This is a genomic window from Rhodococcus wratislaviensis, assembly GCF_041228765.1.
In the GTDB taxonomy this organism is placed as follows: Bacteria; Actinomycetota; Actinomycetes; order Mycobacteriales; family Mycobacteriaceae; genus Rhodococcus_F; species Rhodococcus_F wratislaviensis.
This window is the reverse complement of the sequence record NZ_CP150488.1, coordinates 4,042,672-4,158,014: the sequence shown is the minus strand read 5'-3', so window position 1 is coordinate 4,158,014 and position 115,343 is coordinate 4,042,672. Positions and strand designations below refer to the sequence as shown.

107 protein-coding genes (1 of these 107 running past the window's edge) are annotated in these 115,343 nt (G+C 67.6%); 44 read left to right on the top strand and 63 right to left on the bottom strand.

Annotated features, from left to right (window positions below; genetic code table 11):
• The first annotated feature begins 716 nt into the window (after positions 1-716).
• Both WKC72_RS19170 and WKC72_RS19165 read left to right on the top strand, forming a co-directional pair.
• Positions 717-1,490 (top strand): class I SAM-dependent methyltransferase, encoded by a 774-nt coding sequence (locus WKC72_RS19170; RefSeq protein ID WP_370184009.1) that lies wholly within the window; start codon positions 717-719, stop codon positions 1,488-1,490.
• A gap of 248 nt (positions 1,491-1,738) precedes the next feature.
• A complete protein-coding gene (locus WKC72_RS19165) occupies positions 1,739-1,981 on the top strand; it encodes a hypothetical protein (protein ID WP_037229632.1) in 243 nt (80 codons plus the stop codon).
• 195 nt (positions 1,982-2,176) lie between these two features.
• On the opposite strand, the gene WKC72_RS19160 is transcribed toward WKC72_RS19165, so the two are convergent.
• Positions 2,177-2,527, bottom strand: coding sequence for a YciI family protein (locus WKC72_RS19160; RefSeq protein WP_128969973.1), 351 nt, complete (start codon positions 2,525-2,527; stop codon positions 2,177-2,179).
• A 311-nt stretch (positions 2,528-2,838) separates the two neighbouring features.
• Between WKC72_RS19160 and WKC72_RS19155 the strand changes: the two genes are divergently transcribed.
• Positions 2,839-3,483 (top strand): dihydrofolate reductase family protein, encoded by a 645-nt coding sequence (locus tag WKC72_RS19155; RefSeq protein WP_370184005.1) that lies wholly within the window; start codon positions 2,839-2,841, stop codon positions 3,481-3,483.
• Between the two features lie 88 nt (positions 3,484-3,571).
• Here the strand turns inward: WKC72_RS19155 and WKC72_RS19150 are convergent, their stop codons facing one another.
• From WKC72_RS19150 to WKC72_RS19125, 6 genes are all read right to left on the bottom strand, one after another.
• On the bottom strand, positions 3,572-4,012 hold the full coding sequence (locus tag WKC72_RS19150; RefSeq protein WP_146777752.1) for a hypothetical protein: 441 nt from the start codon (positions 4,010-4,012) through the stop codon (positions 3,572-3,574).
• 208 nt (positions 4,013-4,220) lie between these two features.
• Entirely contained in the window at positions 4,221-4,382 is a 162-nt protein-coding gene (locus WKC72_RS19145; RefSeq protein WP_370184001.1) for a hypothetical protein, read from the bottom strand.
• A gap of 47 nt (positions 4,383-4,429) precedes the next feature.
• Positions 4,430-5,170 (bottom strand): alpha/beta hydrolase, encoded by a 741-nt coding sequence (locus WKC72_RS19140; protein WP_370183999.1) that lies wholly within the window; start codon positions 5,168-5,170, stop codon positions 4,430-4,432.
• 764 nt (positions 5,171-5,934) lie between these two features.
• Positions 5,935-6,276: an MmcQ/YjbR family DNA-binding protein gene (locus tag WKC72_RS19135; RefSeq protein ID WP_370183997.1), complete on the bottom strand. Its 342-nt coding sequence runs from the start codon at positions 6,274-6,276 to the stop codon at positions 5,935-5,937.
• Positions 6,267-7,052, bottom strand: a complete 786-nt coding sequence (locus WKC72_RS19130; protein ID WP_037229616.1) for a helix-turn-helix domain-containing protein — start codon at positions 7,050-7,052, stop codon at positions 6,267-6,269. The genes WKC72_RS19135 and WKC72_RS19130 overlap by 10 nt, the downstream gene beginning before the upstream one ends.
• Before the next feature lie 328 nt (positions 7,053-7,380).
• A complete protein-coding gene (locus WKC72_RS19125) occupies positions 7,381-8,151 on the bottom strand; it encodes a FadR/GntR family transcriptional regulator (RefSeq protein WP_037229614.1) in 771 nt (256 codons plus the stop codon).
• Between the two features lie 164 nt (positions 8,152-8,315).
• Between WKC72_RS19125 and WKC72_RS19120 the strand changes: the two genes are divergently transcribed.
• Entirely contained in the window at positions 8,316-9,824 is a 1,509-nt protein-coding gene (locus WKC72_RS19120) for an amidase (protein WP_370183993.1), read from the top strand.
• Complete coding sequence (gene pxpA, locus WKC72_RS19115) at positions 9,824-10,555, top strand: 5-oxoprolinase subunit PxpA (protein WP_268790203.1); 732 nt, start codon at positions 9,824-9,826, stop codon at positions 10,553-10,555. The genes WKC72_RS19120 and pxpA overlap by 1 nt, the downstream gene beginning before the upstream one ends.
• Before the next feature lie 49 nt (positions 10,556-10,604).
• Here pxpA and WKC72_RS19110 read toward each other — a convergent pair whose 3' ends face one another.
• From WKC72_RS19110 to WKC72_RS19085, 6 genes are all read right to left on the bottom strand, one after another.
• Positions 10,605-11,846, bottom strand: a complete 1,242-nt coding sequence (locus tag WKC72_RS19110) for a reverse transcriptase family protein (RefSeq protein WP_370183991.1) — start codon at positions 11,844-11,846, stop codon at positions 10,605-10,607.
• A gap of 214 nt (positions 11,847-12,060) precedes the next feature.
• On the bottom strand, positions 12,061-12,459 hold the full coding sequence (locus WKC72_RS19105) for a RidA family protein (RefSeq protein WP_112298569.1): 399 nt from the start codon (positions 12,457-12,459) through the stop codon (positions 12,061-12,063).
• A 57-nt stretch (positions 12,460-12,516) separates the two neighbouring features.
• Positions 12,517-13,281, bottom strand: coding sequence for an amino acid ABC transporter ATP-binding protein (locus WKC72_RS19100; RefSeq protein ID WP_328286520.1), 765 nt, complete (start codon positions 13,279-13,281; stop codon positions 12,517-12,519).
• Positions 13,278-14,213 carry an amino acid ABC transporter permease gene (locus tag WKC72_RS19095; RefSeq protein ID WP_370183987.1) on the bottom strand — a complete coding sequence of 312 codons (936 nt, stop codon included), beginning with the start codon at positions 14,211-14,213 and terminating at the stop codon, positions 13,278-13,280. The genes WKC72_RS19100 and WKC72_RS19095 overlap by 4 nt, the downstream gene beginning before the upstream one ends.
• Before the next feature lie 11 nt (positions 14,214-14,224).
• Entirely contained in the window at positions 14,225-15,148 is a 924-nt protein-coding gene (locus tag WKC72_RS19090) for a transporter substrate-binding domain-containing protein (RefSeq protein ID WP_370183985.1), read from the bottom strand.
• Positions 15,145-16,335, bottom strand: a complete 1,191-nt coding sequence (locus WKC72_RS19085) for an alpha-hydroxy acid oxidase (protein ID WP_370183983.1) — start codon at positions 16,333-16,335, stop codon at positions 15,145-15,147. Before WKC72_RS19085 ends, WKC72_RS19090 begins: the two co-directional genes overlap by 4 nt.
• Positions 16,336-16,561: 226 nt before the next feature.
• Here WKC72_RS19085 and WKC72_RS19080 point away from each other — a divergent pair, with 226 nt between their 5' ends.
• Positions 16,562-18,214 (top strand): CdaR family transcriptional regulator, encoded by a 1,653-nt coding sequence (locus WKC72_RS19080; RefSeq protein WP_112298573.1) that lies wholly within the window; start codon positions 16,562-16,564, stop codon positions 18,212-18,214.
• A 636-nt stretch (positions 18,215-18,850) separates the two neighbouring features.
• Here WKC72_RS19080 and WKC72_RS19075 read toward each other — a convergent pair.
• The 5 genes from WKC72_RS19075 to WKC72_RS19055 are packed head-to-tail and all read right to left on the bottom strand — an operon-like array spanning position 18,851 to position 23,942.
• Positions 18,851-19,309, bottom strand: a complete 459-nt coding sequence (locus WKC72_RS19075) for a MaoC family dehydratase (protein WP_370183980.1) — start codon at positions 19,307-19,309, stop codon at positions 18,851-18,853.
• A gap of 59 nt (positions 19,310-19,368) precedes the next feature.
• Entirely contained in the window at positions 19,369-20,130 is a 762-nt protein-coding gene (locus WKC72_RS19070) for an SDR family NAD(P)-dependent oxidoreductase (protein WP_370183978.1), read from the bottom strand.
• 19 nt (positions 20,131-20,149) lie between these two features.
• Positions 20,150-21,946, bottom strand: coding sequence for an acyl-CoA dehydrogenase (locus WKC72_RS19065; protein ID WP_370183975.1), 1,797 nt, complete (start codon positions 21,944-21,946; stop codon positions 20,150-20,152).
• 25 nt (positions 21,947-21,971) lie between these two features.
• On the bottom strand, positions 21,972-22,703 hold the full coding sequence (locus WKC72_RS19060; RefSeq protein WP_370183973.1) for an SDR family oxidoreductase: 732 nt from the start codon (positions 22,701-22,703) through the stop codon (positions 21,972-21,974).
• Positions 22,704-22,724: 21 nt separating this feature from the next.
• A complete protein-coding gene (locus tag WKC72_RS19055; protein ID WP_370183971.1) occupies positions 22,725-23,942 on the bottom strand; it encodes an acetyl-CoA C-acetyltransferase in 1,218 nt (405 codons plus the stop codon).
• 150 nt (positions 23,943-24,092) lie between these two features.
• Here WKC72_RS19055 and WKC72_RS19050 point away from each other — a divergent pair, with 150 nt between their 5' ends.
• Entirely contained in the window at positions 24,093-24,707 is a 615-nt protein-coding gene (locus tag WKC72_RS19050) for a TetR/AcrR family transcriptional regulator (RefSeq protein WP_037229580.1), read from the top strand.
• Positions 24,708-25,179: 472 nt separating this feature from the next.
• On the opposite strand, the gene WKC72_RS19045 is transcribed toward WKC72_RS19050, so the two are convergent.
• A complete protein-coding gene (locus tag WKC72_RS19045; protein ID WP_268790189.1) occupies positions 25,180-26,079 on the bottom strand; it encodes a LysR family transcriptional regulator in 900 nt (299 codons plus the stop codon).
• Positions 26,080-26,084: 5 nt separating this feature from the next.
• On the bottom strand, positions 26,085-27,113 hold the full coding sequence (locus tag WKC72_RS19040) for a nitronate monooxygenase (RefSeq protein WP_370183968.1): 1,029 nt from the start codon (positions 27,111-27,113) through the stop codon (positions 26,085-26,087).
• Between the two features lie 105 nt (positions 27,114-27,218).
• Here WKC72_RS19040 and WKC72_RS19035 point away from each other — a divergent pair, with 105 nt between their 5' ends.
• Positions 27,219-28,088 (top strand): LysR family transcriptional regulator, encoded by an 870-nt coding sequence (locus tag WKC72_RS19035; protein WP_370183966.1) that lies wholly within the window; start codon positions 27,219-27,221, stop codon positions 28,086-28,088.
• On the opposite strand, the gene WKC72_RS19030 is transcribed toward WKC72_RS19035, so the two are convergent.
• The 4 genes from WKC72_RS19030 to WKC72_RS19015 form a co-directional block, all read right to left on the bottom strand.
• Entirely contained in the window at positions 28,076-28,768 is a 693-nt protein-coding gene (locus tag WKC72_RS19030; RefSeq protein ID WP_370183963.1) for a pyridoxamine 5'-phosphate oxidase family protein, read from the bottom strand. The two genes, WKC72_RS19035 and WKC72_RS19030, sit on opposite strands and share 13 nt — an antisense overlap.
• On the bottom strand, positions 28,765-30,138 hold the full coding sequence (locus WKC72_RS19025; RefSeq protein ID WP_370183960.1) for an MFS transporter: 1,374 nt from the start codon (positions 30,136-30,138) through the stop codon (positions 28,765-28,767). The genes WKC72_RS19030 and WKC72_RS19025 overlap by 4 nt, the downstream gene beginning before the upstream one ends.
• Before the next feature lie 58 nt (positions 30,139-30,196).
• A complete protein-coding gene (locus WKC72_RS19020) occupies positions 30,197-31,186 on the bottom strand; it encodes an NAD(P)H-dependent flavin oxidoreductase (protein WP_370183957.1) in 990 nt (329 codons plus the stop codon).
• 359 nt (positions 31,187-31,545) lie between these two features.
• A complete protein-coding gene (locus tag WKC72_RS19015; protein ID WP_370183954.1) occupies positions 31,546-32,454 on the bottom strand; it encodes a LysR family transcriptional regulator in 909 nt (302 codons plus the stop codon).
• A gap of 181 nt (positions 32,455-32,635) precedes the next feature.
• Here WKC72_RS19015 and WKC72_RS19010 point away from each other — a divergent pair, with 181 nt between their 5' ends.
• The 4 genes from WKC72_RS19010 (at position 32,636) to pyk (ending at position 38,177) form a co-directional block, all read left to right on the top strand.
• A complete protein-coding gene (locus tag WKC72_RS19010) occupies positions 32,636-33,739 on the top strand; it encodes a tartrate dehydrogenase (protein ID WP_370183952.1) in 1,104 nt (367 codons plus the stop codon).
• 216 nt (positions 33,740-33,955) lie between these two features.
• Positions 33,956-35,269: a 2-hydroxycarboxylate transporter family protein gene (locus tag WKC72_RS19005; protein ID WP_112298581.1), complete on the top strand. Its 1,314-nt coding sequence runs from the start codon at positions 33,956-33,958 to the stop codon at positions 35,267-35,269.
• A 44-nt stretch (positions 35,270-35,313) separates the two neighbouring features.
• A complete protein-coding gene (locus WKC72_RS19000; RefSeq protein ID WP_370183949.1) occupies positions 35,314-36,447 on the top strand; it encodes a glycerate kinase in 1,134 nt (377 codons plus the stop codon).
• Positions 36,444-38,177 carry a pyruvate kinase gene (gene pyk, locus WKC72_RS18995; protein WP_370183948.1) on the top strand — a complete coding sequence of 578 codons (1,734 nt, stop codon included), beginning with the start codon at positions 36,444-36,446 and terminating at the stop codon, positions 38,175-38,177. The genes WKC72_RS19000 and pyk overlap by 4 nt, the downstream gene beginning before the upstream one ends.
• A gap of 60 nt (positions 38,178-38,237) precedes the next feature.
• On the opposite strand, the gene WKC72_RS18990 is transcribed toward pyk, so the two are convergent.
• The 3 genes from WKC72_RS18990 to WKC72_RS18980 all read right to left on the bottom strand — a co-directional run bounded on the left by WKC72_RS18990 (position 38,238) and on the right by WKC72_RS18980 (position 41,041).
• Positions 38,238-38,978 (bottom strand): lipoate--protein ligase family protein, encoded by a 741-nt coding sequence (locus WKC72_RS18990; RefSeq protein ID WP_112298584.1) that lies wholly within the window; start codon positions 38,976-38,978, stop codon positions 38,238-38,240.
• A 213-nt stretch (positions 38,979-39,191) separates the two neighbouring features.
• The gene (locus WKC72_RS18985) at positions 39,192-40,181 is read right to left on the bottom strand and encodes a transketolase family protein (RefSeq protein ID WP_268790182.1); all 990 of its coding nucleotides are present in this window, start codon (positions 40,179-40,181) and stop codon (positions 39,192-39,194) included.
• On the bottom strand, positions 40,178-41,041 hold the full coding sequence (locus tag WKC72_RS18980) for a transketolase (protein ID WP_370183944.1): 864 nt from the start codon (positions 41,039-41,041) through the stop codon (positions 40,178-40,180). The genes WKC72_RS18985 and WKC72_RS18980 overlap by 4 nt, the downstream gene beginning before the upstream one ends.
• 91 nt (positions 41,042-41,132) lie before the next feature.
• Between WKC72_RS18980 and WKC72_RS18975 the strand changes: the two genes are divergently transcribed.
• From WKC72_RS18975 to WKC72_RS18935, 9 genes are all read left to right on the top strand, one after another.
• Positions 41,133-41,924, top strand: a complete 792-nt coding sequence (locus WKC72_RS18975; RefSeq protein WP_370183941.1) for an IclR family transcriptional regulator — start codon at positions 41,133-41,135, stop codon at positions 41,922-41,924.
• A gap of 75 nt (positions 41,925-41,999) precedes the next feature.
• A complete protein-coding gene (locus WKC72_RS18970) occupies positions 42,000-42,836 on the top strand; it encodes an SDR family NAD(P)-dependent oxidoreductase (protein WP_235214714.1) in 837 nt (278 codons plus the stop codon).
• A gap of 91 nt (positions 42,837-42,927) precedes the next feature.
• Positions 42,928-43,836, top strand: a complete 909-nt coding sequence (locus tag WKC72_RS18965; protein WP_370183938.1) for a substrate-binding domain-containing protein — start codon at positions 42,928-42,930, stop codon at positions 43,834-43,836.
• 3 nt (positions 43,837-43,839) lie between these two features.
• Positions 43,840-45,375 carry a sugar ABC transporter ATP-binding protein gene (locus WKC72_RS18960; protein WP_370183935.1) on the top strand — a complete coding sequence of 512 codons (1,536 nt, stop codon included), beginning with the start codon at positions 43,840-43,842 and terminating at the stop codon, positions 45,373-45,375.
• Positions 45,372-46,391, top strand: coding sequence for an ABC transporter permease (locus tag WKC72_RS18955; RefSeq protein ID WP_268790180.1), 1,020 nt, complete (start codon positions 45,372-45,374; stop codon positions 46,389-46,391). The genes WKC72_RS18960 and WKC72_RS18955 overlap by 4 nt, the downstream gene beginning before the upstream one ends.
• Positions 46,392-46,410: 19 nt before the next feature.
• The gene (locus WKC72_RS18950; protein WP_370183931.1) at positions 46,411-47,913 is read left to right on the top strand and encodes an NAD-dependent succinate-semialdehyde dehydrogenase; all 1,503 of its coding nucleotides are present in this window, start codon (positions 46,411-46,413) and stop codon (positions 47,911-47,913) included.
• Positions 47,910-48,971: an SDR family oxidoreductase gene (locus WKC72_RS18945; RefSeq protein WP_370183929.1), complete on the top strand. Its 1,062-nt coding sequence runs from the start codon at positions 47,910-47,912 to the stop codon at positions 48,969-48,971. Before WKC72_RS18950 ends, WKC72_RS18945 begins: the two co-directional genes overlap by 4 nt.
• Before the next feature lie 29 nt (positions 48,972-49,000).
• Positions 49,001-50,743: a flavin-containing monooxygenase gene (locus tag WKC72_RS18940; protein ID WP_370183927.1), complete on the top strand. Its 1,743-nt coding sequence runs from the start codon at positions 49,001-49,003 to the stop codon at positions 50,741-50,743.
• A gap of 139 nt (positions 50,744-50,882) precedes the next feature.
• On the top strand, positions 50,883-51,320 hold the full coding sequence (locus WKC72_RS18935; protein ID WP_370183924.1) for a cupin domain-containing protein: 438 nt from the start codon (positions 50,883-50,885) through the stop codon (positions 51,318-51,320).
• 21 nt (positions 51,321-51,341) lie between these two features.
• On the opposite strand, the gene WKC72_RS18930 is transcribed toward WKC72_RS18935, so the two are convergent.
• Genes WKC72_RS18930 through WKC72_RS18915 form a run of 4 tightly spaced genes read right to left on the bottom strand, consistent with a single transcriptional unit; the run spans position 51,342 to position 54,842 of the window.
• Positions 51,342-52,085, bottom strand: coding sequence for a cobalt-precorrin-6A reductase (locus tag WKC72_RS18930; protein ID WP_370183922.1), 744 nt, complete (start codon positions 52,083-52,085; stop codon positions 51,342-51,344).
• A 2-nt stretch (positions 52,086-52,087) separates the two neighbouring features.
• Complete coding sequence (cobM, locus tag WKC72_RS18925) at positions 52,088-52,837, bottom strand: precorrin-4 C(11)-methyltransferase (RefSeq protein ID WP_037229548.1); 750 nt, start codon at positions 52,835-52,837, stop codon at positions 52,088-52,090.
• Positions 52,834-54,069 carry a precorrin-6y C5,15-methyltransferase (decarboxylating) subunit CbiE gene (cbiE, locus tag WKC72_RS18920; RefSeq protein WP_112298593.1) on the bottom strand — a complete coding sequence of 412 codons (1,236 nt, stop codon included), beginning with the start codon at positions 54,067-54,069 and terminating at the stop codon, positions 52,834-52,836. Before cbiE ends, cobM begins: the two co-directional genes overlap by 4 nt.
• Positions 54,066-54,842: an SDR family NAD(P)-dependent oxidoreductase gene (locus WKC72_RS18915; protein ID WP_370183918.1), complete on the bottom strand. Its 777-nt coding sequence runs from the start codon at positions 54,840-54,842 to the stop codon at positions 54,066-54,068. Before WKC72_RS18915 ends, cbiE begins: the two co-directional genes overlap by 4 nt.
• A 30-nt stretch (positions 54,843-54,872) precedes the next feature.
• On the opposite strand from WKC72_RS18915, the gene WKC72_RS18910 reads away from it, so the two are divergent.
• Positions 54,873-55,286, top strand: a complete 414-nt coding sequence (locus WKC72_RS18910) for a TIGR03618 family F420-dependent PPOX class oxidoreductase (protein WP_370183914.1) — start codon at positions 54,873-54,875, stop codon at positions 55,284-55,286.
• Here WKC72_RS18910 and WKC72_RS18905 read toward each other — a convergent pair.
• Together WKC72_RS18905 and WKC72_RS18900 are read right to left on the bottom strand one after the other, a co-directional pair.
• A complete protein-coding gene (locus WKC72_RS18905; protein WP_370183912.1) occupies positions 55,246-56,004 on the bottom strand; it encodes a polyprenol monophosphomannose synthase in 759 nt (252 codons plus the stop codon). The two genes, WKC72_RS18910 and WKC72_RS18905, sit on opposite strands and share 41 nt — an antisense overlap.
• Positions 56,005-56,122: 118 nt before the next feature.
• The gene (locus WKC72_RS18900) at positions 56,123-57,262 is read right to left on the bottom strand and encodes a M24 family metallopeptidase (RefSeq protein ID WP_370183909.1); all 1,140 of its coding nucleotides are present in this window, start codon (positions 57,260-57,262) and stop codon (positions 56,123-56,125) included.
• A 36-nt stretch (positions 57,263-57,298) separates the two neighbouring features.
• Here WKC72_RS18900 and WKC72_RS18895 point away from each other — a divergent pair, with 36 nt between their 5' ends.
• On the top strand, positions 57,299-58,255 hold the full coding sequence (locus WKC72_RS18895; RefSeq protein WP_370183906.1) for a 5'-3' exonuclease H3TH domain-containing protein: 957 nt from the start codon (positions 57,299-57,301) through the stop codon (positions 58,253-58,255).
• Between the two features lie 16 nt (positions 58,256-58,271).
• On the opposite strand, the gene WKC72_RS18890 is transcribed toward WKC72_RS18895, so the two are convergent.
• The 8 genes from WKC72_RS18890 to pafA form a co-directional block, all read right to left on the bottom strand.
• Positions 58,272-58,961, bottom strand: coding sequence for a DUF4333 domain-containing protein (locus WKC72_RS18890; protein WP_081792281.1), 690 nt, complete (start codon positions 58,959-58,961; stop codon positions 58,272-58,274).
• Positions 58,962-59,063: 102 nt separating this feature from the next.
• Positions 59,064-61,799, bottom strand: a complete 2,736-nt coding sequence (locus tag WKC72_RS18885; RefSeq protein WP_370184397.1) for a DEAD/DEAH box helicase — start codon at positions 61,797-61,799, stop codon at positions 59,064-59,066.
• Between the two features lie 18 nt (positions 61,800-61,817).
• Positions 61,818-62,858 carry a twin-arginine translocase subunit TatC gene (gene tatC / locus WKC72_RS18880; protein ID WP_370183903.1) on the bottom strand — a complete coding sequence of 347 codons (1,041 nt, stop codon included), beginning with the start codon at positions 62,856-62,858 and terminating at the stop codon, positions 61,818-61,820.
• A gap of 71 nt (positions 62,859-62,929) precedes the next feature.
• A complete protein-coding gene (gene tatA, locus WKC72_RS18875; protein ID WP_005563470.1) occupies positions 62,930-63,205 on the bottom strand; it encodes a Sec-independent protein translocase subunit TatA in 276 nt (91 codons plus the stop codon).
• A gap of 111 nt (positions 63,206-63,316) precedes the next feature.
• Entirely contained in the window at positions 63,317-64,342 is a 1,026-nt protein-coding gene (locus WKC72_RS18870) for a 2-dehydropantoate 2-reductase (RefSeq protein ID WP_370183900.1), read from the bottom strand.
• Positions 64,339-65,319 carry a YafY family protein gene (locus WKC72_RS18865; protein ID WP_037229535.1) on the bottom strand — a complete coding sequence of 327 codons (981 nt, stop codon included), beginning with the start codon at positions 65,317-65,319 and terminating at the stop codon, positions 64,339-64,341. The genes WKC72_RS18870 and WKC72_RS18865 overlap by 4 nt, the downstream gene beginning before the upstream one ends.
• Positions 65,316-66,308 (bottom strand): YafY family protein, encoded by a 993-nt coding sequence (locus WKC72_RS18860; protein WP_112298597.1) that lies wholly within the window; start codon positions 66,306-66,308, stop codon positions 65,316-65,318. Before WKC72_RS18860 ends, WKC72_RS18865 begins: the two co-directional genes overlap by 4 nt.
• A 47-nt stretch (positions 66,309-66,355) precedes the next feature.
• Positions 66,356-67,714 (bottom strand): Pup--protein ligase, encoded by a 1,359-nt coding sequence (gene pafA, locus WKC72_RS18855; protein ID WP_012687833.1) that lies wholly within the window; start codon positions 67,712-67,714, stop codon positions 66,356-66,358.
• A 73-nt stretch (positions 67,715-67,787) separates the two neighbouring features.
• On the opposite strand from pafA, the gene WKC72_RS18850 reads away from it, so the two are divergent.
• On the top strand, positions 67,788-69,254 hold the full coding sequence (locus WKC72_RS18850) for a phosphatase PAP2 family protein (RefSeq protein ID WP_370183896.1): 1,467 nt from the start codon (positions 67,788-67,790) through the stop codon (positions 69,252-69,254).
• Here WKC72_RS18850 and prcA read toward each other — a convergent pair.
• The 5 genes from prcA to WKC72_RS18825 all read right to left on the bottom strand — a co-directional run bounded on the left by prcA (position 69,245) and on the right by WKC72_RS18825 (position 73,218).
• On the bottom strand, positions 69,245-70,024 hold the full coding sequence (prcA, locus tag WKC72_RS18845; protein ID WP_037229529.1) for a proteasome subunit alpha: 780 nt from the start codon (positions 70,022-70,024) through the stop codon (positions 69,245-69,247). The genes WKC72_RS18850 and prcA overlap by 10 nt on opposite strands.
• Positions 70,021-70,905 (bottom strand): proteasome subunit beta, encoded by an 885-nt coding sequence (prcB, locus tag WKC72_RS18840; protein WP_370183893.1) that lies wholly within the window; start codon positions 70,903-70,905, stop codon positions 70,021-70,023. Before prcB ends, prcA begins: the two co-directional genes overlap by 4 nt.
• Positions 70,902-71,096 carry a ubiquitin-like protein Pup gene (locus WKC72_RS18835; protein WP_007299058.1) on the bottom strand — a complete coding sequence of 65 codons (195 nt, stop codon included), beginning with the start codon at positions 71,094-71,096 and terminating at the stop codon, positions 70,902-70,904. The genes prcB and WKC72_RS18835 overlap by 4 nt, the downstream gene beginning before the upstream one ends.
• A 170-nt stretch (positions 71,097-71,266) precedes the next feature.
• On the bottom strand, positions 71,267-72,766 hold the full coding sequence (gene dop / locus WKC72_RS18830; protein WP_007299057.1) for a depupylase/deamidase Dop: 1,500 nt from the start codon (positions 72,764-72,766) through the stop codon (positions 71,267-71,269).
• Between the two features lie 74 nt (positions 72,767-72,840).
• On the bottom strand, positions 72,841-73,218 hold the full coding sequence (locus WKC72_RS18825) for a nitroreductase family deazaflavin-dependent oxidoreductase (protein ID WP_370183890.1): 378 nt from the start codon (positions 73,216-73,218) through the stop codon (positions 72,841-72,843).
• 82 nt (positions 73,219-73,300) lie between these two features.
• On the opposite strand from WKC72_RS18825, the gene WKC72_RS18820 reads away from it, so the two are divergent.
• A complete protein-coding gene (locus tag WKC72_RS18820; RefSeq protein ID WP_037229520.1) occupies positions 73,301-73,849 on the top strand; it encodes an NUDIX domain-containing protein in 549 nt (182 codons plus the stop codon).
• A 66-nt stretch (positions 73,850-73,915) separates the two neighbouring features.
• On the opposite strand, the gene arc is transcribed toward WKC72_RS18820, so the two are convergent.
• Positions 73,916-75,691, bottom strand: coding sequence for a proteasome ATPase (arc, locus tag WKC72_RS18815; protein WP_128642042.1), 1,776 nt, complete (start codon positions 75,689-75,691; stop codon positions 73,916-73,918).
• A 183-nt stretch (positions 75,692-75,874) separates the two neighbouring features.
• Here arc and WKC72_RS18810 point away from each other — a divergent pair, with 183 nt between their 5' ends.
• Positions 75,875-76,378, top strand: coding sequence for a hypothetical protein (locus WKC72_RS18810; protein ID WP_037229516.1), 504 nt, complete (start codon positions 75,875-75,877; stop codon positions 76,376-76,378).
• Positions 76,379-76,426: 48 nt separating this feature from the next.
• On the opposite strand, the gene WKC72_RS18805 is transcribed toward WKC72_RS18810, so the two are convergent.
• Positions 76,427-77,281: a tRNA (adenine-N1)-methyltransferase gene (locus tag WKC72_RS18805; RefSeq protein WP_009473523.1), complete on the bottom strand. Its 855-nt coding sequence runs from the start codon at positions 77,279-77,281 to the stop codon at positions 76,427-76,429.
• Positions 77,282-77,374: 93 nt separating this feature from the next.
• Between WKC72_RS18805 and WKC72_RS18800 the strand changes: the two genes are divergently transcribed.
• Entirely contained in the window at positions 77,375-78,280 is a 906-nt protein-coding gene (locus tag WKC72_RS18800) for a RecB family exonuclease (protein WP_370183886.1), read from the top strand.
• Positions 78,277-79,113, top strand: a complete 837-nt coding sequence (locus tag WKC72_RS18795) for a thioesterase family protein (RefSeq protein WP_370183884.1) — start codon at positions 78,277-78,279, stop codon at positions 79,111-79,113. Before WKC72_RS18800 ends, WKC72_RS18795 begins: the two co-directional genes overlap by 4 nt.
• A 37-nt stretch (positions 79,114-79,150) precedes the next feature.
• Here the strand turns inward: WKC72_RS18795 and hisG are convergent, their stop codons facing one another.
• From hisG to metH, 6 genes are read right to left on the bottom strand one after another with little or no spacing between them, the layout of a single operon-like run.
• The gene (gene hisG / locus WKC72_RS18790; protein ID WP_037229511.1) at positions 79,151-80,002 is read right to left on the bottom strand and encodes an ATP phosphoribosyltransferase; all 852 of its coding nucleotides are present in this window, start codon (positions 80,000-80,002) and stop codon (positions 79,151-79,153) included.
• A gap of 47 nt (positions 80,003-80,049) precedes the next feature.
• Positions 80,050-80,331: a phosphoribosyl-ATP diphosphatase gene (locus WKC72_RS18785; protein ID WP_009473527.1), complete on the bottom strand. Its 282-nt coding sequence runs from the start codon at positions 80,329-80,331 to the stop codon at positions 80,050-80,052.
• Between the two features lie 25 nt (positions 80,332-80,356).
• Positions 80,357-81,250 carry a pseudouridine synthase gene (locus WKC72_RS18780; RefSeq protein ID WP_112298602.1) on the bottom strand — a complete coding sequence of 298 codons (894 nt, stop codon included), beginning with the start codon at positions 81,248-81,250 and terminating at the stop codon, positions 80,357-80,359.
• A gap of 1 nt (position 81,251) precedes the next feature.
• Complete coding sequence (locus WKC72_RS18775) at positions 81,252-82,109, bottom strand: rhodanese-related sulfurtransferase (RefSeq protein ID WP_037229497.1); 858 nt, start codon at positions 82,107-82,109, stop codon at positions 81,252-81,254.
• Positions 82,110-82,124: 15 nt separating this feature from the next.
• Positions 82,125-82,817, bottom strand: coding sequence for an HAD family phosphatase (locus tag WKC72_RS18770; RefSeq protein ID WP_037229496.1), 693 nt, complete (start codon positions 82,815-82,817; stop codon positions 82,125-82,127).
• Entirely contained in the window at positions 82,810-86,379 is a 3,570-nt protein-coding gene (gene metH / locus WKC72_RS18765) for a methionine synthase (RefSeq protein WP_370183879.1), read from the bottom strand. The genes WKC72_RS18770 and metH overlap by 8 nt, the downstream gene beginning before the upstream one ends.
• A 51-nt stretch (positions 86,380-86,430) precedes the next feature.
• On the opposite strand from metH, the gene WKC72_RS18760 reads away from it, so the two are divergent.
• The 6 genes from WKC72_RS18760 to WKC72_RS18735 all read left to right on the top strand — a co-directional run bounded on the left by WKC72_RS18760 (position 86,431) and on the right by WKC72_RS18735 (position 94,399).
• Entirely contained in the window at positions 86,431-87,372 is a 942-nt protein-coding gene (locus WKC72_RS18760; protein ID WP_112298604.1) for a PAC2 family protein, read from the top strand.
• Complete coding sequence (locus WKC72_RS18755) at positions 87,369-88,520, top strand: MFS transporter (RefSeq protein ID WP_037229491.1); 1,152 nt, start codon at positions 87,369-87,371, stop codon at positions 88,518-88,520. Before WKC72_RS18760 ends, WKC72_RS18755 begins: the two co-directional genes overlap by 4 nt.
• A gap of 90 nt (positions 88,521-88,610) precedes the next feature.
• Complete coding sequence (nirB, locus tag WKC72_RS18750) at positions 88,611-91,106, top strand: nitrite reductase large subunit NirB (protein WP_370183875.1); 2,496 nt, start codon at positions 88,611-88,613, stop codon at positions 91,104-91,106.
• A complete protein-coding gene (locus tag WKC72_RS18745) occupies positions 91,103-91,429 on the top strand; it encodes a Rieske 2Fe-2S domain-containing protein (protein WP_037229485.1) in 327 nt (108 codons plus the stop codon). Before nirB ends, WKC72_RS18745 begins: the two co-directional genes overlap by 4 nt.
• Before the next feature lie 124 nt (positions 91,430-91,553).
• Positions 91,554-93,740, top strand: coding sequence for an SGNH hydrolase domain-containing protein (locus WKC72_RS18740; protein ID WP_370183872.1), 2,187 nt, complete (start codon positions 91,554-91,556; stop codon positions 93,738-93,740).
• 80 nt (positions 93,741-93,820) lie between these two features.
• Positions 93,821-94,399 (top strand): carboxymuconolactone decarboxylase family protein, encoded by a 579-nt coding sequence (locus tag WKC72_RS18735; RefSeq protein WP_370183870.1) that lies wholly within the window; start codon positions 93,821-93,823, stop codon positions 94,397-94,399.
• Between the two features lie 14 nt (positions 94,400-94,413).
• Here the strand turns inward: WKC72_RS18735 and WKC72_RS18730 are convergent, their stop codons facing one another.
• Positions 94,414-94,854 (bottom strand): DUF3224 domain-containing protein, encoded by a 441-nt coding sequence (locus WKC72_RS18730; RefSeq protein ID WP_112298609.1) that lies wholly within the window; start codon positions 94,852-94,854, stop codon positions 94,414-94,416.
• A gap of 65 nt (positions 94,855-94,919) precedes the next feature.
• Between WKC72_RS18730 and WKC72_RS18725 the strand changes: the two genes are divergently transcribed.
• A complete protein-coding gene (locus tag WKC72_RS18725; RefSeq protein WP_037229474.1) occupies positions 94,920-95,720 on the top strand; it encodes an AraC family transcriptional regulator in 801 nt (266 codons plus the stop codon).
• A 16-nt stretch (positions 95,721-95,736) separates the two neighbouring features.
• On the opposite strand, the gene WKC72_RS18720 is transcribed toward WKC72_RS18725, so the two are convergent.
• A complete protein-coding gene (locus WKC72_RS18720) occupies positions 95,737-95,949 on the bottom strand; it encodes a hypothetical protein (protein WP_037229473.1) in 213 nt (70 codons plus the stop codon).
• A gap of 11 nt (positions 95,950-95,960) precedes the next feature.
• Positions 95,961-96,542 (bottom strand): helix-turn-helix domain-containing protein, encoded by a 582-nt coding sequence (locus WKC72_RS18715; protein ID WP_370183866.1) that lies wholly within the window; start codon positions 96,540-96,542, stop codon positions 95,961-95,963.
• Between the two features lie 47 nt (positions 96,543-96,589).
• Between WKC72_RS18715 and WKC72_RS18710 the strand changes: the two genes are divergently transcribed.
• The 6 genes from WKC72_RS18710 (at position 96,590) to WKC72_RS18685 (ending at position 107,378) form a co-directional block, all read left to right on the top strand.
• Entirely contained in the window at positions 96,590-97,441 is an 852-nt protein-coding gene (locus tag WKC72_RS18710) for a trans-aconitate 2-methyltransferase (protein WP_370183865.1), read from the top strand.
• Between the two features lie 172 nt (positions 97,442-97,613).
• Entirely contained in the window at positions 97,614-98,735 is a 1,122-nt protein-coding gene (locus WKC72_RS18705) for a helix-turn-helix domain-containing protein (RefSeq protein ID WP_370183863.1), read from the top strand.
• Positions 98,736-98,916: 181 nt separating this feature from the next.
• Positions 98,917-100,080, top strand: coding sequence for a hypothetical protein (locus WKC72_RS18700; RefSeq protein WP_370183860.1), 1,164 nt, complete (start codon positions 98,917-98,919; stop codon positions 100,078-100,080).
• Positions 100,081-100,381: 301 nt separating this feature from the next.
• On the top strand, positions 100,382-101,833 hold the full coding sequence (locus WKC72_RS18695) for a TIGR02677 family protein (RefSeq protein WP_370184395.1): 1,452 nt from the start codon (positions 100,382-100,384) through the stop codon (positions 101,831-101,833).
• On the top strand, positions 101,830-103,224 hold the full coding sequence (locus WKC72_RS18690) for a TIGR02678 family protein (protein ID WP_037229456.1): 1,395 nt from the start codon (positions 101,830-101,832) through the stop codon (positions 103,222-103,224). The genes WKC72_RS18695 and WKC72_RS18690 overlap by 4 nt, the downstream gene beginning before the upstream one ends.
• Positions 103,221-107,378, top strand: a complete 4,158-nt coding sequence (locus WKC72_RS18685) for a TIGR02680 family protein (protein ID WP_370183858.1) — start codon at positions 103,221-103,223, stop codon at positions 107,376-107,378. Before WKC72_RS18690 ends, WKC72_RS18685 begins: the two co-directional genes overlap by 4 nt.
• 85 nt (positions 107,379-107,463) lie before the next feature.
• Here the strand turns inward: WKC72_RS18685 and WKC72_RS18680 are convergent, their stop codons facing one another.
• The 6 genes from WKC72_RS18680 to WKC72_RS18655 form a co-directional block, all read right to left on the bottom strand.
• On the bottom strand, positions 107,464-108,663 hold the full coding sequence (locus WKC72_RS18680) for a DDE-type integrase/transposase/recombinase (RefSeq protein ID WP_370180656.1): 1,200 nt from the start codon (positions 108,661-108,663) through the stop codon (positions 107,464-107,466).
• Positions 108,664-108,788: 125 nt separating this feature from the next.
• Complete coding sequence (mshC, locus tag WKC72_RS18675) at positions 108,789-110,036, bottom strand: cysteine--1-D-myo-inosityl 2-amino-2-deoxy-alpha-D-glucopyranoside ligase (RefSeq protein ID WP_037229452.1); 1,248 nt, start codon at positions 110,034-110,036, stop codon at positions 108,789-108,791.
• A 73-nt stretch (positions 110,037-110,109) separates the two neighbouring features.
• Positions 110,110-110,913 (bottom strand): SCO1664 family protein, encoded by an 804-nt coding sequence (locus WKC72_RS18670; RefSeq protein ID WP_037229449.1) that lies wholly within the window; start codon positions 110,911-110,913, stop codon positions 110,110-110,112.
• Positions 110,914-110,916: 3 nt separating this feature from the next.
• Entirely contained in the window at positions 110,917-111,510 is a 594-nt protein-coding gene (locus WKC72_RS18665; RefSeq protein WP_005243068.1) for a DUF3090 domain-containing protein, read from the bottom strand.
• 104 nt (positions 111,511-111,614) lie between these two features.
• Positions 111,615-112,313 carry a histidine phosphatase family protein gene (locus WKC72_RS18660; protein ID WP_011594100.1) on the bottom strand — a complete coding sequence of 233 codons (699 nt, stop codon included), beginning with the start codon at positions 112,311-112,313 and terminating at the stop codon, positions 111,615-111,617.
• 40 nt (positions 112,314-112,353) lie between these two features.
• Entirely contained in the window at positions 112,354-113,199 is an 846-nt protein-coding gene (locus WKC72_RS18655; protein WP_037229446.1) for an undecaprenyl-diphosphate phosphatase, read from the bottom strand.
• Positions 113,200-113,435: 236 nt separating this feature from the next.
• Between WKC72_RS18655 and WKC72_RS18650 the strand changes: the two genes are divergently transcribed.
• From WKC72_RS18650 to WKC72_RS18640, 3 genes are all read left to right on the top strand, one after another.
• A complete protein-coding gene (locus tag WKC72_RS18650; protein WP_037229445.1) occupies positions 113,436-114,365 on the top strand; it encodes an aldo/keto reductase in 930 nt (309 codons plus the stop codon).
• A gap of 98 nt (positions 114,366-114,463) precedes the next feature.
• A complete protein-coding gene (locus tag WKC72_RS18645) occupies positions 114,464-115,150 on the top strand; it encodes a heme oxygenase (biliverdin-producing) (RefSeq protein WP_037229444.1) in 687 nt (228 codons plus the stop codon).
• Positions 115,147-115,343, top strand: the 5' end (the start) of a protein-coding gene (locus tag WKC72_RS18640; RefSeq protein WP_370183852.1) for a hemin ABC transporter substrate-binding protein. 844 nt of this gene lie beyond the right edge of the window; the window shows 197 of its 1,041 coding nt (coding positions 1-197); its start codon is at positions 115,147-115,149; its stop codon lies beyond the right edge, outside the window. The genes WKC72_RS18645 and WKC72_RS18640 overlap by 4 nt, the downstream gene beginning before the upstream one ends.

Here is a 115,343-nt window from a genome sequence, read left to right as displayed (position 1 = left end):
AATCCATTTCGGGAGAGAAGCGAAGCGCCCGGCGCCGAGAAAGGTAAGAGCATGTGATGCGCTTGCCGTCAGGGACTGTGCGCTCGGGAGTGCCGCAAGAAGGGCCGACGTCGACACCGCATCCAGGCCGTCAGGGGACCTGCTGCTCAACACAGCTTATCGCACACTGGGCGGTAACCGGACAACATCAGTCCGCTGGACGCGAGAGATCCCGCGACGGCCCGTGTGCGGACGAGGCCCATTCGAGCGAGCACACGCCGACCGTCCGAAACGCTCGCCATGAGACGGCCGCGATGAGCGGGTCCGCGCCGGTGGAAGCGGAAGGGACACCGGTCACCGGGTGAAAAACCCCGAATCAGCATTCACCGCCGCGACCGGAAACCACCACCCGATAGACCCATCCAGTTGAGAAATCTTGATGGGCAATACAATTCGCCCCATCGATGGCTCTCAGGTCGACAATGACACACCCTGATCGGTACGCAGACCGCCGTGATCCCACAGCAATCCCCGCCGGAATGAATGGCACTTTCTTGTCGATGACTATCTCGACATCGAGCAGGTACCAACCCGCATGACGTTGTCCACGTCAGGATCGCAGTAGAACGCAATCCAGAACCACAAGTCGGCCCACCGCTCTGCTCCGAGCAGCGGCATGCTTGCCGATACGGCAAGAACTCTCGCCGAAACCGTCGGTGTTACTGCACTGTGTTGATATGGAAGAAGCGGGCGAAGACAGCGAAGTCACGACGACATCAAACGAGGCGGACGAGTGGGATGCGCGCTACAGCGAGCGGGATCGCGTGTGGAGCGGAGAAGCCAACGGCGCACTTGTCGAGGAGATGACCGGCGCACGGCCCGGACGCGCCCTGGACGTCGGTTGCGGCGAAGGCGCCGACGCGCTCTGGCTCGCCCGCCAGGGATGGGCCGTGACCGCGCTGGACGTTTCTCGAATCGCCCTCGACCGGGCCGGGGCCCACGCCGACGGGGAAGACGTGGACATCACCTGGGTGCTGAGCGGACTGCTCGATGCCGATTTGCCCGCGGGCGGTTTCGACCTGGTCTCAGCTCAATACCCCGCCCTGCGCAGTAGCGCCGACCGCGCCGCCGAACGCACGCTGGTCTCCGTCGTCGCACCGGGCGGCATCTTGCTCGTTGTGCACCACGACGTCCGCAACGCGGATACGGCGCGCGAGCACGGCTTCGATCCCGACGACTGGGTCTCCCCCGGTGATGTGGCGGCGCTACTCGATGACAGCTGGCACATCGACGTGAACGAAGTGCGGGAGCGTTCGATCAGTGGCGGCGCGGGTGCACACCACACCCACGACGTGGTTCTGCGGGCACACAGGCTGCCTCACCGTAGCCCTGCCATCGGACACAGGACAGCCGGTGGTTCTCTATGCGCCCACTCACACGATCGCACCCGCTACTGGGACCACCGAGAGGCGCGGTGGGTCAAGCATCATGTCAACCGACCCCGAGACTAGAGGCCGTCATCACCGGACTGGGCGAGACGCCCACCCCTGGCGAACGATGATGTCGGCAGCTAGATAAGTACCTGACCCCACCACCACCGGCACGGCACCTCGATCGTTACCGACCTCGCGCCCCTCAGCGTCAGCGAGATGCGCAGGCACCTTCAACACGAACTCGCCCACAAGCCACCCCAGGCCCCGCCCACCGCATCACCGACCCCCTCGACACCGAACAACCCGGATAACAGGATTAGTCGGGGGTGAAGAACAGCTCCATTCCGATGAAGAACCACGCCACCAACGCCGCCATCGGCGCGAACGCGCACACCAACGGAACAGCGAACTGCCGGGCGGGCCGCCACGGAACCGTCATCAACCCGCACGCCACCACCAGCACCGCCGGACCCGCCCAACTCACCCAGTACCCGGCCGGCGGCGGATCCGACCCGAACGAGGTGAACGAGCCGTGCGGATACACCCGCGGCTGCGGAACATTGCCGTAGTGCTGCCACAAGCAGATAACAGAAGAACCCCAGCAGCAGACCCGCGCACACCCCTAGCGAAATCCGCCAACCCCTCGCCGACCCCGCATGTGTCACCTCGTCCACCCGATCCATCATCCGCAGCACCCCGCGCACGGCCTCGATCGGGGTCACGATGGGGGAAAGGGCCCGCAGCAGGGCCTCACCCACAGTCCGTCACTCCGTCACGGTCGCACATTCACCCAGGAACGGGCGCAACTCCAGCCACTCGTGGATCGGCGTGCCACCCGCACCCGGAGCTGCGGACAATTCGCCGGCCAGCTCGAGTGCCCGCTCGTAGGTGTCGACGTCGATCACCATCCAACCGGCGATCACGTCCTTGGTCTCCGCGAACGGGCCATCGGTCACCGGCGGCCGCCCCTCGCCGTCGTACCGGACGAACGTGCCCTCCGCGGAAAGTGCCTGACTGTCGACGAACTCGCCGGTGCCCTCGAGCCGAGCGGCGAAGTCATTCATGTACTGCATATGGGCCGAGATCTCCTCCGGCGTCCACTGGTCCATGGGCACGTCGTTGACCGATGCCGGCGCGCCACGGTAATGCCGGTGTTGACCCCGATCGCCCTCGGGACGTGTCTCGGATACACCCGGGGTGTTGGCGGTCGATCCGCCACCTCGCCATCATCCCGCCCCTATCGCCGTCAGAAGGGCATTGAACGCCTCCGCCTCGGTGTCCAGGATCGCAGGCGCCGCCCACGGCGGAACGACCGACAGACGACCGCCCAACGGAACACTATTTTCAATGTTCCGCGATGAGTTCGGCCGTCTCCGCCGGTCTGTTTAGGTATATCTGGTCCATTCGATCTTTGAAGGAGTCGCCCATGCCCCGCACCCGGATCCACAACATGAACATCTCCCTCGACGGCTACGCCGCCGGCGAGTTCGTGACGTTCGACGCCCCGATCGGCGGTGCCGAACGGCTATTCGATCGGTTCGACGGACGCGTCATCCACGGGGTCGACCGGGTAGACGCCCCCGTCACCCTGGACCGCGCCCTGACCAGCCTGTGGAGCCAAGGCATCGGCGCGGAGATCATGGGCCGTCGCAAGTTCGGCCCCCAGACCGGCGAATGGCCCGACGACGGGTGGCGAGGCTGGTGGGGCGACGAACCGCCATTTCAGACACCAGTGTTCGTCATGAGCCACCACCCACACCCCAGCATCGACTTTCCCAACGGAACCAGCTTCCACTTCGTGGACGCGCCACCCCGTGAGGTGCTGCGCATGGCCCAGGAAGCTGCGAACGGTCACGACATCCGGATCGGCGGAGGTCCCTCGACTGTGCGGCAGTTTCTGCAAGCCGACTTGATCGACTTCATGCACCTGGTGATCGTGCCCATCACCCTCGGACGCGGCATATCCCTCTGGGAGGGCTTGGACGGCATCGAAGACCGCTTCACAGTCGAGACCGTCGCTTCCCCCAGCGGGCTTATCCATCAGCTCTGGAACAAAATCCGGCACGACTGAATCCGGTTCTTTGGCCAGTCGGGATCGGTGAGGTTCATGACGGGAATTCACGTCGAGTACAGCTTTGTGTCACCGATCCCGTGTGTGGTCAGTGCCCTTCTGCGCTGACGAAAAGGTGGGCGCGGGTGCCGTCGCTGGTCAGAAGCAGTGTGACTTTGTCGGTGGGGAACTCGCTGTTCGCTGGGTTCTCACTAGCGAGTAGTTGCATCTCCTTGGTACAAGAGAATCCTAGGATTCCCCACTCGAGCGTGGCGACTGCCGGATCGGTGCACTGGATTGGTTGCAGGGGTGGAAACGTCGAGTTGGCGGCGGACAGTTGGGCCGAATTCACGAAGACGGTCTGGGGCCCGTCGTAGCGACCCAGGTATGAGTTCGCACCCGAAAAGACCTGCGATTCGTACATCTGACCGAATCTGAACGTGGACGGGATCTCCACTCCACGGCTCTTCAATGCATCACGGGCAGCATCCTCGTCAATCGAATGAGTGCCCAGCCCGTCGCCGCACGCGGTCATCGCAAGGGCCGCCACTACCACGAGACTCGCCGACCCCGATCCCCATCCTGGCTTGCCGCACCTCACCAATGAATCCTTCGTCATCGTCATCGTCGTTGGCGATCGGGCTCGCAACTCTTTACGAGCTTATCCGGGGAACGAATCCACTCGTCGAACGAAGACCGACACGAGTCGTCGGAACCTTGAACAGTTCGAGCGGTTCCCGGAAGCGGATCCGTGAGCGCTACCGCAGTTGGTCGCGGCGGCGGGTCAGGTAGGCGGTCTCGGCGGTGTTGCCCGCCAGCCCGATGGCTTTGTCGTACGCCGCGCGCGACTGCTGACTAAAGCGTGCCGCGCGCGCACTCACCAGCGAGGAGAGCCGGGACCTGTCCTCGACGAGCGGCATCCTGGCCGGCAGCTCCTATCGTCTGCTGCCGGCCTGACGGGCCGGCATCACTTCAGGTGCCGGGCGAAGAACCGGTTCCCGGCGTCCCCCTCGAACTGCGGAACGCCGGTGTGCCCGCCCATATTGGCGTGCAGCGTCTTCTCCTTGGAGCCCAAGGCGTCGAACAGGTCCAGGGCCAGTTGCCGGTCGTTTCCTTCGTCGTCCCACTGCAGCAGGACCTGCAGCGGAATGGTGACCTGCCGGGCCTCCTCGAACGTGGTGCGGGGCACGAAACTCCCGGCGAACAGCAGGGCGGCCGAGACGCGCGGCTCGACCACCGCCAGCCGGATGCCGACAGCGATCACCCCTCCCGAGTACCCCACCGGGCCGCCGATCTCGGGCAGCGAAAGGAGGGCGTCCAAGGCGGCCCGCCATTCCGGGACCGCCGTCTCGACCAGCGGGAGGACGAGCCGGTCGATGATCCCGTCGTCGACCGACTCGCCGGCCTCCAGCGCCCGGTGCAGGTCGGCGCGGGCCTGTTCGGCGGCGGCGGAACGGGGCCGGTCGCCGCTCCCGGGGAGCTCGATGGTGGCCGCGGCGAAGCCCTCCGCCGCGGCGCCCCGGGCCCGGGCCACAAGTCGGGGGTACATCTTGTGCAGTCCGCCGGGGTGGCCGACCAGGATCAGCGGCGCCGGTGCGGGTGGTGCAGATGCGGATCCAGGCGTCCACAGGATGCCGGGGATCTCGCCGAGAGTGAATTCGCGCTCGAGGACACCGTCGCCGAGGCGTTGTTCGGAAGTGAATTGCATTGTCGTGCCTTTCGGGAGTGCTTCGTCAACGGCGCTCCCGGGCGACCCATCGCCCGACCGTGACCCCGAAGGGGAGCACCCATGTCGATACTGCGTTCACGGGTACCACCTCCTCGTTCTCTCGCACGGCCTCCAGAAAAGTAGCAGTGGCCGCCGTGGTCCGCCAACAGGTTTTTGCGGACGCTCCGGGCCCGCCGACCACCCCCGCTATCGGGAGTAGATGGACTCGATGTCCGTCGTGTTGCTCGAGGACGACCTCGCGCTTGATCGATGGCTTTTCTGCGTCCACTCGGCGTCGAGGATTCGGTATTCTTTGATTTGCTCTGCCCTGGAGACCTTCTCGTTGGTTTCGGCGACCGCGGTATCGATTTGGGCGATCAGGTCGCGATTGCGGAGTAACTCCGGCAGTGGCGTGGCGGGCGGGACGCCGTGTCGGTCCTTCCAGCTTGGTAGGGATCGGGATCGAGGGTGATCAGGGCGCCGATGCATGGGCGTGCATCGCCGACCACCATGCACTGGCTGACGAGGGGTGGGCGCGCAGGAAGTCCTCGAGATCGGCCGGTGAGACACTCTTCCCGCGGGCATCGATCCATCTGCACCACAACGTAACTAGCTAGCCTGTCGGTGACCGGCACCCTCGGCACCCGGCACTGCTGACACATCAGCGTGCCGAAGAAACCTTTCGCCGCCGTCGCTGGGAGAACTGCGCTCTCCCATTCGGGACGACCCGACGTCGGCCATGTCATTCGGAGCATGGGCATCAGTCAACCCTCGTAGGCGGCGGCCACCTTCTTCGGCACGCACATGCGCCACGCGTCGACGAGTAGCTCTCGCAGCTCCTCGACGTCGAGGGCATCGAGCCGTACGCAGACCCACCGGAACCGCATGTCGGAGGCGCGGGGCATCAGGAACTTATCGGGCTCCGAGGCCACCAGCGCCTCTCGCTCTTCCCTAGGGAAGCCGAAGCCCATAATCGTGTCGTCCTGGTAGAACGCCGCGTAGACCACGCGTCCCACCCGGAACCTCACCTCGTCGCGTACGAGCGCCTCGTAGGAACGAGGCAACGTGCCGGCGATCGCCCGGGCATCGTCGATCGTCACCCCCATCGTCGATCCTCACCCCATCGGCGGCGCAGCACCTCGGCGGTGCCGTGGTCAGCGGGCAGGAACGCCTCGAGGTGCAGCTCGGCGAGCGTCACGTCGGCGGCGGTCGCGAACGACGTGAGCGTCGTGATCAGCCGGAGGTCGCCATCGGCCGAGCCCAGCTCCAGCGGCACCGCGAAGCCGAGCACGTCGGCCTCCTCGGGCAGCGGCGGAAGGTAGGACTCGAGTTCGGTGAGCAGCGCCTCCAACGCCGGGTCGGGGCTCTGCGCCAGCTGAGCCCGCAAGTGCTCGGTGATGTGCCTGCCCCACTCCGGCAGGTTGCGCACCCGGGGCGCGTTCCCCTCGGGGTGTAGGGCCAGGCGGAACACGTTGACCGGTGGTGCGAGCAACGCGGGGTCGACGCCTTCGTAAAACACCTCGAACGCCCGGTTGGCGGTGACGAGGATGCCGTGCGGCCGCACGACCATCGCCGGGTACGGGAGATGACCGTCGAGAATCGTTTCCAGCGCCTGACGAACCGGGCGCAGCGCCTCGTCGTCGAGCGATGACTCCGGGAATGCCGGGGCGAAGCCGGCAGCGAGGAGCAGCTCGTTGCGCTCCCGTAGCGTGAGCTCCATCGACTCCGCCAGGCGCAACACCATGCCCCGCCCCGGGCGGGAGCGGCCCTGTTCGATGAAGCTCACGTGCCGCTGGGTGGTGCCCGCCCGAAGCGCGAGATCGAGCTGGCTCATCCGGCGGGCCGTGCGCCAGCGCCGGAACTCACTGGGGAACCGCGTCATCACCAATCAATCCTCGCTCACCCCGGGGGATCGATGCCATTCCTTCCAGGGAGTTGCTCACTGTCGGGCTTCGGCTGTAGCCAGCACGCCAACACCCGTCCTGAAGCGTAAGAGAACGACCAAAGTCTCTTGGCTCGGCAACGCCACGTCCCCGGCTGGCATGAAGTGAATTGGAACGCGCGGCGACGTGAGGAGGGACGCGGTCGAGTACAGAACTCGTTGGACGCCACCGTGCCGATGATGACGATCATGGCCACCGGGATGCCGTACATCGGTCGCGGCTGACCGAGCGGGCCGTCAGACACGCTGCCGAGAAAGCGGTTGCCCCTTACACACCCGGGATGTCGGAGATTCTGACGTCATCGGTGTTCAGGTCGCGCAGCACCTCGCTGCGCACCGAATCGAGGTAGCCGATGTGAGTCGCGAATGCCTCACGGGCCTTTACCGGGTCGCCGGTGGCGATCGCCTGATACATGCCCTCGTGCTGTTCCATCACCAGGCGTCGATCCAATCGATCGACGAAGACACGGTTGGTCACCGGGCGGATCAGGTGCACCGAGGTCATCGCCAACTCCAGGATCGGGTTGTGCGCCGCCCGGGTGATCGCGGTGTGAAATTCCAGGTCCAGGCCGAGCCACTCCTCGATGTCCATCTCGAAATCTCGCGACGCCAGCACCGGCCTCCAAATGGCCTCGAGGTCTCCTTCGGTGTGGCGCTGCGCCGCCATCGCGACACTGAATTCCTCCAGCACCCGGCGCGCTTCGTCCACGTCGTGCACGGTGACGTCGCCGGCGCGGAACCAGAGGCGGATGGCATCGCCGAGCAACTCGGCGATGTCGTCCGAGTCCGGGACGGCCACATAGGTGCCGCCTCCGACGCCGCCGCGGACCGAGGTGAGCAGTCCGGTCGCGGTCAGCAGTTTGAGGGCCTCGCGGGCGGTGTTGCGCGACACGTCGAACGTGTCCGCGAGATCGAGTTCGGTGGGCAGCCGCTCCCCCGGGACCCAGACGCCGTCGGCGATCGCCGATCTGAGCTGCCTCGCGATCTGCCCCGAGGCGTCCTTACGGGTCAGCGCCTTCGGCCTGAACGCTCGATCCATTGCGGGACACCTCTCCGTTGCCTGATGTTGTGCTCTGCATTACAGTAACGCCCAACGTTCAATGTCCAACATTGAACGTTGGGCGAAATCCCGCCCACACACCTCGACAAACAACCCAACCGCCGCCCCGGCCCGCGCGCCGGGCACCACGGAAGTGACCACAGATGAGCCTCGACTGGGATATCCAAGAAGCCACCATCGACAGCGTTCAGCAGGCCTATCGCAACGGCACCGCAACGACGCGCGACGTCGTCCAGGCATACCTCGACCGCATCGCGGCTCTCGACCAGGACGGGCCTCGACTGAACTCGGTCATCACCGTGTCCGACACCGCCCTCGACGACGCCGACGTGCTCGACCGCTCCTTCGCTCTGACCGGGGAGCTGGCAGGGCCCCTCCACGGAGTGCCCGTCCTGGTGAAGGATCAGGCCGCGACCGCAGGGATGCGCACTACCTTCGGCAACAAGAACGCCGCGAACTACGTGCCAACCGAGGACGCAACCGCGATCAAGAAGCTCAAGGCCGCCGGCGCGATCATCCTCGGCAAGACGACGATGCCCGACTTCGCCACTTCATGGTTCTCGACCTCCTCCGTCTCCGGGGTCACCAAGAACCCCTACGACCTGACCCGGGATCCGGGCGGATCCAGCAGCGGTTCCGGAGCAGCCATCGCGGCAAATCTCGCCCTCGTCGGTATCGGAGAGGACACCGGCGGCTCGATCCGTCTCCCCGCCTCGTTCTGCAACCTCGTCGGCTTCCGCGTCACACCCGGCATGATCAGCCGCAACGGCATGTCGCCCCTGGTGGTACCGCAAGACACTGCCGGCCCGATGACCCGAACCGTGACCGACGCCGCCAAACTCCTCGACGTCCTGGTCGGCTACGACCCCACCGACGATTTCACCACGGTGGCTCGCCATCACCGCCACTCCGGTTCCTTCGCCGAGAACATCAAGGGCGCGACTGTGGCAGGCAAGCGGATCGGCGTCCTGCGCAGCGCATTCGGCGACGCGAACGATTCGGCCGGATCAGCCGTCAACGAGGTCATCGACAACGCACTCGCGGAGTTGGACGCCGCCGGTGCTGAACTGGTCGACGTCGAGATCCCGAAGCTCGACCACTACGTCTCGTTCACCTCGCTCTACTTCACCCGCTCCCGCAACGACATGAACCGTTTCTTCGCCGAAAACCCCGATATCGGAATCGCCGGTGTCGACGAGGTTCGCCGAAACGGCACGTACGACCCGCATCTCGACCTGTTCGAAGGCATCACCGACGGCCCCGCGGACCCCAAATCCGATCCCGACTATCTCGACCGCGTCCTCGCACGCGAAGAGTTCGCGCGAATCGCCACAGCGCTGTTCGTCGAACGCGCCCTCGACGCCATCGTCTTTCCCGACCTGAAACTCCCGGCGCCCACGCACGACGACGTGCTCGGCGGCCGCTGGACCTGCCTGACCTATCCGACGAACACCGTCATCGCTTCCCAACTGCACTTTCCCGCAGTCTCCGTCCCTGCCGGATTCACGGCAGACGGACTCCCGGTCGGTCTGGAGATCATGTCCACCCGCTTCGAAGAAACGACACTGCTCCAGGTCGCCCGCGGCGTCGAACTCGCCGTCGGTGCGCGCAGGGCACCCTCCCTGGATGTTCCCACGGGAACGGACGCCTGATGTCCATCACCCTCAACTCGGACATGGGCGAAGCCTTCGGCATTCACACCTTCGGCAACGACACCGCCCTGCTCGACTACGTCGACACCATCAACGTCGCCTGCGGCATGCACTCCGGAGACCCGAGCACCATGGCGCACACGGTCACCGCCGCCCTCGACGCGAATGTCACTGTCGGCGCTCACCCGGGGCTACCCGACCCGGTGGGTTTCGGGCGTCGAGAAATGATGCTGACCGCGGACGAGATCCGGGATCTGATCCGCTACCAAGTGGGCGCCCTGACTGCATTTCTCGACGCCGTAGGCGCACCGTTACATCACATCAAACCGCACGGCGCCCTCTACGGGATGCTCTCGCGCAGCGAAGAGTTGATGGAATCCGCCTGTGATGTCGCCGAACAGTACGGTGTCCCGATCCTCGGCCTCCCCCACACCGCCCATCAGCGCGTGGCCGACCGCCGCGGTGTGGAATTCGTCGCCGAGTTCTACGTCGATCTCGACTACAACGACGACGGCACCATCATCGTCAACCGGACCGCCGCCCCCCATGATCTCGTCCACATCGAAGCCAAAGCACGCCGGGCACTCGTCGACGGCAAGACGATATCGATCCACGGCACCGAGATCGACGTGACCGTCGAATCACTCTGTATCCACTCCGACCTGCACAACGCACCGGACGTCGCGGCGCGACTCCGCACGATGGTCGACCAGCACGCAGGCAATACCTGAGCGCTCCCCTCGGAACGCACCGTGCGGGCGGCACGGTTTCATGCGAGCCTCACCCCGCCCAGTCGACCCGGTCGGCCAGTGTGTGCAGCGACCGTTTCCTGCTCACGTTGGATTCCCCGACCCAGGCGATGCGTCCGTAGACGTATTCACGGAAATGTGATCTGCCGTCACGATTCTGCGAATCGGGTCCGTAGCGAGCGCAATTGAAGAGCAGCGCTCGCAGGTCGTCGTAGTCGGCTCGCGCCGCCTGCGGACGGGTATTGACCACCAGCCCCGCCAGGTGCTGGCATCGGTGTGCCCGCATGATCCGGGTCTTGCCGGGGTGTACCGAGAAGCCTTCGTCCGCAACGATGCGGCCGACGGCGTGGATCAGCCGGTCCGCCGCCAGTTCCGTGCCGGAGAACGCGAGGTCGTCGGCATACCTCGTGTAACCGGCGCGATGCGTTCTCGCGAGTCCGGTCAGTCTCCGGTCGAGTCGGTGTGCGACGAGATTGGCGAGCGCCGGCGAGGTCGGTGCCCCCTGCGGAAGGTGCGCACCCCGGAGCCGACTCGCCACATCGAAGGGAAGCTGCGCGAGGATACCGGGCGGGGTGGACGTGGTGCAGAGCCCGGCGAGCACGCGTGACACCCGGGTCGGATAGCCGAGGGCATCGAAGACCGCCCTCACCCGAGTCCGGGAAACCGAAGGAAAGAAGGCGCGGAGGTCCATGCGCACCACGACCTCGTGTCCTGCATGGGGAGCGGCGAAGGTGTGGACGCTGCGGCCTCGGACGAATCCGTGCGCCGCGACGTGGGGAGGGACGCGGTCGAGTACAGAGCGCAGAATCCGGCGCTGCACCTCTCGAAGTCGTTCCTTGGGCGCCTCGAGCAGACGGTTGTCCGAACGGATCCGATAACGGTAGTGCTGCAGCGGAGTGGCTTTCGTGCGCAGCCATCCGCCGGGATCTGCGAACCAGTCGAGTTCGGCGGGGGTGAGACCGACCGCCTCGGCGACCGCCGCCGTGCGCGACCACCGCGGGACGTCGAACTTCCAGTCACTGCCGGACACCTCGACGACCGTCTCCGGTTGCTCGATCTGCGGGAGCTCCGACAGCAGTCGATAGACGCTGTCGACGCCGTCGATCGGCGGGGTGGGCATCAGGTCGTGGAGCCGTGTCGCGATCCGGCCGGCATCCGGCACACCGGTTTCCTCGAAGCGGAGCACGAGGCCGGCTCTGGTCCAGGCCCCGGCGGTCGCCGCCGAAGCGAGGCGACGAGCGATTTCAGGCTGCAAGGCCCGGCCGGCTGTCATGTGTGCGACGGTGCGAGGTGACCGATATCTGTCGTCTGCGGCGCGCCCCGGCACGCGGAGCATACGGTCGCGCGTCGGACGGTGTCTCCGATGAACACTGTCGAGCCAGGGGTTGCCCCTGACGTGGTCGCGGCCGGAACACCGGCCGCACCACTCTCACCTCCGCACCGTCGCACCTCGTGAGAATGCCACATGATCTCAGCCGTGCGGGGCCCTATCGGGACTGGGTTTTCTCGGGGCACAGAGCGACGACGTCGATTTCGACCAGGAAGTCGCCGAGATGCGATCCGACGGTGGTGCGCGCCGGGTACGGGTGCGAGACGAACTTCTGATAGGTCTCGTTGAAACCGGTGAAGTCTCGCGCTGGATTCTGCAGGTGGACGGTGGCTTTGACCACATGTGAGAAGTCCGAGCCGCACGAGTCGAGTACGGCCGCGAGGTTGCGCATCGCCTGTTCCGTTTGTTCTTCGATGGTGGTGCCGACGAGTTCCCAGGTGTTCGGGTGGTGGGGAGTCTGGCCTGCCGTGTAGAGGACCCCATCGGCAATGATCGCCTGGGAGTAGTGCCCTGCAGGGCGGGGTGCGTGCTCGGTGCTGACGTGTTGCCTGTTCATGTGTCCCTCAGTCCTGAGTGTTCGTTGTTCTCGATGTCGGGCGGGCGGGTGAGCTGTTCAGAGGACCTTCGAGAGGAACGCGCGGGTTCTCTCCTGTCGCGGATTCCCGAGAACCTCGGACGGCGGGCCTGCCTCGACGACGACCCCCTGGTCCATGAAGACGATCTGATCGCTGACCTCGCGGGCAAACCCCAGCTCGTGGGTGACCACGACCATGGTCATCCCGGCTTCCGCAAGGGACTTCATCACGTCCAGTACCTCACCGACGAGTTCCGGGTCGAGCGCTGAGGTCGGTTCGTCGAAGAGCAGCAACTTGGGCTTCATCGCCAGTGCCCGGGCAATCGCAATCCGCTGTTGCTGTCCCCCGGAGAGCTCCCGCGGGTATGCCTGACCTCGGTTCCCCAGTCCGACACGATCGAGGAGCACGTGCGCCTCGGCTGTCACCTCGGCGCGGGATCTGCCGAGAACGTGAATCGGGGCTTCGACGATGTTCTCGAGAACCGTCATATGTGGAAACAGGTTGAAGCGCTGAAACACCATGCCGGCATTCAGCCGAGACCGTGCCGTCTGCCGTGGTTTCATTTCGTGAAGCCGGCCATTGCGTTCCGTGTAGCCGATCAATTGCTGGTCCACGTACAGGCGTCCCGCATCCACCTTCTCGAGGTGATTGATGCAGCGCAGGAAGGTTGTCTTCCCGGACCCGGACGGTCCGATGAGGCATGTCACCGATCCGCGCTCGACGCTGAGGTCGATGCCCTTGAGGATCTCGGTGGTACCGAAGCGCTTCCGGACGCCCTGTGCTTTCACCATGACGGTGTTCATTTCGCCCTTCCCAATGCATATCGACGGCGTGTGGGGGCTACCGACGCGGTGAATCCGCGCGCGTAGTGTTTCTCGAGCTTGTCCTGGAAGAAGCTCAGGATGGTGGTCATCAGGAGATACCAGAGGCTCGCGACGATGAGCAGCGGGATCGTCTGGTAGTTCATCGAATAGATGATCTGCGCGGAGTACAGCAGATCGGAGATCGCCAGAACGCTGACGAGGGTCGTCCCTTTCAGCATCGAGATCACCTGGTTCCCCGTCGGGGGAAGCACCACACGCATGGCCTGGGGAAGAATGATGCGGCGCATCAGCTGAGGCCTGTTCATTCCCAGCGCCTGAGCCGCGTCGTACTGGCCGTTGTCCACCGATCCGATGCCACCGCGGATGATCTCTGCCATGTAGGCCGCTTCGTTCAGAGACAGCCCGAGGAGAGCAGCCCCGAGCGGCGTGATCAGCGTGTTGACGGAACCGACCATGAACTCGGGTCCCCCGAACGGGATTCCGATCGAGATGGTGGGATAAAGGGCTGCGATGTTGTACCAAAAGATCAGCTGAACGAGGAGCGGGGTTCCCCGGAAGAACCATATGTAGCCCCGCGCGATCGAATTGACGATCGGGTTGTCCGACAGTCGCATGACGGCAAGGAGCGTTCCGAGCGAAATACCGGCGGTCATCGAGACGATTGTCAAGATGATCGTCAGAACGACGCCTCGAAGTATCTCCGGGGCAAAGAGATAGGACGACACGACATTCCAATGAAATCGGTCGTTCGTCGCGACGTTCCACGTCACTGCCACGGCGACGATGAGCAGTGCCAGTCCGAACGTCTGTCGCACAGGATGTTTGAGCGGCACAACCGGGATGGACGTGTCCGGGGACGCCGATACCGCGGACGGAGGAGGGAAGGCGTCTCGCGAGGCCAATTGTTGCATGGTAGGTCTCCTTATTGAGCCGCGTTGACGCGAGCTCGAGTGATCATCGCGGACTCCGAACCGTATTTTCCGAGCACTTCCCTGTACGCATCGCTGGCGATGACGGAGTCCAGTGCCGCGGACACGGCGTCGACGAGTGCGGGTTCCTTGGTCACGCCCACGGCGACGGGGGCGTAATCGAAGGTGTCCGACAACTCGAGGTCGGGACTGTTCGCCGTGGCGTACGAGAGAATCGGGGAATCTGCCAGGACGGCGTCTTGCCGGCCGCTGGTCAGCGCAGAAATCGCCTGCCGCGTGTCCTGGAACTGGCCGGTCTGGATCGGAGGCTTACCGGCGGCCACGCACTCTTGCTCATACGCCGGAATGGTGACGGTGAGCTGATACGAGCCCGTCAGGACGCCGACCTTCCTGCCGCAGAGTGTGTCCTTCGTGACGGGCTCCCCTCCCTTCGCGACGACGATGGCGTTTCCCATCTGCATGTAGTCGACGAAATCCATTGCCGCCATCCGCTTGGTGGTGGGCGTCATCGAGGACACCGTCATGTCGTAGCGTCCGGCTGCGATGCCGGGAATGATGGAGTCGAAATTGACGACCTTGATGTCGACGTCGAGGTTCAGGGCCTTCCCGATGAGTCTCGCGATATCGGGGTTCGTCCCCGTCATGTACCGGGTGCCCTCCGAATAGAACTGGGTGGGCGGTTCATTCGTCGGGATCGCCACCCGCAGTGTGCGGCGTGCTGCCACCGTGTCGGGCAGCAATGCGACGGCCGCGTCGTTCACCGCGAGCGCGGGCGTACTGTCGCCCTCGACGGGAGCCGAGGCCGGTGGGTCCGCAAATTCCTCGAGCCGACCGCAACCGGCCGTGGAGAGGAGAAGGGCGGCGAGTGCGCCGGCACACAGGAATCGGTGAGAGTAGCCTCCGGCACGACTTGTCATGACGAGGACTTCTGCTTCCGCGCGGTCTGCGTTCCGGTGTACGCGTTCGTCGAGGCGGCGAAGGCGGCGTGGCGGTTGCGCACGAAAGACGGTCCGTTGTCCTGCAGTTCCTTGATGCTCGAGACCCCCAGCAGCATCATCGTCCGGGTCATCTCCTCCGCGAAGATCCGCAGCACGTGCGCGACACCCTCCTCACCCGCCGCCGCGAGGCCGTAGAGGTACGGGCGTCCGATCGCACACGCATTCGCCCCCAGCGCCAGAGCCTTGATCACGTCCGAGCCGCGGCGAATGCCACCGTCGACGATGATCTCGACCCGACCGTTCACGCGGTCGACGATCTCCGGCAGAACGTCCATCGGGGAGGCCATGTGATCGAGTTGCCTGCCGCCGTGGTTGCTGACCTGGATGGCGTCGATCCCGATGTCAGCGGCGATCGCCGCGTCGTCGGCGCTGACGCACCCCTTGAGGACGATCGGACCGCTCCATCGGGAGCGTAGGTCGCAGAGGGTGTCCCAGTCGGTGGGCTCGTAGGAACCCGACAGCAGGGTTCGCCACATATCCGGCGTGCTCGCCAGCGGCCCTTCCGCGATGGTCCCGTCGAGATTGGGGAAGGCGATCGCGTCGTTGCGCAGAAACCCCCACGCCCACGCGGGATGTAGTGCCCCTTCGATGACCGTCCGCGGCTTCAGGGACGGAGGTGCCGTGAAGCCGTTGCGGTAGTCGCGTTCGCGATGGCCGATCGCTCGGCAATCGACGTTGACCAGTAAGGCCTCGTATCCCGCGTCCGCTGTCCGGTCGAGCATCGCCTGGAGCATGCCCTTGTCCGCCATCGGTTCGATGTTGAACCAGCGACGAAGGCCCGGGGTCTGCGCGCTGACCAGTTCCATCGGCGTCGTACTCAGGTGTGCCAGACCATATGGGACATTCGCGGCGAGAGCAGCACGCGCCGCACCGAGTTCGCCCTCCGGGTGAAAGAGCCGAGTTCCCCCGGTGGGAGAGAGCATCAACGGCATGGATACCGGCTCGCCCAGGAGTGTCGACGCCAAGTCGAGGTTCTCCACCGCACCCCACCGTGGCACGAAGGACCAGTCGTCGAACGAGGCACGATTGCGGCGGACCGACGCTTCGTCTTCCCCGCCGCCCTCGATGTAGTCGAGGATGCTCAGCGGGAGACGTGCGGCGGCCATCTTGCGTACGTCTTCGATGCTGTGGCATCGCCGTGCGAGCCGTTGTGACACGGACCGAGCGGGGCCCTCGACATTCACTAACGACCTGATATCTCTGAGTTTCATGGGGGCTCCTCGAAATGGTGCTGACACCCGGTGCGTGGGGTGAACCAATAGTGATCCAGACCTCACCTAGTTGATATGGAGGAGTTTCCAAGCTCGGATTCTTTGCTTGTAAGATATTCCAATGGACCCCTCGGAGGAGTTGTCGAGGCACGGCGACGCGACACCTGTGCCGATCGCGCTGTCGGCCTGGACCGACCTCGTGCAAGAAGATCTACTGCACGCGAATCCGACGGCAGAGAACCTCCGCCGCCCCGTCGCCGACGTGCAGCTCTACGACGCACTCGACGATCAGGCGAACGTCAGGAACGCAGTCGTCCTTGCGATGGGGGTGTCGTGCGGATCGGTGGGATTCGAGCGAGTACTCGTCCACGCCGCCGACGGCGAGGCCGCCGCCGTGATCGTCAAAGCACGAGGAACGCCCATCGAGGAGCTGCGGGCCGCGTCCAGCCGTCACGACGTTCCGGTGCTCGTCGTCGGAGACGACGCGGATTGGACACGGCTGATTGCGATGGCACGAACAGCGGTCGCGGGCGCTGCGGTCGATTCGGTATCGGGCGTGCGTTTGGGCGATCTGTTCGCCTTCGCCAACGCCGTTGCCTCGATAGCCAATGGGGCCGCCAGCATCGTCGATCCTTCGGGCCGCATCCTCGGATACTCCACAGTGCCGGGCCAGCCGATCGACGACCTTCGGCGAGAGACGACTCTGACCCTGCAGGAGCGGACGCCCCCGGCCCTCGACGCCGATTTCAAGGTCGTCTACGCCTCCACCGACGCACTGTTCGTGCAGTCGCCGAGCGGGATACGGGACCGGCTGGCACTGGCGGTCCGGGCGGGCGGGGAACTGCTCGGATCGATCTGGATCATCGATCCCGGAGGTGAACGCCGCCAATCGGCTCTCGATGCGCTCGACAGGCTGGCGCCACTGGCCGGTCTCCACATGCTTCACGCCCGGTCCGCTTCCGACTTCACCGAGCGCCGCAACGCCGACCTGATGCGGACGTTGATGGACGATCCGGCCCAGGCCTCGTTCGCTGCCGCCCAACTCGGACTCGAGTTCACCGATGGATTCGCCATTGCGGCCTTCGCTCTCACCCACCCGAACACCGGCAGCCTCGACGCCATGCGTGAGCAGCATCGGCTACTTCAACTCGTGACCGTCACGTGCAACGTCCAGTTCCGCAGTGCATACAGTGCCCTGATCGACTCGGTCGTGTATGCGTTGCTGCCCTGTGCAGGCGAGTCTCCCCGTGCAGCCCACCGTCGGGTGATTCGTGACATCGGCTCCTATGCGACGACGATCAGCGCGCATCCCGTTGTCGCCGCAGTGGGCGGTATCGCCGAGCAGATCGGCGAGCTACCCCGATCCCGGACCGAGGCGGTGCGGACATTGCAGTACCTGATGCACCAACAGTCGGTCACGAGAGAGAATCCGACTCTGCACCCCCCGGCAGCGGCAGTGTTCGAAGACTATTGGACCGAGCTCAACCTGCTGGAGATCGGCACGTACATAGCCGAGAAGCATCTCGGCAGGTTCGACGTCATCGATGCGATCCGGGCATATGACGCCGCCCATCACACCGACTTCCTGATCACTTTGCGTGCCTACTTCGATTCGAACGCGAGCGTGTCCACAGCGGCCGACCGAATGCATGTCCACGGCAATACCATTCGGTACCGGATCACCCGCGTCGCCGAGGAGTTCGGTATCGACTTCGACAATCCGACCACGCGTCTATGGCTGTGGCTCCGACTCGTTTCTGCAGATCTCAGGTGAGGGGGCGCATCCGGGGTGGGTCCGCTCCCCCGCGCTGTACCCGCTCTGGGACGTGACCGTTTCGGCCTGCACCCCGGGCGCCGGGAACGCGAGAATCGTCAGCGCCATGGCGCCGATGACGAGGCCGGCGAGACAGGCCGCGCCACCTACACTCGCGCGAATCGCGTGAAGTGGTTGAAATCTTCGGCCTCTGCGTTGACTCACCATGACGATCTCCGTGTGCTCTTCACCGTGCCGCGCGCCGGCGACGTGGAAGCCAGCATGGCCGCTACTCGTCGTGACCACATCGGCCGAAGTACGCGTGCACATACCTGCTTTCCGATCACCCTGCTCATCCGACAATGGCTCGCTGACGAAACCGGACGGTCAGTACCGCGGCCGCGCCTGCAGCCGCCGGAACGACGCGGCCCGTTCTGCGACAGCGCGGCCTCCCAATAGGCGGCTGACAGGCCCCTGCCGCGACCCGCATGTTGCGTGCCACATCAAACGACGATGAGGCCGGTCGAGCAAAGGTGATTCTGGGGCGTCGGCCACGCCAGATCGTCCGGTCATGCTGGTTCACCGAAAAGTCGACTGTCCATCGTTGAGAAACTCACTGCCATCGAGAAATCTACTGTTATCAATCGGATTGAGCGGTCATCGGTAAAATCGAAAGACAGGTTCTGCCACGCACACGGGCTTGTCCACCGCGGTGCAATGCACTATTGCTCGGACAACGATCTGGATGCCGCCGGCGATGTCTTCGACGGTAATCAGCTCCGCGCTCAGTCGGACCTTGGATCCGACAGGAACTGGTGCCGGAAACCTGACCTTGTTCAGACCGTAGTTCACTGCCATCGACGCCTGCCGAACGGTGAGGACCTGCAGGAACATGGCACTGAGTAACGACAGCGTGAGGTAACCGTGGGCGATGGGCCCGCCGTAGGGGCTTTCGGTATTCGCGCGCTCGACGTCCACGTGAATCCATTGATGGTCGTCGGTGGCGTCGGCGAAGGTATTCACCCGGTCCTGGGTGATGTCGAACCACTCACTGCATTCGAGTTGCTGTCCGAGAAGGCCGTGGAGGCCGTCGACGTCCTCGACTGTGGTGGGCATGATTACCTGCTCTCGGAGAGTGAAGAGATCGGCGGATGGTCACGGGGTCGACGGAACGATCAGGTGATGGTGACGCCGCCGTCGACCGCGAGAGTCTGTCCGGTGACGTAACCCGCGGCATCCGAAGCCAGCCAGACGAGGGTCGCGGCAAGTTCCGCCGGCTCACCCGTCCGCCCGAGAACCATCCGGGACGCCAGACCGTCGAGGTAGCCGTCGTGATACTGGTCGGTCATCTCGGAGGCGAAGAAGCCCGGGGCGATCGCGTTGACGCGAATTCCCTTGCGTGCACCCCATTGTTGGGCGAGGTCCCGGGTCAGACCGACGATGCCGGCCTTGCTGGCACTGTATGCGGCCTGGGGCAGGCCGGCGGTGGTGAGTCCGAGGATGCTGGCAATGTTGACGATGGAGCTGCCCGGTTGCATCACCCTGCCACACGCCTGGGCGGCCCAGTACGAGCCGGCCAGGTTGATGTCGATGACCGACCGGAACTGATCGGGGGTCTCGCGGGTGGCCGGGAAGGCGGTCGCGATTCCGGCGTTGTTGACGAGAACATCGACGCGGCCGAACTCCGCCATCGCCGCGTCGACCATCGCCGTGCATTGATCCGGGTCGGCGATGTCCGTTGCCACAGCGAGAGCGCGGCGTCCGCTGGCCCGAACCATCGCGGCCGTGTCATGCAGCTTGTCGACGCGCCTGGCCGCGAGCACGATGTCCGCGCCGGCCTCGGCGAAGGCCTTGGCGAACGCGACGCCGAGGCCGGACGACGCGCCGGTGACGATGGCGACGCGGCCGTCGAGACGGAATTTGTCGAGCACACTCATGCGCAATGTCTCCTGGGGTTCAGAACCAGCTGGGGTTCATGTCGAGGGTGGTCCGGTCCAGGCTTGCCAGCAGGTCGAGTTGCGGTGTGACCTTGGGCAGCTCATGGCGGTAGAAGTAGCGGGCGGCGTGGCGCTTGCCGTCGTAGAAGTCGCCTTCTTTGCCGTCGACTGCGGTGAGCTGCTCGAGCCACATCCACGCGATCACCGTGTGCCCGACCGCCTCCAGGTACACCGACGAGTTCGCCAACGACGTCGTCGCGTCGCCCGCAGACCACAGTGTCGCGGTAACCTCGACGGTCCGGTTCCACACGGCATCGAGTTCGGCCGCGTAGCGGGCGGTGTCGCCGCCGATCACACGGCCGCGCTCGATGGTCGCGGTGACCTTCGATCCGAGCAGTGAGAGTCCGGCACCGTCTTGCATGGTGACCTTGCGACCCAGCAGGTCCAGTCCTTGAACGCCGTGCGTGCCTTCGTGGATCGGATTCAACCGGTTGTCGCGGTAGTACTGTTCGACGTCGTAGTCGCGGGTGTAGCCGTATCCGCCGTGGACCTGGATGGCGAGGCTGTTGGCTTCGAGGCACCATTGCGACGGCCAGCTCTTCGCGATCGGGGTGAGGACGTCGAGGAGCAATGTTGCTTCCTCGGCCGTCGCCGTGTCCTCGGCGGTGTCCTGCTCGTCGACCAGGCGTGAGCAGTAGAGGCCGAGCGCGAGAGCGCCTTCGACGTAGGACTTCTGCGCCAGCAGCATGCGGCGGACATCGGCGTGTTGGATGATCGGAACCGGCTGCGAGGACGGGTCCTTGGCGCCGAGGGGGCGGCCCTGGGTTCGCACCTTCGCGTACTCGAGCGACTTCTGGTAGCCGACGTAGCCGAGGGAGATCGCAAGGAAACCGACACCGATCCGGGCCTCGTTCATCATGTGGAACATATACGACAGGCCCCGATGTTCCCGCCCCACGAGGAACCCGACAGCGCCGGATTGCCCTGCTGGGGAATGTGTTCCGTCACCGAACGCGAGCAGGGTGTTGGTGGTGCCCCGGTTGCCCATCTTGTGGTTGAGGCCCATCAGCGTGACGTCGTTGCGCTCGCCGACCGCGCCGTCGGCGCCGGGAAGGAACTTCGGGACGATGAACAACGAAATGCCCTTGACCCCGGGACCGCCGCCCGGGATTTTCGCCAGCACCAGGTGCACGATGTTCTCGGTGAGCTCGTGGTCGCCTCCCGAGATCCACATCTTGGTTCCGGTGATCCGGTAGCTGCCGTCGTCCTGCGGCACCGCCCGGGTGGTGATGTCCGCCAGCGACGACCCTGCCTGGGGTTCCGACAGGCACATCGTGCCGAACCAGCGGCCCTCGAGCATCGGACGGACGTAGTCGTCGATCTGCTGCTCGGTGCCGTAGGTCGCGATCAGGTTGGCGTTGGCGGCGGTCAGGAACGGGTAGGCGGCGGTGCCGGCGTTGGCGGCTTGGAACCAGGCCATCGCCGCCCGCGCCACCGTGGTGGGCAGTTGCATGCCCCCGACGCTCTCGTCGAAAGATCCGGCGATCAGGCCCGAGGCCGCGTAGGCGTCGAGCGCCGTCTTGACCTCGTCGATCATGTCGACGGTGCCGTCCGGTCGCATGGTCGGCTCGTTCGCGTCGGCCTTCTTGTTGTGCGTGGCGAAGTGCTTGTGCGCGATGTCCGCACTGAGGTCGAGGACGGCGTCGAAGGTGTCCTTCGAGTGTTCGGCGAAGCGTTTGCGGGAGGTCAGCGAGACGACGTCGAGCCATTCGTAGAGCAGGAAGTCGATGTCGCGCCGGGAGAGTACGTCGGTCATGGGTTCATCCGTTCAGAAAGTGGCGTCAGATGGAGACACCGCCGTCGACCGGAAGGACGACGCCAGTGATGTAGCCGGCCTCCTCGGAAGCGAGGAAGCAGATGGCGTCGGCCATCTCGGACGGGTCGGCGAACCGCGAAATCGGGCCGGTGAGCTCGGCGATCTTCTCCTCAGGAATCGAGGCCGTCATCCGCGTGGCGGCATTCGGCGAGATCGCGTTGACGGTGACACCGAACGCGGCCAGTTCCTTAGCCGCGGTCTTGGTGAACCCGATGATCCCGGCCTTGGCGGTGGCGTAGTTGGCCTGGCCCCGGTTGCCGTGCAGTCCGGTGTAGGAGGTGATGTTGACGACCCGGCCGAATTCCTGCTTCCTGAAGTGCGGCACGCAGGCCCGGGTGAAGCGGAACGTCCCGCCGGCGTGGACATTCAGGACCTGGTCCCAGTCGTCGTCGGTCAGCTTCCACAGCACCTTGTCCCGCAGGATGCCGGCATTGTTGACCAGGACATCGATCCGCCCGGTTTCGGCGATCACCGTGGAAACGACGTTCTCGACGTCGTTGGTGCTGCTGACGTCGGCGGGGATGCCGACCGCGCCGACCTCACGGGCGGACTTGTCGAGTTCGTCCTTGTCGAAGTCCACCATGAACACGGTCGCCTTGGCGTCGGCGAAGTGGCGTGCGAGTGCCTGGCCGATGCCGCGGGCGGCGCCGGTGACGATGACCGATTTGCCGGTGAAATCGTAGGTGATGTTGCCCATCGAGGTTTCCTGTCTTTGTTGTCAGTTGAGGCGTTCGAGGACCATGGCCATGCCCTGTCCGCCTCCGACGCACATGGTTTCGAGGCCGAACTGCTTGTCGTGGGTGGTCAGGTTGCCCAGCAGCGTGGCGGTGATGCGGGCACCGGTCATGCCGAACGGGTGACCGAGGGCGATCGCGCCGCCGGAGACGTTCAGCTTGTCCTCGTCGATGTTCAGCTCCCGCGCCGACCCGATCACCTGCACCGCGAACGCCTCGTTGATCTCGACGAGGTCGATGTCGGAGATGCCCAGTCCCGCGATCGCCAGGGCCCGCTTGGACGCCTCGATCGGGCCGAGACCCATGATCTCCGGCGACAAACCGGACACCCCGGTGGACACGATCCGGGCCAGCGGGGTCAGTCCCAGCTCGGTGGCCTTGGTGTCGGACATGATCACCAGGGCGGCGGCGCCGTCGTTGAGCGGGCACGCGTTGCCGGCGGTCACGGTGCCGTCCGGACGGAACACCGGCCTCAGCTGGCTGACCGCCTCGTAGGTGGTGCCGGCGCGGGGGCCGTCGTCCTTCGTCACGACGGTGCCGTCGGGCAGGGTCACCGGGGGGATCTCCCGCTCGAAGAAACCATTGTTGATGGCCTCCTCGGCGCGGTTCTGCGAGCGCACCGCCCACCGGTCCTGCTCCTCGCGGGTGATGCCGGTGATCTGCGCGACGTTCTCCGCGGTCTGGCCCATCGCGATGTAGGTGTCGGGGACCAGCCCCTCCTGCCGCGGGTCGACCCACCCCTGGCCGCCCTGGGCGAGCTTCTCGGTGCGGGTCTGCGCATCGGCGTACAGCGGATTCTGGGTGTCGGGCAGCGAGTCGGAGTTTCCCTTGACGAATCGGGAGACGGTCTCGACGCCGGCGGAGATGAACACGTCGCCCTCACCGGCCTTGATCGCGTGCAGAGCCATGCGGGTGGTCTGCAGCGACGACGAACAGTACCGGGTGATGGTGGTGCCGGGGATGAAGTCGTAGCCGAGCTGGACCGCGACGTTGCGGCCCATGTTGAACCCCTGCTCCCCGCCGGGCAGGCCGCAGCCCAGGATGAGGTCGTTGATGTCGGTGGGGTCGAGCGCGGGCACCTTGTCGAGTGCCGCCTGGACCATCTGCGCGGCGAGGTCGTCGGGGCGCATGCCCTTGAGCGATCCCTTCATGGCGCGACCGATCGGGGAACGGGCGATGGAGACGATGACGGCCTCGGGCATGAGTAACTCCTACCGATTGACGTGGTGGACGGCAGTCGGTGCGGACCTGCAGCCCCTCAGTTCTAAGCAAGTGCTTATTTTCTATGCGCTCGCATATACTGGCGGCGTCGATAGATACCTGTCAACCCCTACCGATTGAGAGGCAGTGCGGTGAGTGCATCAGCGCCTGACGTCGCCACCGAGGTGGGTACATCCAAGGCCGCCGCGCGTATACGAGCAGCGGCCATCGAGGTCTTCGCCGCCAAGGGATACGGCGCGACCACCACTCGGGAAATCGCCGCGAGTCTGGACCTCAGTCCCGGAGCCGTGTACCCGCACTACAAGACCAAAGAATCGCTGCTCTTCGCGATCAGCCTGGAAGGGCACTATTCGGCGCTTTCAGCGATCACAAAAGCCGATCAACCCACCGCACTGCCGGTCGACAGGCTCACTTCCACCGTCGCTGCCTATGTGGAGTGGCACGCACGCAACCATTCCCTTGCGCGGGTAGTGCAACACGAGCTGCGATCGCTCTCACCCGAACACTTCCAAGCAATCGCGGCGATCCGACGATCGACGTCGAAAGTCTTCACGCACATCATCGAAGCAGGCGATGCGTCTGGCGATTTCCGAACGATCGACACCGAAGCCGCCACCCTCGCCATCACCTCACTCGGCGTCGACGTAAGCCGATGGTTCCCCTCGAACACGCACTCCGACCCAGCGATTCTCGCTCAGCGGTATGTGGAGCTGTCCTTGCGGATGGTGGGTGCGCAAGGCGTGTGATGCACGGGGAATTACGGAGGCCACCCAATCCTCCGCCCAATCCAGACCCAAGGTCCGTCGGGAGCCCCAGAACTGAGACACTCCACCTGCCCGCAGGAGATCTAACGTCGAGCCAACGATTTGGATCAGTTACCTGAGGAGCAGAAGTGGAACAGCGAGTTGAAATTCCCAGCGACGGCGAGACATTCACCCCCGGTAGCCATGAGTCGCAGTTGACCCAGCCAGATGCCCTCGCAGCCGCATTGGTCGAGGCTGCAACCGGGTAGTCACAAACTAGGCGGCCTGCGAATCGCCCTTCCTCGGGCGTGTGCAGATCCGCCGGTGCGGACACTTGCGGTGAGGCAGTCCACTCCCCCGTCAGCGCGGCCTCACCGGCGGCTCATGAGAGTCGAGTCGGAACTCTGCGAAATGAGCGCCGGTTGGGCACCCGCGCCAACGATGCGTAGGTGTGATTGGTGGCCCGCAAGCCGCTCTAGCGGGCCACGGATTTCAGGGACGCCGGGCGGCTGGACTCGTGGGTGTGGAACAGGAAACGCGACATGGCGGGGGTCATGGTGGCGTCCTTGCGTCGGATGAACAGGGTTTCCGCGCGCGCGTCGGCAGGCGCGAGGTGATGTACCTTCAAGGCCGCCGCCAACGGCGACGTGGTCACCACACCCAGTGGCAGCAGGGTCACGCCCATCCCCGCGGCCGCACATCCGAGGATGCCCTCGAGAGTTCCGAACTCGAGGACCGCCGGGCTCGGCACTCCGTGCTGTTCGAAGAGCCGCTCCAGCCGGGCCCGGTAGGCGCAGCCGGCCCGGAGGACGAGAACTTTGTGCCGCCCGCCGTCGGCCGGTATCGAGTCCAGGTCCGCCATGCGAACGCCGCTCACCAGCACGAGCTGCTCGACGAAGACCTGCTCGGAGACCAGGTCCGGATGCCGCACCGGGCCGCAGACGAAAGCACCGTCGAGTCGATGCTCGATCACCTGGGTGGTCAGCGCGTCGGTGGTGTCGGTCGCCAAGGTGAAGTCGACTCGGGGGCACTCTTCGCTGAAGGAGGCCAGCACACCGGGGAGCCGCAATCCCGCGGTGGTCTCCATGGAGCCGATCGCCAGTCGTCCAGCCGGATCGCGATCGTCGCTGACGACCTGCGTCACTTCCCGCACGAGCTGAGTGATTTGTTCGGCGTACGGCAGCAGACGTTCGCCGGAGTTCGTCAGGGTCACCCCACGGGCATGACGGCGGAACAGTGCCACTCCGAGTTCGTCTTCGAGCGCGCGGATCCGTGAGCTGATGTTCGACTGAACCGTCAGAAGTTCCTTCGATGCCCGAGAAATTCCGCCGGCGCGGGCCACGGCCAGGAAGAAGTTCAGATCGCCGATGTCCATGGGAATTACGGTGTTTCACTCCACAGGTCCCGAACGATCTCCCCTGCGGGGGCCGAACGAGCACTGCGATAGCCGATGCCGGCCCACAGGGCGAGGCCGTGCGGGTCGCCGCTGGCGGCGGCTGCGGCTCGCAGCCCAGTGGTCAGCAGGTGTACCTGCGGATATGCCGCCACCGCATACGCATCGAAGTCGGTGATGAAGTCATTGACCAGACCACGCGCGGGACGACCGGAGAACGCGCGAGTGACGACGGTGTCGGTGAATCGGGCGTCGTGCAACGCGGCCCGGTGTGCGGGTTTGGTCCCGGCCTCGTCGGCGTCGAGCAGAGCGGTGCCGATCTGGACGGCGGTGGCACCGGCCGCGAGTGTCGTCGCAACATCTGTTCCGGTCGCTATCCCGCCCGCCGCGATGAGGGGAAGGTCGACTGCCGAGCGGGCCGCCTCGACCAATTCCCTCGTCGAACGTGGGTCCGGCTCGGCGTCGGGGTCGAGCGTCGCTCGGTGCCCGCCCGCGTCGACTCCTTGTAGGCATATCGCGTCGACGCCCAAGCGAGCGGCCGAGACCGCCTCGTCGACGTCGGACACCGTGGCCACCACCGCGCTGCCGGCGTCGTGTAACCGATCGACGACCTCCCGCGGCGGAAGGCCGAAGGTGAACGACACCACGGGAACGGCACGCTCGACCGCGAGGTCGACCTTGGCGTCGAATGCGTCGTCGTCGAAGTCGACGATCGCCGGCAGCACCACCTGCCGGCGTTCGGCGAGCAGCTGCAGCCGCTCCCGGTAGGCCTCCACCGCTGCGCGATCGGCCAGAGGGCGGCCGGGGACGAAAAGATTGAGTCCGAACGGTGCGCTCGTCAGCGCGCGGACCGCGTCGACCTCCCGTCGAACCGCGTCGACTGTCTTGTACCCGGCCGCAAGGAAGCCGAGGCCACCGGCGGACGAGACCGCGGCGACGAGCTCGGGCGTGCTCGGCCCTCCTGCCATGGGCGCCCCGATGATGGGAATTCGGAGGCCGTCGTCGAGATCGAACACCGGGATCCTTTCGGTCGATGTGTGCGTGGTCTTTCCGTTCCTCATCGTGCACCGCCGCTTTGCGGAGCGGAAATGCCTATTCGGCTGGATCTATGCTTGGGAGTTATGTCCATCGAACTGCGGCATCTGCGGGCGGCCGTTGCCGTCGCCGAGGCAGGCTCGTTCACCGCCGCGGCGAACGAGCTCCACATCACCCAGCCGGCGCTGACTCGAACGGTGCAGCAGCTCGAGACCTCGCTCGGCGTTCGATTGTTCGACCGGACCTCGCGGGCACTCGCCCTCACCGAGGACGGTGCCGGATTCGTCGAGAAGGTGCGCGTCATTCTCGGCGATCTCGATTCCGCGGTTGCGCTGTACACCAACCGATCCCTCGTCCTCGGATTCAGTTGGCTCCTCCCCGATCCGTGGGCGCAGCAGGTGATCGACGACGTCGAGAAGAACTCCCGCGCCACCGTCGTTCCGCGTCGCTACGACGACCCCGTCGCCGCGCTGAACAACGCCACCGTGGACGCCGCCGTCGTCCGCCGGGATGTTCCCGGCGACGAGTTCGTGCAGCACCCGTTGTTCGAGGAGCAGCGGATTGCGGCGGTCTCGACCGCGTCGCCTCTCGCGACCCGTGATTCGATCGACTGGGCCGAGTTCGGAACGCTTCCTCTGGTCATCAATACCCTCAGCGGCACCACATCCGAAGATCTGTGGCCGAACCACGACGGTCCGGTGGTGACGTGCTCGAACTTCGACGAGTGGCTCGAGTTGATCGCCGCCGATCGCGGTGTCGGCACGGTTCCCGAAGTTGCCCGGAGGCGGGTAACCCATCGGAATGTCCAGTTCATCCCGCTGGTCGGTGCGCCGCCCGCGATCGTGAGCTTCGTGTACCGCCGCAACCGGGTGACACCGCTGCTGCGGGTGCTGCGGGACGCCGCGATCCGGCACTCTCCGCCACCCGGCGGTGCCACCGCCGGTCACCACGGCTGACCGTCGTCGTCGTTGTGCAGGCGGAGCCGGGTGATCTCCCGCTCCAGTTCTGCATTGCGGGATCGCAGCGGTTCGATCTCTTCCTGTAAACCCTTGCGGGCCAACGTGAGCGATTCCTGCATCCGCGCCTCGCCGTACTTCGGGGGGATGTTCTTCGTGCAGTTCCGGTCGAGCGCCTCGACGTGGACGACGAACGCACGATCGCATCCGGCCGTACCGACCCCGTCCGGTGTCGTGAGAAGCCGTGCGATGAGATCCGGATCGTCGGCACGCTCGACGACCTCGGCTCGTCCGTAGACCTTGACTCTGGTGCGGGTGGGGTAGTCGATGAAGAAGAGGGCCACTCGGTCGTTCTCGTCGAGGTTGCCGACCGTGACGAACTGCTGATTCCCCGAATAGTCCGCCAGCGCAATCGTCGTCGGGTTCGGGACGTGCACGAATCCGGGCGGGCCGCCGCGGTGCTGGATATAGGGCCACCCGGAGGGCGTCACAGTCGCGATGAAGAACGAATCGGTGGCTCGGATCAGGGCAGTGACGCGGGTGTCCAGTTCGTCGGGCAGGCCCGGGTCGCCTTCCTGCGCCCGCATGCGCCCGTACCAGTTGATGCTCCCCGTCGCCTTCTGCCGCTCGGCCACCGGAGCAGTGAACGCGATCGCGCCGTACCGGGTCGGGTGTCTCATGACGAGCACGCGGAATCGATCTGCTTCCACGCCCGCCGGACTATCGGGCTGTCCACTCCACGCCGCAACGTCAGCACGAACACCACTGCCGTGACCGTGGTTACCGCGATGGGGTAGATCAGCCCGGCGAGGACGTTCCCGGTCGCCGAGTTGAGCGAGAGCGCCACCAGAGGAGTGAAGCCACCGAACACGCCGGTCCCGATGTGGTACGCCAGCGACAGTCCCGTATAGCGGATCTGTGGCGGGAACAGTTCGGACAGGAATGCCGCAGTGGGCCCGTAGACCATGGTGACGAAGACGACCTGAATCGTCAGAGGTACGACCATCTGGATGTGGTGGCCGTGGACCGCGGCATCCCGGATCCACAGGAACAGCGGGAAGTAGCCGACCGCCGAAAGCACCAAGCCGCACAGAATGATCCGAGTCCGTCCATACCTGTCGGACATCTTGCCGAAGATGACGAAGAACGGTGTCGCGATGACCAGGGCGATTCCGACGGAGACGTTCGCGGTGAGGAAGTCGATCTTCAAGATCGTCTGCAGGAAGTAGAGCGTGTAGAACTGGCTGGTGTACCAGGCAACTCCCAGCCCGGCCGTGACTCCGAAGAGCACGACGAGCAGCAATGCGAGGGCCGGCCCGTGCGCGACCGCATCCTTGATCGGTGAGCGCGAGAGTTTTCCGCTCCGCCGCATCTCCTCGAACACCGGTGATTCGTGCATCTTCATGCGGATCTTCAATGAGAACAGCACCAGGACCGCGGACAGAAGGAACGGAATCCGCCAGCCCCACGAATTGAATGCCTGCTCGCCCAACCCGACCCGGCAGAGCACGATGACGCCGATCGACAGGAGCAGACCACCGGTCGCGGTGGTCTGGAGAACACTGGTGAGGGCTCCGCGTTTCTTCGCCGGCGAATTCTCCGCGATGTAGACGACTGCGCCCCCGTACTCTCCGCCGATCGCGAGACCCTGCAGCAGCCGCAACGTCACCAGCAGTATCGGCGCCAGAATCCCGATGTGGTCATAGGTGGGCATCAGGCCAAGCATCGTGGTGGCGCCGCCCATGATGAGCAACGTCGTCATGAACGTCTTCTTACGTCCGACGCGATCTCCCATTCTGCCGAACACCACGGCACCGATGGGGCGTACGACGAAGCCCGTGCCGAAGGCGGCAATCGTGACGAGAAGTGCTGCGGTTCCGTTTCCTTCGGGAAAGAACATCCCGGAGAACACGACCGCGAGGCTCCCGTAGATGTAGAAGTCGTACCATTCGATCAACGTTCCGACGCTCGACGCGGTGATGATCTTGCGAAGACTGCTCTTCGCGACACCGCTCGCGAGAGCAGGTGGTGACACGGACTGGCTGGTCATGGGGAATCCTTCTGGGGACGCGCGGGGTGAGGGTTTGCGAGGTCGCACCGATACGGCGCTAGGAGCCGATCGCCGCCAGGTGGTGCGAAGTGCGGCCCAGGATGGCGGCGGCGGAGCCGACCATGTCATCGATGATCGACGCGACGGTGTCGACACGATCGATCTGCCCGACGACCTCACCGACGATCAGATTCGCGACCTCGTAGTCCTCGGCCTTCACCGCTGCCCGGAATTGCTCCTGCTTCTCCTGAAGCACGCCCCGGAGGCCGGACTCGTCGCCGTGCCATCGGCGAATGAAGTCGTTGTGCAGGACTCGGCCCGTGTACCGACTCGGCCAAGGCTTCTCACGCACGATGTCGAAGGCGCTTTGCCTGATCGTGTCGTCCCCACTCGCCCGTAGCGCACGGTGCTGGGCGGCACGGGGAATCGCCGCCTCCTCGGCCGCCCAGAACCTGGTCCCGACGAGGGCACCGTCCGCTCCCAGCGCGAGGGCGGCCGCCAGGCCTCGGCCGTCACCGATTCCACCGGCCGCCAGCAACATCACATCCGGTGCCTTCCGCTGGAGAAGGTCGGCGATCTCCGGTACCAGGGTGAACGTCGATCGGGTTCCTGTTCCGTGGCCGCCTGCTTCGCCTCCTTGCGCAGCGATGACGCTCGCACCTACCGCCACCGCGCGGCGCGCTTGCTCGAGATCGTGCACCTGGCAGATCAGCGGGATTCCCGCCGCACGAATCGCAGGCGCATGCGGTGCCGGGTCGCTGAACGAGAGGAAGAGGGCCGCCGGCCGGTAGCCGATCGCCTTCTCGAGGAGCTGCGGTTGCTGCGCCATGGACCAGGTGATGAAGCCACAGCCGACCGCGTCGGTCGTCACGCGGTCGAACTGATCGCGCAGCCAGGACTCGTCGCCGTACCCGCCGCCGATCAATCCCAGCCCACCTGCCTCGGCCACCGCAGAAGCCAATCGCCCATCGGAGACGTAATCCATCGGGGCAAGGACGATGGGATGCTCGATTCCGAATTTCTCGGTGAAACGGTTCTGCAAGCTCACGCTGGACTCCTCCACAAAATCTCCGACGTGTCGCAGTGGTTCCCACGTGCTGCACGTCACACCGGATGGCTATGCGACAACGCTAGAACCGGGCGGAACAGTGGTCCAACAGTTTGTACCGATACCTGCGTTCTCCGGAACAGAACGCTCGCGCGCGCCGAGCAGGACACGTGAAATTGACTGTCCTACAAAAGAACCTGCGCGATCTTGTTCGTTAGCCGTGCAACGGCGAACACGACCATCGATTCTCATGGTCGTTCCCCCTCCTTTCCCCGATCCTGCAGTCGCCCATATCGTGTCGGCGAGAAACGCGGACCCGTCGTGAATCCTCTTCCCAAGCCGCTCACCGACGGGGTGTGTCACTGCTCGATCCGGTCGCCGAGTCCGGCGGCGAGATGGTCGACGAGTGCGCGGATACGACGGGGCACGTGCGACGTGGCGGAGTACAGCGCATTGATGTCGGCGGCGGGGGTGGGAAAGTCCGACAACACCTGGACGAGCGCCCCTTCACGAAGAAGCGGAGCGACATGCCACATCGAGCGCATGATCACACCGTGCCCTTCCACGCACCAGCGGGTTGTGACGTCCCCGTCGTTGCACAACAGGTTCCCGGCCACCCGGATGGCGATCTCGTCGTTGGCCTCCCCGAACCGCCACAATGCGTAGTCGCCCTCGTTCTCTCGCAGCACGATGCAGTTGTGGTGTTCGAGGTCCTTGGGCTGTGTGGGAGTTCCGTACCGTTCGAGATACTCAGGGGAGGCACACACCACTCGGCGGTTCCGGCTCAGGCGTTTGGCGGTCAACCTCGAATCCTGCAACGAGCCGACTCGGATGCCGATGTCGAAGGTGGTCCCGGCGATGTTGAGCGGGAGCGGCGAGAGATCGAGTTCGATCTGCACCCGCGGATGTTCGTCGAGAAACTGACCGACCAGCGGGGCTATGTGCGCCCGGCCCAACCCCAAGGTGGCATGCACCCGCACCCGGCCGACGAGTTCGGCATGCTGCTCGGAGATCGATTCCTCGAGCTCCGTCAACTCCGCCGCGATGCCCGCGGCCCCCGCCGCATAACGCTCCCCCTCAGGGGTGAGGGTGAGGCGGCGCGTCGTGCGCTGGATCAACCGCACGTTCAGCCGTTTCTCGATCCGACTCAGTCGTTTGCTCACCGACGAGACCGACACGCCGAACTCGCGGGCCGCTTCGGTCAAGCTCGACGACCGCGCAACCACGTCGAAGAACAGGACGTCTTCCGCTGATGCATCACTGGACATGGTCCCATTCTTTCCTATTTGGAAAAACTGTCTTGCTCATTTGCGGCTTTCCAGGCCGATTGTTGCCTTATAGGCTGTGATCAGTCCCACAGTAGATGGCATCGCGTAGTCCGGTCACTCCGTCTTCCGCGAATTACGCCGCAAGCCAGACATTCTCACCCCAGCAAGGAGCACACGCATCATGGGCGCAACGCATCGGATAGCAGTCATTCCCGGAGACGGAATCGGCACGGAGGTCGTCCCCGAGGGGCTGCGGATCCTCGAGGCCGCGGCGTCGGCATTCGACTTCCAACTCGACTACGAGCAGTTCGACTACGCCAGCGCCGACTACTACACCAAGACGGGCACGATGTTGCCCGACGGCTGGTTCGACCAGCTCAATCGTTTCGATTCGATCTTCTTCGGCGCGGTCGGCTGGCCGGACGTGGTCCCCGACCACATCAGCCTGTGGGGAAGCCTGCTGCAGTTCCGCCGCCACTTCGACCAGTACGTGAGCCTGCGCCCGGTCAAACTTCTCCCCGGCATCACCAGCCCGCTCGCCGGCCGCGAACCCGGTGACGTCGACTTCTACGTCGTGCGGGAGAACACCGAGGGCGAATACTCGAGCATCGGCGGCAAGATCTTCGAGGGCACCGACCGCGAAACCGTCATCCAGGAAACGGTGATGACGCGAACCGGTGTCGACCGAATCCTGAAGTACGCCTTCGATCTCGCCCAGTCCCGGCCGAAGAAGCATCTGACCTCGGCGACGAAGAGCAACGGCATCTCGATCTCGATGCCGTACTGGGATCAGCGCGTCGAAGCGATGGCCCAGAACTTCGCCGATGTCGCGGTGGACAAGTACCACATCGACATCCTCACCGCGAACTTCGTTCTGCACCCGGACTGGTTCGACGTCGTCGTCGCCAGCAACCTGTTCGGTGACATCCTGTCCGATCTCGGCCCGGCCTGCACCGGCACCATCGGCGTGGCCCCGAGCGGAAACATCAACCCGGAGCGCAAGTTCCCGAGTCTGTTCGAGCCGGTCCACGGGTCGGCCCCCGACATCGCGGGCAAGGGCATCGCCAACCCGATCGGGCAGATCTGGAGCGCGAGCATGATGCTCGAACACCTCGGCGAGACCGAGGCCGCCGCCGCCGTCATGACCGCAGTCGAGGACGTCCTCGCAGTCGGCGGCGACACGCTCACCCCTGACATGGGCGGCACGGCCACCACCAAGACTCTCGGCGAGGCAGTGCGCCGCCAGTTCGAAACCAACACCAGCATGACGTTGGTGCGATCCTAGAGAAATCAGCAGCTCCTGCCGGGTGTCGACCCGGCCGATCGGTCACCGGTCGGCACCCGGCCCACCGAATTCTTCGTCGTGGAGGACCTCACCTCCTCCCGGCTCGTCGCCGATATCCGGCGGTTCGCGCATGATGCGCAGCTTCATCGAGCGTGACGCCTCCGCTCCTTCCACTTGCGGCTAGCGAGGCCGCCACACCCCCCGAACGGGAATCCCATGAGCATCGAGACTCGACCACGCCTTGCTTCATCCTTCCGCCGTCCCCGTCTCGACGGCGTGCCACTGATCATTCCCATCGCCCTGACCGCCATCGTGATGGTCGCAGGCCTGTTCAACTCCATTCCCAAGAACATGATCGGCGGCCTCGCGGTCATCGTCGGATTGGGAATGCTGCTCGGACCGTTGGGAAATCGGCTCCCGATCATCTCCAAGATCGGCGGCGGCGCCCTCGTCTGCCTGATGACCCCGTCCATCCTGGTCTACTTCGGGGTCTTCAACGACAACACCCTCGACGCCGTGCACTCGCTGATGAAGGAAGCGAACTTCCTCTACTTCGTCATCTGCACCCTGGTGGTCGGCAGCATCCTGGGCATGAGCCGCAAGGTCATGATCGGCGGCCTGGTCAAGATCTTCCCGCCGCTGTTCATCGGCACCGTCGTCGCCGTCTCCGTCGGCATCGGCGTTGCCATGCTCTTCGGCTACGACTTCCACCGCGCATTGTTCTTCATCGTCGTCCCCATCCTCGGCGGCGGAATCGGCGAGGGAGTCATCCCGCTCTCGGCGGCATACGCCTCGGCGATGGGCGGCGAATCGTCCACCTACATCTCGCAGCTCATCCCCGCCGCGATCATCGGCAACATCGTCGCCATTATCAGCGCCGGCGTCCTGCGCCGGATCGGCGACCGCAAACCCCACCTCGACGGCGGCGGGCAGCTGGTCAAGACCGGCGACACCGACGACCTGCTCGCCCCGTCCGACGACTCCGCCGATCGGGAGACGAGCACCTCACCCAACTACGCCATGGGTGTGCTGACGATCTGCAGCCTGTTCGTCCTGGGCACCATGCTCGAACATTTCGTCCACCTGCCGGCACCGGTGCTCGTCATCCTCATCTCGGTGATCTGCAAGCTGTTCAACGTCTTCCCGCAGAGCGTCGAGGACAGCGCCCGCGGCGTCTACAAGATCATCTCCGGATACTTCATCTATCCCGTCATGATCGGTCTCGGCATGCTCTACGTGCCGCTGGCCAATGTCATCGATGTCGTCTCCATCGGATACGTGATCACCTGCACCGCCGTGGTGCTCTCGATGGTGCTGGTCGGGTTCTATGTCGGCAAGGCGATCGGCATGTACCCGGTCGACGCGTCTTTGGTGACCGTCTGCCACAGCGGCCTCGGCGGCACCGGCGACGTCGCGATCCTGTCGGCGTCCAACCGCATGAACCTCATGCCCTTCGCGCAGATTTCCACCCGACTCGGCGGTGTCACCACCGTCATCTCCGCCGCCTCTCTCATCCGGATCCTCGGCTGACTCCCGAGGTCCTCGGTCCACTCCCAGCAGGAAAGAAGACAGCCGTGAGGGTTCTGGTTGCTCCCGACAAGTTCAAGGGAAGCCTGTCCGCGTCGCAGGTCGCCGACCGTCTCGCCGAGGGACTGGCGGAGGCGGGCGTCGACAGCGACCGACTTCCGCTCGCCGACGGCGGCGACGGCAGCGTCGACGCCGCCTTGGCCGCCGGCTTCACGCCGCACCCGGTGACCGTGGCCGGGGCAACAGGAACCCCGCACTACGGCCGGATCGCCGCCCACGACGGCACAGTCGTGGTCGAGGTCGCCGACACCTGTGGCCTGGCCACTCTCCCGGGCGGCCGCCGCGCTCCGCTCGACGCCTCCAGCCTCGGGATGGGGCAAGCCATCGGTCAGGCACTGCGCCACCACCCCACCCGGCTGGTGCTGGCCCTGGGCGGGTCCGCCAGCACCGACGGCGGGATGGGCATGCTCGCCGCGCTGGGATTCACCTTCGCCGACGCCGACGGCCGTCAGCTGCGGGCCTGCGGGCGGACCCTGCACCAGGTTCACACGGTCGACGCCTCCCGAACGGTGAACCTGTCCGGCATCGAGATCGTGATCGCCGGAGACGTCACCAACCCGCTGACCGGACCGCACGGTGCCGCCGCCGTCTACGGCCCGCAGAAGGGGGCCGACCCCGCGGCCGTGCGCTTCCTCGACGCCGGCCTGCGCACCCTCGTGGAGGCGTTCACCCGCAGCGGCTACCCGCACGCACGGTGTCTGGCGGATGCGGCCGGGGCCGGTGCCGCCGGTGGCCTCGGCTTCGCCGCCCTGCTGCTCGGGGCCCGGATGGTCTCCGGCGCCGAGTTCTTCCTCGAACTGCTCGACTTCGACGGCCACCTCCCCGGCGCCGACCTGGTGATCACCGGCGAGGGCAGCATCGACGAGCAGACCGAACACGGCAAACTTCTCACCGTCCTGGCCCGCCGCGCCCACCCGGTCCCGGTGATCGCCGTCGCCGGCCGCAACACGCTCTCCCGGAACCGTTGGGCACCGGCTGGTTTCGAGTACATCCATGCCCTCGGCGACTACACCGACCGCAACACCGCCGCGGACCCGGAGCTGACCGGCAAAATCCTCACCCGCATCGGCAGGCGAATCGGCCGCTCCACCACTGCCGTCGCCGCACCTACCGCCGGATGAGCGACGCCGTGGACGCCCGTGCCAAACGCATCTGCCAGGACTGCCCCGTCCTCACGCACTGCCGCAAGCACGCCCTCGCGGCCGGCGAACCCTACGGAGTCCGGGGTGGGATGAGCGCCAAGGAACGCGCCCTGCACCCGGCCACCTCGGCAAGGTCGCCGTTCCACCGGTCGGGTCGACCCACTGACGCCATCGAAGTGGCCCACCGCCGCTCGTACCCCCACTGTGCACAACGAAGGATCCTTGTGACTCTCACCGACATTCACTCGTCACTCGCTGCCGAAGTCGACTCGGCTTCACTGCTGTCTCCGCGCAGGGCGAAGATCGTCTGCACGCTCGGCCCTGCCACCGCCACCGACGAACGCACCCACGCCCTCGTCGAAACCGGGATGGACATCGCCCGCCTGAATTTCAGCCACGGCGACCACACCGACCACGAGGCCAACTACCGGCGCGTCCGCGCCGCGGCCGGCAGCACCGGCCGGGCCGTGGGAATCCTCGCGGACCTGCAGGGACCGAAGATCCGCCTCGGCCGCTTCGCCGACGGCGCGGCGGTGTGGGCGGCCGGGGAACAGGTCCGGATCACCGTCGAGGAGTGCGAGGGCACCCACGACCGGGTCTCGACCACCTACCGCCAGCTCGCCGAGGACGCGCGGCCCGGTGACCGCCTCCTGGTCGACGACGGCAAGATCGCGCTGACCGTCATCGACGTCGACGGCAACGACGTGGTGTGCCGGGTGACCGAGGGCGGCCCGATCAGCAACAACAAGGGCGTGTGTCTGCCCGGGATGAACGTCTCCGTTCCCGCCCTGTCCGACAAGGACATCGACGACCTCGAATTCGCCCTGCGCCTCGGGGTGGACCTGATCGCCCTGTCGTTCGTGCGCGCCCCCACCGACATCGACCGCGTCCACGAGGTGATGGACCGGATCGGCCGGCGGGTGCCGGTGATCGCGAAGATCGAAAAACCCGAGGCCGTCGACGACATCGAGGCGATCGTGCGCGCCTTCGACGCGGTCATGGTCGCGCGCGGCGACCTCGGGGTCGAGGTCCCCCTCGAGCGGGTGCCGTTGATGCAGAAGCGGATCGTGCAGATCGCCCGGGAGAACGCCCGACCGGTGATCGTGGCGACGCAGATGCTCGAGTCGATGATCGACAATTCCCGGCCCACCCGGGCGGAGGCGTCGGACGTGGCCAACGCGGTCCTCGACGGCGCGGACGCGGTGATGCTCTCCGGGGAAACCTCCGTCGGCGCCTACCCGATCGAGACGGTCGCGACGATGGCGCGGATCCTCTCCGCCGTCGAACACGAATCCACCACCGTTCCCGCCCTGACACACATCCCGCGAACCCACGGCGGCGTGATCTCGTTCGCCGCCCGCGACATCGGCGAGCGGCTGAACGCCACCGCGCTCGTGGCGTTCACCCAGTCCGGGGACACAGTGCGACGTCTCGCCCGGCTCCACACCCCGCTACCGCTGCTGGCGTTCACCCCGGTACCCCAGGTGCAACACGAACTCGCCCTCACCTGGGGCACCGAAACCTTCCTCGTCGACCCGGTCGAATCGACCGACGAAATGATCCGCCAGGTCGACACCGCCCTCCTCCGACTGGGCCGCTACCAGCGCGGCGACCTCGTCGTCATCGTCGCCGGCTCACCCCCGCACACCGTCGGATCCACCAACCTCATCCACGTCCACCGGATCGGCGAAGACGACCTCATGAACTGACACGACCGTGCTATCCGTCACATTCCGTTCCCAGGCCCGCACACCCGACGCGGTGACGCCTCACGCCACATGCGCGTCGCGCAGATTCGCTGCCTCCTCCAGGAGGTCGGGGTCAGCGGTCCGTTCGTGGACCACGCCGAGTTCGGCGAGGATCGCGGCCCGGACCTGTTCGAGGGTGACGTCCGGGTTCAGGTCCGTCAGGGACGCCGCCGTGCCGGGGTCGAACTCCAGCTCGAGGGCGGCATTGACATCGGTGAGCACCGCCCGCACGGGGTCGGGATCGGACACCACCAGTTCGAAACCGAAAAGCCACGCCCCGGCGACTATTCGCTGCGCGGTTCCTGCCAGCTTGACGCGGCCTGCGCCGTTCACCGTCCAATCACCGGGGCAATACTCACCAGGCACCGGTCCGATGCGCGCATCGACACCGAGCTTCCTCAGCACCGCGACGAGCCTCGGGGTGATGCGCTGGAAGCGCGGGCGGGCCCCGACCATGCCCTCGGCGTCCCGGGAGATCATCTCCACGACGAGGCTCTGCTCGTGGTAGGCCGCCGCCCGACCTCCGGCGCCGCGGACGACGGGGGTGAATCCGTGTTGCCGCGCCACCGCGGTGGCGGCCGGAAACTGCGCTCGAACAGCGTCCAGCCGCCCGAACGACAGCGTTCGCGCGGGACTGTAGATGCGCACCAGCGCAGGGGCATTCGGCTCTCGCGCGGTGCGACGCAGAAGTGCCGTGGCGAGCGCCGCGTCCATCACGGGATCGTCCGGAAAGTGCGTGGTCAGCAACTGCCTGATCGTCATACCGTTCCCGTCACTCCGTTCCGCAACACACTGCCACGACGTCATTGCCGCAACCGGCACGTCACTACAGTGTCGCCGAGCGGGACGACACGAGCACCCGCTTCGCCGCGCAGCTGCGCGCGACCCCCGGCGCGGGCGGAATGGCCGGGCCGGGAGTCGCGTCGCCCCGCCCGGCAGAACGGACCGCGGGAAATGGTGCTGCCGTGTGCGGATTTACGCCCCTACGGCGGTTCGCGCAACCTCCTCGATACCTGCGGCGTCGAGCTTGTAGTGCCGGTACAGGTGGGTCGGCGGTCCGATCAGCGCGTATTCGTCCTTCACACCGTGTCGGACGACACGTGTGCCGTACCCGTGCTCGGCGACGACCTCCGCGACCGCACCCCCGAGACCACCGATGACATTGTGTTCCTCCACGGTCAGGACGATGCGGGACCGCTGTGCGGCGCGGGCGACGGCTTCGGTGTCGAGGGGCTTGATGGTGTGCATGTCGACGACACCCGTGGAGATGCCACCGGCGTTCAGTGCTCGCGCCGCCGCGAGCGCGGGATGCACCATCGACCCCGTGGCGATGATTGTCAGGTCGGTGCCGGCGCCGTGTTCGATGGCGGTGCCGATGGTGAAGGGCTGAGTGCCGTCGGCGTAGACGTCCGGGTCCTGACCACGGCCGATCCGGAAATAGATCGGTGCGGGATGATCGACGGCGGCACGGAGCGCGGACCCGAGCTGAGCGGTGTCGGCGGGGGCGATGACCGTGAGCCCGGGGATGCTGCGGGTGATGGCGAGGTCCTCGGTGGCGTGGTGCGAGGTGCCGTAGAAGCCGAGCGTGATGCCGGCGTGATGGCCGATGAGCCGGACCGGCTGCTTGGTGTACGCGATGTCGGTGCGGATCTGCTCGCAGGCCAGGTAGGCCATGAACGACGCGAAGGTGGCGACGTACGGCTGGAGCCCCGTGGTGGCGAGTCCCGCTGCGGTGGAGACCATGTGCTGTTCGGAGATGCCGAACTGAACGTATCGGTCGGGGTGACGCTCCTGGAATGCGACCAGACCGTTCGAATACTTGAGATCGGCGGTTCCGGCGACGATGGGATGCCCCTCGTCGACCAGATCGGCCAATGTGTCGGCGAGTATGTGGAAGCCGGGGGCCCGCTCGATCAGGGTAAGCAGGTGCCAGGACTCGGCCTGCAGGCCGGGTGCGACGCTCATCGGTTGTTCCTCAGTTCTTCGATCGCGTTGATTTCGTCTTGTTCTGCCAGCCAGCCGAGATGCCAGCCGAATTCGGATTCCATGTAGGAGATGCCCTTGCCCTTGACGGTGTTCGCGATGATCACGGCCGGGCGTGTTCGTTCGGGGTCCTCGACGATCGAACGGAAGGTCGCGAGCAGTGCGCGGACGTCGTGTCCGTCGACCTCGTGCGCGTCCCATCCGAAGGCGCGCCATTTGTCGCCGAGCGGCTCGATGTTGGTCACGGTGTCGATGCGGCCGTCGAGGGAGTGGTCGTTGCGGTCGACGATCGCGATCAGGTTCGAGACGTCGTGGTGGGCCGCACTGAGCGCGGCTTCCCAGATCTGACCTTCGTGCAGTTCGCCGTCGCCGAGGAGGACGAAGACGTTGGAGGGGCGGCCCTGCAGGCGGGTGCCGAGAGCGATTCCGGTGCCGGTCGACAGGGCGTGCCCGAGCGATCCGCTGCTGAAATCGATGCCGGGGATCCGGGTCATGTCGGGGTGGTCGCCGAAGGCGTTGCCGAGGCGGGTGTACTCGTCGAGCTCGGCCGGGTCGAAGAACCCCCAATCCGCCAGGAGCGGATAGAGCGTCGCCGCGGCGTGGCCCTTGCCGAACAGGAAGCGGTCTCGGTCGGGCCAATCCGGCTCACCCTTCCGAAGCCGCATGACGCCGTAGTACAGGGTCGCGAGGATCTCGGCACAGGAGAAGCCGGAGGCGTAATGGCCGGTCTTGGCGATGGAGATGAGGCGGACCGTTTCGAGGCGTGCGAACAGCGCGCGTTCGGAGATCAGGTCGACGAGGTCGTCGTCGTGGTCGGTGACCGGTGGGGTTGGTGTCAGCATGGACGAAAAGTACCAACTGTCAGACGCCTTGTCCATAGAGCAGTAAAACTATTTGATGGACTCTTTGTCCGCTGAGCGATAATCTGAACGCATGGCAAATGACGGAAGTTTGATGTTGGTACGCAAGGTCTCGGAGTTGCTCGACTTCCTGGCCAAGGGGGAGGCAACTGCCACCGAAATCGCGGAAGCGATCAACGAGCCGCGCAGCTCGATGTATCGCCTGCTGGCGAGCCTGCAGGAGGAAGACCTCGTGGAGGCGGGATCGCGGCGCGGCAAGTTCCGCCTCGGATTCAAGCTGGTGTCGCTCGGCTCGGCGGTGGTCGAACGGTTCGACGAACGCCAATTCGCACAGCCGGTCATGGAACGCCTGCACGCACTCACCGGCGAGACGGTGTTCCTCTGCGTCCCCCGCGGTGACCAGGCAGTGTGCATCGAACGCCTCGACGGCAAACGCGTGCAGTCGCTGGCCCTGCGCCTGGGCGGGTCCCTGCCCATGCATACCGGCGCCGCCTCCCGCGCCATCCTGGCCTTCCGGGACGAAAGCGAGTGGGAGGCCTACATCGCCCGCAACACCCCACTGACACGGCTGACCCCCTCCACCCCCGCCGAGCCGTCCGAACTGCGTGCACTGCTGCGGCGCACCCGCGAAGAGGGGATCGCGATCAGCGACCAGGACGTGACGGTCGGCGTGGCGGCGATCGGCGTCCCGATCATCGACTACCAGGGCCGGGTCCGGGCGGCACTGTCGATCAGCGGCGTCCGTGAATCCATCCTCGGAACCGACGGCGACCGCTGGAAGGCGGAGGTGATCAGCGGTGGACAGGAGATTTCTCGTGCCCTCGGCGTGGATCTCGCCGGCCGGAAGGTCGCGAACTTCGGGTAACGCCGCGCCCTACTCGCGCCTCCCCGCTTAGTTTGTCTCGCCTACTAGACATGTCGTCCGTGAAGTGAGACAGTGGTGAGCACCACAGTCCGTGGTACGACTCACCAGCAGGAAGGCAAGGACATGAGCGGCGAGCTCCACGACCGCGTGGTCGTGATCACCGGTGCAGGGGGCGGCATCGGCGGGGCCTGTGTTCGACACGTGCTCGCGGCGGGGGCCAAGGTGGTCGGCGCCGATCTCGACGTCACCACCTCGGACCTGCCCCACGATTCCGAGCACCTACGCCTGACGCAGGTCGACCTCCTCGATCCGTCCGGCGCGCAGACGATGATCGACTTCGCGCTCCACGAGTTCGGACGCGTCGACGTCCTGGTCAACAACGCCGGCGTCGCGCCGGTACGCGACAGCTTCCTGACGACATCCGACGAAGACTGGGCCCTCACGCTGGACCTCAACCTGATGGGCTACGTCCGGGCGTCCCGCGCCGCGATCACAGCGATGCGCCGGCACGGCGACGGCGCCCTCGTCCACATCGCATCGGAAGCGGCCCGGATGCCCAATCCCCGGTTGCCCGACTACAGCGTCTCCAAAGCTGCAATTCTGATGCTCTCGAAAGTCCTCGCCGCGGAGTTCACCCCCGACGGCATCCGGTCGAACGTCGTGTCGCCGGCGTTCATCCGATCTCCGATCTACGACCGGCCCGGCGGTATCGCCGATTCACTGGCGGCCGAGTTCGGCGTCGACAAAGAGACTGCGCTCGCCAAATACGTTGAATTGAACAAGATCCCGGTGGGCCGGCTGGGAACCGTGGACGAGGTGGCGGGAATCGTCGTCTATCTCGCGTCCACCCGCGCAAGTTTCGTGTCGGGGGCGAATTTCTGCATCGACGGCGGCGTCACGCCCGTCGTCTGACCGATCCAGACCAGCAAGAAGGAACAGCCTGATGTCAGTTCACGATAGAACCTGCCCGCGTGCGAAAACGCCGTCGAAGATAGTCGCTGCAGTGGGCACCGCGCTGATCGCGGCCGGCACCATGACAGCGTGCACGTCCGGCGCGGGTGCCGGAGACGACGGCAAGACCACGATCGGCGTCACCCTCAACGCGGCGTCGAACCCCTTCTTCCTCGCGGAAGGCCAGGCGATCGAAGCGGCCGCCACCGAGAAGAGCGTGGAAGTGTCCGTTCAGTACGCCAATGCCGACGTCGCCGTGCAAAGCGACCAGATCGATACGTTCATCCGGCAGAAGGTCGACTCGATCATCGTCGACGCCGTCGATTCCGACGGCATCGGTCCCGCCTTGCTCCGGGCGACGCAGGCGAACATCCCCGTCGTCGCCGTCGATGTCACTGCGGTCGGTGCCGACGCGACCGTGACCAGCGACAACGTCCAGGCCGGCCGCGAAGCGTGCACGTATCTCGTCGAGCAACTCGGCGGCTCCGGCAAGGTGGCCATCGTCGACGGGGCCGCGGTATCGGCGATCGCGGACCGCATGCAGGGATGCCGGGAAGCGTTCGACGCCCACCCGGGCATCGAGGTCGTCGCCACTCAGCGCGCAGATCTCACCCGTGACAAGGCCATGAACGTCGCGAGCACCATCCTCACCGCGAACCCCGACGTGGACGGCTTCTTCGGCGTCAACGATCCCACCGCGATCGGAATCTCCCTCGCTGCACAGCAGAAGGGCACCGACGTGAAGGTCGTCGGAGTGGACGGCGCGAAACAACTGACCGACCTCCTCGGCAAGAGTTCCATCATCGCCACCTCGGGGCAGGACCCCGCCCAGCTCGGCCGCTCGGGACTCGACACCGCCGTTCGTCTCGCCGCCGGCGAGAAGGTCGACAGCGCACCGACATTGATTCCCACCGTCCTCGTCACCGCGGACACCATCAGCGCCTACAAGACCTGGGGATGAACCATGGGTACGCTCACGAAGGTCCCCGCCGCGCGACTCGAAGGCATCACGAAGTCCTTCAACGGCAACTCTGTCCTGCGCGGGGTGTCAATGTCCTTGCAGTCCGGATCGGTGTCCGTCCTCGCCGGTGAGAACGGTGCAGGCAAATCGACCCTGATCAAGGTGCTGACCGGAATTCACCAACCGGACTCGGGAACGATCCACGTCGCCGGCAACCCAGCGCACTTCACCGGCCCCGGCGACGCACGCGCACACGGACTCACGGTCATCCATCAAGAGCTGAGCGTGGTTCCCGAACTCACCGTCGCCGAGAACATGGTGCTCGGCCGGGAGCCACGGCGGCGCCTGGGTCGATTGGACCGCGGTGCCGCCCGCCGACTCGCGGTCGCCGCCCTGGCCCGGGTGGGGTCGACCATCCGTCCCGAAACCTATGTGGCCGAACTCAGTACGGGGCAGCAACAGTTGGTCGAGATCGCCCGCGCCCTGTCCGAAGAGCCACGGATCCTCGTTCTCGACGAGCCGACTGCCGCACTCTCTCAAGACGAGGCCGACAACCTGCTCCGCCTGGTCGCCGAACTCAAGGCGCACGGTCTGGCCATGTTGTACATCAGTCACCGGATGGCGGAAATCGACCGCATCGCCGATCACGTCACCGTCCTCCGCGACGGTGTCGTCGCCGACACGATGGCCCGAGCGGAGATGACCCCGGACCGGATCGTCACCTCGATGGTGGGCAGGCCGGTCGAGACGATGTATCAGCACCGGCGAGCCACGGCACGCACCGACGTCCGACTCCAGGTCAGCGACCTCTCCTCCGACCGAGTGCAACCCTGCTCCCTCCAGGTCCGCGCGGGCGAGGTCGTCGGATTGGCCGGCATCGTCGGCGCCGGAAGAAGCGAACTGTGCCGCCTGGTAGCAGGCGTCGACAAAGCCGCTGCCGGCCGCGTCGAGGTCGACGACCAACACGTCGACCTCGGCAACCCCCGCTCGACCGCGGCAGCCGGGATCGTGATGCTCCCGGAGAGCCGTAAGGAACAGGGCCTGTTCCTCGACATGTCGATCGCCGACAACGTCTGCCTCGGTACGGCGTTCGGCCGCCACCGCTTCGGCCGGACCTCGCCGGCAGCATTGGAACACGCGGCCACTCGGTACACCGAGCAGATGCGCGTCAAAACCACCGGCGTCGACCAGCGCGTCGGGGACCTCTCCGGCGGCAATCAACAGAAGGTCCTGCTCGCACGCTGTCTGGCCAAGCAACCGTCGGTACTGATTCTCGACGAACCCACCCGCGGCGTCGACATCGGAGCCAAGGCCGACATCTACGCGCTCATCAACGAGGTCGCATCGAAAGGCGTTGCAATACTGTTGATCTCCTCTGAACTTCCGGAGGTCATCGGACTCTCCGACCGCATCCTCGTCATGCGCGAAGGCGGGATCGTCGCCGAGCTCTCCGGCGACTCCATGACCGAGGAAGACATCATCCGGCACGCCACCGGAAGCGCGACTGCCCCTCCATCGCTCACCGAGGTAATCTCATGACCACCCGACTTCCCTCCCCCACCCTGCCGGCGGCGCCGCACCGCTCCCCGCGGTCGAACGGCATCCGACACCACGTCACCGCACTCGCCGATCGGCTCGGCGTGGCGCTCGCACTCATCGTGCTGATCGCCGTGTTCTCCGCGGTCGCACCGTATTTCCTGTCGGTCGACAACCTTTTCGACGTCGCCCGGCAGATCTCCGTGACCGCCATACTCGGTGCGGGACTGACCTTCGTCATCATGACCGGAGGCATCGACCTGTCCGTCGGTTCGGCGGTGGGCGTGACCGCGTTCGTCGCCGTCGCCCTCTCCATCAACGGCGCCCCCGCCCCGGTCGCCCTGCTCGGTGCGCTGGCCGCCGGCCTGGTCATCGGCTTGATCAACGGTGTGTTGGTGGCCGGACTCGGGCTGGCGTCGTTCATCGTCACCCTTGCCGCGCTGACGTACCTGCGCGGAGTGACGTACGTCGGTACCGACGGCAAGACCCTGTTCTCGACGGACCTCGGCTACGCCGTCCTCGGCCACGGCTCGATTCTCGGTATGCCGATTCCGGTGCTCGTCATGGCCGCGGTCTTCGCGGGCGGGTGGTATCTGCTCAATCGCACCGTCTTCGGACGCTGGGTTCGCGCAGTCGGCGGCAACGCCGAAGCCGCACGGCTGGCCGGGATCCCGGTCCGGCGGGTGCTCACCACCGTGTACGTGATCTCCGGCATCTGCGCCGCCGTGGGCGGAATCATCGCGTCGGCCCGTCTGCAGAGCGCGGTGCCGGACCTCGGCGCCGGATACGAATTGTCGGCGATCGCCGCCGTGGTCCTCGGCGGAACGTCACTGATGGGTGGGCGAGGCTCACTGATCGGCACCTTGGTGGGTGCGGCGATCATCGGCGTCCTCGTCAACGGTATGACGCTGCTCGACGTCTCGACGTTCTACCAGCAGATCATCCAGGGCGCGGTCATCGTGCTCGCGGTGGCGCTGGACCGGCTGCGCATCAAGTCCTCGGGGACGCAGCATGCTTGACACACGATCAAAGGAAACCATGACGTACGAAACCATGAAACCCGATGCCGCACTGGCAAAGGTGCCCACCGATCTGTTCATCGGAGGCAGGTGGGTATCACCCGGAACGGGACAAACCATTGCGGTGGAGAACCCCGCCACCGGCGATGTGATCGCCGAGATCGCCGACGGCGGGCTCGCCGACATGGCCGCCGCTCTCGACGCCGCCGCGGCCGCCCAACGGGACTGGGCGCGCACCGCTCCCCGGGTGCGCTCGGACATCCTGCGCCGCGCCTACACGCTCATGCTCGAGCGGTCCGACCATCTCGCCACCCTGACCACGCTCGAGATGGGCAAGCCGTACGCTCAGGCCCGAGCCGAGGTGACGTACGCAGCGGAATACCTGCGCTGGTACTCCGAGGAAGCTGTGCGCATCGGCGGCCGCTACACCGTCACCGAGTCGGGGGTCGGCCGGATCGTCACGATGGCCCAGCCCGTCGGTCCGTGCCTGTTCGTCACACCGTGGAACTTCCCCCTCGCGATGGGCACCCGCAAGATCGGCCCCGCGCTGGCGGCGGGCTGCACCTGCATCGTCAAACCCGCGAAGCAGACTCCGCTGAGCATGCTCGCGACGGCGTCGATCCTCGAGGAAGCCGGTGTTCCCGCCGGAGTGGTCAACATCGTGCCCAGCAGTGATTCCACCCGAATCGTGGCCGCGGCAATGAACGATCCCCGGCTGCGCAAGATCTCGTTCACCGGCTCGACCGAGGTAGGACAGTCACTGGTCCGGCAGTCGGCCGACCAATTGCTGCGCGTGTCGCTCGAACTCGGCGGCAACGCCCCGTTCATCGTCTTCGACGACGCCGACGTCGGCTCGGCAGTGGACGCCGCGATACAGGCGAAACTGCGCAACAACGGGGAAGCCTGCACCAGCGCCAACCGCCTGTACGTCCATTCCTCGATCGCCGCCGAGTTCGCTGCCGAACTCGCCGAGCGCTTCTCCGCGCTGACCATCGGCCCCGGCATGGACCCCGGCACCGACATCGGCCCGCTCATCGACGACAAGCAGCGACGCCAGGTGCAGAGGCTGGTCGACGACGCCGTCGCCAAGGGCGCACGCGTCGCGACGGGCGGGCACGCCCTCGACCGTCCTGGCTACTTCTTCGCGCCCACCGTCCTCACCGATGTGCCCGACGACGCGCTCCTGATCCAGGACGAGATCTTCGGGCCCGTCGCGCCGATCATCTCCTTCGACGACGACACCGCGGTCCTCGAATCCGCCAACTCGAGTAGGTACGGGCTGGCCGCCTACGTGTTCACGCGCGATCTGGACCGCGCGATCCGAGTCGCCGAACAACTCGACAGCGGAATGGTCGCGATCAACCAGGGAACGGTGTCGAACCCGGCAGCACCCTTCGGCGGTGTCAAACATTCCGGCTACGGGCGGGAAGGCGGCCCGGAAGGCCTCGACGAATACCTCGAGACGAAGTACGTCGCACTGGGCGCGGGCACCGCACCCACGAGCATCGGAGGCAGGGCATGACCACCGGAAAGACTCTGGTCGTCGGCGCCCACGGGGTGATCGGCAGCGCAGTGGTGCGGACGCTGACCGACGAGGGCAGGGACGTGGTCACGGTGGCACGCCGCGGCCCGGTCGAGCTGCCGGGCGGGACGACAGTCGCCGACCACATCCAGGTCGATCTCCTCGACGGCGCGGCCACCTCGGCTGCGTTCGCCGGCCGTGCCGACATCGACACGATCGTCTACACGGCATACACCGAACGTGAGTCGATGGCGGCGACCGTCGCACCGAACCTCGCGATGCTTCGGCACGTGCTCGCGGCGGTCGGCGGCTCACCCTCCACCCTCCGGCACGTCGTCCTGATCGGCGGTGGAAAGTCGTACGGCGAGCACCTCGGCTACTACAAGACCCCGGCCAAGGAAACCGACCCCCGCCACCTCGGTCCCATCTTCTACAACGACCAGGAGGACCTGCTCTTCGCCGACGCCCAGCAGCACGGGTACACCTGGACCGTCCTCCGCCCGGATGCAGTGCTGGGTGTGAGCATCGGATCACCGATGAACATGCTGACCGGTGTCGGCGTCTACGCAACCCTGTGCCGGCATCAAGGTCTGCCGCTGCGCTTCCCCGGCACCCCGAAGGCCTGGACGGCGCTACACCAGGCGACGGACAGTGCCGTCGTGGGCGCCGCGGTGCACTGGGCGCTCGAGGCCGAGACGGCACGCGGAGAGACGTTCAACGTCACCAACGGCGACAACTTCCGCTGGCAGCATCTGTGGCCGGACATCGCCGGCTTCTTCGGCATGGACGTCGCGCCGATACAGCCGATGACGCTCGCCGAGCAGATGGCGGACAAATCTGCACTCTGGGACGACGTCGTCGCCCGGCACCAGCTACGCCCGCTCCCGCTGTCCGCGGTGGCAGCCTGGCCGTTCGTCGACGGATGGTTCGCCATGGAATCCGACATGGTGCAGAGCACCATCAAGATCCGCCGGGCCGGCTTCACCGCGTGCATCGACACCCACGAGAGCTTCGTCGCCAACCTCGAGCAACTCCAGCGGCTTCGCCTGATTCCGTAATCCCTTTACACTTTCGACAGGACTACATCATGACCACCACATTCAGTGACACCGACCTTCGAACCGACGCGCAGGCGTGGCTCGACGGATTCTCCCGGTTCCTCACCGCCGAACTCGCGCCCACGGCTGTCTTCGCCCCGCAGTCCTACTGGCGCGACGTGCTCGCGTTCACCGGGGATCTGCGCACCTTCAACGACGAGATTCCCGCGGAGTTGCTCCGCCGCCAGGAACTCGCGAAGGCGACGAACATCCGGATCGCCGAAGACCGGACTCCTCCCCGTCTGGTGGAGCGGGCGGGTATCCCCTGCCTGGAGGTCATCTTCGAGTTCGACACCCTCGCCGGGTCCGGGGTCGGGGTTGCGCGGCTGGTCGACGTGCCGGACCGCGGTCTGCTCGTGCGCTCCCTCTTCACCACACTCGACCAGCTTGCCGACCACCCCGAACGCACCGGCGAGCACCGCCCCGTCGGGCAGGCGGACTCGTCCAAGTTCGGTGGCCCCAACTGGCTGGACCGCCGCGTCGCCGCGCAAGCCTACGAGAACCGCGACCCCGACGTGCTGATCGTCGGCGGTGGGCAGTCGGGACTGACCCTCGCGGCCCGGCTCGGGCAGCTCGACGTCGACGCCCTGGTCGTGGACACCCATGCGCGGCCCGGCGACAACTGGCGCACCCGATACCACGCCCTGACCCTGCACAACGCGGTGTGGCTCAACGACCTTCCGTACATGCCCTTCCCCGCAACCTGGCCGCAGTTCGTTCCCAAGGACAAGCTTGCCGGATGGTTCGAGGCGTACGTCGAGGCCATGGAGATCAACTTCTGGGGTGCCACCGCCTTCGTCGGCGGAGACTACGACGAACAGTCCCGATCCTGGGTTGCGCGAGTTCGTCGCGGCGACGGCACCATTCGCACCCTGCGCCCCAAGCACGTCGTGATCGCGACCGGTGTCAGCGGCATCCCGTACGTCCCGGAGCTACCCGGACTTTCCCAGTTCGCGGGTCGCACGCTGCACTCGAGCGACTACGACGACGCCGGCGAATTCGAGGGTCAACGAGTCGTCATCATCGGAACCGGGAACAGTGCCCACGACGTCGCCCAGGACCTGCATGCTCACGGTGTCGACGTGACGATGGTGCAGCGCAATTCGACCACCATCGTGAGCGTCGACCCCTCGGCCGCGGCGGCGGACGCGTCGTACCTCACTGCACCGACCCTCGAGGACTGCGACCTCCTCTCGATGGCAACGGTCTATCCCGACCTCTACACGGGCAGCCAGATGATCACCGCAACGATGAAGGAACTCGACAAGGATCTCGTCGCCGCCCTCAATCGCATCGGTTTCCGAACCGACTACGGCGAAGAGGACACCGGACAGCAGATGAAGTTCATGCGCCGTGGTGGCGGCTACTACCTCAACGTCGGCTGTTCGGATCTGCTGATCTCCGGGCAGGTCGGGCTGGTCCAGTACGCCGACACGGCCGGGTTCGTCGCCGACGGTCTGAGTCTGACCAACGGCGACGTCGTCGAGGCCGACGCCGTCATCCTGGCGACCGGATACCAGACCCAGCAAGAGGGTGTACGCGCGCTGCTGGGCGACGAGATCGCCGACGCGGTCGGCCCCATCTGGGGATACGACGACGAGGGCGAGGTCCGCAACACGTGGAGGCGGACCGCACAACCCGGACTGTGGTTCTCCTCCGGCAACTTCCAGCTCTGCCGGATCTACTCCAAGGTCCTGGCCATGCAGATCCGCACCGACCTCGACAACGGCTGAATCCGACCGGCCCGGGCGCCGGTTTCGCGGATATCCCCGCGGCCGCTCCCTCCGGAGCCCTACCCTGGACACGCCGAAATGCACTCCCCTGGATGCCTGCGCGCCGTGTGCGGGGCCAGCGCGCCGAGAGGTCGTCACGATGCTCCTCAGATCGAGTGTGGTCGTCTTGTCCTGTGCCGTGGCCGCGGTACTGGCCGCTTCCCCCGCCCACGCCACGCCGTCTTCGGGTGTGACCGCGCAGATCCTGTTCGAGACCACGGTTCCGGCGGTCGCGGGCAGCTCGGCGGGCACGGATCTCACGTTGCGGCGCATCGAGATCGCCCCCGGCGGCACGACGGGATGGCACTACCACGACGGTCCGGTGTATGCGTTCGTCGAATCCGGTGTGCTGTCCCGCACCCTGCAGGACTGCACGAAAGCGGTGACGACGGCCGGTCAGGCGATCACCGAGGACCACGGAAGCGATCACGTCCACGAGGGCTCGAATCTGGGGGCCGAACCGCTGGTGCTGCTCGCGTTCTACACCGAACCGGAGGGCAAGCCCCTGTCCGAGGACGCGCCGGCGCCCGCCTGCTGACAGGTCACCGTGCCCGTCTCCTCATCGGATGACCGAGTCGATCCACTCGAGCGCTCCCGCGACGTCGTCCACCGTTGCCGTCCCCGACGGCAACGGTGGACGACGGATCATCAGGACCGGAACGCCCAGATCACGGGCGGCGTCGAGCTTCGCGTCGGTCTGACCGCCGCCGCTGTTCTTGGTGACCAGGACGTCGATGCGGTGCTCACGCATCAGCGCTATCTCGTCGGGCACCGCGAACGGCCCGCGGGCGAGGAGCAGCGTCGACTGCGGCGGCATCGCCACGTCCGGTGGATCGATCGCGCGGATGAGGAACCACAGTGCCCGCAGGCCGGCGAACGCGCCGACACCCTGCCTGCCGATGGTGAGGAAGACTCTCGTTCCCAGGTCGGGAAGCAGGGCGGCCGCGTCGGCGAGGTCGGTGGCGCGGTGCCAGCGTTCGCCGGGGCGCGGACACCATTCGGGGCGCCGCAGCACGACGAGCGGTATCCCGCGACGGTGCGCGGCGTCGGCGGCGTTGCTCGTGATCTGCGCCGCGAACGGGTGCGTCGCGTCCACGATCGCGTCGACGGGATGTGCGCGCAGCCACTCGTCGAGTCCGTCCGCTCCCCCGAATCCGCCGATCCGCACGTCACCGACGGGCATGCGAGGATCGCGGACCCGGCCGGCGAGAGAGGACACCGCGTCGACGCCCGGAACGTCCGCGAGTGCGGCGGCGAGCGCCCGGGCCTCCCCGGTGCCGCCGAGGATCAGGATCCGTGCCACGCTCAGTGGGTGGTGCGCTCGCGGGTGGCGGAATACAGGTAACTGTCCGGAAACCCCTCGGCAGCAAGCACTTTACCGACGATCACCACGGCGGTCTTCGTGACGCCCGCCGCCTTCACCTGCTCGGCGATCGTGGCCAGGGTGCCGCGGAGCACGATCTCGTCGGGACGCGACGCGAACGCGACAACCGCGGCGGGACAGTCGCGACCGTAGTTCTCGGCGAGTTCCAGGGCGATCTGATCGATCCGGTGCGCGCCCAGGTGCACCACCATCGTGGCACCGCTGCGGCCGAGGGAACGCAGGTCCTCTCCCTCCGGCATCGCGGTGGACAGCGTGGACACCCGGGTCAGCACGATCGACTGCGAGACACCGGGAACGGTCAACTCCCGCCCCAGCGACGCCGCCGCGGCGGTGAACGCCGGCACCCCGGGCACCACGGTGTACGCGACGCCTGCGGCCTCGAGCCGGCGCACCTGTTCGGCGACGGCACTGAAGATCGACGGGTCACCCGAATGCAGGCGGGCGACGTCCTGACCGGCCGCGTCCGCCTCGATCAGCAGGGCGACGATCTCGTCGAGACTCAGTCGCGCCGTGTCGATCACCCGCGCACCCTCGGGGCATTCCGCCAGGAGTTCCTGCGGGACCAGGCTGCCCGCATACAGGCAGACGGGGCTCGCCGCGATGATCCGCTGCGCGCGGACCGTGACCAGGTCGGCCGCGCCGGGACCTGCCCCGATGAAGTACACCGTCATGCCGCATCACCTTTCGACTGCTTCGTCACCGACCACTGCGCCACCGGCAGTTGCGGCCGCCACGCGGTGAACCCGCCGAGCGGCTCACCGCGGTACACCTGAAACTTGCGGAGCTGCCCACCGCATTTCGAGAACCACTGCAGCAGAAGTGCTTCCGATTCTGCCGTCACCGCGTTGGTCACCATGCGGCCGCCGACCCGGAGCCGCGACCAGCACTCCTCGAGCAGACCGTCCTGCGTGACGCCACCGCCGACGAAGATCGCGTCCGGCGTGGACAGTTCGGGTGGCACGTCCTCGAACGCTGCGGGTGCGTCACCGAACACCTCGAGAGACGGCACCCCGAGCCCGGCCGCGTTCGACTCGATCTGGCCGACGCGTGCCGCGCTGCGCTCGAAAGTCACTGCCCGGCAGAGGGGGTGGGTACGCATCCATTCGATCGCGACCGTGCCGGACCCGCCTCCCACGTCCCACAGCAACTCCCCCACCGCAGGTGCGAGGGCACACAGCGTCAGGGCGCGGATCTCGTGTTTGGTCATCTGCCCGTCGCCCGTGAACGCGACGTCGGGCAGTCCTGGCATCCGGGTCAGCCGGAGGGTGCCGGAGTCGGCGCGGCAGTCGATCGCGATCACGTTCAGCCGTGCCCCCGGCTCGTGTGACCATGCCGACGCCGTGCCGTCGAGCCTCGACTCGTCGGGTCCGCCCAGTTCGCCGAGCACGCTGAGCCGCGACGGTCCGAACCCGTGTTGCGTCAGGAGTTCGGCGACGGCGGCGGGGGTGTGCTCGTCGCGGCTCAGCACGAGCAGTCGCGCGTGCTCTCCGAGTGCGGGCAGGAGGGTGTCCACGGGCCGGTTCACGAGACTGACCACCTGTGTCTCGTGCGCCGCCCAGCCCAGCCGGGCACACGCCAGGGTGGCCGAGGACGGGTGCGAGATCACCCGCACCCGCTCCGCGCCGAGCAGGTCGACGAGAGTGACGCCGATGCCGTGGAACATCGGGTCTCCGCTGGCCAGGACGCACACCCGCCGGCCGTGGTGCTGTTCGAACAGGCCCGGCAGCGCGGGGACGAGCGGCGACGGCCAGGCCACCCGTAGTGCCGGCGACTCGGGGATCAGGGCCAGCTGACGCCCGGACCCCATCACGACGTCGGCGGCCTGGATCTCGCGACGCGCGGACGGCGACAGACCGTCCCACCCGTCGGCACCGATCCCGACGACGACGATCGGGTCGATCATCGCGGCATCCGGCGCCAGACCGCCTGCGGCAGCAACCTCATGACGAAGAACACCGGGCGCAACCGTCCCGGCACCCACACTCGGCTCGCACCGCGGTGCAGGCCCCGCACGACCGCGTCCGCGACCTGTGCCGGTGTGCTCGACATCGGCGCCGGCGACATCCCCTCGGTCATCCGGCCGATCACGAAACCGGACCGGACGAGCAGGAGGGAGACACCGCTGCCGTGGAGGGCGTCACCGAGACCGGAGGCGAACCCGTCCAGGCCCGCTTTCGCCGACCCGTACACGTAGTTGGCGCGGCGCACGCGCACGCCCGCGACGGACGAGAACACCACGATCCGTCCCGACCCCTGTTCCCGGAGCACGGTGGCGAGATGCGTGAGCACACCCACCTGCGCGACGTAGTCGGTGTGGACCACCGCAACGGCGTGCCGTGCGTCCCACTCAGCGCGCGCCTGATCGCCGAGAATGCCGAACGCCAGCACCGCCACCGACAGCGGGCCGTGCGTTTCCACCACGGACCGCAGCAGCTTCTCGTGGCTGTCGAGGTCGTCGGCGTCGAATTCCACGCAGTCCACCACGGACGCGCCCGCGCCGAGCAGGGCCTGCCGTTCGGCGGTGAGTTCGGTGCTGCGGCGGGCCGCGAGGACGATCGTGCGGCCGGGCGCGAGCCGGGAGGCGATCTCGAGGCCGATCTCGCTGCGACCCCCGAGGAGGAGTACCACCCCGTCGTCGCCGGGCTTGCCGCTGTTCTTCTTCGATCCCAGGCTCACCCGTCCAGTGTCCTGGATTACCGTCGGGGCATGGACCGCACCCCCACCACTCCGATCCGCCTGACCGACGCGGCGCTCGCCTTCCTCGGCGAATACCACCTCGGAACGCTCACCACGCTCCGCAAGAACGGCACCCCGCACGTCGTCGCCGTCGGCTTCACGTGGGATCAGGAGCACGGGCTGGCGCGGGTCATCACCAACGGCTCCTCGCAGAAGGCCCTCAACGCCGAACACGGAGGATACGGCGCGGTGAGCCAGGTGGACGGACCGCGCTGGATGACCCTGGAGGGCCCCGCCCGGGTACTGACCGACCCCGAGTCCGTCGCCGACGCCGTCGCCCGCTACGCGGCCAGGTATCGCCAGCCCCGGGTGAACCCGACCCGTGTGGTCGTGGAGATCGCCGTCAGCCGCGTACTCGGCTCGGCTGCGCTGCGTCACCACTGAACCGCAGCTTCCACGGGACCAGCGCGGACTCGATCTGCACGGCGAGACTCATCTTGGACACGCCGTCGGTGCGCTCCTCGAACCGGATCGGGACCTCGGCGATGGTCATGCCTCGCTGCACGGTGCGGTAGTTCATCTCCACCTGGAACGCGTACCCGTTGCTCTGCACACCGTCGACGTCGATGGCCCGCAGAGTGTCCGCGTGCCACGCCTTGAACCCAGCGGTGGCGTCCTTGACGCGCAACCGCAGGATCGCGTTGACATAGAAGTTCGCCCACGCCGACAGCGCCTTGCGATGCCAGGGCCAGTCGCTGGCGACCGCGCCGCCGGCGACGTAGCGGGAGCCGAGCACGACGGCCGCGTCCGTCGTCGCCAGGGTCTCCACCATCCGCGGAATGGCCTCGGTGGGATGCGACAGGTCGGCGTCCATCTGGATCACGATGTCCGCACCCTCGGCCAGCGCCCGGGTCATCCCGGCGACGTAGGCCCGTCCGAGGCCGTCCTTCACGGTCCGGTGCAGGACCCCGACCGGGATCGGACCGCTCTGCGCGAGCGTGTCGGCGACCTCACCGGTGCCGTCCGGCGAGTTGTCGTCGACGACCAGCACATGCAGGTTCGGAACATCCAACGCCGCGACAAGCTCGACGATCTTGGGCAGGTTGTCGCGTTCGTTGTAGGTCGGTACGACGACGGTTACCTTCGGGGCGACGCTTTCCATGACACCTTCGCGTGATCTGTGATCCCGACTCCCCGCAGACGTGCAGCGGCGAGTGCGGTCGTGAACAAATGGGAGATGTTACTACCCGCGCCGCATCGCCCCCGCACGCTCCCGGTCCTCAGCCGGGAAGAACCGTCAGCCCGTGCGGCCGGGTGTTGACCGGCTCACAGCCGTCGGCAGTCACGATGACGATGTCCTCGATCCGCGCACCCCACTCCCCGCGGAAGTAGATGCCCGGCTCCACGCTGAACGCCATGCCCTCGGCCAGTTCGATCGCGTTACCCGACACGATGTACGGCTCCTCGTGCACCGACAACCCGATTCCGTGCCCGGTCCGGTGCACGAACACCTCGGCCAGGCCCTGCGCGGCCAGCAGGTCGCGGGCGGCCGCGTCGACCGCCTCGGCGGTGACGCCGGGACGCACCAGGTCGACGGCCGCCGCCTGCGCCTCCTCGAGTACCGCGAACTTGGCGGCCACACCCGGATCGGGCTCACCCATGCTGTACGTGCGGGTGGAGTCGGAATTGTAGCCGGGTTCGACGGGTCCGCCGATGTCGATGACCACGACGTCACCCGATTCGACGACCCGTTCGGACACCTCATGGTGCGGGTCGGCGCCGTGCGGTCCCGAGCCGACGATGACGAACGCCGCCTCGGTGTGCCCCTCCGCGAGGATCGCGGCGGTGATATCCGCCGCCACCTCCGCCTCGGTGCGGCCGACCTTCAGGAACTCCCCCATGCGGGCATGGACCCGGTCGATGGCCTGACCGGCCCGGCGCAACGCGTCGATCTCCGCGTCGTCCTTGACCATCCGCAGCTCCCGCAGCACCCCGGTGGCCAGGACCGGTAGCGCACCGAGCGCCTCCGACAGCGGAATCAGGTGCAGCGCAGGCATCGCATCGGTGACGGCGGTCCGGGCAGGCGACGGCAGCAGTCCCGACACCAACGCGTACGGGTCCACCCCGTCGACCCAGTCGCGGATCGTCAGACCGAGTTCGGACGCGGCCGACTCGGTGAGCGACGCCAGTTCGAGCCGCGGCACGACCACGGACGCGGTGTCACCGTTCGCGGGAACCACCAGGCAGGTGAGCCGTTCGAACGACTCCGCGCGCGAACCCAGCAGATACCGCAGATCGGGTCCGGGCGTGATGAGGAGGCCGTCGAGTCCGGCGTCGCGGGCCAGTGCGCCTGCGCGGGCGATCCGGTCGGCATAGATGGTGGTCGGGAAGCGTGAAGTCGATGCGCCGAGGGAACTCATGGCTTCAGGCTAAACCGGTTTGGCAGGATGAGGGTCATGACAGGGCCTCTGCTTCTCCTCGACGGTGCCAGCCTGTGGTTTCGCGCGTACTACGCGCTACCCGACTCGATCACCTCACCCGACGGTCGATCCGTCAACGCGGTGCGCGGGTTCACCGACATGGTGGCCGCACTGATCACCAAGCACCAGCCGTCCCGGCTCGCGGTGTGCCTCGACCTCGACTGGCGGCCCGCGTTCCGCGTCGATGCGGTGCCCACCTACAAGGCGCACCGGGTCGCCGAGGACACGGGAGGGGCGGAGGAAGAGGTACCCGACACCCTGTCGCCGCAGGTCCCGATGATCCTGGATGTCCTGGCCGCCACCGGAATCGCGACCGCCGGTGCCGAAGGCCTCGAAGCCGACGACGTGCTCGGCACCCTGGCCGCCACCGAGACCCGCGACACGACCATCGTCGTCACCGGGGACCGCGACCTCCTGCAGGTCGTCACGGACGACCCGGTGCCGGTGCGGGTGCTGTACGTGGTGCGCGGCCTCGCGAAGGCCGAACTGCTCGGGCCGGAAGAGGTGGCAGCCAAGTACGGGGTGCCCGCCGACCGGGCCGGCGAGGCCTACGCCGAACTCGCCCTGCTGCGCGGCGACTCGTCCGACGGGCTGCCGGGAGTGAAGGGAATCGGCGAGAAGACAGCGTCGAGCCTGATCATGCAGTACGGATCGCTCGCCGCCCTGCGGGCCGCCGCAGTCGATCCCGAATCCGACATGGCGAAGGGTGCGCGCGCTAAATTCGCCGCCGCAGCGGACTATCTCGACGCGGCACTGCCGGTGGTGCGGGTGGTACGGGACGCGGATGTCGAACTGTCCCGCGAAGACACGCTGCCTGCCGAACCGGTCGATACGGACCGGCTCGGCAGGCTGGCGGAGGAACTCGGAATCGAGAATTCCGTCGGCCGCCTCACGGCGGCGCTGAAAAAGGTGGCCGCCGCACGGGTTCCGTGACGGCCGGGTGAGCCGCCTAGCTCGGGCGGCTCACCTCGTACGTGCCCTTGTCGTCGGTGAAGGTGAGAGTGACCTGCTTCTTCTCGCCGTCCACGGTGAGACTGCACGTGAAGCTGTTGCCCTTCTTCACTTCCTGATCCGCGGGGCAGGTGACACCGGACACGTTCTCGGCGCCGTACGAATCGGTGACGATGCGCTCGACACCGTCCTCGGCCGCCTTCTGGTCGAGGGTGTCCGTGCCGAACACCGTGAACGCGAGCACCAGGGCGATACCCACGATCACCAGCAGTGCCACCACACCGCCGATGATCAACGGCAGCTTCGACTTCCCCGACGACGGCGGCTGCCCCCACTGCTGCTGGCCCGGGGTCGGGCCCCACTGCTGCGGCTGGCCCGGTTGCTGACCCCACTGCGGCTGCCCGGGCTGCTGCCCCCACTGTCCCGGACCCGGCTGTCCGAGCTGACCGGGTTGCGGCTGCTGACCCCACTGCGGCTGCCCGGGCTGCTGGGGGTGCTGACCCCACTGCGGCTGCCCGGGCTGCTGAGGCTGACCCGGTCCCGGCTGTCCCCACGGCTGGGCGGGCGGCTGCTGACCGTACTGCGGCGCCCCGTACTGGCCGCCGGTCTGGTCAGGGTTTCCCTGGCCCGGTTGCTGTCCCTGGGCCCATTGCCCGTTCGGGTCGTTCGGTCCGTAAGGGCCGCTCATCGTCGCCTCCCGCTCACGTGTCAAGTTTTGTACCTACCGTAACGCCCCACCATCGGATTCGGGCCTTCGGACGGCGTGCGAATCCAACCACACGGCGTCGGGTCACGCAGCATCCACGGCGACGACACCGCGGCGGATCGCCGCGACCGCACGACCTGCGGCCTTGCCGACCTCCGGATCGGGGGACGTCGACCGGACCTGTTCGAGCAGGTCGATCACCTGCCTGCACCACCGCACGAAGTCGCCTGCAGACAGCGCACGCCCCTGATCTCCTGCCGCGATCAGCGCCTCGACGAGCGAATTGTCGCTCGCCCAGTGGAAGATCGCGGCAGCGAAGCCGAGGTCCGGCTCACGGGTGGGGGGCAGTTTGTGCCGGATCTCGTCCGCCCGCAGCTCCCGCCACACCCGCACGGTCTCGTCGAGGGCGTGCCGCAGCGCTCCCGGACCGCCGCTTTCGACGGTGTCCCCTTCACGGCGTGATTCGAAGATCACCGCGGACACGACGGCGGCGAGCTCCGCGGGCCCGAGACCCTTCCACACACCCTGCCGGAGGCACTCGGCCACCAAGAGGTCGCTCTCGCAATAGATTCGACTCAGCCGGGTGCCGTGTTCGGTGGCGTCGGGGTGTTCGCCCGGCGAGATGTAGTCGCGCTCGGCGAGCAGCGACAGGATGCGATCGAACGTGCGCGCCAACGAGTTCGTCGTGGCAGCCGCCTTCTGCCGCATCGTCTCGGTCTCGCGGGCCAGCCGGTTGTAACGCTCACCGATCCGGCTGAGCTGCTCGCGGTCCGGCCAACTGTGGCACGGGTGCTGCCGGATGGCGCGCCGCAGCCGCGCGATCTCGGCGTCGTCGGTGGCTGCACCCGACTTCTTACGCTTCCGGCGCCCCGGCGCGACGATTCCGGTGCTGCGCAACGCCGATGCCAGATCGCGTCGCACCCGGGCGGTGTGGTGGTCGAAGCGCCGCGGCAACCGCATCGATCCCAAAGACCGTGCGGGCTCCGGGAAGTCGCCGGCCGACACCCGGCCCGCCCACTTCGCCTCGGTGAGGATCAACGGCTTCGGATCCGTGGGGTCCCGGTCCGGTTCCAGCACCACGGCCAGACCGGAGTGCCGTCCCACGGGGATGGCGATCACGTCGCCGCGCCGCAATGCGACGAGCGAGGCGACCGCGGCGTCCCGGCGTTCGGTCCGGCCTGCCCGTTCGAGTGACCGCTCCCGGCTGCTCAGCTCTTCCCGCAGGCGCGCATACTCGAAGTACTCGCCGTCCTCGCCGCCCAGCCGTTCGCGGAGCGTGGTGAGCGCGGCCTCGTTGCGTTCGATGCCCCGCGTCAGGCCGACCACGGACCGGTCCGCCTGGAACTGGGCGAACGACCGCTCGAGCAGGGCCCGTGATTCCGCCGCGCCCATGCGATCGACCAGGTTGATGGTCATGTTGTAGCCGGGACGGAACGAGCTGCGGAGCGGGAACGTGCGGGTGGAGGCCAGCCCGGCGACGTCCACGGGTTCCACCCCGGGCTGCCACAGGACCACCGCGTGCCCCTCGATGTCGATGCCGCGACGTCCGGCCCGTCCGGTGAGCTGCGTGTACTCCCCGGGGGTGAGTTCGGCGTGCGCCTCGCCGTTGTACTTGACGAGGCGTTCGAGGACGACCGTGCGGGCGGGCATGTTGATGCCGAGCGCCAGCGTCTCGGTGGCGAACACGGCCCGGACCAATCCCTTGACGAACAGTTCCTCGACCGTCTGCCGGAACGCGGGCAGCATCCCCGCGTGGTGCGCGGCGAGGCCCCGTTCGAGCGCCTTGCGCCATTCCCAGTACCCGAGGACCTCCAGATCTGCCTTCGGCAGTTCCGCGGTGTGGGCGTCGATGATGGTCCGGATCTCGGCGACCTGCTCGGGCGTCGTCAGATCGAGGCGGGACCGCAAGCACTGTGCCAGCGCGGCGTCGCACCCGGCACGGCTGAAGATGAACGTGATCGCCGGGAGAAGCCCCTCGTCGTCGAGACGGGAGATCACTTCCGGTCGGGGCAGCGGCCGGAAGTCGCTGGAGAACCCGCGGCCGCCGCCTCGGCGTCCCCTACCCCGCGACTCCCACGAGTCGGCCCGCTCGAGGGCCTGCCGTTGTTTGACGTGACGGACCAGATCCTGGTCGACCACCAGATCCTTGCGGGCGTCCCCGCTGCGCGCCCTCGTGTCGAACAGGTCGAACAGCCGCTTCCCGACCATGATGTGCTGCCACAGCGGGATCGGGCGGTTCTCGTCGACCACGACAGTGGTGTCGCCGCGCACCGTTTCCATCCACGCACCGAACTCCTCGGCGTTGCTGACGGTCGCCGACAGGCTGACGAGGCGGACGTCCTCGGACAGGTGCAGGATCACCTCTTCCCACACGGCCCCACGGAACCGGTCCGCGAGGAAGTGCACCTCGTCCATGACGACGTGGGACAACCCGCGCAGCGCCGGGGAGTCGGCGTACAGCATGTTCCGCAGCACCTCGGTGGTCATGACGACCACCGGGGCGTCCGAGTTGATGCTCGAATCGCCGGTCAGCAGCCCGACGGTGTCCTTGCCGTACCGCCGCACCAGCTCCGCGTACTTCTGATTGCTCAGCGCCTTGATGGGTGTGGTGTAGAAGCACTTGCGCCCGGCCGTGAGCGCCAGGTGCACGGCGAATTCGCCGACCACGGTCTTTCCCGCACCGGTCGGGGCGCAGACGAGGACGCCGTGGCCGCCCTCGAGCGCGCGGCAGGCGTTGATCTGGAAGGGGTCGAGCACGAAGCCGAGCTGCGCCGAGAACACATCGAGTTCGGTGCCGCCGGTCGTGTCACCTGTTGTCACTGCCACCCCGTCAGATTGTCACAGGGTGTCGGAGAAGTCCTGACCCGGTGTGTTGCTGCCGGTCGTGCTCGCGTCGTCGGTCTTGTTCGCGCGGCCGGACTTCCCGGACTTGCGTGACCTCCGGAATCGGCCCGCCGGCTCGGGGACCGGTGTGGCGGCAACGTCGAACGCCTCGTTCAGGTCCGAGGGCGCGGCGATCGTCGACGCCTCGTCGTCGTCGAGAGCACCCCACTCCTGCTCCGCGCGACGGGCCTTGCGGCGGTCGTTGATGCGGGCGATCTGCACGGCGACCTCGAACAGCAGGGTCAACGCGAACGCGAGGGCGAGCATCGAGAACGGGTCCTGCCCGGGGGTGGCGATCGCGGCGAACACGAACAGGGCGAAGATCAGGCCGCGGCGCCACGCCTTGAGTTTCGCGTAGGGCAGGATGCCGACGAAGTTCAGGGCGACGATGAGCAGCGGGATCTCGAAGCTGACTCCGAAGATGATCAGCAGGTTGATGATGAACCCGAAGTATTCCGCGCCGCCGAGTGCGGTGATCTGGACGTTGTCGCCGATCGTCAGCAGGAAGTGCAGGGCCTTCGCGACGACCACGTAGGCGAGGACGGCGCCCGCGATGAACAGCACCGCGCCGGACACCACGAAGCCGATCGCGTAGCGGCGCTCCTTCGCGTAGAGGCCGGGGGTGATGAACGCCCACAGCTGATACAGCCAGATGGGGCAGGCGAGGACGATGCCCGCCGTGAGCGCGACCTTGAAGCGGAGCATGAACTGCTCGAACGGTCCGGTCGCGAGGAGGCGGCACGACCCGTCGCTGGTCAGGTCGGCGCGGCTCGACGCCGGCAGCGAGCAGTACGGCCCCTGCAGGAGCTCACCGAGGCTCTCGATCCCGAGAATCTGGTGGGAGTACCAGTAGAAGCCCACCGCGGTGGTGACCAGGATGGCCAGCACCGACAGGAGCAGTCGCGTCCGCAGCTCGTAGAGGTGATCGACCAACGACATGGTGCCGTCGGGATTGGTCCTCCGCTTGCTGGTGCGCGGATCGAACGGAATTCGCACTGTTGTTCGCCCTAGTCTTGGTCAGCAGGCAACCGGGGTGAAGAGTCACCCCGGTTGTCAGGCGGCTCGGGCTACGCCGACTTGGGCTCGGTGTGTTGCGGCTGCACCGGCGCCGGAGGGGTGACCGGTGCGGTGGTGGTGTCCGCCACGGGCAGCTCGGCGGGCGCGCTCTGCTGCGCGGTGGGCGCCGGCGTGCTGTTGTCGTTCTGCATCTCCTTGACCTCGCTCTTGAAGATGCGGAGCGAACGGCCGAGTCCACGAGCCGCGTCGGGCAGCTTCTTGGAACCGAACAGGATGATGACGACCAACGCGACGATGGCCCAGTGCCAGGGGCTCATGGCTCCCATGATGAAACCTCCAAAAGATCAGGTGACCCTGATGCTACCGGACATACACGGCACCGGTCCGGCCGAAACCGGCTAGTTGCGCTGCCGTTTACCTGTCGCTTTCCTGAGTGCTCACTGTGAGCGCAGATCGGCGAGCAAGGTGTCCCCGGACCAGTGCCGGTTCCCGCCCGCCTCGGCCTCGCGGACCAATTCGACCAGCCTCGCGTTCACCGGCGCGGCCCTGCCCGACGCCGCGGCCAGCCGCACGATCTCCCCGCTGATCCAGTCCACTTCGGTCCGCCGGCCCGCTTCGAGGTCGTCCCACATCGAGGATCGTGCGTGCGGGTCGATGGCCAGCATCCGGCTGCCCGCCACCCGGAACACCGCGTCCGGGACGGTCAGCAGCCGGGGAATCCACTGCGGCGGCAGCGGTGTGAGCTTGGCGACAGCGATGCCGCGGGCGGTCAGGAGAGCGAGCGCTTCCCGCTGCGCCAGGGCGACCGCGCGCCGGAACGACCGCTGCGACAACTCCTCGCGGAGCGGCAGGCCGGACAGGGCGTTGACCGCGTTGTTCAGGTTGAGCAGCAGCTTCGCCCACTGCACCGAGCGGAAGTCCGCACGTGCGTGTAGCGGCAACCCGGCGTCGTCGAATACCCGCTCGAATGCGCGCACCGCCGGATGCTGCTCGATCTCGAGGTCGCCCTCGGAACCCTGGTGGAAGTGCCCGCCGCCGCGGTGCACCACGTTGAACGGGACCATTGCCGCGAGGACGACCTGCTCCGGCAATGCCGCACGCAGGGTGTCTGCATTGCCCAGCCCGTTCTGCGCACTGACCACAACCGTGTCGGAACCGATCGCGGATGCCAGCGCGGCACCCGCGTCCGGTGTCCCCGCCGATTTCACCGAGACGACGACGAGGTCGGCCGTGGCCGCCGACGCGGGGCCGGTGGCGAAGCCGATCCCGGAGGCACCGACCCGGATGTCCACTCCGTGCAGGTCCGTCAGCCGCAACCCGTGTTCGCGGATCTCCGCGCCGACGCGCTCCCGGCCGATCAGGGTCACCTCGGCGCCGGCCGCGGCGAGCCGGCCCCCGAGATAGCATCCGATGCTGCCCGCGCCGAAGACGCTGATCCGCAGCGGACGTCCGTCGCCGTTCATGCCTCGACGGCGTCGTAGGCCGACAGCGCCTCCACGGCCCGGCGGCGCACCTCGTCGACCAGTTCGGCCGGTTCGAGGACCGTGATCCCGGCGCCGAAACCGAGCACGAGCCGGGCCATCCACTCGAGCGCCCCGTAGCTCATGCTCGCCTCGACCGAGCCGTCCGCGGCAACCGCCCGGACATCCATCGGGTAGTAGTCGAGCACCCACACGCAGTCGGCGCCGATGTGCAACCGGGCCTGGGGAAGGGACGCGTCGCCGCTGAACAATTCCAGGTTGGAATCCCGCACGAGGGCCTGCGCCGGCGGTGTGGACGGCTCGTCCAGCTCGGTGGCGGCGTCGATCCGGTCGAGCCGGAACAGCCGGACCCCCTCGGCCTGCCGGCACCACGCCTGCAGATAACTGTGGTTGTCGACCAGCACGATCCGCACCGGATCCACGGTGCGCTCGGTGACCCGGTCCCGGGACGCCGAGTAGTACGTCAGGTGGAGTGCGCGCCGATGATGGAGCGCGGACCGCACCGCGGCGGCGATGGGATCTTCCGCGACGTCCTCCACCGCATCCCGCTCCGACGCCGGCGTCACCGCCGCGCGGGCCGCCGCGGTGCCCGCGGCGTCCTCGATCTTGGCGATGGCGCTGTGCGCCGCGGACGGATCGACCATGCCCGGCATCTCCACCAGCGAACGCAGGGCAATCAGCAGGGCGGTCGCTTCGGTGGACGTCAACCGCAGCGGGCGGTCGATGCCCGCCGAGAACGTCACCTCGATGCTCTCCTCGGAGAACGAGAGGTCGATGAGGTCGCCGGGACCGTAGCCGGGCAGGCCGCACACCCACAACTGGTTGAGGTCGGACATCAGCTGGGTGGTGGTGACGCCCAGTTCGGCGGCGGCCTCGGCCGCGCTCATCCCGGGGTTCGCGATGAAGTATGGCACCAGGTTGAGGAGCCGGGACAGTCTCGACGACAGCCTGTTGCTCACGACGTGCCCCCTTCCCCTGCGGCGTCCTTCAGCTTGGTCAGCACGTCGTGGCGTAGTTCGGGCGGATCGAGGACCAGGGCGTCCGCACCGTGGCCCGCGACCAGCCGCGCGATCCAGTCCCGCGAACGGACCGGGATCCCGAGCACGGTGCCGCTGCGCTCGTTCACCCGCTTCTCCTCCGCCGTGGTCGCCAGTCGGCGCAGTTCCTGGGCTCGGCCCTCGGCCACCCACACGGTGGCGGTCCCGGTGACCTCCCCCGAGCCGGTGACCCGGTCGACGATCTCCCGGAGGTCGACGCCCGCCGGTTTGTGGACGACCCCGGACGGTCCGAACTCCGTCACGTCGTCGCCGATCCGCGACAGCCGGAACGTTCGTACGGCCTTCCTGTCGACGTCGTGACCGACGAGGTACCACCGGCCGTGCGCGGTGACGACACCCCAGGGTTCGACGGTGCGCTCGGTGTACGGCTCGTTGAGGGCGCCGCGATGCGGGAAATGCACGGCGCGGCCGGCATCGACCGCCGCCAGCAGCTTGCCGAGCGCCGGTTCGGAGCCTCGGGTGCGGGCGGGGACCGCCGTGATCGGGGTTGCCGCCGAATCCGGATCCACCTGCACGCCCGCTGCACGCAGCTTGAGCAGTGCCCCCTGGGCCGCGGACGTCAACTCCGGGGATTCCCACAACTGGACCGCCACCGCGACTGCCGCCGACTCCTCCTGGCTGAGGTCGATGTCGGGAAGCTCGTACGCGTTGCGGTTGATGCGATAGCCCTCGACCGTAGAGAACCGCGACGCCTGCCCGGTCTCGAGCGGAACACCGAGATCCCGGAGCTCGTTCTTGTCGCGTTCGAACATGCGGCTGAACGCCTCGTCGCTCGCGGAGTCGGCGTACCCGGCAACGCTCTCGCGAATCTTCTCGGCGGTGAGGAACTGTCTGGTGGACAACAAACAGATCACCAGGTTCATCAACCGCTCGATCTTGGAAGTCGGCACGCCCGGAAGCCTAGTGGGTGAGCCCGTTACGGACTCCCACAGCGCCGCTACATCGAGGCAATCAGGCGCTCCACCCGCTCGTCGACCGACCGGAACGGGTCCTTGCACAGCACGGTCCGCTGGGCCTGGTCGTTGAGCTTGAGATGCACCCAGTCGACCGTGAAGTCCCGTCCGGCCTCCTGCGCGGCGGTGATGAACTCGCCGCGCAGCTTCGCCCGGGTGGTCTGCGGCGGAGTGTCCACGGCCGCCTCGATCGTCTCGTCCTCGGTGATCCGCTTGACCAGACCCTTCCGCTGCAGCACGTCGAACACGCCGCGACCGCGTTTGATGTCGTGGTACGCCAGATCCAGCTGCGCGATCTTCGGATCGGCCAGCTCGAAGCCGTGCCGGTCCTGGTAGCGCTGGAACAGCTTGCGCTTGATCACCCAGTCGATCTCCGTGTCGACCTTCGCGAAGTCCTGCGTCTCGACCGCGTCGAGCATGCGACCCCACAGGTCGACCACCTGCGTGACCTGCGGATCGGGATCCCGGTTCTGCAGGTGTTCCACCGCGCGCGCGTGGTACTCCCGCTGAATGTCGAGGGCACTGGCCTGCCGGCCGCCGGCGAGCCGCACCGGACGGCGTCCGGTGACGTCGTGACTGACCTCGCGGATGGCGCGGATCGGGTTGTCGAGCGCGAAGTCGCGGAACGACACCCCGGCCTCGATCATCTCGAGGACGAGCGCGGCGGTGCCCACCTTGAGCATGGTGGTGGACTCGGACATGTTCGAGTCGCCGACGATCACGTGCAGGCGGCGGTACTTCTCCGCGTCGGCGTGCGGCTCGTCACGGGTGTTGATGATGGGCCGCGACCGTGTGGTCGCCGAGGACACACCCTCCCAGATGTGCTCCGCGCGCTGCGACAGGCAGAACGTGGCCGCCTTCGGCGTCTGCAGGACCTTGCCGGCGCCACAGATCAGTTGCCGCGTCACCAGGAACGGGAGCAGCACGTCCGAGATCCGGGAGAATTCGCCGGCCCGGGCCACGAGGAAGTTCTCGTGACAGCCGTACGAATTGCCCGCCGAGTCCGTGTTGTTCTTGAACAGGTAGATGTCGCCGCCGATGCCTTCCTCGGCGAGCCGCTGTTCGGCGTCGATCAACAACTCCTCGAGTACGCGTTCCCCCGCCCGGTCGTGGTTGACCAACTGGATGAGGTTGTCGCATTCGGCTGTCGCGTATTCGGGGTGCGAGCCGACGTCCAGATACAGGCGGGCACCGTTCCGGAGAAACACGTTGGAGCTCCGGCCCCACGACACCACCCGCCGGAACAGGTAGCGCGCAACCTCGTCCGGGCTCAGTCGCCTGTGACCATGGAAGGTGCAGGTCACACCGAACTCTGTCTCAATTCCCATGATTCGTCGCTGCACACCTCGACAGTACAACGCGGATCACCCGGCGGAGCGGTAAAACCGTTCGGCGACACCCCGCGCATACCCTGAGATGGTGAACCGACACCTACACCGAATCCACCGGGCCGACGAGATCGTCTTCGACCGCAGCGCCGATCTGAGCCCGTCCGGGCTCGACCGGGCCATGCGCTTCCTCAGCCGCGCGGCCGACAAGGGGCTGCTGTGGTGGTTCGTGGCGGCGGTGCTGGGACTGGTCGGCGGGCGCGCCCGGCGCGGTGGTGTGCGGGGCCTGCTGTCCCTCGCGATGGCGAGCGGTCTGGCCAACGGCATCCTCAAGCCGCTGTTCCCGCGGCGCCGCCCGCCGGCCCGCGTATGGACGAACGTGCTGCGTGGGGTAGCGATCCCCCGGTCCTCGTCGTTCCCGTCCGGACATGCGGCGTCGGCGGCGGCATTCACCACGGGTGTCGCCCTGGAATCGCCCGCGACCGCTGCCGTCGTGGCCCCCCTTGCCGCCGCGGTCGCCTACTCCCGTGTGCACAACGGCGTGCACTGGCCGACTGATGTTGCCGCCGGGCTGATACTCGGCGGGGCCGTCGCATCGGGCACCCGCCGCTGGTGGGCGGTGCGCACAGAGGAACCGGCAGAGCTGGGCCCCACCGTCGACGCACCGGCACTTCGGGGCGGTGAGGACCTGCTCGTGGTGGTCAACCCGGATTCCGGGCCCGACAGTGTCGATCCCAGTGAGGAGATCACGACCGCTCTCCCCAAGGCCGACGTGCGCGCACTCGACACCGACCGCGATTTCGCCGAACAACTCGACGCCTGGGTGACCGACCGGAAGCCCCGCGCCCTCGGAGTGTGCGGTGGCGACGGGACCGTGGTCGCCGTCGCGTCCGCGGCAGCGCGTCACGCATTGCCGCTGGCGGTGTTCCCGGGCGGAACGCTCAATCACTTCGCGCGGGACGCCGGCGTCGCCGACATCTCGGACACGGCGAACGCCGTCGAGACCGGACATGCGGTTCTCGTCGATCAGGCCGTCGTCCACACCGACGTCGCGGAGCCGGCGCCGTTCCTCAACACCGCCAGTCTCGGTGGCTATCCCGACGCGGTGCGACTGCGGGAGAAGTGGCAGCCGCGGTACGGCAAGTGGCCCGCGGCGTGTGTGGCGATGATCCGGATTCTCTCCGCGGCAACACCGCTCGCCGTCACCATCGACGGCAGGCCCGTGAAGGTCTGGATGTTGTTCGTGGGGAACGGTCGGTATTCCCCGGCCGATCAGGTCCCGATGTCGCGTCCCGCCATCACCGGCGGACTGCTCGACGTCCGGTACGTGCGGGCCGACCGGACAGCGTCCCGGCCGCGGCTGCTGTTCGCCGCCGCCACCGGGACGCTCGGAAGCAGCCGGGTGTACGTGCGATCCCTCGTGCCCCGGCTCACCGTCCGCGTGGACGGCTCGCCGGTCGCGCTGGCCACCGACGGTGAAGTGGTCGCCGACGCCCTGAGGTTCGACTTCCGGACGGTGCCCGAAGGTATCGCGGTGTACCGGCCTCAGACCTGAGGGTCGGCCGGCTTCGTCTCGGTGTCCGGCTTCGACTCCGGAGCGGGCTCCGAGGCGGCCGCAGGCGCTGCGGGGATCAGCTGTTCGAGCGCGGGTCCGGTGATCCGCCGGAACGCGCGGCGAGGCCGGGACTGGTCGAGCACGGCCACCTCGAGGCTGGCCACGTCGACGTTCCGCTTCTCGCCTTCCCCGGCACCGCCCTGACGCAGCGCGTTCACCGCGATACCGACCGCCGCCTCGAGATCGAGGTCGGCACGGTACGACTCGCGCATGGCGGTCGCGATCGGCTCGGTCGTGCCACCCATCACGACGAAATGCTGTTCGTCGACGATGGATCCGTCGTAGGTGATGCGGTACAGCTGGGGAGCCTTCGGGCTGCCCACGCGCCCGACCTCCGCGACGCAGATCTCCACCTCGTACGGCTTGGGCTGTTCGGTGAAGATCGTGCCCAGGGTCTGGGCGTACGCGTTGGCCAGCGATCGGCCCGTCACGTCACGGCGGTCGTAGGAGTAGCCGCGCATGTCGGCGTGGACGATCCCGGCGCGCCGCAGGTTCTCGAACTCGTTGTACTTGCCGACGGCCGCGAAGCCGAGCCGGTCGTACAGCTCGCTGACCTTGTGCAGCGCGGTGGAGGGATTCTCGGCGACGAACAGCACGCCGTCGCGGAACGTGAGCACCACGACGCTGCGTCCCCGGGCAATTCCCTTGCGCGCCAGTTCCGAGCGGTCCCGCATGATCTGCTCGGCGGAGGCGTAATACGGCATGGTCATCGCGCAGACCCCCCTTCTTCGGTGCGCTCGGCGACGATGCGCCGAGCCAACTCGGACGTCGTCTCCTCGGACACGTGTACGGCACCGGCCTGGGTGATCGTGACCGCGGTCGGGTAGATACCGCGGGTCAGGTCGGGCCCACCGGTGGCCGAGTCGTCGTCGGCCGCGTCGTACAGCGATTCGATGGCCGCCCGCAGGGCGGTCTCCTCGTCGCTGTCCGGCGAGTAGATCTTCTTCAGTGCCGACTTCGCGAACAACGATCCCGAACCGACCGCGTGGTATCCGGCTCGTTCCTCGTACCGGCCGCCGACGACGTCGTACGAGACGATCCGGCCCGCGTGGGCCTCGTCGTCCGCGTCGAGGTCGTAGCCGACGAGCAGCGGGACGACCGCGAGACCCTGCATGGCCGCCCCGAGGTTGCCCCGCACCATCGACGCCAGGCGGTTGGCCTTGCCGTCGAAGGTCAGCTGAACGCCCTCGATCTTCTCGTAGTGCTCGAGTTCGACGGCGAACAGGCGGACCAGTTCGATGGCGATACCCGCGGTGCCGGCGATGCCGGCCGCCGAATATTCGTCGGTGACGTACACCTTCTCGACGTCCCGGCTGGCGATCAGGTTGCCCTGGGTCGCGCGCCGGTCGCCGGCGAGCAGGACGCCACCCTTGTAGTTGAGCGCCACGATCGTCGTTCCGTGCGGTGCGAGATCACCGCTCTCCATCCCGTCACCACCCCGTGTCGAGTGCGAACGATGGCCGATCCGATTCTCCGGCAGCAATTCTGGTGCGTGACCACGCAGATACTCGGTGAACGAGCTCAGATTCGAACCGAAACTGAGCCTCGTCTCACCGTCGCCTGTCCGCAATGCCGGTCGATCCGCCGTCACTGGCCGCCCTTCTGGACATAGGCCCGGACGAAGTCCTCGGCGTTCTCCTCGAGCACGTCGTCGATCTCGTCGAGCAGGTCGTCGGTGTCCTCGGCCAGCTTTTCGCGACGTTCCTGACCCGCGGCACCGTCAGCACCCGGGGTGTCGTCCTCGTCGCCGCCACCAGTTCGTTTGGTCTGCTCTTGCGCCATCGCAGCCGACCTCCTTGTGTGAAGGGAGCTCTTCTTCCGAGCGTCCTGTCCTGCCAAGCAGTCTGACTACATCATCCGCTCGGACCTTCACCCTACCGAGCGTCGCCGCCCCACGTGTGCCGACGCGACGGCGAGTTCCGGCGCAGATCCGTCCGGGACCGGTCGACGGGTCAGTTCGTGAGTTCGTCGACGAGCTCTTTCGCGGTCTCCACCGACTCCAGCAACTCCCCCACGTGCGCCTTGCTGCCCCGCAGCGGCTCGAGGGTGGGGATACGGACCAGGGAGTCGCCACCGAGGTCGAAGATCACCGAATCCCAGCTCGCGGCCGCGATGTCGGCCCCGAACTTGCGCAGGCACTCACCCCGGAAGTAGGCGCGGGTGTCGGTGGGCGGGGTGTCGACGGCGTCGAGCACCGCCTGCTCCGAGACGAGCCGTTCCATCGACCCGCGCGCGACCAGCCGGTTGTAGAGCCCCTTGTCCAGGCGGACATCCGAGTACTGCAGGTCGACCAGATGCAGTCGCGGCGCGGACCAGTTGAGGCCCTCACGGTTCCGGAAACCCTCGAGCAGCCGCAGCTTGGCCGGCCAGTCCAGCAGGTGAGCGCACTCCATCGGGTCCCGCTCGAGGAGGTCGAGCACCATCGCCCACTTCTCCAGCAGATCGGCGACGCGGGGGTCGTCGTTGCCCTCGGCGGACATGAACTTGTCGACGCGGTCCAGGTAGATCCGCTGCAACGCAAGCCCGGTCAGTTCCCGGCCGTCGGCCAGCGCGACCGTGGCGCGCAGCGTCGGATCGTGGCTGATGTGATGCACGGCGGTCACCGGGCGGGCCAGCTGCAGGTCGGTGAGGTCGACACCGGCCTCGATGAGATCGAGGACCAGCGCCGTCGTCCCGACCTTCAGGTACGTCGACATCTCGGCGAGGTTCGCGTCGCCGATGATGACGTGCAGACGCCGGTACTTGTCCGCGTCCGCGTGCGGTTCGTCGCGAGTGTTGATGATGCCGCGCTTGAGTGTCGTCTCGAGCCCGACCTCCACCTCGATGTAGTCGGCCCGCTGGGACAGCTGGAAGCCGGCCTCGTCACCGGACTGGCCGATGCCCACCCGGCCCGACCCGCAGATCACCTGACGGGACGCGAAGAACGGGGTCAGCCCGTTGATCACCGCGGAGAACGGCGTGGCCCGGGACATCAGGTAATTCTCGTGGGTGCCGTACGACGCGCCCTTGCCGTCCACGTTGTTCTTGTACAGCTGCAGTCGCGGGGCGCCGGGGACGCTCGAGGCGTGCCGGGCGGCCGCCTCCATCACCCGTTCGCCGGCCTTGTCCCAGATCACGGCGTCCAGGGGGTCGGTGACCTCCGGGGCCGAGTACTCGGGGTGCGCGTGATCGACGTAGAGCCGGGCGCCGTTGGTGAGGATCATGTTGGCCGCGCCGACCTCGTCGGCGTCGATCACCGGCGCCGGGCCGCTCAGCCGGCCCAGGTCGAATCCGCGGGCATCGCGCAGCGGGGATTCCACCTCGTAATCCCATCGGGTGCGCTTGGCGCGCGGCACTCCCGCTGCCGCCGCGTAGGCCAGCACCGCCTGGGTGGACGTCAAGATCGGATTGGCCGAAGGCTCGCTGGGTGAGGAGATTCCGTACTCGACTTCGACACCGATGATCCGCTGCATGCTGCCGAGCCTATGCGATCACCCACATCACCCGGCGGCACACTCCTACCGCGCGAGCCGTCCGCGTCCGGCGACTAGCCCGGCGAGCACTCCAGGTACTGGTCCGCCGAGATCGCCCGGAGCACCGTCCGGACCCCGGCCGGAGCCCAGGAGTGGGTGCTGTCGGTGACGACTCTCGGGTCCGTCAGGTGCACCGTCCGGCGGCGCGTCACGATGGTGCATCCGCCCGCCGCCACCACGTTTCGCACCCAGTCGCTGTGCGCACCGTACGTCAGCGCGAACCGGTAGCGGCCGTCCACGACGAACACGTTGACGGGTGTGCGATACGCCTTGCCCGACCTGCGGCCCCGGTGCTCGACCATCGCGAACCCGGGCAGGATCGTCGCGACGTGACGGCTCACCTGATTGGTGACGACCCGGTTGAATCGGGCGACCGAACGCGGCAACGCCATGCACTCTCACCCCTTCGGCACCGGAACGAGCAACCGACCTCGACAGTACCGACGTCCGCCGGGGTGCTGGCAGGATCGACACATGGATTCCGCACCGAACACCCCACCCGGCACGGACGAAGTGGTGGCGGTGTTCGACAGTGCGGGACGACCGGTGGGGTCCGCCGAGCGTTCCCGCGTCTACGCCGAGGGGTTGTGGCATGCGAGTGCGGGCGTCCTCGTCCGATCCGGCGACGGGAAGCGCCTCTACGTGCACCGACGCGCGGACACGAAGACGGTGTTCGCCGGACATCACGACTGCCTGGCGGGCGGGGTGGTCGATCCCGGGGAAACCCCGGAGGAGGCCGCGAGCCGGGAGCTGGCGGAGGAACTGGGCATCACCGGAGTGGGCCTCACCCCCATCGCGACGGTGGCGTGGGACGGGCATTGGCAGGGTCTGCGGCTGCGCTGCCACCTGTACGCCTACGAGACGCACTGGGACGGGCCGATCGTCCATCAGGCCAGCGAGATCGCGTCGGGCTGGTGGTGGACGCCCCACGAACTGGTGACGCACCTGCACGACCCGCAGTGGCCGTTCGTACCGGACACCCGGGCGCTCCTCGAGGACTACCTCGTCACACGGGACCGCTGACACACAGCACACCTGCGCGGCGGGAACCGGGTTCGGGTTCCCGCCGCGCAGGTGGTGCCGGACGGCTTACAGGTACTGGCCCGTGTTGGATTCGGTGTCGATGGCGCGGCTCGCGCTCGCGTTCTTGCCGGTGACCAGTGTGCGGATGTACACGATCCGCTCACCCTTCTTGCCCGAGATCCGGGCCCAGTCGTCGGGATTGGTGGTGTTCGGCAGGTCCTCGTTCTCCGAGAACTCGTCGACGATGGAGTCGAACAGGTGCTGGACCCGCAGGCCCGGGGCACCGGTGTCGAGCACCGACTTGATCGCGTACTTCTTGGCGCGGTCGACGATGTTCTGGATCATCGCGCCCGAGTTGAAGTCCTTGAAGTACAGGACCTCCTTGTCGCCGTTGGCGTACGTGACCTCGAGGAAACGGTTCTCCTCGCTCTCGGCGTACATGCGGTCGACGACCCGTTCGATCATCACCCGGATGCAGGCAGTGCGGTCGCCGCCGAACTCCGCGATGTCGTCGCTGTGCACCGGCAGCGTCTCGACGAGGTACTTCGAGAAGATGTCCTGTGCCGACTCCGCGTCGGGGCGTTCGATCTTGATCTTCACGTCGAGGCGGCCGGGACGCAGGATCGCGGGGTCGATCATGTCCTCGCGGTTGGACGCGCCGATCACGATGACGTTCTCGAGTCCCTCGACACCGTCGATCTCACTGAGCAGCTGCGGCACGACGGTCGTCTCGACGTCGGAGGAGACGCCCGATCCGCGGGTACGGAAGATCGAATCCATCTCGTCGAAGAACACGATCACCGGGGTGCCCTCGGACGCCTTCTCCCGGGCCCGCTGGAAGATCAGCCGGATGTGCCGCTCGGTCTCGCCGACGAACTTGTTCAGCAGCTCGGGGCCCTTGATGTTGAGGAAGTAGGACTTGGCTTCCTTGCTGTCCTGCCCCCGGGCCTCCGCGATCTTCTTCGCGAGCGAGTTGGCGACCGCCTTGGCGATGAGCGTCTTCCCGCACCCGGGCGGACCGTAGAGGAGCACACCCTTCGGTGGCCGCAGCTCGTATTCGTGGAACAGGTCCTTGTGGAGGAACGGCAACTCGACGGCGTCGCGGATCTGCTCGATCTGCCGTCCGAGGCCGCCGATGTCGTCGTAGTGCACGTCGGGAACCTCTTCGAGGACCAGATCCTCGACCTCGGCCTTGGGGATCCGCTCGAACGCGTACCCGGCCTTGGTGTCGACGAGGAGGGAGTCGCCCGGCCGAAGTTTGCGGGTGGGCGATTCCGCGTCGTACGCGATCGACTCCCTCTCGCTGTCCGCGTACACGGTGGCGAGGGGTTCGGCCAGCCAGACGATCCGTTCCTCGTCGGCGTGCCCGACCACGAGGGCGCGCTGACCGTCGTCGAGGACTTCGCGCAGCGTGCTGATCTCACCCACACGCTCGAAGTTGCCGGCCTCCACGATCGTGAGTGCCTCGTTGAGGCGTACGGTCTGGCCGAGCTTGAGGGTCTCGGCGTCGACGTTCGGGGAGCAGGTCAACCGCATCTTGCGCCCGGAGGTGAACACGTCCACGGTCTGATCGTCGTGCACTCCGAGCAGCACGCCGTACCCGCTCGGCGGCTGGCCGAGGCGATCGACTTCTTCTCGAAGGGCGATGAGCTGCTGACGGGCCTCCTTGAGGGTGTCCATCAACTTGGTGTTCCGGATGGACAGCGAGTCCACTCGCGATTCCATCTCACGAAGCTGTTCCGGCGACTCCGCGAGCTGCCTGCGCAGTGCCGACGCCTCTGCGCGCAACGCCTCGAGCTCTCGTGCGGCCGCAACCGAATCGGGGTTCTCTGTCGAGCTCATGTGCGTCTCCTCCCAATGAGATCTATCAACGCTACCGGCACTGCCCGAATTCTGCGCCGTGACACGGATTCTGCCGATTGCGAATCGGCATACACGACACCCTGGGCCACCGAACCTCTCATGTTAGCCTTACCTACTTGTCAAGCAGTTGCCTCTCTGTCCTGTGTAACGAAAGGGTTCGTCGTGATAATCCGCAAGCCCGTGAACGGCACATCCTTCATCGGTAGGTCCGCGGTTGCCGTCGGCGCGGTGGTTCTCGCGCTGGGGATGTCGGCCTGCTCGTCCGACGACGCTTCCGACGCCGCGGCGACGACGTCCGCGGCCACATCGTCGGCGGCAGCCGAGGCGGTTGCGGCCCCCACGTCGGAGGAACTGCTCGGCACACTCCAGCTGCTCGTGGATCCTGCCCGACCGGTCGACGAGAAGACCGCCGTGGTCGTCGACGGCGACGAACGCCGCCCGAATCTGGAGGCCATGACGGCGGCGATGGCCAACTACCCGGTGTCCTTCACGGTCACGGATGTGCAGGTAGAGGGCGATACCGCGACGGCGAACGTCGCGATCGTCAGCCCGCACGGCACAGCCGCTCCGACCGCGTGGACGTGGGAGAACGTCGACGGCACCTGGAAGGTGTCGGACGAGAGCACGTGCACCCTGCTGGGCATGGCACGCGCCGGCTGCAGCTAGTTTTCCTCCTTCGGCGGCGCCCTCTCCGGGCGCCGCCGAAGGCGTGTCTCAGCCCTTGCCCGAGCGGCGCTGCGGCTTGGGGGTGACGGTTCCCTCGGCGAGACGCCGGGCGCTCACCAGGAACGCGGTGTGGCCCTGCATCCGGTGTTCCGGGCGCACGGCGAGCCCGACGACGTGCCACCCGCGAACGATCGATTCCCAGGACCGCGGCTCGGTCCAGCACTCCTGCTCGCGCATCGCCTCGACCACCTTCGAGAGCTGCGTCACAGTGGCGACGTAGACGATGAGCACACCGCCGGGAACCAGCGCCTTGGACACCGCGGGCAGCGCGTCCCAGGGGGCCAGCATGTCGAGGACGACCCGGTCGACCTGACCGCCCGCCGCGTCGGCGTCGAACTCGGCGACGTCGGCGATGGTCAGATCCCAGTTCTCGGGGCGTTCCCCGAAGAACGTCTCGACGTTCCGGACCGCGTGTTCGGCGTGGTCGTCGCGCACCTCGTACGAGATGACCCGGCCTTCCGGACCGACCGCCCGCAGCAGTGAGCACGTCAGCGCGCCCGACCCGGCGCCTGCCTCGAGCACGCGGGCGCCCGGGAAGACGTCGCCCTCGTGGACGATCTGCGCGGCATCCTTCGGGTAGATGACCTGCGCCCCGCGGGGCATCGACAGGATGTAGTCGACGAGCAGCGGTCGCAGCGCGAGGTACGGGGTGCCGTTGGTCGACTTGACCACGCTGCCCTCGTCGGTGCCGATCAGGTCGTCGTGCAGGATGCCGCCGCGGTGGGTGTGGAACTCCTTGCCGGCCTCCAGGTTGACCGTGTAGTGCCGGCCTTTCGCGTCCGTCAACTGGACGCGATCGCCCACCCGAAACGGTCCGCTCGGTCGCGTTTCGCGTCCCACCATCGTCACCGACTCCTCAGCCTGTTCGTCCGGCGCCGTCCGACGCCCACACCGCGCCCGACTCGACTGTCGGACCGGGGGCCTACCCTGCCAGGTGTGAGCATCTCAGAGTCGCCAGCCCCCGTCACAAAGGGTTCCCCGTCACAGCCCGGCGACACTTCGACCACCCGCAGGCGCCCCGCCCTGTCACCGTCCCGCGCCGGCGACTTCAAGCAGTGCCCGCTCCTCTACCGTTTCCGCGCCGTCGACCGGCTCCCCGAGGCGCCGTCACGCGCGCAGGTGAAGGGCACGGTCGTGCACGCCGCACTGGAGACCTTGTTCGGGCTGCCCGCGGCCGAACGCGTCCCGCAGAAGGCGGTCGATCTGATCCTCCCGTCCTGGGAGCGCATTCTCGCCGAGGCCCCCGACCTGATCGACCTGGTCCCCGAGGAGGAGCGCGACACCTTCCTCGACGAGGCGCGTTCCCTCGTCACCGCCTATTACGAGCTGGAGGATCCCACCCGGTTCGAGGCCGAATCGTGCGAGCAGCGCGTCGAGACCGAACTCGCCGACGGGGTGCTGCTCCGCGGATTCGTCGACCGCATCGACGTCGCCCCCACCGGTGAGGTGCGGGTGGTCGACTACAAGACCGGCCGCGCACCCCGCGAGATGTCCGAGTCCAAAGCGCTGTTCCAGATGAAGTTCTACGCGCTGGTCCTGCTCCGCACCCGCGGCATCGTCCCCGCGCAGTTACGGCTGCTGTACCTCGCGTCCGGCACGGTCCTCACCTACGCACCCGACGAGGACGAACTGCTGCGGTTCGAGCGCACGCTGTCGGCGATCTGGAAGGCCATCCTGGCGGCCGGGGTCACCGGTGATTTCCGACCCAAGCCGAGCCGGCTCTGCGACTGGTGTGATCATAAGTCCCTGTGCCCCTCGTTCGGCGGAACGCCGCCTCCCTACCCGGGATGGCCGGAGGGGCCCGCCGAAGACGCACCGGGTTTCGAGGAGATTGTCGAATGAGTTCCGAGTCCTATTACGTACCACTCGGTTCGGAAGCACTGAGTGCGCCGGAAGTGGACTCGGACCAGAAGATCACCGTCGAGCGGTTCGACAGCACGGATCTGACGATCAGCGTGTGGGCCGAGACGATGCAGCACGGCGCTCCCCCGTCCGCGCTGCTCGTGCGAGCACTCGAGCGCTGCGCCCCACGCGACGACGTGCGTCTCACCCGGGTCGTGGTCGAGATCCTCGGTCCCATCCCCATCGCCGAGCTCGAGGTCCGGTCCTGGGTGCAGCGACCGGGACGCCGGGTGGAGCTCGTGGTCGCCGAATTGTGGACCGTCGGCGACCGGCCCCGTGCCGTGGCGCGGGGCTCGGCCTGGCGGATGGAGACCGTCGACACCAGCGACGCCGTCCACGTCGTCGACCCGCCACTCGAACCGCGGTCCACCGGCCGGGACGGCAAGTTCAGCGAAGCCTGGAATTCGGGCTACCTGACGACCCTCGACTGGCGGTGGATCGCCGAGATGGGATGCGAGGGCCCGGGCAAGCTGTGGGCGAAGCCGCGGCCCACACTGGTTCTCGGCGAGACCCTGACGCCGCTCGAGCGACTGTTCTCCATCGCGGACATCGCCAACGGTGTGGGATCGAAACTCGACCCGGCGGACTGGACGTTCCTCAACACCGACCTCACCGTGCACATCTTCCGGGTCCCCGAGGGCGACTGGGTGGGGGTCAGCTCCGAAACCTCCATCGGACCCGACGGAGTGGGAATGTGTGCGGGCGTGCTCTACGACGAGACCGGCGCCGTCGGCCGGATCGCCCAGACCGTACAGGTCCGCGCCCGCCCCTGAATGGAGCGAGCACGGACCGTGCTGCGGTGGAACGGGATCAGAGTGCGCGGCAGGACCGGATGTTGGACGCGAGGATGGCCTTGGCACCGAGGTCCGCGAGTTCGTCCATGACTCCGTTGTGGCCCTTGATCGGCACCATCGCCCGGACCGCGACCCAGTTCTCGTCGGCGAGCGGCGACAGCGTCGGCGACTCCAGGCCCGGGGTGATCTTCAACGCGTCGTCGAGGATCGTCTTGGGGCAGTCGTAGTCGAGCATCAGGTTCTGCTGCGCGAACACGATGCCGCGCACCCGCTCGACCAGCTGGTTGCGCGCGGAATCGTCGGCGGGCGAACCGGCGCGCTCGATGAGGACACCCTCGGAGTCGCACAGGGTGTCGCCGAACGCGATCAGGTTGTGCTGGCGCAGCGTGCGGCCGGAGCCGACGACGTCGGCGATGGCGTCGGCGACGCCGAGCTGGATCGAGATCTCCACGGCGCCGTCGAGGCGGATGACCGAAGCCTCGATCCCACGTGCGGACAGGTCGTCGCGCACCAGGTTGGGGTAGGACGTGGCGATCCGGAGCCCGGCGAGGTCCTCGACCGACCAGTCCTTGCCCGCGGGGGCGGCGTACCGAAACGTGGAGCGGCCGAAGCCGAGCGACAGCCGCTCGGAGACCGGGGCACCCGAGTCGCGGGCGAGGTCGCGGCCGGTGATGCCGAGATCGAGTTCACCGGATCCGACGTAGATCGCGATGTCCTTGGGGCGAAGGAAGAAGAACTCGACCTGGTTGGACGGGTCGAGGACGGTCAGGTCGCGGGAGTCGGTGCGACGGCGGTAGCCGGCCTCGCTGAGGATTTCGGCGGCGGACTCGGACAGCGAGCCCTTGTTGGGGACTGCGACGCGCAGCATGGCTGAGGGTTCCTTTCGGGAGCGGGTGGAGGAGTCTCGATCACCGATCACAGATGTCGGTAGACGTCCTCGAGCTTCAGGCCCTTACCCACCATCAGCACCTGCGTCCAGTACAGCAGCTGAGAGATCTCTTCGGCGAGCGCCTCGTCGCTCTCGTGCTCGGCGGCGATCCACACCTCACCCGCCTCTTCGAGGATCTTCTTTCCCTGCGAATGGACGCCGGCGTCCAAGGCGGCAACGGTGCCGGACCCCTCGGGGCGGGTAGCGGCACGCTCGGTCAGCTCGGCGAACAGGGATTCGAAGGTCTTCACGAGGACCCATTGTTTCACGCCGCCGCGGACCTCTCCGAACCGGTCACCACCCGAGTGTGCGGCGACTCTCGAACCGGCGGACCTCGCCCGAACGGGGATCGGTGAACTCGATGGCCCGCGCCAGCAACCGCAGCGGGGTCGAGAAGTCGCCGGGCTCGGATCGGCGGAAGTCCGGGTAATAGTTGTCGCCCTCGATCGGCAGCCCCAGCGACGACATGTGCAACCGCAGTTGATGTGTCCGGCCGGTCTTCGGTAGCAGCCGGTACCGCGCGCGGCCCTCCCGGGTCTCGATCAGGTCGACGACGGTCTCGCTGTTCGGTTCCCCCGGTTCCTCCGTCGCCGTCATGATTCCGTGTTCCTTGACGATGCGGCTGCGGATGGTCCGCGGAAAGGCAAGCGCGGGATCGTGGTCTGCGACGGCCTCGTATTCCTTGGTGACCTGCTGGGAGACGAACAGTTCCTGATACGCCCGGCGGTCTTCCCGCCTGATCAGGAACACCAGGACACCGGCCGTCATCCGGTCGAGCCGATGCGCCGGCGTGAGGTCGGGCAGGTCGAGCGCCCTCCGCAGCCGCACCACCGCCGTCTCGGTGATGTGCGCGCCCCGCGGAATGGTCGCGAGGAAATGGGGCTTGTCGATCACCACGAGGTGGTCGTCGCGGTGCAGGACGTCGATCTCGAACGGAACCGGGATCTCGGGTGCGGGGTCGCGATAGAAGTACACGAAACGGGTCGGGGCATAACGGGTTCCGCGGTCCACCACCCGGCCGTGTTCGTCGACGACTTCCCCGCCGTCGATCAGCGACAGCCAGTGCGCCCGCTCGTCCGGGTACGTCTCGACCAGGAACTCGGCGACCGTCTTCGCGCCGTGGCCTGCCGGCATCCGGATGCGATCGGGACCGAGACCGTCGCGGACCGGCAGCGGCGCCCCGGCCACGTCAGCCCACCCGATTCTCGGTGCACTCGGCGCACACGAGCGCGAGTTCGCGGCCCCGGTCGTCCGGCAGATTCTCGTACCGGGACGTCGGGCCGCCACACCGGGTGCAACGTCCCAGCGTCTTGGCCTGATCGCTGAACTCGATGTTCATCCGCTTGTCGAAGACGTACAGCGACCCCTCCCACAGGCCCGTGTCGCCGAACTCCTCGCCGTAGCGGACGATGCCGCCGTCCAGTTGGTAGACCTCGCCGAAACCGCGCGAGCGCATCAGCGACGACAGGACCTCGCACCGCACTCCCCCGGTGCAGTAGGTGACGACGGCCTTGTCCTTCAGATGGTCGTACTTGCCGCTGTCGAGTTCGTGCACGAACTCGCGCGTGGTCGCCACGTCGGGCACGACGGCGTCCCGGAATCGGCCGATCTCCGCCTCGAAACCGTTGCGCCCGTCGAAGAAGACGACATCGTCACCGCGACCCTCGACCAGTCGGTGCAGCTCTTCGGGCGCGAGGTGGGTGCCGCCGCCGACGACGCCGTCCGCGTCCACCTTCAGCTCGCCCGGCGCACCGAACGTCACGATCTCCGACCGCACCTTGACGCTCAGCCGCGGGAAGTCGTCACCGAGCCCGTCGGACCACTTGATGTCGGCGTCCTTGAACGGGGCGTAGCTGCGCGTCCCCTTCACGTACCGCTTGACGTCGTGGATGTCACCGCCGACCGTCGCGTTGATGCCGTGCTCGGAGACGAGGATCCGTCCGGTCAGGTTGTTCGCCTCGGCGAGTGTGTACTGCCACAGCCGTATCGCCTCCGGGTCGGCGAGCGGAGTGAACACGTAGAACAGCACGATTTTCGGGACAGCCACGGGAAACCAGACTACCTAGAGACGGACGCCACTCCGCTGCGCCCACACCTCGACCAGGTCGGAACCGGTGAGACCCTCGAGACTGTCCCGGAACACCCGCCCCGGGCCGTCGGCCACCGCGATCTCGCACGGGACGATCAGGACGACGCACCCCGCGGCCTGCGCGGACGCCGCACCGGTGGGCGAGTCCTCGATGGCGAGGCACTGCGACGGATCCAGTCCCAGCAGTTCCGCGCCCCGCAGGTACGGGTCCGGATGCGGTTTGCCCGCCGGCACCTCGTCGCCGCACACCGAGTGGTCGAAGTGGTGCCTGCCGAGCGTCTCGAGCGCCCGCTCGGTGAGCCGGCGCTCGGTGTTGGTCACCAGCGCGGACCTCAGGCCGTGCGCCCGGACGGTCCGCAGTGCGTCGTGGGCGCCCGGTCGCCACGGGATCCCGTCGCCGAACAATTCCTCGACGCGGGTGAACATCCATTCCTTGGCCTCGGCGAGCGCGGCCGGATCCCGGTCGAGCCCGAGGGCGTCGAAGATGACGCCGAGGGCGTTGGCGCTGGACGCGCCGATCGTCTTCAGCCGCGTCTCCTCGGTCATCGGCCCGCCGAGGTGCAGCGACAACTCGCGGACAGCGACGTCCCACATCTTCTCGGAATCGAGCAGCGTTCCGTCCATGTCCCACAGAACACCTGCGAGACCGTCGAATGCCTCAGACATTGAAGTACTTCGCTTCGGGGTGGTGCAGCACGAACGCATCCGTGGACTGCTCGGGATGCAACTGCAGTTCCTCCGACAATTTCACACCGATCCGTTCGGGTTCGAGCAGGGCGACCATCTTCGCGCGGTCCTCCAGGTTGGGGCAGGCGCCGTACCCGAAGGAGTACCGGGCACCTCGGTAGGCGAGGTCGAAGAACCCGGACACCTCGGACGGGTCCTGCTCGGCCACGTTGTGACCGCCGGGCAGCACGAGTTCCTCGCGGACCCGTTGATGCCAGTACTCGGCCAGCGATTCCGTCAGCTGCACGCCGATACCGTGCACCTCGAGGTAGTCGCGGTACGCGTTGGCGGCGAACAACTCGTTCGCGAAGTCCGCGATGGGCTGCCCCATCGTGACGAGCTGCATCGGGAACACGTCGACCTGACCGGTCTCCTTCGCCTCGGTGCGGGACCGGACGAAGTCGGCGACACACAGGAAACGGTCGCGGTGCTGGCGCGGGAACGTGAACCGGAAGCGCTCCTCCGCGTCGGGTGTCGGGTCGGTGAGCACGACCACGTCGTCGCCCTCCGACACCGCGGGGAAGTAGCCGTACACGACGGCGGCGTGCGCGAGGATTCCCTCGGTGCTCAGCCGGTCGAGCCAGTACCGCAGGCGGGGGCGACCCTCCGTCTCCACCAGTTCCTCGTACGTGGGACCGTCGCCGGAACGCTGCCCGCGCAGACCCCACTGCCCGAGGAACAGGGCACGCTCGTCCAGCAGTCCCGAGTAGTCCGACAGCGAGACACCCTTGACGATCCGGTTGCCCCAGAACGGCGGGCTCGGCACCACGATGTCGGTGGCCACGTCGGATCGCTCCGGCACCTCGATCGGGGTCTCGGCGGCCTTGCGCTTCTCCGCGATCCGCTTGGACCGCTCGTGCCGTGCCTTCCGTTCGGCCGCCTTCTCGCGGGCCGCGATCGCTTCCGGGCTGTCCGGGTCGGGTCCGCCGCCACGCTTGACGGCCATGATCTCGTCCATCCGGTGCAGGCCCTCGAACGCGTCGCGCGCGTAGCTGACGTCGCCCTCGTACACCTCGGCCAGATCGTTCTCCACATACGACCGGGTCAGTGCGGCACCGCCGAGGAGGACGGGGAACTTCTCCGCGACACCCTTGGCGTTGAGTTCCTGCAGGTTGTCCTTCATCACCACGGTCGACTTCACCAGCAGCCCGGACATGCCGATGACGTCGGCCTTCTGCTGGATCGCCGCGTCGAGGATCGTCGCGATCGGCTGCTTGATGCCCAGGTTCACCACGTCGTACCCGTTGTTGCTCAGGATGATGTCGACGAGGTTCTTGCCGATGTCGTGGACGTCGCCCTTCACGGTGGCGATGACGATGCGGCCCTTGCCGTCCTCGTCGGTGGCCTCCATGTGCGGTTCGAGGTATGCCACGGCCGCCTTCATCACCTCGGCGGACTGCAGCACGAACGGCAACTGCATCTGCCCGGACCCGAAGAGTTCGCCGACGGTCTTCATGCCGGACAGCAGCGTCTCGTTGATGATCGCGAGCGGCGGCTTCTCCTCCATCGCCGAGGTGAGGTCGTCGTCGAGGCCGTTGCGTTCACCGTCGACGATGCGGCGTTCCAGCCGCTCGAACAGCGGAAGCGCCGCCAGTTCCTGGGCGCGGGATTCGCGCGCCGACGCCGCGGAGACGCCCTCGAACAGTTCCATCAGCTTCTGCAGCGGGTCGTAACCCTCGCGGCGGCGGTCGTAGACCAGGTCGAGGGCCGTTTCCCTCTGTTCGTCGGGGATCCGCGCCATCGGCAAGATCTTCGACGCGTGCACGATGGCCGTGTCCAGGCCGGCCTCGGTGCACTCGTGCAGGAACACCGAGTTCAGGACCTGCCGGGCCGCCGGGTTGAGACCGAACGAGATGTTGGACACGCCGAGGGTGAAGTGCACCCGCGGATGCAGCTTCTTCAGCTCGCGGATCGCCTCGATCGTCTCGATGCCGTCGCGGCGGACCTCTTCCTGACCGGTGGAGATCGGGAACGTCAGCGCGTCGATGATGATGTCGGACTCGTCGAGACCCCAGTTCACGGTGAGGTCTTCGAGCAGACGCTCGGCGATGCGGACCTTGTGCTCCGCCGTACGCGCCTGGCCCTCCTCGTCGATGGTCAGCGCGACGACGGCGGCGCCGTGCTCCGTGACGAGCCGCATGATCTTCTGGAACCGGGAGTCCGGTCCGTCGCCGTCCTCGTAGTTGACGGAGTTCACGGCGCACCGGCCGCCGAGATGCTCGAGGCCGGCCTGCAGGACCGCGGGCTCGGTGGAGTCGAGCATGATCGGCAGCGTCGACGACGTCGCGAACCGGCTTGCGAGGGCGGCCATGTCGACGGCACCGTCGCGTCCGACGTAGTCGACGTTGAGGTCGAGCATGTGGGCGCCGTCGCGGGTCTGGTCCTTCGCGATGTCGAGGCACTTCTGGTAGTCCTCGGCGATCATCGCCTCACGAAATGCCTTGGAGCCGTTGGTGTTCGTGCGTTCACCGATCATCAGGATGCTGGCGTCCTGCTGGAACGGCACCGCGGTGTACAGCGAGGACGTCCCCGACTCGTGCACCGGGTTCCGCTCGGCCTTCTCGACCAGGCGAACCGCTTCGGCCACCTGCCGGATGTGCTCCGGCGTGGTGCCGCAGCAGCCGCCGACCAGACCGAGACCGAACTCGGTGACGAAACCGCTGAGCGCCTCGGCGAGCTCCTCCGCGGTGAGCGGGTACTCGGCGCCGTTCGGGCCGAGCTGCGGCAATCCGGCGTTGGGCATCACCGACACCGGAAGGGAGCTGTACTTGGACAGGTGACGGAGATGTTCGCTCATCTCGGCGGGACCGGTCGCGCAGTTGAGTCCGATCATGTCGATACCGAGCGGCTCGAGCGCGGTCAGCGCGGCGCCGATCTCGCTGCCGAGGAGCATCGTGCCGGTGGTCTCGACCGTCACGTGAGTGATGATCGGCAGCCGCGACCCCAGCGTCTCCATCGCCCGCTGACTGCCGAGGATGGCGGCCTTCACCTGCAGCAGGTCCTGGCAGGTCTCGACGAGGATCGCGTCCGCTCCCCCGTCGATCATGCCCATCGCCGCCTCCGCGTAGGCGTCGCGGAGGACCGCGAACGGCGCGTGGCCCAGCGTCGGCAACTTGGTTCCGGGCCCCATCGAGCCGAGGACGAAGCGGCCCATGCCGTCGCGTCCGGGCCCCATCTCGTCGGCCACGTCACGCGCCAGCCGGGTGCCCTTCTCGGCCAGTTCCCGGATACGGTCCGAAATGTCGTAATCGGCGAGGTTGGGTAGGTTGCACCCGAACGTGTTGGTCTCGACGGCGTCCGCCCCGGCCTCGAAGTACGCGCGGTGGATGTCTTTCAGCACGTCAGGGCGGGTGTCGTTGAGGATTTCGTTGCAGCCTTCGAGCCCGAGGAAGTCGTCGAGCGTGAGGTCCGCGGCCTGCAACATGGTGCCCATGGCTCCGTCGCCGATGACAACGCGCTGGTTCAACGCATCGAGCAGGGCAGAGTGAAATGGCGCAGACATGCCGTCCAGACTAGTGGGCGCGCGAACCAATGCTGGCCGTAGGCTGGGTGGGTGAGTTCCAGTGAGTTCCCCGTCACGCCTGCGGGCCGCGCCGACGACACCCCCGACACCGCGGATGCCGGTGCGACGGACAGTGGCGTGCCCGTACTTCGTGACCCTGTCCTCGTCGCCGCCTTCGAGGGCTGGAACGACGCCGGCGACGCCGCGAGCGGAGCCGTCGAGCACCTCGAGTTGACCTGGGACGCCCAGCCGCTCGCCGAGCTGGACTCCGAGGAATACTACGACTACCAGGTCAATCGACCCACGGTCCGGCAGGTCGACGGTGTCACCCGGGAGATCGTGTGGCCCGCCACCCGCCTGTCGGTGTGCTCGCCTCCCGGCAGCGACCGCGACGTGGTTCTGCTGCGCGGGATCGAACCGAACATGCGCTGGCGCAGCTTCTGCGAGGACCTCCTCGAACTGGTCGATCAGCTGCAGATCAACACCGTGGTGATCCTCGGCGCGCTGCTCGCGGACACCCCGCACACGCGGCCGGTCCCGGTGACAGGCAGCGCATACAGCAGCGAGGCCGCCGAGCGGTTCAAGCTCGAACAGACCCGCTACGAGGGGCCGACCGGAATCACCGGGGTGCTGCAGGACGCGTGTGTCCGGGCCGGTGTTCCCGCCGTGTCGTTCTGGGCGGCCGTGCCCCACTACGTGTCCCAGCCGCCGAATCCCAAGGCCACGGTGGCGCTGCTGCAACGCGTCGAGGATGTCCTGGACATCGAGGTGCCCCTCGGGGAACTCCCGTCCCAGGCCGACGATTGGCAGGAAGCCGTCACCGAGATGACCGCGGACGACGAGGAGATCGGCGAGTACGTCCGCTCACTCGAGGAGCGCGGCGACGCCGAGACCGACATTTCCGACGCCATCTCGAAGATCGACGGTGACGCGCTCGCGGCCGAGTTCGAGCGGTACCTCCGCAGGCGTGGGCCCGGCAGCTTCGGGCTGTGACGAAGAACTCATCCGAGTCGCTTCGTTCCTCGCTCCAGCGCACGGCGCTCTACGCCGGCGGTTTCCTCGGTCCGTTCGGCGGCGGGGTCGTCGCCTCGATCCTTCCCGAGATCGGTGACGACCTCGGCGTGAGTGCGTCTGCCGCGGCGGGTTCGCTGACGGCGTATCTGCTGCCGTTCGCGTTGCTGATGCTGGTGTCGGGCACGCTGGGCGCCCGGTGGGGGCAGATGCGGACCGTGCGGATCGCGTACGGCGTCTACCTGCTGTCGTCGCTTGCCTGTTTCGCGGCGCCGACGCTGCCGCTCTTCCTCGGCGCCCGCGTGCTCCAGGGGTGTTCGAACTCGTTCACGACGCCGCTGCTGCTGGCGGCGCTCGCCGCCTCGACGCCGAAGAAGCATCTCGGCCGGGCCCTGGGGATCTTCGGTGCCTTCCAGGCCGCGGGACAGTCGAGCGCGCCGCTCGTCGGCGGTCTCGCGGCAGAGGTCGACTGGAGGCTCGCGTTCCTCGTCATCGCCCTCGTGGCCGCGGTGCTGGGGCTGGTCGGCGTTCCCGACAGCCCTCCCGCCGAACCGGGGGCGCCGCGCCCGCGACTGCGCGACGCCCTCACCCCGTCGGTGCTGAGGATCGGGGTGGTCGCACTCCTCGGCTGGGGCGCGCTCGGTGGGCTGAGCTTCCTGGTCGCGTTCCGCGCCGAGGACGTCTTCGGGCTCAGCCCGACCCAGCGCGGGCTGCTGCTCACCGGGTTCGGCGTGGCCGGCATCCTCACCGCACGCCTCGTCGGCGGTGTCATCGACAAGATCGGGGCGCGGTCCGCGGTCCTGATCGGTGCGCTCGGCGGGGCGATTCTCGTTGCGGCCGCCGGGACCGTGTCCCTCCTCGCGGTCGTGGCCGTGGCGTGGTTCGCGGCCGGAATCGCCGGTCAGTTCATCCTGGTCGGTGTCAACGCCGCCGTGCTCGGTTCGCCGGGCCCGAACCGGGGTGGCGCGGTGTCCGTCGTGCAGGCGCTGCGATTCATGGGCAACGCGCTCGCCCCGATCACCCTCACCCCGGTGTATTCGGTGTCGCCCGCGGCCGGTTTCCTGCTGCCCGCACTGCTCCTCGCCGTGCTGGCCCCGCTGCTCATGCCCCGCGACCGCGCACCTGCCTGACATGACTTCCGGGAGGGCTGTGAGGTGTTCCTGATTCCCACGTAACGTGCGCGCAGCCGTTACGACACTCCCGGGGCGGAGCCTCGACGCATGGCCAACACTCCGAGTTCGAGCAAGCTGCTGGTCGTCGGCAACGGTATGGCCGGCGCACGCACCGTCGAGGAGATCCTGAACCGTGGCGGCGGCGAGCGTTTCGAGATCACCATGATCGGCGACGAGCCCTACGGCAACTACAACCGGATCATGCTCTCGCACGTGCTGTCCGGGGAGGCGGCCGTCGACGACGAGGACCTGATCCTCAACCCCATGGGCTGGTACACCGCGAACGGCGTCAAACTCCACGCCGGCGATCGCGCGGTCGCACTCGACCGGTTCGCGAAGACGGTCACGTGTGAGAGCGGCCGCGTCGTCGACTACGACGTGCTCATCATCGCCACGGGAAGCAACACGTTCTTCCCCAACATGGACGGGTTGCGGGAGCACGACGGGCGCCTGGCCCGCGGGGTGTTCGGATTCCGGAACATCGCCGACACCAACGGCATGCTGCAGATGGCGCAGGCCCGCGACGACGTGTCCGCGGTGGTGATCGGCGGCGGCCTGCTCGGCTTGGAGGCCGCGTACGGGCTGCGCACACAGGGTCTCACCGTCAACGTCGTGCACTCCCCCGGGCACCTGATGAACCAGCAGCTCGACGAACGCGGCGGCAGCGTCCTGCGCGCCGAGATCGAGAAGCTCGGCGTCGGCGTCCACACCTCGATGCGGACCACCGCCGTGCTGCGCGACGAGGCGGGCCTCGTGACCGGGGTGTCGTTCGTCGACGGCTCCACCCTGGACGCCGACATGGTCGTCGTCACCGCCGGAATCCGGCCCAACACCGAACTCGCGCGTGCCGCCGGGCTGGTGGTCGAACGCGGCGTCGTGGTGGACGACCAGATGCGCTGCGAGGACGAGGGTTCCGTATACGCCGTCGGCGAGTGCGCACAGCACCGCGGGGAGACCTACGGCCTCGTCGCCCCGGTGTGGGAACAGTCGGTCATCCTCGCCGAAGTCCTCACCGGCTCGAATCCCGAAGCGGCGTACGTCGGTTCACGCACCACCACCCAACTGAAGGTCGCCGGTGTCGACGTGGCCGCGATGGGCGTCAAGGGACCCGAGACGGCGGACGACGAATTCGTCCAGTACTACGAACCGCGCAGCGGCACGTACAAGAGCCTCGTCGTCCGCGACGGAAAGCTGATCGGCGCCACCCTGATGGGCGACATCAGCAAGGCGGGTTTCCTCACTCAGGCGTTCGACGGCAAGGTGCCGCTACCCGAGGAGCGGATCAGCATGCTCTTCGACGTCGGAGCCCCGAGCGCCGCAACGAGTGTCGCCGACCTCCCGGACGACTTGCAGGTGTGCAACTGCAACGGCGTGAGCAAGGGCGATCTGGTCGCGTGCGTCCATTCCGGCGCCAAGACACTCACCGACGTCTGCGCCCAGACCCGGGCAGGCAAGGGCTGCGGGTCGTGCAAGGGACTCGTCGCCGACATCGTGGCCTGCGCCGCAGGTGGCGAACTCGAGGCCGACCCCTCCGCCGACTGGTATGTGCCCTGCATCCCGATGGCGAAGCCCGAACTCATCGCGACCATCCGGGAACGCGACCTCCGGGCCGTGTCCCAGGTGTTCGCCGAACTCGCGACGGACGCGAAGGAGGACGCGTCCGCGAAGATGCCCCTGGCCTCGCTGCTTCGCACGATCTGGGGTCCCGACTGGGTGGACGAGCGCGGCGCGCTGTTCATCAACGACCGCGTACACGCCAACATCCAGCGCGACGGCACGTTCTCGGTGGTTCCGCAGATGAAGGGCGGCGTCACGACGCCGGAGCAACTCCGCAAGATCGCCGACGTGGCCGACAAGTACGGCGTGCCGCTCGTGAAGGTCACCGGCGGGCAGCGCATCGACCTGCTCGGCATCAAGAAGGAGGACCTCCCCAAGGTGTGGGGGGACCTCGACATGCCGTCCGGGTTCGCCTACGGCAAGAGCATGCGCACGGTGAAGACGTGCGTCGGAACCGATTTCTGCCGCTACGGTCTCGGCGATTCGACGAGCCTCGGCATCGCGCTCGAGGAACGGTTCCAGGGCCTGGAGACGCCCGCGAAGCTGAAACTCGCGGTCGCCGGGTGCCCACGCAACTGCTCGGAGGCCCTGTGCAAGGACTTCGGTGTGGTCGCGGTCGGCGACGGCCGATGGGAAATCTACGTCGGCGGCGCCGCCGGAGCGCACATCCGGAAGGGCGATCTGCTGGCAACGGTCGAATCACCGGACGCCGTGGTGGAACTCGGCGGACGGTTCATCCAGTACTACCGCGAGAACGCGAAATGGCTCGAACGCACGTACGACTTCGTCCCGCGGGTGGGACTCGAACATCTTCGGGCGCTGCTGGTCCGAGACGAGGAGGACATCGTGACGGGGTTGGACGAGCGGATCCAGACGGCGGTGGACGGCTACCGGGATCCGTGGAAGGAGCGCAGCGCGCCGAAATCGCCTGCACAGTTCGCTCCGTCGCTCCCGCTGCTGCCGCTCCCCCAGGTGCCGGTCCGATGACCGCCCTGATCGAGGGCCCCTCCGAGGTCGCTGTGGGACCGGTCAGCGACCTGACACCGGGCGAGGGCCGGACATATGTCGTGCAGAACCGTCAGGTGGCCGTATTCCTGTTGTCGGACGGCACCGTTCGGGCGATGGACGCGGTGTGCCCGCACAAGGGCGGTCCGCTCGCCGACGGTCAGATCGACGCCACCGGCGTGATGTGCCCGCTCCACCAGTACTCGTTCGCCTTCGACACGGGCGCCTGCGCATCCGAGGGTGTGAGCTCGGTCCGCACCTACACCGCATCGGTTCGCGAAGGGTCGGTCGTCGTGCACGTCTGAGTGGCCACTCACCAGCGCTCTGACCCGATACGGCGTGCCTTTCGGGAAAGTCTCGGCACCGCTGTCATCATGAGCTCAATGCTGCAGCTGAAGGGGCGCGTCGCATGGACAGATCGCTGGTCGAGTGAATACCGTCGCGAGCCCGGAACGACGGCGCCGATCCGGTAGCCGTCCACCGATCGGCGGCCGGCCGGCCGACACCGTGTTCCGCGCCGACATCGAGGGTCTGCGGGCCGTCGCGGTGCTGGCCGTGGTCCTCTTCCACGCGGGCGTCCCCGGAATCGGCGGAGGGTTCGCCGGCGTCGACATCTTCTTCGTCGTCTCGGGGTTTCTCATCACCGGGCTGCTGTGGCGGAGCGTCGCGACCACCGGCCGTGTCCGGCCGGCCGAGTTCTACGGCGCGCGGGCCCGCCGGCTGCTGCCCGCCGGGTGCATCGTGCTGGTGGCCACTGCCATCGGCGCGGCCCTGCTGCTGCCCCCTCTGCAGGCCCGCGCGGTCCTCGGTGACGGGATCGCCAGTGCGCTCTACGTCGGCAACTACCGGTTCGCCCTGCACGGCACCGACTATCTGGCCGCCGACACGCCCCCGTCACCGTTCCAGCACTACTGGTCGCTCGGTGTGGAAGAGCAGTTCTACCTGCTGTGGCCTGCGCTGATCATCGGGGTCGCGTGGCTCGTCCGGCGCAGGGCACGGCGCCGCGACGCGGACAACCCACCGTCGACGACGCCGTACCTGATCGTTCTCGCCGTGGTCGCGGCAGTGTCGTTCGCGGTCTCGCTCGACTGGACCCGGACGCTGCCGCCGTGGGCGTTCTTCTCGTTGCCCACCCGCGCCTGGGAACTGGCCGCGGGTGGGTTGGTCGCCCTGTCCGTTCGGCACTGGCAGCGGCTGCCGTCGGTGGTCGCCGCCGCGGCGGGATGGGCGGGTTTCGGACTGATCGTCCTCGCCTGCTTTCGACTCGGTGAGACGACGCCCTACCCCGGCACCGCCGCGCTGGTTCCGGTCGTCGGCACGGTGCTGGTGATCGGAGCGGGGTGTGCCGCACCCCGGCTGGGGGTCGGGCGGAGCCTGTCGCTGCCGCCGATGCGGGCGGTCGGGCGGGTGTCCTATTCCTGGTACCTGTGGCACTGGCCGGTGCTGCTGCTCGCGCCGATCGTGCTCGGCCGCTCGCTGGACCTGACCGATCGTCTGGCGATGGTCATGGTGTCCGCGGGTCTGGCCGGACTGACACTGGTCCTGGTCGAGAATCCCGTCCGCTTCGCTGCTCCGTTGCGCCGCTCGGCCTCACGCAGCCTCGTGCTCGGCGGCGCCGTCACCGCCATCGCAGTGTGTGTGGCACTGGTGCTGCTGATCGCGCGGCCGGTTCCGGTCGGACACGGAGCCGCGGCCACAGCCCTCACCGTCTCTGCGCCGGCCGAATCGGCGCCTCCCACAGTCGATCCGCGTGACGCGACGGTGCACGACATGACCGCGCAGGTACAGGCCGCTGTCGGCGAATCGGCAGGGCTGCAGGCGGTCCCGTCGAATCTGTCTCCACCGCTCGCCGACGCGCCTGCCGACAAGCCGGAGGTGTTCGTCAACGGCTGCGTGCGGTCGTGGCTCGAGGTGAGGCAGGACGAGTGCGCGTCGGGGGACGTCGCGTCTCCGACGACGGTGGCGCTGGTCGGCGATTCGCATGCCGCGATGTGGGCCCCGGCTCTCGAATCGGCCGCCGAGCAGAATCATTGGCGGCTCGAGACGATGGGCAAGGTCACCTGCCCGCTTCTCGACCTCCCCCTCACCAGCCCCTACCTCGGCCGGGAATACACCGAATGCGAGGAGTGGCGCGGCGAGGTCGTCGACAGACTGCGGGCCGAGCGGCCCCGGTTGATCGTGCTGAGCATGTCCCGGCGGTACGGCGCCGATTTCGGTTTCACCGTGTACGGCCAGGCCTGGCTCGACAGCCTGACCAGGCTGGTCACGGAACTGCGGGCCACGGGCTCGGCCGTCCTCGTCCTCGGGCCGATCCCGGATCCGCAGTCGACCGTGCCCACCTGCCTCTCCGCCCACCTGGACGACGCGACTGCCTGCTCGCCGCCGCGACCGGTCGCGGTGAACGACGCCGGCGTCGCGGCCGAGGCGGCGGCCACCGCGGCAGGCGGCGGGCGGTACGCCGACCTCACCTCCCTGTTCTGCACCACCGAGCGCTGCCCCGTCATCGTCGGCAACGACCTCGTGTACCGCGACGACAACCACCTGACCCTCGAACACGCCCAGGCACTCTCACCTGTCGTCGCCGCGCTGGCCGACCGCGCACTCGCACCGGGCTGAGCGGCGAAATTCGGTTCGGGTGTCACATTCCGCTCGTGGCCGGTGTCTCATGCCGAGAGCACACCACCGGAGGAGGAATCATGGCCGGCAATACCCGGATCCCGAAGGCCGAGCTGACCGGCGCCTACGGCGCGATCGTCAAGCGGATGTCCCGCAAGATGCTCGGCGACGTGGCCGAGCCCGTCGAGGTCGCGTGGCACAACCGAAAGGTGCTGAACTTCAGCTTCAGCGTCGGCCGCCGGGCTCAGAAGTGGGATCAGTGTGACCAGAACCTGAAGTCGTTCGCGCACATGGCGGTCGCGAGCCTGGTCGGCTGTAGTTTCTGCCTGGACTTCGGCTATTTCCAGGCCCACAACGAGGGACTCGATCTGACCAAGGCACGCGAGGTACCCCGCTGGCGCCAGTCGGACGTGTTCACACCGTTGGAGCGGGACGTGCTCGAGTACGCCGAAGCGATGACCCAGACCCCGCCGACGGTCACCGACGAACTGTCGGCCCGGCTGCTCGAGCCGCTCGGCCCGGCCGCGCTGGTGGAACTGACCGCGTTCATCGCGCTGGCAAATCTCGTGACCCGCACCAACACCGCGTTCGGCATCGAATCACAGGGCTTCGCGACGGCGTGTGGCCTGAAGCCGCTCGCCGCACCCTCGACGACATGAGCGACGTGGAACTGTCAGCCGACGTCGTACGACAGGACGAATTCGTAACCGCTGTCGCCGGGTCCCGCGATGGACAGGTCCGCGCCGCCACGTAGGTCGATCAAACCGCCGGTGCCCATACCCGGTACCACCTCGATCCGGGCTGACACCGAACCCTGGTCCTGGCTGCCGATGTGCTGGAATACGCACGTCCCGTCGTGCCCGCCGATCGAGCCCTCGAAACGCTCGAAACCGAGCACCGGCGCGGCATCGGCCTTGTATGCGATCAGGTAGACCACGGTGCTCGTTCCCTCGATGTCCCCGGAGTACGAGTACGCGACGGTCGCTCGGTTGGCACCGCGAGTGGGGTAGTAGGCGTCGCCGGCGGTCGTACCCTCGCCGTCGATGTCGACGATCACCGATTCCGACCACGAGGCGATGGAGAACTTGCCTCGTGCAATGTGTGAGTAGCTCATGACACGTCACTCTAGGTACGAGGCAGCGTGGCGTTCTTGAACATTCGCGACACTAGGATGAGCGAATGTCGACTGTGCCAGGACATCCCGAGGCGATCGTCCGCCCGACGGCCGCCGCACCGGGGTTCGAGGTCGAACGGGTCGCTCCCCGAGAGGCTTTGGCCGAATTCGTCGATTACCACTGGCTGGTGAGGTGGTCGGTGCCGAAGCCCCATCGACAGCAGGTGGTGCCCCAGCCCCGCGTTCATGTCGCTGCCGAGGACGGACAGTTGCTGGTGCACGGGATCTCCCGGTCGCCGTTCTACCGAACGCTGACCGGGAACGGCCACGTGCTGGGGGCCGCCTTCCACGCCGGAGGGTTCCGGCCTCTGCTGAAGGGCAGCGTCGGCGCGATCTCGGGAACCATCCAGCCCGGACGGCACCTGCTCGCCGGTGACGATCGCCCGGTCGCGGAGCGGATCCTCGCAGGCACGGACAGCGCGGAAATGATCGACGCCTTCGAGCGATACCTTCTCCGCACCGATCCCGTTCCGGATCCCACGGGACGGGAGATCACAGACCTGGTGGGCGACGCCCAGAGCAACCGCGACATCGTCCGGGCAGACCAGCTCGCCGCACATGCCGGCTGCAGTCTGCGCACCCTGCAACGGCTGTTCACCGAGTACGTCGGTATCGGCCCGAAGTGGGTGATCCAGCGATTTCGTATCCTCGACGCCGCCGGCGCCGCGCACTCGGGCGAGAGGATCGACTGGTCGGCGCTCGCCTACGAACTGGGGTTCAGCGACCAGGCGCACCTGACCCGTGTCTTCACTCACGTGGTCGGGACACCACCGGCCACCTATCAGCGCACGCACGGCCTGTTGTAGCGCGGCCGGGTTCGGTTCACTTGGCGAAACCGAGCCCCCGCTCCGCGAGTTCCTCTTCGAGGATTCGGATCGCCTTCGGTCCGACGCCGTGGATCTTCAACAGTTCCTTGGCGGTGACCGTCGTCAGTTGATCGAAGCGCGTATAGCCGTGGGATGCGAGCTCACGCCGGGAGACCTTCCCCATGCTCGCCGGAAACTCCGTCGGGTCTGCGGTGTCGGAAGAGGACATGTCCGCCCTTTCTACTCGTTGTGGTCGGCGTGCAGGTGGGCACGCTCCCCGTCGTGGTCGAAGATCGTGAGGATCTCGACGGGACCGTCGTGGGCGCCGATGGAGTGCGGGACCATGGTCGAGAATTCCGCTGCGGCACCGGCTTCGACAAGGATGGTTCGCTCACCGAGCTGCAGGCGGGCCGTCCCCGAGAGCACCGTGAACCACTCGTGGCCGGGGTGCACACTCACGTGCTCCGGGCCCGCGGGCCGATCGGGGGTGATGCGCATCTTCGCCACGGTCGCGCCGTGGAGTGCGCGTTCGCGAGACAGGAGCCAGATCGTCAGGCCTCGCGTGTGCTCGGGCTGCGGCCGGATCACCACATCCTCGTCCTCGACGGACTCGACGAGTTGATCGAGCGTGGTGCCGAGGGCGCGTGCAATCGGGACCAGTTGGTCGAGGGCAATCCGGCGGTGACCCGTTTCGATGCGGCTCAGGGTGGACGGACTGAGGAAGCAGCGCGCAGCGAGCACGTCCAGGGACCAGCCGCGGGCCAGCCGAAGGCCGCGGATCCGTTGACGGATCACACTGTCCAACCCGACTTCTTGCTTCATACGCAAGAGTGTATGCGCATAACGCAGGAGGTGGCTAGCCTGGAGCCATGACACAGCATTCCCATCACCACGCCCATCACCACGGCGGACACACCGGGGACCAGGAGGCAGCGCTGGCGGATCTACTGGACCTGGACGCAGAGGTCTTCGGCGCCTACCTGGACCCGGTGGCCGAGTGGGCCGGGCAGCGGACCCGCACGACCCCGCGCCGGGTCGTCGACGTCGGCGCGGGCACGGGAGTCGGAAGCCTGACCCTGACTCGACAGTTTCCCTCGGCCGAGGTGATCGCGATCGACAGGTCGGAAATGATGCTCGAACGCATCCGCACGGCCGCACACGGGCAAGGCGTCGCCGACCGGTTGAGCGTCCTGCACGCCGATCTGGATGCCGGCTGGCCCGCAGTCGAGGCGGCGGACGTCGTGTGGGCAGCCTCCTCGTTGCACGAGGTCGCCGACCCGGACCGAGTACTCCGCGACATGTACGGCGCGCTGAACACCGACGGCGTGCTGGTGGTCGTCGAAATGGACGCGCTGCCGCGCCTCCTGCCGGACGACCTCGGCCTGGGCCGCCCGGGCCTGGAGTCGCGCTGCCACGAGGCCTTGGCGCGGTTGGACTGGAACTCCCACCCGAACTGGCGGGCGCACGTGGAACGGGCCGGTTTCGTGGACGTCGAGGAGCGCAGTGTCTCCAGCGAGGCAACCCCGGCCCCGCCGAGCACCGGACGCTACGCACAGACTTTCCTGCGCCGCATTCGCTCCGCGCTCGACGGGCAACTGGCCACCGACGACCGCGGCACGCTCGATCGCCTTCTGGCGGTGGACAACCCCGACAGCGTCCTGCACCGCGGGGACCTGACGGTGCGGGGCAGCCGGACCGTCTGGACGGCCCGGCGTCCCTGAACCTGCCGTGACGGAGTGGAACTTCCCCACGCCGTCACGGCGTTCGGGGACCGGTTCACGTGGCGGTGGTGAGTGGCGATGGGATCGGGCTACTCGATGGCGCTGGGAGCCGACCACGATTATTCGGTCTATTTTACGGTTCCGTCTCGGACCGACTGAGTAGACTGGCGACGTGCCGAATCAGGAGAACGCCGAATTCGCAGGTAGCGAGCCGAAGGTGCCGTTTCCCAAGCCGGAACGCGACATCGATCTCTACCGCCGGGCGATCGCCACCCTCCAGGCCGCACTCCCCCACGGCTGGACCTTGACGTCCGGAAAGTCCCGCTCCCTCGCCGACGCGCCGGAACGACTACTGGTCGGCGCACCCAACGGCGAGGTGGCGTCCTTCTCCGTCATCCCCGCCCGAGGGGTTCTCGCCGGCGACGCCGCCCGCTTCGCCGACGGACTGTCCGGGTCCGATCGAGGATTCGTCTGCGCCCGTTACCTTTCCGAACCCGTTCGCCGTCAACTCGACGCCAGGGGTCTTTCCTACGCCGACGCGACCGGCAACACCTCACTTGCCGCGGACCGGCCCGCGATCTGGGTGCGCGACCGCGGCGCGGACGCCGACCCGTGGCGTGGCCCCGGTCGTCCGGCCGCCCAACTGACCGGCGATCCGGCCGCCCGGGTCGTGCGTGCCCTCGTCGATCACTCGGGTCAGCTGACGGTCCCCGAACTCGTCCGGCTGTCCGGAGCGTCCACCGGCGCGACCTATCGGGTGGTCGAAACCCTGGAGGAACGCGATCTGCTCGAGCGACTCCCCCGCGGGCCCATCACCAGCGTCCGGTGGCAGCAGATGCTGCGCGCCTGGAGCAGCGACTCCAGTTTCAAGGACTGCCCCACCGTCGGCTACTTCGCACCCGAGGGAGTGCAGTCGTTCGTCGCGAAACTCGCGAAGGTCTCCGGCCACCTCTATGCGGTGACCGGGTCACTCGCAGCAGCGGCGTTCGTCGAATACGCGCCGGCGCATCAGGTCCAGATCTACGCCGACCACGGCGAGGCGCTGGCAGGCGCACTCGAGCTACGCCCCGTCGATCAGGGCGCCAACGTCCTCGTCGCCACTCCCCGATCGGCTGCGGTCTTCGAGCGCACCCTCTTCCGCGACAACGTCCGCCTGGTCGCCCCCGCGCAAGCCTTCGCGGATCTACTCGCCGGCACCGGTCGTCATCCACAGGAGGCGGAGCACCTCCTCGACTGGATGACCGAGAACGCGCCCGAGTGGAGAACAGCCCTCGGCGCACCGACGGTTACCTGACGATCACTCGCCGGGGGCGAAAATGCCCGAGTGTGCGCAATACGACCACGCCACGCCGCGCGTGATGGCGCGCACAAGCGCGCTCGGGTAGCAGGATGTACATCTTGTGGCCTCACCGAGTGAGTCGGAACGGGCCTGACGGAAGTCGCAATCCGTTCGCAAAACGAATAGGGGTACGTGCATGTCCATGGGAGTCGGGCTCAGGATCGGCAGTGTCGTGTCCACGGCGGTGGTGGCGTCGAACGATCCAGGATCCCCGGATCCGGTCGTCATCGTCCGGGACACCGTCCTGCACATGTGCCCGGACGGCACCGCAATTCTCGGCGGATCGGCGCCGCACACGATCGGCGACACTCACACCGTGTCGGGGTTCCTTCCCCGCGTCGGCGACCCGGCCGGTGTCGCGGTAGGCGACGGATCCCGGTATCGCGCCGAGGACCTGGTCGCGGGCGCGATGCGGTGCCTGCTCCGGGAGTGCGAACCTCTCCCCGACCACGGCGGCCGGACGGGCGGCGCCCCCGACATCATGGCCACCTACCCCACCCGCTGGGACTCGGCCGCCGTCGCGGCGCTGCGCGACGCCCTGGACTACGCCGACATGTCCTACCTGTCCCTCGTCTCGGACGCCGAAGCCGCCGCGGCCTGGTTCGAATCCGAGATCGCGGAGCGTCCCGGGCAGCTGGTCGGCATCTATCACGTCGACGACACCGGCGCGACCGTCGCGCTGATCCGCTCGGGCGTCGAGGCAGGCAAGGCGTTCCGCTTCTCCTCGGGGGGTTCCCCCACGGCCCAGATCGCCACCGCGCTCGGTGCATTCGGCTGGCTCCCCGGCAACCTCGATGCCGTGGTCGTGACGGGCGACGGCCTGATCGCGAGGGACTCCGCGGCCATTCACGGGTTCGCTACCACGGTCGGTGAGAAGTTCGGTGTGCGGTGTGTCGTCGGCCCGGGCCCCGAGCAGACCGCAGCGCTCGGTGCCGCCATCCGCGCCGCCGGGTTCAACCCCACCACGCACAGGGTCACCCCGATCGGCCTGCCGCCGTCGTACGACGTCACCGAGGTGATCGATGCCGTCGTCGGCGAGCCGGTGCCCTCGACCTCCACGGCCGCGAGCCGGCTGGCGACGCGCACGCACAACCCCGCGTCGGCCGCGGCGGTGGGCGCGTCCCCCGCTCGCGTGTCGGGCGGAACGGCGGTCGCGACACCGCCGGAACCTCGCGCAGTCGCGCAGTCCGGGGACGAATCCACCGCCGACTCGACGTCCCGGGCGTCCTGGCTCGTCGCCGCAGCGGTCGGGCTGGCTCTCGTGCTGGTGGCGATCGTCTTCGTGCTGTTCATCCTCTGAATGCCCGCCTCCCTTCATCGGTGCGACGGTGTGGGGAAGGGGCGAATGGTGACGATGGAACCCCGGCGCCGCTGGGTGGTTCGAACCGAGCCAGCCCCGTAAATTCGGTTAATTAACGCATTCCGTCATGGTCCGATTCAGATATCGGCGTTGATGACGCAGGTCGGCACGGCGTTCGCTCGACGGCTACGCGACCGCATAACCTGTCACGGTGAGTGAATCAGGCAGCGATCCAGGTCGGTCCCCCTCGGGGCTGCGTGCAGCGCGCCCGGCGGTTCCGCCCCCACTCCGGGACGACCGGTTGAAACTGTTCGCGTTCACCACTGCCGAGAAGCGCGCGGAGTACCTGTGGGTGCTGCGGGCCTTCGACCACGCCCGCGCCAACTACGTCGTCCTGCTCCACGCCGGCGACGTCGCCCGCATTCTGAACGGCCTCGCCGGCGACGATCCGGCCGGACAACTCGGCGCCGGAGACGTCACTTCCCTGCTCGAGCAACTCCACGTCTGGGAGGTGCTCGAACGCAGCTACGACGGAACACGCGCCGCGACGCTGGCCGAATACCGGAACCGGCACTTCGTCTATCAGTTCAGTCAGGCCGGCTACCAGGTGTTCCGAGCCGTCGAGGACGCACTGGCGGCCCGGCTCGACGACGCGTCGCTGTCCCGGCTGGCGCTGCCCGACCTCCTCGCCGACATGAACGACCTGGCCGCCGCCAACCGCGCGGCCGACAACGACCTCGTGTACCGGAAACTCAACCGTCTCGATGCGACGCTGTCGGACATGGCCGGACGCGCCGCCCAGTTCTACCTGACCCTGGGCGATCTCGTCCGCACCACGGAGATCACCCCCGAGACGTTCATGTCCCACAAGGACGCTCTCCTCACACACATGCGCGAATTCAGCTCCGACCTCTCGCGCTATGCACCGAAACTCGCGGCGGCGATCGCGCTCGTGGAAGACACCGGCGTCGAGACGATGGTGACGCGGGCCGCCGCCAGCGACGAGCGAGTGTTCCTCGGCATCGACGAGCGCGAAGCCGATTGGCGCGCGCGGTGGGCGGGGCTGACGCATTGGTTCGTCGGGAGCGAGGCGGGTCTCAGCGAGTCGGAGCGCCTGCGCGAGGGCACGATGAGTGCCATCGCCGCCGTTCTGTCGCTGCTGCGCCGCGTCACCGAGACCCGCAAGGGTGGTGTCAGCAGAGAGAGCCAATTGCGCCACCTCGCAGGCTGGTTCGCCGCAACTCCGACCGAGGACGCCGCGCATGCGCTGTTCCAGGCCGTGTTCGATCTCGGCCGTCCGCGCCACCTCTCGATGGTGCATCCGGACGCCGACATCATTCCCGACACACGGTCGTGGTGGGAGGCCCAGCCCGTGGAGATCTCCCGCACGCTGGCCGAGACCGGACGTCCCCCGTCGCCCGGCCTGCCCGCGCGGGTACAGCGCAACGAGGGCAGCGTGCGCCGCCTGCGAGAGGAACAGCTGACCGCACAACGACTTCGCGCCGCCGCCGCCCAGTCGCTGGCCCTAGGCGGGGTCTACGAGCGGGAGCTCGACGAGGCCGAAACCGACGTGCTGCTGAGTCTGCTCAACGCCGCGCTGACGGCGCGGGTTCCGGTCAGCGGCCGCGTGAACAGCAGCACAGGATCGGAGAACGGCGTGAAGCTCACCCTCAGCCCACACAGCGAATCGACGGTGGTGCGCACCGCCCGCGGACGTCTGCACCTCGACGGACTGCAGGTGAGCGTTCGGTGAAGGCACGGGAGATCTCGCCGCTCGCCCTCGATTCGTATCAGCGCGCCGCCCGCGTCATTCTGTCGAATCACCTGGTGACACAGACCTATCCGGATCGCATCGCACTCCCCCTGCTCCGCCGGTGGGCCACCGAACTACGCGACGATCTGATGACGCTCTTCGGGTACCGACTCGAAGTCACCGAGACGACCGCCCGGCTGTTCACGGTGAGCGACCGGCTCGACGCCGGGACGCCCGCCAAGACGGCCACCGACCGCACGTTCGACCGGTACCGCTACGCCTATCTCGCGTTGGCGCTGGCCGCACTCGGCCGCGCCGGAAACCAGATCACCCTGTCCGAACTCGCCGATCACGTGGCCGCCGACGCCGCACAGGTCGACGGTGTGGATCTGTCCACGGAACGCGCGTCCGACCGGGACGCGTTCGTCGACGCCGTCGGCTGGCTCGCCGCCCGCGGCGCGATCGCCCTCGCCGACGGTGACGCGGGCGGCTGGGCCGCCAATCCCGATGCGGGAGAAGCGCTGTACGACATCGACAGGTCCGTCGTCATCGCCCTGTTCCGGCCGCCGCGCGCACTGCAGCACCTCCGGTCCATCCGCGGACTGCTCGCCGGCGCGGACGCGGTGACCGAGGACGACACCTCGGATTTCGGGACAACCCGGCCGGTCGACGTGAAGGAGACCGCGCGGCGGGTCCGGCGTGCTCTCGTCGAACGGCCAGTGGTCTACGCCGCCGACCTGGACGATCACGAGCTGGTCCAACTCGCGCTCCCCCGCACCGCGGCCGACGTCGAGTTGCTCACCGGACTGGTCGCGGAGCGGCGTGAAGAGGGTGTCGCGATGATCGACTCCTCCGGACGTCTGTCCGACGTCCGGTTCCCCGGGACGGGAACGGTCGCGCAGGTCGCGCTCCTGCTCGCCGGAGAGATCGCCGATCGCGTACTGGACCCGGACGCCCCGGAGACGGCCCGGATGCCGCTGCCGCAGGGCCGGATCGACGACCTGATCGAACAGGTCGACAGCGCCATTCCGCAGTCCGGGATCTTCGACAGCCTCGCCGGCAACGACGGGTTCGAACCCGCAGACCCCGCCCCCGCGGACCGGCTGTTCCCCCTCGTCGAGGACGAGTGGATCACCGGCACCGTCCGGACACTGACCGAACGGTTCGGGCGCACATTCGCCGCCGGGTGGCAGGCGGACCCGGACGGTCTGGGACGGGCGGCGCTGGCGCTGCTCGAGCGGCTACGCCTCACCGCGGCCGTGCCGGGTGGTGTGCTCGCACTCCCGGCACTCGCCCGCTACCGGGGTGTGGTGGTCACGATCCGCGACCGCACACCCGAGATCGACCTGTTCCAGAGCTCAGCGAACGACAGCGAGGAAGTCACAGCATGACGAGTGCGCGTTTCCGGCCCACCCGCGCCGGAATCATCAACCTCTGGGACTACCGCGATCAGGAGTTCTCCTTCGCCGACGGTCGCCTCGTTCTCCGCGGTCCCAACGGCTCCGGCAAGACGAAGGCCCTCGAAGTGCTGTTCCCGTTCGTCTTCGACGGCCGGATCGAACCCCGGCGGCTCAATCCGTTCGCCGGCGAGGAACGCACCATGAAATCGAACCTCCTGTACCGCGGGCAGGAGAGCGCGTACTCGTACGTCTGGATGGAGTTCTGCCGCGGCGCGAAGGACGACCCCGAGGCCGTCACCGTGGGCATCGGCATGCGCGCCACCCGCACCAACGACAAGGTCACACGCTGGTACTTCGTCGCCGACGGTCGCGTCGGCGTCGACTTCTCCCTGCTCGGCACCGACGACCGTCCGCTCACGAAGAAGCAACTGGGCGAGCAGATCGGCACCGACTCCATCACCGACCGGCCGCTCGACTACCGCACCGCCATCGACGCCCGAATGTTCGGGCTCGGCGTCCAGCGGTACGACCAGCTGATCAACCTCATCCTCACACTCCGGCGGCCCCAGCTCGCGAAGAACCTCGACCCCAAGGGACTGTCGCAGGCACTCACCGACGGTCTCCGACCACTCGACGAGCAACTGGTCCTCGAGGCCGCCCGCTCGTTCAGCGACATGGAGGAGGTCGGCCGGGCGCTCGAGGGGCTGGCCGCGGCGGACCAGGCGGCGCAAAGCTTCGTCGGCGTGTACGCGAAATACCTTCGCCAGCAGGCGCGTACGGACGTCGACCACCTCGCGACCCGTCTCGAGGCCGTGCGGTCCGGCATCGCCGCCCTCCACAGGGCGGCCGCCGACCGGGCCCGCAGCCAGGAGAGCCGGGCGGCCGCCGAGGACCGCTTCACCGCCGCCGAACGCGCACTCGACCAGGCCAATGCAACCCTCGACGCACTGAAGCGGTCGACGGCCTACGAGGGACGGACGCAGCTCGACGACCTCGCGCAGGCCGTCTCGACGCTCGAGAAATCGACCGAACTGCAGGCCGAGAAGGCACGCAAGGCCAAGGCGACCCTCGAACAGCGAGCCGAGGAGCACGACAAGGCCGGCGACGCCGTCGCCCGCACCGTCGAGGCGCTCACCCACGCCGAAGACGAACTTCACCTCGCCGCCGAGGACGCGGGAATCACCTGGACCGCACTGCCCGAGAATGCGCGGACCGACCAACTGACCGCGGCGCTGCGCGGGCACACCGAGGAACGCGACGGCGACATCCGCGCGGTCCGGGCAGCGCTCGCCACCGTCGAGAGGGCGGCCACCGAACGGACCAGAGCCGACGAGGCGGCACGCCGCGGCAAGGAGCAGCTCGACACCGCGACGGTGGCCGTTCTCGAAGCCGAGACCGCGGTCGAATCGGCCCGCAGCCGCTGCGCCACCGAACTCCGATCCTGGTGGACGGAACAGTCGTCCCTCTACGCCGAGATCGAGGCGCCCGCTTCACTGTTCGAGGCCCTGGACGCCGCCCTCGCCCGGATCGGCGACGACGACGCCGCGACCCTGACGGAGACGCTGACCGAACAGACCACGGACGCCGTCGACGCGCTCCGGCTGCGCCGGCAGCAGTACGACCGCGACGCCACCTCCGCCGAGGAGGCGATCGCCGAACACGAATCGGCACGCGCCGCCATCGAATCCGAGCACGACGACGCCCCACCACTCTTGGCCGCCCGGCATGACGCCCGCTCCCGGCTGACCGGTGCGCCGCTGTGGCGGCTGGTCCGATTCGCCGACAGTGTCGACGCCGCCGCGGCGGCGGGAATCGAGGCCGCACTGCAGGCGGCGAACCTCCTCGACGGCTGGGTGACCGTCGACGACGCGCTCCCCGACGTCGAATCCGAACAATTCCTCGTGGCCCTTCCGGCCGAGGATCGGCCCGGCGGCACGACCCTCGCGGACGTTCTCGAGGTCGAGCAGGACACGGGTGTTCCCGACAATCGCGTACGCGGGATCCTCGAATCCATCGCCCTCGAATCCCTCGACCTGTCCGAAGGACCGGTGGGTGTCGCCGAAGACGGCGCGTACCGGCAGGGAATCCAGCGGGGACGCCACACGAAATCGGACGCCGAGTACATCGGGACCACGGCACGGGCCCGCAGGCGCGCTGCCCGTATCGCCGAACTCGACAGCACCCTCGAGGAAACCCGGGCTACGCTCGACGAAGCCCGGGCGTCCGCGGATGCGGCGGCGTCGCTGCTGTCGCGGACCACCGCGGCGGCGCAGGCCCTGCCCCGCACCGGAACGATCCTCACGGCGCTGAAGAAGGTCACCGAATCCGCAGGCGCACTCCGCAGCCGCTCCGACACGGCGACAACGGTCGGTCGCGAACTCGACCAGGCCATCGCAGACCTGTCCGCGAAGGAGAAGCAACTCCGGGCCACTGCGTCCACGCACCGGACTCCCCACGTCGCCCGCGAGATCGACTCGCTCGCCGCGGCCGTCCGGCACTTCGAGAAGCAGGGCGAGATGGTGCAGCGGTGCAGGCGCGAACACGCCAAGGAGGTGGAGCACACCCGCGAGTCCGAGGACCGACTGCACGAGGCGCGCGGCAGCGCGGAGGAGTTCGCGGAAGAAGCTGCCATCGCCGAAGAGGTTCTCGCGCAACAGATCCAACGCCTCGAGACGCTGCGCGACACGCTGGGAGCGGGGGCCGAGCAGTTGGACCGGCAGCTCGAGGAGGCGCACACGCGGATCGAGGCGTGCAAGAAGGAGCAGCGCGACGCCCGCAAGGCGGACAAGGACGCGGGTGAAGCCATCGGCAAAGCCGAGGGTGCGTACAACACGGCCGTCCAGACGCTCCGGCTGGCGCTCACGGAAACACACGCCGACGCCGCCCGCCTCGCGCCGTATGCCCGGCGCGACCTACTCGAACTCCTCGGCGTCGACGGCGGCCACACCTGGCCGGCGAGCTCCGCGGCGTGGATGAGTGCCGAACAGCTGGTGTATCGCATCCAGAACGCCGAAGACGACACCCCGATCCTGCCGCCCGAAGTGGACGCGCTGTTCCGCGCACTGGACGGCGCCACCGAATCGGTGCGGGTCAGCGACTCGGCGCGCAAGTCGACGCGCACCGCGCTCACCGCCGCGCTGCAGGACTTCGACGCACAGTTGGCGGCCGCCGGCCAGGACTACCGGTTGCAGTGGGACGCCCCGGACGGCGTGACCGTGGTGCAGGTGCAGGACGACGAGGGGTACTCGTCGATCGGCGAGTTCGCCGCCCGCATCGCGTCCGCGCGCTCCGATCAGGAATTGCTGCTCACCGAATCCGAGCGTCGCATCCTGGAGGACGCGCTGCTCACGGGTCTCGCACAGCAGATCCACGAACGGACCGTCGACGCCCGCGAACTCATCGCCCGGATGGGCACCGAGATGCGGGAGCGCCGGATGTCGTCCGGCAACACCATCGGCGTCCACTGGGTGCTCGCCGACAACCTCGACGACAGCGCGAAGGCGATCTCCAAACTGCTCGAGCGCGACACCTCGGCGCTGGGGCCGGACGAGCTCGCCACGATGCGCGCCCACTTCGCTCACCAGATCAGGACTGCCCGCGCCGCCCATCCGGAGCGTTCGTACCCGGAGATCCTGGCGTCCGCCCTCGACTACCGGCGGTGGCGGGTGTTCTCGTTCACCCTCATCAGCGGCACCGGCAACGAAGACCGGCTGACCGTCGCCCGGCACAGCGCCCTCTCCGGCGGCGAGCAGTCCGTCTCGCTGCACCTGCCGTTGTTCGCCGCAGCGCACGTCATGCTCGATTCGGCCGACCCCCATGCACCGCGACTGCTGGCGCTGGACGAGGCGTTCGCCGGCGTCGACGACAACGGCCGGGCCGAACTGCTCGGCCTCAGCGTGCAATTCGACCTCGACCTGTTCATGACCGGGTTCGACCTGTGGATCACGTACGGCGGTGTGCCGGGGTGCGCGCACTACGATCTGGCGCACTCGACGGCCGAGCAGAGCGTCAGCGCCACGCTGCTCGTGTGGTCGGATGGCGAACTACTCGCCGAACACGACGGCACCGACCTGGCGCAGGCGCTCGGTTCGCCCCTCCGCAGGCGGGTCCCGACGCCGGCGGAGGGTGCTCTCGAGTTCGCCTGACCCGTGAGTACTTGTTAACCGCGGGCGGTTTGTGCTGTCTACGTAGATGTGAGACACGGGTGTCTACGTAGATGTGAGACAGATTTTAGGCGGGGCGGAGTTTGCCTTGGTAGCGCTTGGTGTGGTCGAGGTGTAGGTGGCCGATCACGTCGCCGTCGGTGGTGTAGGCGGTGACGTGGTCGTCGTCGCGCAGCAGGGTGACGGTCTGTCCGGCCATCTTTCGGCCGACGCTCAGGCGGGCGCGGGAGTCGACGCACACGGTGCCGGTGGAGGAGACGACGAGGGCGTGCACGGTGGCGTCGTGTTGGATCGGAAGGTGCTGTGGCCCACCGTGGATCGCCGCATTCCGCCAGGCCTGCAGCGGTGGCATCTTGACGGCGCTGTGCGGGCGTTCGGTGTTGTAGAACCGCTGGTAGGTCTCGCACAGTTGCTGCAGTTCGGTGGTGGTGGCCGCGGTGGTGGGCCGTGCGGCCAACCATTGCTTGAAGGTGCGGTGGTGGCGTTCGACCTTCCCGCAGGTCTGCGGGTGATACGGGGTGGAGTGGATCAGCCGGGCCCCGGCCTGCTCCACGACCCGGGTGAAGCCGGAGATGCCGCCCTTGGTGCGGCGGGAGGTGAACGCGCTGCCGTTGTCGGCGAGCACCAACGCCGGGATCCCGAAGCCGGTGAACGCGGCGGTGATCGCCGCGATCGCCCCGGCGGCGGTTTCGGCGTCCGCGACCCGGGTGGCGACCAGGGTGCGGGTGCAGTCGTCGAGGACCTCGAAGACGACGACCTTCTCGCCGGTGGCCAACCGGACCTGGGTGGCGTCGATCTGGTAGCAGTCGCGGGGGTTGCGGTAGCAGAACCGGCGGTACGACGATTTCGGGCGTTTCTTCGGTTCCGGGATCACCAGGTCGTAGCGGGAGAGGATCGTGTTGATCGTGGCCCGGGACGGGATGGTCCAGCCCTCGGCGGCCCAGTGGTGTTTGTCGGCGACGGCCTGCAGGTGGTAGGCGATGGTGTCGGCGCCGCGCTCGTGGTGGGGCAGGTTCAGGCGAAGCCGGACGATTTCGATCTCGACCGGTAGTGGGGTGGCGTGTGGGCAGGAGGTGGGCCGGCGGGACCGGGTGGTCCACCGGCCCTCCTCCTCGATCCGTTTCTTGTGTCGGTAGGCGGTGGCGCGGGAGATCCCGTGGTCGGCGCACCAGCGGGCGAAGTTCCCGTCGAACATGTCGGCGCCGGTGGCGTGGGCGAGCACCAGCAGGGCGTGTAGCAGGTCCATGACGGCATCCGTTCCGGTCATGAACCAAGTTCACGACCAGTCAGGTGCCTCACACCTCGTCGACGGCAGCGTGTCTCACATCTGGGTAGACATCATCTGTCTCACATGTCCCCAGACTCAACAAACCGCGGGCGGTTAACAAGTACTCACGGGCGCCGAAGGCGCACACCGAGGAGGGCGTCCACGGCGGCAGCGAATTCGCTCGGCGCGTTCGTGTCCGCGCCACCGTTGTCGAGTGCGCGACGGGCCCAGCCGTCGAGGGCGTCGAGCGCCTTCGGGGTGTCGAGATCGTCCGCGAGATGCTGGCGCAGCCGGGCGATCGTGTCGGTCGCCGACTGCGCGGACTCGAGTGCCGCGGCGTCCTTCCACAGTGTCAGCCGGGTGTGGGCGTCGGCGAGAACCTGCTCGGTCCACGGACGGTCCTGCCGGTAGTGCCCGGACAGCAGTCCGAGGCGGATGGCGGCCGGGTCGACACCCTCGCCGCGCAGCTTCGACACGAACACGAGGTTGCCGCGGCTCTTCGACATCTTCTCGCCGTCGAGACCGATCATGCCGGTGTGCACGTAGTGGCGGGCGAAGCGACGGTCGCCCGTGGCCGACTCGGCGTGCGCCGCGGAGTACTCGTGGTGCGGGAAGATCAGGTCGCTGCCGCCGCCCTGCACGTCGAAACCCGAACCGATGCGGTTGAGGGCGATGGCCGAACACTCGATGTGCCAGCCGGGACGCCCGGGACCGAACGGCGACGGCCAGGACGGCTCCCCCGGGCGGACCGCACGCCACACCAGGGCATCGAGGGGATCCTCCTTGCCGGGGCGGTCGGGGTCGCCGCCGCGTTCGGCGAAGAACTTGTCCATCGTCTCGCGGTCGTAGCCGGACTCGTACCCGAACTGCTCCGTCGCGTTGGCGCGGAAGTACACGTCGGGGAATTCGGGGTCGTCGACGACGTAGGCGGCGCCGGACGCGACGAACTTCTCGACCATCTCGATCACTTCGCCGATCGACTCCACCGCGCCGATGTAGTCGCGCGGGGGCAGCACCCGGAGGGCTTCCATGTCTTCGCGGAACAGCGCCGTCTCGCGCATGCCGAGGACCACCCAGTCCTCCCCGTCGCGGTTGGCGCGCTCGAACAGCGGGTCGTCGACGTCGGTGACGTTCTGGACGTAGTGCACGTCGTGGCCGGCGTCACGCCAGATCCGGTTCACCAAGTCGAACGTCAGATACGTGGCCGCGTGACCGAGGTGGGTGGCGTCGTAGGGGGTGATACCGCACACGTACATCGTGGCCGTGCGCCCGGGAGTGACGGGACGTACCTGCCGGTCAGCGGTGTCGAACAACCGCAGCGGAGGCCCCTGGCCTGGAACGGACGGGACAGCGGTTTCGGACCAAGACTGCATGACAGCGAGCCTAGTGGACCCGCATTTCCGCCTCGGAGGGAGCCGCCGCCCCCAAGGGCGCCGAACGGTTCCGTCAGAACGCGGGCCACGGAATCGGCCGGTGACCGTTCGGCCGGGGCATCACCGGCGCCGCGAGGAGGTCCACGGCACGCTCGTACAGCGCGGCGACCTCGCCGGACGTGATGTGCTCGCCCAGTCGCGCACCGAACTCGCCCTCGAGCGAGGAGATCAGTTCGGCGATGTCGACGACGAGGGCACCCGGCACCTCCGTCCCGGCCCACCCCCACAACACGGTCCGCAGCTTGTTCTCGGTGTGCAGGCAGATGCCGTGGTCGACGCCGTAGACGGAACCGTCGAGACCCTCGAGCGCGTGGCCGCCCTTGCGGTCGGCGTTGTTGATCAGCACGTCGAGGACCGCCATCCGCTGCAGCCGCGGGTCGTCGGCGTGGATGAGCGCGACCGGTTCGCCGTCCATGTCGGTGGCTCGCAGGATTTCGAACCACCCCTCGGGGACGGCGTCGGGAGCGCAGATGTCGACCAGATCGAGACCGCCGGTGTCGTCGGCGTGCCGGTCGGGGGTGTCGACCCACCGCTGCACCATCCCCGGGCCGAACGGGCCGTCCCGCAGGAGAGTGCGGGGAATCACACCCCACCCGAGCTGCTCGGACACGAGATACGACGCGTATTCACGTCCGGCGAGCGTGCCGTCCGGGAAGTCCCACAACGGACGCTCCCCGCGGACCGGCTTGTACACGCAGCGGACGGTGTTCTCACCCTCGACCGCGTCGCACACCAGGGTGGCGTTACTGGCGTGGGTGATCTGGCCGATGAGGGTCAGCTCGCCGGACTCCAGAGGATCGGACTCCTCGGCAGGCAACCGTCAGTCCTCCTCGTCCATCTCCGGGGTGAGGCCGAAGCTCTGGCCGCGGCGGTACCCGTTGGTTCGGATGCAGATGTGCCCCTCCGGGGCCAGTGGCTCACCGCACAGCGGGCACGGCGCGCGCCCGGCGGCGATGACCCGTTCGGACCGCAACGAGAAGTCACGCGCCTGCAACGGGGTGAGGAAGACGCGCACGGCGTCCGGTCCGTCCTCGGAGTCGTCGAGAACGACGGACTCGTCGAACTCCGTCTCGCTGACGGCGAGCAGTTCCACCACGACGGCTCCGGCGTCCGCGTCCCAGCCCAGGCCCATCGTGCCCACCCGGAACTCGGCGTCGATCGGGGTGACGAGGGGGCTCGCGTCGTCGAGTTCGGCCCCCTCCGGCGGAACCTCCGTCCCGAACCGTCGGTGCACTTCCTCGAGGAGGAGCCCCATCCGGTCGGCCAGTACCTGCACCTGCTGTTTCTCCAGCAGGACGCTGATCACTCGCGCCTCGTGTACGGCCTGGAGATAGAACGACCTGTCGCCGGGCTCACCCACCGTCCCGGCAATGAATCGGTCAGGAGTGCGGAATACGTGAATTGCGCGTGACATTGCACCTCCTTCAGCTGGAGCCGGGCCCTACTGCGGCGCTGCCCACTCGTTGTTCCGTCTCGGACTGTTCCTCGCAGCATGTTGCGTTCATTATCCGTCAATCGTCACAGGCGGACCTCCCCGCCGGGCACCGATCCGGATACTTCGGCCCGCGCCCCGTCTCCGGAGACGGGTGGCGTGTTCACTCCGGACAGATCGGCCCCGGTGTCGTTCATCTTCAGCACGTACGGACGGGTGGAGGTGTACCGGACGACGCTGATCGAGGCCGGCTCGGCGACGATCCGCTGGAAACCGTCGAGGTGCGCGCCGAGGGCGTCCGCGAGGACCGACTTGATGACGTCACCGTGCGAGCACGCCACCCACACGACGTCCCGGCCGTGCAGTTCCGCGAGCCGCGCGTCGTGCTCGCGGACCGCGGCGACGGCCCGGGCCTGGACTTGCGCGAGCCCCTCTCCTCCCGGGAACACGGCGGCGGACGCGTGCTGCTGCACGATCTTCCACAGCGGTTCCTCGAGCAGGACCTTCAGCTCGCGACCCGTCCACTCGCCGTAGTCGACCTCGACGAGCCGATGCTCCACCACGGGGGTCAGGCCGCGTGCCCGGGCGAGCGGCTCCACGGTCTGCTCGCACCGCACGAGCGGCGAATGCACGATCTCCTCGATCGCCACGTCCGCGAGCCGGGACACGATGGCCTGCGCCTGCTCGCGGCCGCGGTCGTCGAGTTCGACTCCCGGTGACCGGCCGGCAAGCGTGTGTGCAGTGTTCGAGGTCGACCGCCCGTGGCGCAGCAGCACAACTGTCATTGGCCCAGCCTAGTGTCGTGCACTCTCCAGCCGCCCGATCTCAGGTGGCCGACACGACGCCGGTCGCGAGAAGCGACAGGACGACGACGCCGAGGATGATGCGGTAGCCGACGAACCAGTACATCGAGTGGTCGACGACGAAACGCAGCAGCCACGCGATCGACGCGTAGCCGATGGCGAACGCGATCACGGTCGCGACGAGGAGCTGCGGGCCGCTCGCGTTGAGACCTTCCCCGGCCGGTTCGAACGCGTCCGGCAGGCTGAACAGCCCGGACGCGACGACCGCGGGGATGGCGAGGAGGAAGGAGTAGCGCGCCGCGGCTTCGCGGGTGAGTCCGAGGAAGAGACCGGCGCTGATCGTGCCGCCCGATCGCGAGACGCCCGGGATCAGGGCGAGCGCCTGCGCCGAACCCATGATGATGCCGTCCTTGGCGCGCAGGTCCTCGACGGGACGCACCTTCCGCCCGTAGTACTCGGCCGCCGCGATGACCAACGCGAACACGATCAGCATGGTGGCGATCAGCCACAGGTTGCGGGCACCGGTGCGGATCTGGTCCTTGAACAGGAAGCCGAGCACACCCACCGGGATCGTGCCGATGATCACATACCAGCCCATCCGGTAATCGAGGTCACCGCGATGCTCGGGGTGAAACAGTCCCCGGAACCACGCGGCGATGATTCGTCCGATGTCGCGGGCGAAGTAGATGAGCACGGCGGCTTCGGTGCCGAGCTGGGTGACGGCGGTGAAGGACGCACCGGCGTCGTCACCGAAGAAGATCTCCGACACGATCCGGAGATGGCCGGACGAGGAGATCGGCAGGAACTCGGTCAATCCCTGGACCGCACCGAGGACAATCGCCTGGAGCCAGGACATCGCCTCGCCCATCACTCACCGGTCCCGAGGTCGAATGTGCCGCTCTGACGCCAATTTCCCATGTCGCGTTCGTAATTCACCGGCGCCACGGTACCGGGGAGGGCGACCTCCGGCAGAATCCGGCGTGGCAGGACCCACTGCCACGCAATACCCCACTACTCTGCACCTGTGGTGGCCGGTCCCGGGGGGCACCAGCATCTTCGGGGGCGAAGCCCGGGTTGCAGCTACGGTACGAGACGCAGGCGGTTATGGAACAGAGATCGGTCGGAGCAAGCGGGTTACGAGTGTCACGTCTCGGCCTGGGCACGCTCACCTGGGGTCGGGACACCGACGGCGACGAGGCCGCGGCGCAGATCGCGGCGTTCGTCGATGCGGGCGGAACGCTCGTCGACACCTCGCCCGCGTACGGCGACGGTGTGGCGCAGCGGATCCTGGCGGAACTGCTCGACGACGTGGTGCCGCGAACGGAACTCGTCCTGAGCTCGAGTTCCGGGATCAATCCGTCGGGTCCGTCGCGGATCGACTGCTCGCGACGGGGTCTCGTCGCCCAGCTCGACGCCACCCTGCGCGAGCTCGGCACCGACTACCTGGACATGTGGCAGGTCGCCACCTGGGATCCGTTCACGCCCGTCGACGAGGTCGCCGCCACACTCGATTTCGCGGTGGCGAGCGGCCGGGTCCGGTACGTCGGGGCGCGGGGTTACCTCGGGTGGCAGCTGGCCACCGCGGCGGGCGCGTCCCGGGGCACCACGCTCGTCGCCACCCAGGTGGAGTACTCGCTGCTCGCCCGGGGCGTCGAGGAAGAGCTCGTTCCGGCGGCGGGGCATCACGGCATCGGTGTGTTCGCTGCCGTCCCGCTCGCCCGCGGGGTCCTGACCGGCAAATACCGAAACGGCATTCCCGTCGATTCACGCGGCGCCGACGACGCGCACGCGCAGGACGTCCAGAGTTACCTCACCGACTCCTCCGTCCGGGTGGTCGACGCGGTCGTGACCGCGGCCGACGGGCTCGGCACGTCCCCGCTGGCCGTCGCGCTCGCGTGGGCGCGCGACCGTCCGGGTGTCGCGAGCGCGGTCGTCGGGGCGAGGGACATCGCACAGCTCACCGGTGTGCTCGTCGCCGAGGAACTGGAGTTGCCCGCCGCGATCGCAGCGGCGCTCGACGACGTCAGCGCCTAGCGTGTGCAGGAGCCGGCAGACGTGCACCTGCAGTTCACGTGCAGGGCAGGCTAACCTGGTGCCCACCGGCCGACGCCGTTAGATCTGCAGGAGAGTCCATGACCACGCTGAACGAGGCCGACGCGGCCGATCGCCGAGCCGTCGGCTTCGCCGAGCGCATCAAGACAGGCACGGACGCCGCTCACCGGGAGACCGAGCAGTCCCGCTTCGTCGGGGCCCTCCTCGCCGGTGAACTCACCTCGGACGGCTACGCCGAACTGCTCGCGCAGACGTACCTCGTCTACCGCGAACTCGAGGACGCGGGGCGCACCCACACCGGCAGCCCCGTCGCGTCGCCGTTTCTCCACGACGAACTGCTGCGGGTTCCGTCGCTGGAAGCGGATCTCGAGTTCCTGCGCGGGCCGTCGTGGCGCGAGACGGTGTCCGCGCTGCCCGCCACCACCCGCTACGTGGAGCGGCTCCGCGAGGTGGCGTACGAGTGGCCCGCCGGTTTCGTTGCGCACCACTACATCCGGTACATGGGAGACCTGTCCGGTGGGCAGATCATCCGGCGCATGCTCGAGCGTGCCTACGGATACACCACCGACGGCCTGCAGTTCTACATCTTCGACGAGATCCCGAAACCGAAGGTGTTCAAGGACACCTACCGCGCGAAACTCGACGCCGCGCCCCTGTCTCCGGAGGACCAGCAACGGGTGATCGACGAGGTCAATCTCGCCTACCGTCTCAACGGCGACCTGTTCGCCGCCCTCGAAGCGGACATCGACCGGTACCTCGCACGATGAGATCGGTGTTCCGGACCCGCACGGACAGGTCGCTGTTCGCCGTTCTCGTCCTGCTTCTCGTGTCTGCGGTGGGGGTGTCGGCATGCAGTGCCGGCACCGGTGACAGCACCGGCGGCACCGGCGGTGCGCGCACGGCGGTCCTCGACGATCTGAATCCCGAACCTCTCGCGTCCCCCGCCACACCCGCGCTGCC

What these genes read in the sequence shown, in the direction of transcription:
- WKC72_RS19135 (WP_370183997.1), bottom strand. Translation starts at nt 6,276, where the DNA reads ATGGGGGTGACGATCGACGATGCCCGGGCGATCGCCGGCACGTTGCCT.
- WKC72_RS18795 (WP_370183884.1), top strand. Translation starts at nt 78,277, where the DNA reads ATGAGTTCCGAGTCCTATTACGTACCACTCGGTTCGGAAGCACTGAGT.
- WKC72_RS18715 (WP_370183866.1), bottom strand. Translation starts at nt 96,542, where the DNA reads ATGAAGCAAGAAGTCGGGTTGGACAGTGTGATCCGTCAACGGATCCGC.
- WKC72_RS19015 (WP_370183954.1), bottom strand. Translation starts at nt 32,454, where the DNA reads ATGTCCAGTGATGCATCAGCGGAAGACGTCCTGTTCTTCGACGTGGTT.
- WKC72_RS18905 (WP_370183912.1), bottom strand. Translation starts at nt 56,004, where the DNA reads ATGGAAAGCGTCGCCCCGAAGGTAACCGTCGTCGTACCGACCTACAAC.
- WKC72_RS18825 (WP_370183890.1), bottom strand. Translation starts at nt 73,218, where the DNA reads ATGGCGTTGCCGCGTTCGGTCGCCCGATTCAACCGGGTCGTCACCAAT.
- WKC72_RS19130 (WP_037229616.1), bottom strand. Translation starts at nt 7,052, where the DNA reads ATGACGCGGTTCCCCAGTGAGTTCCGGCGCTGGCGCACGGCCCGCCGG.
- WKC72_RS19065 (WP_370183975.1), bottom strand. Translation starts at nt 21,946, where the DNA reads ATGACCGACGTACTCTCCCGGCGCGACATCGACTTCCTGCTCTACGAA.
- WKC72_RS18850 (WP_370183896.1), top strand. Translation starts at nt 67,788, where the DNA reads ATGGTGAACCGACACCTACACCGAATCCACCGGGCCGACGAGATCGTC.
- WKC72_RS18890 (WP_081792281.1), bottom strand. Translation starts at nt 58,961, where the DNA reads ATGAGCGGCCCTTACGGACCGAACGACCCGAACGGGCAATGGGCCCAG.
- WKC72_RS19035 (WP_370183966.1), top strand. Translation starts at nt 27,219, where the DNA reads ATGTCCATCGAACTGCGGCATCTGCGGGCGGCCGTTGCCGTCGCCGAG.
- WKC72_RS19080 (WP_112298573.1), top strand. Translation starts at nt 16,562, where the DNA reads ATGGACCCCTCGGAGGAGTTGTCGAGGCACGGCGACGCGACACCTGTG.
- WKC72_RS18985 (WP_268790182.1), bottom strand. Translation starts at nt 40,181, where the DNA reads ATGAGCGTCGCACCCGGCCTGCAGGCCGAGTCCTGGCACCTGCTTACC.
- WKC72_RS19140 (WP_370183999.1), bottom strand. Translation starts at nt 5,170, where the DNA reads ATGCAATTCACTTCCGAACAACGCCTCGGCGACGGTGTCCTCGAGCGC.
- WKC72_RS18700 (WP_370183860.1), top strand. Translation starts at nt 98,917, where the DNA reads ATGTCCATGGGAGTCGGGCTCAGGATCGGCAGTGTCGTGTCCACGGCG.
- WKC72_RS19145 (WP_370184001.1), bottom strand. Translation starts at nt 4,382, where the DNA reads ATGCCGCTCGTCGAGGACAGGTCCCGGCTCTCCTCGCTGGTGAGTGCG.
- WKC72_RS19010 (WP_370183952.1), top strand. Translation starts at nt 32,636, where the DNA reads ATGGGCGCAACGCATCGGATAGCAGTCATTCCCGGAGACGGAATCGGC.
- WKC72_RS18820 (WP_037229520.1), top strand. Translation starts at nt 73,301, where the DNA reads ATGGATTCCGCACCGAACACCCCACCCGGCACGGACGAAGTGGTGGCG.
- WKC72_RS18710 (WP_370183865.1), top strand. Translation starts at nt 96,590, where the DNA reads ATGACACAGCATTCCCATCACCACGCCCATCACCACGGCGGACACACC.
- WKC72_RS19100 (WP_328286520.1), bottom strand. Translation starts at nt 13,281, where the DNA reads ATGAACACCGTCATGGTGAAAGCACAGGGCGTCCGGAAGCGCTTCGGT.
- cbiE (WP_112298593.1), bottom strand. Translation starts at nt 54,069, where the DNA reads ATGATCGACCCGATCGTCGTCGTCGGGATCGGTGCCGACGGGTGGGAC.
- tatA (WP_005563470.1), bottom strand. Translation starts at nt 63,205, where the DNA reads ATGGGAGCCATGAGCCCCTGGCACTGGGCCATCGTCGCGTTGGTCGTC.
- WKC72_RS18990 (WP_112298584.1), bottom strand. Translation starts at nt 38,978, where the DNA reads ATGACGATCAGGCAGTTGCTGACCACGCACTTTCCGGACGATCCCGTG.
- pyk (WP_370183948.1), top strand. Translation starts at nt 36,444, where the DNA reads ATGAGCGACGCCGTGGACGCCCGTGCCAAACGCATCTGCCAGGACTGC.
- WKC72_RS18680 (WP_370180656.1), bottom strand. Translation starts at nt 108,663, where the DNA reads ATGACCGGAACGGATGCCGTCATGGACCTGCTACACGCCCTGCTGGTG.
- WKC72_RS19055 (WP_370183971.1), bottom strand. Translation starts at nt 23,942, where the DNA reads ATGCCCGAGGCCGTCATCGTCTCCATCGCCCGTTCCCCGATCGGTCGC.
- WKC72_RS19060 (WP_370183973.1), bottom strand. Translation starts at nt 22,703, where the DNA reads ATGGGCAACATCACCTACGATTTCACCGGCAAATCGGTCATCGTCACC.
- WKC72_RS18940 (WP_370183927.1), top strand. Translation starts at nt 49,001, where the DNA reads ATGACCACCACATTCAGTGACACCGACCTTCGAACCGACGCGCAGGCG.
- WKC72_RS19095 (WP_370183987.1), bottom strand. Translation starts at nt 14,213, where the DNA reads ATGCAACAATTGGCCTCGCGAGACGCCTTCCCTCCTCCGTCCGCGGTA.
- WKC72_RS18745 (WP_037229485.1), top strand. Translation starts at nt 91,103, where the DNA reads ATGACCGCCCTGATCGAGGGCCCCTCCGAGGTCGCTGTGGGACCGGTC.
- WKC72_RS18805 (WP_009473523.1), bottom strand. Translation starts at nt 77,281, where the DNA reads ATGGTGGGACGCGAAACGCGACCGAGCGGACCGTTTCGGGTGGGCGAT.
- WKC72_RS18955 (WP_268790180.1), top strand. Translation starts at nt 45,372, where the DNA reads ATGACCACCCGACTTCCCTCCCCCACCCTGCCGGCGGCGCCGCACCGC.
- WKC72_RS18665 (WP_005243068.1), bottom strand. Translation starts at nt 111,510, where the DNA reads ATGTCACGCGCAATTCACGTATTCCGCACTCCTGACCGATTCATTGCC.
- WKC72_RS18960 (WP_370183935.1), top strand. Translation starts at nt 43,840, where the DNA reads ATGGGTACGCTCACGAAGGTCCCCGCCGCGCGACTCGAAGGCATCACG.
- metH (WP_370183879.1), bottom strand. Translation starts at nt 86,379, where the DNA reads ATGTCTGCGCCATTTCACTCTGCCCTGCTCGATGCGTTGAACCAGCGC.
- WKC72_RS18870 (WP_370183900.1), bottom strand. Translation starts at nt 64,342, where the DNA reads ATGAACGGCGACGGACGTCCGCTGCGGATCAGCGTCTTCGGCGCGGGC.
- WKC72_RS18650 (WP_037229445.1), top strand. Translation starts at nt 113,436, where the DNA reads ATGGAACAGAGATCGGTCGGAGCAAGCGGGTTACGAGTGTCACGTCTC.
- WKC72_RS19075 (WP_370183980.1), bottom strand. Translation starts at nt 19,309, where the DNA reads ATGCCCACCACAGTCGAGGACGTCGACGGCCTCCACGGCCTTCTCGGA.
- WKC72_RS18950 (WP_370183931.1), top strand. Translation starts at nt 46,411, where the DNA reads ATGACGTACGAAACCATGAAACCCGATGCCGCACTGGCAAAGGTGCCC.
- cobM (WP_037229548.1), bottom strand. Translation starts at nt 52,837, where the DNA reads ATGACGGTGTACTTCATCGGGGCAGGTCCCGGCGCGGCCGACCTGGTC.
- WKC72_RS18685 (WP_370183858.1), top strand. Translation starts at nt 103,221, where the DNA reads ATGACGAGTGCGCGTTTCCGGCCCACCCGCGCCGGAATCATCAACCTC.
- WKC72_RS19090 (WP_370183985.1), bottom strand. Translation starts at nt 15,148, where the DNA reads ATGACAAGTCGTGCCGGAGGCTACTCTCACCGATTCCTGTGTGCCGGC.
- WKC72_RS18980 (WP_370183944.1), bottom strand. Translation starts at nt 41,041, where the DNA reads ATGCTGACACCAACCCCACCGGTCACCGACCACGACGACGACCTCGTC.
- WKC72_RS18910 (WP_370183914.1), top strand. Translation starts at nt 54,873, where the DNA reads ATGGACCGCACCCCCACCACTCCGATCCGCCTGACCGACGCGGCGCTC.
- mshC (WP_037229452.1), bottom strand. Translation starts at nt 110,036, where the DNA reads ATGCAGTCTTGGTCCGAAACCGCTGTCCCGTCCGTTCCAGGCCAGGGG.
- WKC72_RS18730 (WP_112298609.1), bottom strand. Translation starts at nt 94,854, where the DNA reads ATGAGCTACTCACACATTGCACGAGGCAAGTTCTCCATCGCCTCGTGG.
- WKC72_RS18945 (WP_370183929.1), top strand. Translation starts at nt 47,910, where the DNA reads ATGACCACCGGAAAGACTCTGGTCGTCGGCGCCCACGGGGTGATCGGC.
- WKC72_RS18720 (WP_037229473.1), bottom strand. Translation starts at nt 95,949, where the DNA reads ATGTCCTCTTCCGACACCGCAGACCCGACGGAGTTTCCGGCGAGCATG.
- WKC72_RS19120 (WP_370183993.1), top strand. Translation starts at nt 8,316, where the DNA reads ATGAGCCTCGACTGGGATATCCAAGAAGCCACCATCGACAGCGTTCAG.
- WKC72_RS19125 (WP_037229614.1), bottom strand. Translation starts at nt 8,151, where the DNA reads ATGGATCGAGCGTTCAGGCCGAAGGCGCTGACCCGTAAGGACGCCTCG.
- WKC72_RS18725 (WP_037229474.1), top strand. Translation starts at nt 94,920, where the DNA reads ATGTCGACTGTGCCAGGACATCCCGAGGCGATCGTCCGCCCGACGGCC.
- WKC72_RS18835 (WP_007299058.1), bottom strand. Translation starts at nt 71,096, where the DNA reads ATGGCGCAAGAGCAGACCAAACGAACTGGTGGCGGCGACGAGGACGAC.
- WKC72_RS19085 (WP_370183983.1), bottom strand. Translation starts at nt 16,335, where the DNA reads ATGGCCGCCGCACGTCTCCCGCTGAGCATCCTCGACTACATCGAGGGC.
- WKC72_RS19005 (WP_112298581.1), top strand. Translation starts at nt 33,956, where the DNA reads ATGAGCATCGAGACTCGACCACGCCTTGCTTCATCCTTCCGCCGTCCC.
- WKC72_RS18655 (WP_037229446.1), bottom strand. Translation starts at nt 113,199, where the DNA reads ATGGGCGAGGCGATGTCCTGGCTCCAGGCGATTGTCCTCGGTGCGGTC.
- WKC72_RS19045 (WP_268790189.1), bottom strand. Translation starts at nt 26,079, where the DNA reads ATGGACATCGGCGATCTGAACTTCTTCCTGGCCGTGGCCCGCGCCGGC.
- hisG (WP_037229511.1), bottom strand. Translation starts at nt 80,002, where the DNA reads ATGCTGCGCGTCGCAGTCCCCAACAAGGGCTCGCTGTCCGAGTCCGCC.
- WKC72_RS18645 (WP_037229444.1), top strand. Translation starts at nt 114,464, where the DNA reads ATGACCACGCTGAACGAGGCCGACGCGGCCGATCGCCGAGCCGTCGGC.
- prcA (WP_037229529.1), bottom strand. Translation starts at nt 70,024, where the DNA reads ATGACCATGCCGTATTACGCCTCCGCCGAGCAGATCATGCGGGACCGC.
- WKC72_RS18975 (WP_370183941.1), top strand. Translation starts at nt 41,133, where the DNA reads ATGGCAAATGACGGAAGTTTGATGTTGGTACGCAAGGTCTCGGAGTTG.
- WKC72_RS18735 (WP_370183870.1), top strand. Translation starts at nt 93,821, where the DNA reads ATGGCCGGCAATACCCGGATCCCGAAGGCCGAGCTGACCGGCGCCTAC.
- WKC72_RS19170 (WP_370184009.1), top strand. Translation starts at nt 717, where the DNA reads ATGGAAGAAGCGGGCGAAGACAGCGAAGTCACGACGACATCAAACGAG.
- WKC72_RS19155 (WP_370184005.1), top strand. Translation starts at nt 2,839, where the DNA reads ATGCCCCGCACCCGGATCCACAACATGAACATCTCCCTCGACGGCTAC.
- nirB (WP_370183875.1), top strand. Translation starts at nt 88,611, where the DNA reads ATGGCCAACACTCCGAGTTCGAGCAAGCTGCTGGTCGTCGGCAACGGT.
- dop (WP_007299057.1), bottom strand. Translation starts at nt 72,766, where the DNA reads ATGCAGCGGATCATCGGTGTCGAAGTCGAGTACGGAATCTCCTCACCC.
- WKC72_RS18770 (WP_037229496.1), bottom strand. Translation starts at nt 82,817, where the DNA reads ATGTCTGAGGCATTCGACGGTCTCGCAGGTGTTCTGTGGGACATGGAC.
- WKC72_RS18895 (WP_370183906.1), top strand. Translation starts at nt 57,299, where the DNA reads ATGACAGGGCCTCTGCTTCTCCTCGACGGTGCCAGCCTGTGGTTTCGC.
- WKC72_RS18900 (WP_370183909.1), bottom strand. Translation starts at nt 57,262, where the DNA reads ATGAGTTCCCTCGGCGCATCGACTTCACGCTTCCCGACCACCATCTAT.
- WKC72_RS19070 (WP_370183978.1), bottom strand. Translation starts at nt 20,130, where the DNA reads ATGAGTGTGCTCGACAAATTCCGTCTCGACGGCCGCGTCGCCATCGTC.
- WKC72_RS19110 (WP_370183991.1), bottom strand. Translation starts at nt 11,846, where the DNA reads ATGACAGCCGGCCGGGCCTTGCAGCCTGAAATCGCTCGTCGCCTCGCT.
- WKC72_RS19030 (WP_370183963.1), bottom strand. Translation starts at nt 28,768, where the DNA reads ATGAGACACCCGACCCGGTACGGCGCGATCGCGTTCACTGCTCCGGTG.
- pxpA (WP_268790203.1), top strand. Translation starts at nt 9,824, where the DNA reads ATGTCCATCACCCTCAACTCGGACATGGGCGAAGCCTTCGGCATTCAC.
- WKC72_RS19105 (WP_112298569.1), bottom strand. Translation starts at nt 12,459, where the DNA reads ATGAACAGGCAACACGTCAGCACCGAGCACGCACCCCGCCCTGCAGGG.
- WKC72_RS19025 (WP_370183960.1), bottom strand. Translation starts at nt 30,138, where the DNA reads ATGACCAGCCAGTCCGTGTCACCACCTGCTCTCGCGAGCGGTGTCGCG.
- WKC72_RS18660 (WP_011594100.1), bottom strand. Translation starts at nt 112,313, where the DNA reads ATGACAGTTGTGCTGCTGCGCCACGGGCGGTCGACCTCGAACACTGCA.
- WKC72_RS18935 (WP_370183924.1), top strand. Translation starts at nt 50,883, where the DNA reads ATGCTCCTCAGATCGAGTGTGGTCGTCTTGTCCTGTGCCGTGGCCGCG.
- arc (WP_128642042.1), bottom strand. Translation starts at nt 75,691, where the DNA reads ATGAGCTCGACAGAGAACCCCGATTCGGTTGCGGCCGCACGAGAGCTC.